This window comes from Bradyrhizobium sp. OK095 (genome assembly GCF_900109945.1).
Classification (GTDB): Bacteria; Pseudomonadota; Alphaproteobacteria; order Rhizobiales; family Xanthobacteraceae; genus Bradyrhizobium.
On sequence record NZ_FOBX01000012.1, the window covers coordinates 1 to 113,781 of the forward strand.

The following is a 113,781-nucleotide window of genomic DNA, read 5'->3' on the forward strand; positions in this document are numbered from 1 at the left end:
CATCGGCCACCTCGTCAGAGGCGTTCTGCCCGGCGAATGCAGCAACTACTTTGTTAATGCCGGATACGCTTCCATCAAAAAATGAAACGCTCTAGTTACAATCCGATGCGATGGCGGATTCGGCAAGCCTTCATCGCGTACAAGATCGCCAGCCAGAAATCCCGATCGCCATTGTCGCTTCAGTATTATTCCATGGCACCGTTCATGTTCGGCGAAGGGAGAGCCGTGAAGTATTTGGCGAGGCCTTGCGCCACTCCACCTTCTGACGAAATTTCGGATGGGCCAAACTTCCTGAGAGAAGCCTTATGGAAGGCATTAGCCTCCGGTCCGGCATGCTTTGAACTTTTCGTTCAGGAACGAAAAGACGGTATGGACATCGAGAATATCTTGATTGAATGGCCAGAAAGTTCTTCCCCATATCGTCGAGTGGGCAAGATCGAAGTATCGTCCGGTCAAGCCAATGCCGACGCCAGAGAAAGAGCATGCGAAAGCCTAACGTTTAATCCCTGGCACGCTCCAGCCGAGCAACGTCCTCTGGGCGGCATTAATCGGCTCAGAAAAGCAGTGTATGAAGCGATCTCCAGCTATCGCAGCAGTCGAAACAACGTAACGCCAGTCGACCCCGCGATGCTTTGGAAGAACTTCTAGCGATCGCTGCAGTGCGCCGCCATCATGCAACTGTGTCGCGCACTTCGTTGATTGAAGACGTCTTTATCGATTGGGTAGGGCGCGCGAAGGATAATTTTCGATGAGCGCGAAGTCGCTCGCTGGCTCAAGCTGGCGTCGCATCTACGCGATGCTGATCAAGGAGTTCATTCGGCTTACCCGCGATTGCGCCTCCTTTGCGATGATCGTGCTGATGCCTCTGCTGCAGCTGTTGCTGTTCGATTGTGCCATCAACACCACGCCGCGGGACCTGCCGACGGCCGTGTTGCTCCAGGAAAGCAGCTATATCGGGCCGGCGTATTCTCAAGGCGATGGAGAACACCCGCTGTTTCAGGGGCACACACGTCCTGCGCGATCCGCTGATGGCGACCGGCTTGCCGCGGGGGGCCGGATTGTCGCGCTGCTCGACCGATGCGTAGAACGCATCCATGTCGACGTGGATGATCTTGCGCTGGCGGAACCGGGGGCGCCCCTGACGTCGTCTTAGTCCGTCACGCCGCCGGACCAAACGCCGCGGGCGACGATCCGCAGTGACCCGTCCGGCAGCGGCCGCTGCAGCTTCAAGGCCTCGTCCGGAGGAGCGGCCATCCAGGTCTCGACTTCCTCCGGGGTGGTCAGAATCACTGAATCACTGTCATCGCCTTTGGATGGATGGCGCCGAGCTCGGCGTTGAGCTCCGTCGCGAGAAACGCGAAGATGTGATTGGTGGTTTCGCCTTCCTTGACCTTCCTGACCGACGTCCAATTGGTCCAGATGCTGGCGAAGCTGGCGAGGAGGCGCGACTCGTCGAGACGGGCCAACCTTCCAGACCGCGGCCGGCCTGCGGACGGCGTCGCTCGACGAGGTCAACGTGTGGAAGGGCGACACCGTGGCCGACTACACGGTGACTTGCTTCAACCCCATCGCGAAAGCGATAGATACGCATCGCCGCTGGAAACGGACTGTATCAACCGCCGGGGCTTTTTGATCCCTTTGCGCTTGCAAGGACACACCTTTTCGTGAGGCTCGGGGCCGGTCCCTTAAAATGGAGGGCGGCATGGCCGGCATCACACCCCCCTGGAACTCTACCAAAAGCTCGTCCAGGAGTTCGATGACTTCTGCGAGAACCCAGGCTCCGCGCGGCACGCGGTGAAGTTCGTCACCGCTGCACACCACTTGAGCGACTGGGTGTGGGTCGGCTTCCTCAACAAGGATCAGGAGCAGAGGAGGCAGCTCGGCCTCGATGACAAGAACGTCCATGGCTTCAGGGAGTGGCTGTTTGCGAAGAGTCCGTGGGTTGCCCAGATACAGCCGCTGGCAAACGGCTCGAAGCACCTTCACCTGCCAGCGGTCCGAACATCTGGATGCACGAAGTAGGCCCGCTCAACTCCTTCGCATTCAACGAGGAGGCCCACAACGAAGGGTTCTCCTATTTCGTTGTCGATATGGAGACCTGAATGGGGTGCCGCATATTGTGCCCGTCACGTGCCTCTTCGAGGTCGTCATGCGGTTCTGGCGAGATTTCCTGCGTCCGTACGGACCATACCCGGAGCTGCCGAAAGGCAGGACGAAGCTATCGGACGAATGGCCTACTGCTCAGCCTTGAGCATTTCGACCTTGGCTTCCGCTCGGCGGAGGTCGCCCTCGTATTTGCATTCATCGTTATCAGCGAACCCTCGGGCGAGCCACAAGCGCGTCATCTTCGGACATCAGGACTGGTTCGCCCGGGACTTCCGCTTCGTGCCGGCGGGCGTGAGGCAACTGCGCGACCTTCGCCTTTACGGCATCGATCCTGGCCAACTATGCCGGGCACCCGGCGCAGATCGCCAGGACGGTTTGGACCATGTCGTGGCCGTCGCGGACGGGTAGACCAAGCGCCTTACATCGTCGAAGAAGACGGTTGTCCCGCAGTACGCGCGCATGCGCGCGAGGCGCCGACCATTCAGTCCCAAATAAATCGCATCGTGCCGAACTACAGAACCGGTGCTTTGCGCCCGAGATCGCAAGTGATCACAGCGGCATGCGGTGCGATCGATGTGCGGTTACTACCGGATCTACTACCATCGGCCTCAATAGGGCGGCGCCGCGAGCCCGACCGGTCGGGAGAATTCGGAGCGCAGCGCGAGCTCGATCGTTTCGAACACTGGCGACGGCGCTACACCATCAGGCGCGGTCGCCTGGAGGATATCGAGTACGCGGCGTAACGTTGCCCATTCATCCGGTTCTAAGCCACCAGGCGCGGGCTGTGCGACGTTGAGGAAGGTATCCTTCGGCACCAAGCCGTAAGCGATCTACGCGAGCTCTGCCGGCTCTTCGACGGCCAGGCGCTTCAAGACTTCAATGCCGCACGCTTCCCAAACTTCGGCGATATCGGCGATCAGCTTTTCCGTTATCTTCTGGTGCGCACCTGGCAGACGGCCCGCGGTGTTACCGCTCTGTCCCGGTTTCCAGGCCGTGCTAGGCAATTGCCTGTTCGTCTGTTTATTCACATCTCAACTCTTATTTGCACTCAACTGTTATTTGCACAACGCGCGGGCTGAATGCCTCGCTGTTAGGTTTCCAGGTTGCTATCTCGTTTCACGTTTCACCTATAGGACTCCAAACGAAACGAAACGCCCGATGATGGGGATAAAATCCCCCCATCGTTTCGGCTTGTTTCAAGTTCCCGTTTCGCATGAAACGCCGTGTTTTACAGGGGTTTTGCATTTCGCGTTTCGCTTCCGTTTCACGTCGTTCTAGGCCCCGGCACACCCGGAAAAGGCATCAACGGCGTTTCGCTTCGTTTCGCGTCGTTTTCGAGTTCGTTTAGCGATTTTTGAGCGGTCGGCGAGACCGTGAGTTTCTTCGTAAGTCGATCGCGCTTGAGCAAGTTTTCCTTGATTAGGCGCTCAACCATTCGGTTCGCTGCGCTCTTATTGGTCCCGAAAGCAGTGGCGATCTTTTCGAGTGCTACCCCCGGATTGTTGTCGACATAGCGGACAAGGGCGATATCCGCCGTCTCGCTTTCCGCCGCTCGGGCCTCCATGCCGGCTTCATTGACCAGGTGGGCGACAACCGTTGGCATTGGGCGTCCGTCTTCGTCGACCAGGCGCGGGTGGTTGCGCACCACATGCAGCCCGAAATGGATGGGCGAAAGCTCGGGACCGCGGAATTTGCCGACCGTCTGGACCGCAATCGTGCCACCGCTGCTGGCCGCCGCGAGATTGCCGTCGACTTCGTTGAGGAACGCACCACCACCGCGCGGCACCATTTCATCAATCGTTTTTGCGTTCTTTGTCGGGTGACAGAGCACCAAGACGCAGGGTTCGCCAGGAAGCCCTACTAGCGACCGCAGCATGCGCGCGTGGTTGCCGGCCTGGACGTTGTCGTTGTCGTTGTCGCCCTCGAAATACGCTGCGGCCGTGTCGACCACCACCAACGCCAAACCTACACCGCGCTTAGCAAGTTTGCGGGCAATGCGTCCCGCCGTTTTCGAAAGAGGCGTTACGCCGTAGACGAAGATGACGTCCGTTTTTTTTCGGATCGATTCCCATTTCCTGCGTCAGGCCGAACCACCTTGCCTTTACGTCATCCGGGTTCTCGCCTGCGAAGTACAACACCCAACCGCGCTTGACCCGCCGCCCGCCGAGGGCATGACCGGTCGCAACGTGGGCAGCCCAAAGCAACGCGATAGCTGTCTTTCCGGTGCCCGTCTGCGCGGTCATCGAATAGCAGAAACGGCGCTGCAAGATGCCGTCAACGAGATAGCTCGGCGGCCGGAAGTCATCGCCAAAGCTTTCCGGAAAGCTGAGTTCCGGTGTCGGGCCGTCGTCGTACTCCTCGATCTCGGGCAGCGGAACGTTATGCGACAGGGGCGGCATCATAGGCGCTTGCGACGGTGCGATGCTCGGCGAGGTGACCAGTTGCGCGACGCCACCAAACATCGACCCGATTGACGGCCGAATCGTCCCTGTCCACCCGAGATCGTGCGCGCGCTTCATAAAGCTGTTGAGCGTGACCGAATTGCCCGTCGCTTCGCTGGCAAATGATCCCCATTTCGATTCGATAACGTCATCCGTCACCGTGTCGTTATGCGAGAGCGCCCAAAGCTCTTTTGCATCGTCGCCGCATTCGAGCTTCAACGCCATGCCGAGCGCGCACCAATCCTCATATGCGTCGAAGCCGCCGCGCTCATTGAGCCAACCGACTAGGCCGCCGACGTCGCCGCGATCGTGCGAACCGACCTTTGCCACATGCTCGCGCGGCTTGGCGGGTGCGCAATATTCGATCAGCGCGGCCGGGGCAGGGTGCGGCGGCGCGGGGTTCTCGAATAGCTGATACCAGCCCGATTCTTCGTTCTTCGCTGTGCCGTCATAGTAGCTGCCGGCCGTGACGGTGTAGCCGATCACGCGCGTATTGATTCGCTTTTTGATCGCATCCGGCTGCCGCAGCGTCGCCGCGTCGATATGATCCGGCAGCGCAAAATAATCGTGCCAACCGCCGCGCGCCGACTGCACATGCGGCAGCGTCTCCGGGTTCATGCCCCACGACTTCAAAAGCTTGCCGCGCAATGTCCATGCTTCTGCGCGAGCGGCTTCCGGCGTCTGCCCTTCGGTTGGCTTAATGTCGGTGTCCAGCGTGATCCACTTCGACGCATACGCGACGACGCCGAAGTTGCAGCCCGGATATTGAGCGCGCCAAGCTGCCCACTGCGCAGGATCACGCGACGCATGATGCTTGAACGATTCAACGATGCCCCATGGCGCTTTCTGGCCTGCCGGGATCGGGAAGAGTGCGGCGCCGTGGTTGGCGTAAAAATCAAGATCAGGTGCGGCCGCAACGGTTGGAGTTGACGTCATGCTATGCTCTCGTTCTGTAGTCGATTGAAATCAAACCCGCCGCGGCGACCACCGGGCGGGTTTCCTTTTCAGTGGAGCGCTGAAGCCTGCAACGAAGCGCGTTCGAATAGCGCGCTCGCTTCCGCTTCGCTCGCTTCATCGCGGCCCGGTTGCCCGACAGTGTGCGCGTGAGCGTAAACGCCAGGCAGCAGTTGCCGTATCGCCGTCAGCAGGGTGAGACCGGGCGGCACGATCTCGCGACCGATCAAGGCGAGTTCGGCCGGGTGTGCTAGTCGAATGCGGTGGCGCCGGTCAGGGTGCGTTTTGAAGAACCGGGTATCGGCCCTGGCCAGTCGAGCGACGGCGGCGCTCTGTCGCGGCGTCATGCTGCAACCTCGATGCCGAGAATCTTGCGCAGCGCCACCGTGGGCACGAAGAGGCTGCGACCGACCTTGATTGTCGGAATGTCGCCGTTCTTCGCCGCAGCGTAGCTGGCCTGTCGGGCGAGCCCGAAGCAGACGCGATCGACGTCCGGAATTGATGCGGTGGGGCGGGAAAGCAGCGTCTTCAACTCTTCGTTCATGTTCGATGTCCTTTGATGCGGTTAATAGTGTACACTATACACTTCTATTGCCTTTGGTCAAGTAGTGGTGGACAATGCCCATTACTATCTATATTGCAGTAGTTATGGTGATCTCTCTGAAAAGCTACATCCCCACACTGGCCCGCGTTCTCAATGATTCGGAGAGCGCGCTCTACGAACGCCAACGAGCACTTGTGCGCGAGGGACTGCTTGAAGCGACGCCGGGGAAAGGTCCTGGCAGCGGGGTTAGAGCAACGCCCGAGTCGGTGGCCATGTTGCTGATCGGATACCTCGCTAGTGTAAGCTTGGTCGAGGCAGGCGAACGCGCCCGTGCAATTGCCAGGGCTAAGGCAGGCGTTGGGAAAACAGCAGAAGCGTTCAAAGATGCTCTCGCCCGAACTCTTTCGAGCGAAGAGTTGGCCGCAACGGTAAAAACGATCCGCGTCGGGATCACCCATGGTGATGCATCAATTGAGACGCAGGTCGGCAACACGACGTTTGCAGGACGAACAGTCGGAAATCCTGCCGTTCGAATCGAAGTCGCCATGGATGCCGATACTGTTCGGACAATTAGCAAGGCGGTCGCTGCGCTCAAAGGGGACGCGAAATGAAAGGCCACGTCACTCTCCAGGGCAAGGTTTGGTATGCCGTGATCGACACCCGCGATGCGGAAGGGAAGCGCAAGCGCAAATGGCACAAGCTGCCGGATGCAAAGGGCAAGCGCGACGCTCAGACGGCCTGTAGCAAACTCATAACGGAGATGGTGAGCGGCGAGTACGTCGAGCCGTCCAAGACCACTCTGGCGCAGTTTTTTGAACGCTGGCTGAAGCATATCAAGCCGAACGTCTCGCCACGTACCCACGAGCGTTATGAGCAGATCGCCACGAAAAACATCAATCCTTTGCTCGGCGGCAAGGCGCTGTCAAAACTACAGCCGATCGAAATCAGCGGCGCTTATGCGACGGCACTGGAAAGCGGCCGGCGGGACGGGAAGGGCGGCTTGTCGCCGCGCACTGTCCATCACATGCACCGGGTTCTATATTCTGCTCTTGACCAAGCCGAGCGCTGGAAACTGATTGTTCGGAACCCGGCGGCGCTCCTCGAAAAGCGGGATCGGCCGAAGATCGAACGCAAACCTGTGCCGACGATCGACGCGCCGACGACCGCGACCGTATTTGACGCTGCCCGCGAACGGCGACTTTTCATTCCGCTCGTGCTCGCGACGTTGTGCGGCCTTCGCCGCGGCGAGATTACCGCGCTCCGTTGGCGGTCGGTCGACCTTGATTCGGGACAGCTTGCCGTTGTGGCCAGCACCGAGCAGACGGATGCTGGCGCGATTCGCGAGAAGGAAGCCAAGAGCGGTAAGACCCGAACCATTGCCCTGCCATCGCTCGCCGTCGAAGAGCTGCGCCGCTGGCGGCTTGAGCAAGCCCAAGAACTGCTGCGGCTCGGCGCGCGGGCGGATGACACTTGGCACGTCGTTACCCAATTCGACGGCACGCCTTTACAGCCGCGCAGCCTCACGCACGTCATGTCGGCCTTTCTGAGCGAATGGGGGATGACGCTGCACAAGATGCGGCACACACACGCCAGCCACATGCTTGCCGCCAAGGTCCATCCAAAGGTCGTCCAGGAGCGGCTAGGGCACTCTTCGATCGCCATCACGATGGATATTTACAGCCATCTGATGCCGAACATGCAGGGCGAGGCTGCCGCGGCGGTTGATTTGGCCCTACGTGCTGCCATAAACAAGCGCGCCGACGACGAATAAGCTTATCTCAGCGCACGACACTTCAGATCATCCACCATCGAGGCTGACTGCTCGGACGATCACCACGTTTTGAGTATCTCGGTCGAATTGGCTGGGAATGGATTTCCCAATAGGAATGGATTTCTAAGCCAATCCGGCAAGCCATTTGCGGCGACGGCAATTGGTAAAATGCTCGGCGAACTGTGACTGAGCAAAGCAGGCTACGCTTCCGACTTCAATCGGCCTACCGCGACCAGGTCTGGTAAATGCTTGTCTTCGATGAAACCGGCCTCCAAAGCGGCCGCTTTGTTCAATATTGCGGTTTGCGCATGGCGGCCCCAGGAGCTGCCACGTTCTGTTTCAGGCATAGCGAACCGAATTTGCTGCTGAACTGCTTTACCTGACTTCGCGCCTACCGCCGTTGCAAACGATCCACAAAAATCCAGAAATGCTGCGTCCAAATCGCGTCCGGGAGAGGACTTTTTAGTCCATTGGTCATAGGGACCAAATCGATCAACAAGCCGGCGATAAAGAACGCGCCGGACGTCTCCCGTCCAAATTTCAGGATCCCAAGCCATAATCCTCTCCCAGTGATCTATTATGTTTTAGGCAACAGCCGTCTCGGCCTCTGTCTCATATTCCGAGCGCCGAATTTTCAAAGCTTTGCCGATCGCGCGCCGGGCGTCCTGCATGGCTTCATAGAAATTGTCCGCAGCAAGGCTCAAGCTTTCGGGTTCAAGCGCCTTGCCCATTGCTTCTTCGTCCCATTCCTTATTCAAGCGTTTCGCCAAAGCAAAAACTACGGCGAGTCCCGCTCTTTGGATCATCGAGTTTCGTGAGTGAGAGACGGCAAGACGCTTCATGATGTCGACGTCGCCGGCATGCGCATATTCTTGCTCCAACTGTTCGCGCATCAAATCGACAGCTGGGTATCGCATGTTGATGAAGAGTTCGCCGGTCTTGGCGTAGTATCTGGCCGCGCGTCCTCTCAAATTCTTGGCTTCGATCTCTTCCTCGTCGTCCAACGGAATCAGGCTCGGAGCGCGTTCGAGGTTCTGCGCCATACGAGCTAACTGTGCACCGGACTGCATCACAGTGAGGTCGGCGCTGTTCTGTCGACGGTCACGACCCTCGGATTGCCCGCTGGATCGAACAGGTGCCATTCCGCCACCGGGGCCGGCCCCAACGGTTATGTCTCCATCAGCAACCACCCTGGGACTCTGAGCTTTTACGCGAAGTTTGTTCAACAACTCTTGTAACCTCTTGCGAATCTCTTCGTTCGAATCACCGGTGTTTGGTGCCAAGGAGTGAATCAGGTCGATGAGCCAGGCCGGACGATTTTCGAGCACCTGAACAGCAAAATCTGCGGCCTCAACCTGATCTTGCTCACCGTCAACGTATCTTAGGAATTGCCGATATCCCTCGGGACGAAGTCGTGCGTCGTCAGGTAATTCGATATGGACGGAGATATGTTTGGCGCCGAAGGGAATGCCAAATGTCGGAGCTTCAATTGTCCAAGCTCGTCCCGTTAGCACGGCATACATCTCGTCACGGAATACCACTGCTGCGGTACTTACGGCGGAGGCGATTGCTCCGCTAATCGATTTGTTGTGCGACGTGTCTTTAAACGCCTCGTCGTAAATGTAATGCAGCTTTATTCCATTGGAGAGCGATACTGTCTCAGCTCGCGTAAAGGCCGCCTTGGTTTCGCGAGCCGGCATCGTCTCGAACTTCCGCGAGCCGGGACCACGGGCATGCGTCCCCTCATCCAGCCGAATTTCAACACCAGGAGGGAGCCGATAGAAACGATGATAAAGGTATGTCGCGAGCCAAAACTTTGGCTGCTTCGGATCTCCATCATAGGGGTCTGATACCGTGTCTTGGTCAGGCCGATTTCCGAGCAAGACAACTTCGGTCCAATCAGAGGTCAAGAGCCGATCGCCTTCGGCTCGGACCTGCTCCGTCACGTCAACTACATCTCCGAGTTCTTCCCCGTTCGTGTTGCGCCGCTTTAGGCGACCGTAAACGCCGTCGCGCTCGCAGAGGATGACCTCGTGAACCGAGCCCGCCTTGCAGGAACGGTATCGTATCCCGTGGCGGTTCGATGGAAGCGAGGCGACCTTCGCGCCCATGCCGAAATTCTTGTCGAGACCCTTCTGCTTTCCAATTGACGCGGCCAGGTTCGTCATTCGGGATAGCTCATCGTCATCCATCCCGAGGCCGGTGTTCCAAATCGTTAATTTAGGAACGCCATGGACTCTTGTTGCCGAGAACTCTACGCGGCGATCGTTGGGCTCAGCTTCCGCGGCGGCCTCGATCGCGTTCTTTGTGAGTTCCCGTATCATCATGACCTTGGGGCAGCGTTCAATCGTGCTGCTGACGAGGAAAGCTTGATCATCCACTCGCAGCGCAGAAACGTCCGTTGTCATGCTCTGTCCCTTCCATTCCGAAAAGCGCGCACTGAAATCGACTATGGTAGTCATAGAGACAAGGCCCCGGGTCTCACCGGGGCTAATCCGAGTTATTCGAAACGGCTGGGAAGCTTCACTTGCCAACGAATCATGTCGGCCAATAGCGGGTAGATATCGTTGTGCTTTGCTCCAAAGCGCATAAAGCCGGCTTGCTCGCTACCCACGTCCCGGTTGGCGACATCGTCAGGCGGAAGATACTTGTCGAGACCGTTGAAGCGCTCATGCTTACGATCCTCGGGATTCAAGCCGTAGTAATACCAAACTGGATTGCCGTGCGAAAAGTCAATTGCGTTGAGGCCGTCGAGAAACTTGTCGAACAATTCACTTGCGCGTTCGGGCTTGCGGTTGCTGAAATTTAAGTCGTAAGTGATCTTCGCGAGCGCCTTCAGAACAACCGGTTGTGCTGCTACGGTGTTTTCCTTTGCACGATCGCCGCCGAAGTGAGGGATCTCAATAATGCGCTCCCAAAGTTTTAAAACGTCCGCTTCGCGCGGCTCAATCACGGCCGGCGTCGCGCCGGAAATATTGCCCTTGTTTAGGAAAGCAATCGCATTAATCGCCACGACGTCCTTCAGCATGAGCGCTCCAGTGTCCTCCGACCAATCCCTGGGCTCTTTCTCGGAAATCTGAATAGCGAGATCACCGGCCAAGCGGTTCTTGATGAACGCAGTGACAGGGTTCGAACTGTCGAACTGATGGGCTAGAGAAGGATCGACCTTCTTTCCTAGGCGATTCAAATCGTGAAAGAGCTGACGTTCTTGAGTGACATCGAGACCCAGATGAACCTCGACCGAAAGGGTGGCATAGGAGCGCGCGGCGTCGTACGCCTCATTCCAGGCGACCATCTCATCTTCGGTCACCTCGGTGCCTTTGGCGGGATAAAGAACGGCCGACTTCGCCGGATAGCGCCCGGTGGCTCTCACAACTTCAAGAAACTCCATCGTCAAATCCGCACCCTTGCGACGGTGCTGTCCATCGACAACCCAGAGGGTATGGCGCTCCGAGAGATAGACTTTGAAGGCTGCGGTCTCGCCTCCGACTGTTTCGAGTCTTACGCCGCGAATGCCACCATTGCCGGTGCCGCCAAGGGGGATATTGCGGATATTGCAGACAAGCGGCTGGATCGAGAAGTAAGGTTGCTCGCCAAGTGCGTGGAGAATGTTGTCGAAGACCTCAAGTGCGGGCTTGTCTGTCACTTCTCGCTTTAGCTTAGCCGCTGAGATCAGGCCTTTGAGCATGTAGCTAGCGAGCTTTTTCGCGTGGTTCGGATCAAGTGACCGCTGCGCTACCGGACCAAGCTCGCGGTCGTTGGCGACATCGGAGATGTCCTTAAACTTCCGGAAGGGGACTGACATCGTGAAAACGCGATGACCCAGGTTGTGCCCGATGAAAACATTGTAGGGGACCTCGTTCACGTCGCCGGTCTCGACCAATGAATCGAGGGAATCCAGTTCCTGCTTAGTCTGTAGGGGGGTGGGGAGAGCGCCTGTGCGGGCAAACATTGGATCAATCCTCTCGATTAAAACTGAGTGCCATAAATATCCCTGGGACATTTTTTGTCAATACCAGGATGAAATAAATCCATGGCCTGGGTTAAAATATAAGCGTCCCCGGCCTATGCGGAAGTTTTACTCGGAATAATCTCCTCGGAAGGTGCTGGGGCCGATGTTCGCCTAAGAGGCGTGTAACGGCAAGTTTCAACTTCCCTGGGTCGGCTTGTATCCGCGACACTATCCACAGTGACCTATGGCAGGATCCAAACTTTCCAGCGCGGGAAGTCTATTCGGTGACGCGGGCGGTAATATTTCCGATCATGCACGGGGCGGCGATGATACGTTGTCAGCCCATGTGCTCGCCTCCGCTATCACGGTTGGCGAGACTTTCATCCTGAATATGTACGGCGATGCTGGCGGTGATATCTCGGCGTGGGCTATTGCCGGCGATGACGCCCTTAATCTCGAATTGCCCCGACCTTTACGCCCGGGTTGAAAGTGAATGCCTACGGCGATGCCGGCGTGTCCGGTCACGCCGGCGGCAACCTAATCAATCGCGCGGCGGGGGGCAGCGACACGATCGCTGTCCACGTCGGTCCGGACAGTAATGTAGTCTTCTTTGGCGACGCGGGCGGTAGCTTGCTCGGGCATACCCGCGGCGGCGATGACAGCTTGCCGAGCTGCACGACCGCATGATGGTCGGCGTGCGCGCCGGCCGTATCGAGCTTGACGAGAATTGGGGATACGTCGGTAAAAAGCAGAAGCGCGTTGCCATGAAATCAACCATAAGGGCGATCAGTGCACGTTCGTCGCTTTACCAGCCGCGCAATCATCAGTTACCGCACCGGCAAGATCTCCAAATACATAGAGAGCAAATCGCCGGCCCACCTACAAGTGTAAGCCTCCTGAGCTGGCTCTACCCCGAATAACTCCTACAGGTGACGGAGCAGCACTTTGGCGTGCATTTGGCTGAGGTTGATGCGGCTAGTTCAAGGCAGCAACAAGCGGCCATAAAGCCAGCCTCATGGATGGATCTGAATTGAGTCGCTGCATATAATCCTGCACTAATGTCCGGCTCGCATCATTCGCAATCTTAAGCCGAAGCGATTCCGCAAAAACTCCAGCATCTAGGCCTCGCGGTCCTCTTGCTAAACATTGCTGCAGCAACTCGCTACAAATCCGCTTTGCAACATCATCCTCCTCACTCAGCACACGAACCAAGCGACGTCCCAAACCGGCGTAGAAGGAATCATTTCCTTCGTCGCTGAGATTGCGATCTTGCTGGTCTTTGAAATTCGCAGAAAGAGCGCCTGTCGCAATAGCGAGGTCGATCGGATCGCGCAATGAGACAGGAGAGTCGATGCCCTTTAGGAACTGCAGCATCCGGTCCTCTTGATCTAAGTCTTTCGCAAAGCGAAGCGAAGCGTATGTCCAATTATGGACGGTAATTGCGTTAGGACTTGTCGGCTCCGGAATTGAGAATGGTGCAAGAAGTCTTGGCTTGTTGACTGCAATTGACCACATATCAAAGATCAGCTTGAGGAGCACATTCCAATGCTCGTCCACATTTTCCTCACCAAGCAATGCAACAAACTCTGCGCGACGACCTGCCAAGGCAAGCACCGGCGCATAAGCATCCGCAACACCCATTGTAGGTCGATTTGTCTTTACTGAATTGAGAACAGACTCCAATGCTTCAAGGGCTGCCGCCACGCCTACTTTCCCCGACAATGACGGGATCGCCAACAAAGCTCTGATATCTGCTGCATTGGAGCTGGTATTGAGCCGCGCCACGGAAGGCACAAGCCTCTCTACAAGAGCCTGACGGAGCTCGGCTATAACATTTTCATCCAACAATGAACGATCGAAGCGCTCAAGATTTTGAATGAGACCGGCTGCATTCGAACGATCGCCGGCGCCGAACGTGACAATGCTATTAACTATCCGACGGCCAAGCTCCGCATCTACATTCGCCAGAGTTACTACCTCATCAGTGAGCAGGAACTGCAGAGCGGGCCTCACCACAGGCCACAACTGGGTCTCGGGCTTTAGGGCGGCAAGTAGGCTCAGCGTTTCGTCGACCAGCTCACGTGCTTGGTCTCTGGAGAACATGTCAACCGTGAGACAGGCCAGCTCAAAGGCATTCGCATGCAAATTCCAATGAGCCTGCAATCGAAGGCGCGTCACGACAGCTGAATGAATTGAGGCGACGTTATCGCGGCAAAACTCTGGCCTACCTTTCGCCAAGCGGCACAACGCGTCAAGCCCAGCTAGCGCGAGGTTCCTGTTGGAAGAAAACGATGTGCTCCCGTTGCCCGCCTGCGCTGAAAGGAATTCGACAACGACGCGCACCACTTGCCGTCGATCTTGCGGGATCTTCTCCGCCCACCTCGTAAGCAAAGAAATGGCCGACCGATGTCGCTCAACTGACATTCCCTGATGTCTTCCGCAAAGCGAAATGACCAGTTCAACCGCTCCGTCATCCACAAACCTTGCGACCAATCTTTCCGACCATTTAATGTCATCAACATGAGAGCGATCCGCGGCCTGAATCAAAAGGTGCACAGCCAGCTGAAAGTCAGCAGGATGGCCTCTGTGAGGCTCGGTCTCCTCCGCCATAAGAAGAAGTACTTGTGCAAACGCCCCCATAGTATCCCGGGACTCAGTTGAGAGTCCCAAAGCGATCTGGCGACGCAACACTGCCCAGCATCGTCTCCAGGCGCTGTGGCGATTGCGAGACCCTGCCGTCGCAACGGTCAGCCAATTGAGCTGATGCGATTCGTGGCTGAGTGGCGGTTTTAGTAGCGTCGTCCGATTTTCGGTGAACTTCAAAGCCAATGAGTCAACGCTCAGCGCCGCGGAAAGCGCATCGAAGGGGGCATTGAGCTTAAGCAACGGCCGCATCTCAAGCGAGCTACTCTCAAGACTGTCCTGCAAAAGCGCAAAGGCCGCTTCCGGACCGGTGTTGACACGCACCGCCGCCGCGATCGATTGGTCAACAACATCAGCTAATTGCTCAGAAAGCTCTCGCCAGTCTTCCCTAGCTTCACCGCCCAGTCTGTCTCGGCATATCCGATACAGGTCCTCAGCAGCTCTCCAAGCATCCGCATCGGCACAGAGGTCACCAATGTGCTTCAAGAGAAGCACGGCAAGTGGTGGATACAAATTGCTGACTCGAACAATAGCGGTCGATGGAAGCTCCGACCATTCTGCCTTGCCAGTGAAGCAAGCTGAGCCGCTACGTAGTAGATCGAGCAACGCCTCACAAGCTTGGTCGTTGAAGGGCGCCCTGAATTCACGCTGATCGAATCCAAAATCTCGAGTGCCCAATTGAAGAGCTCGCTCGAGAGATCGTGCTTTCTGCAGCTGCTCAGGGCTCGCACCATCCTCTGGTGGGAACCCATCCCCATCCGCTTGCCAAACGATATCTTGAATAGCACGTTGAAGGTAACCGGCGAGTTTTCCTTCAGTTTTTCGAGGTCGGACGATCCAACCATCAAGCCCCGGTTTGTTCGGTATCTCGCGTTCTTCAAATAATCCATCGAATGAGATCTGTCCTTCGCTTACTTCGTCCACTAACAAACGGATCAAATCGCGCAAGTTGTTAGCTGGCAAGAAGTGCCGAAGCGAAACCCAGCCAAGCACATTGGCACGTAGTTGGCTTTGGAACGATGATGGCGTTTGGCTCACGCTTGTCATGACCGATCTCTATGAACTTGAAGCATTAGCGGGTTGCCGGACATCAACGTAGTGGAGTTTGATGTCGCGCAGACCCACAGTTGCGCCCCACGGAGGAGAATGGCGAGGCAATCGATGAACGGTCATGCGGAGCACTCTTGCGCGGGGCGGCTCCATGTCACGAGGACTGAGTTGCGCAATGTAACCGCGCACGCTTCGTCCTGGAGAAATCTCGTTGGCGGGCAACGACCATCCATTGTCTATATCGTTGTGGCTCTTACCGTAAGTCGACAGCTCTAGAAAATCTGGATTTATATCCAGGGGGGCCTTTACGGGTAAGAACATCCCAGAAAGCCCTCCTACTTCATTCGATGCGATTTGTCGTTCAGTCCCAAGCGACCAAAAATTTGCAAGAACGAACGCTGCGTGAGCGTGGCGTTGACAGCTCGGATCCTTTGCAGTGCGAACGAAAGAGTCACGGAATTGCTGATGCCACATCCTGCTTGCAATCATTCCATGGCCCGTATTCTCCGACTGTGGCGTGCAGGTCGCAACAGAAACGATATCGACATAGTCCGGAATCGCTTGATCGAAGCACGAACTCTTGCTGTTCACTGCGTCGATCGGCAAATGCCCAGGCCGATCACTGTCTAGCTGAAGGGCATCAGAACAGATGAGCGGCTGCATTGTTATGCTCAATAGATTGGGATCACTCGGTGTCAGCCTAACAAGGCTGACCAAGTTTCCCTGGGCCATATCCCGCTCGGGAAGCGCGCCCGCTTCCATTTTAGATCTAACCATTTTAGGATGGAGGCATATTCTTAGCTTTGATCCAACATCGATAGTGAAGAGGCACGCTAAATTGAAGCGCTTCCCATCATGTTGCCGCGCGATCCAGGATACGACGCCGTCAAGATCTTCGAGCTCGACAGACGAAATCGAGCGAAGTTGAGCCAAAAGGTTCAAGATCGCAGCCTTGTCGAACAGGTGTCCATCGTTATGGTCGGGTCGTAAACCGACGTGTATGCATCCCATCCGATCTAGGCGGGAAAGCACGCCGACCGCTCTGATAAAATCAGCGACCGGCAAAAAAGCTTCTGGAAACGTAACCAGGTCGAAGCGGTCAAACAGAGGCACGTTGGGCCTAAGGTCGCTAATCGGAGCATCTTCCGAGGTAAGCAAAGCGGTGATAACCGAGTCAAATAAACCGCCGTGGTTAGCGGGCTCGATGAACGACGGCTCTACTATAACAACTCGATAGTCTTTCTCGGTTCTTTCGATGGTCCAATCAAACAACTGACCAGTCATTTCAGCTTGCTGCAAACGTCCACCCTCTAGCGCCTGATCTTGGATATTAGTTTACGATCATTGGAAGTCGCGCCTAAATTCTATCGATGTGATCGACCGCAAAGACCTGGTAGTATTGACCCGGCGCCGTCTGCGTAAGCACAATCTCCAATGCGACGATTTCTGCATAGCCCTTAGCTTCGTCGCCGACATTGATGAGGTCAACAACAGTCAGTCCCTTGCCCGTATCAAAGTTCGAGGCCGGCGCTCCCGGAATGCGGATCAGGCCATGCATCGGCAGCCCTCGGGCCAACAAATTTAGAGTTCTTCGGAACGGGCGGACCGTTCCATTCTAGGCACCAAATCTCAATATCTAAGCACCGTCCCGTTTCCATCGCAGCGGACATATAGATCCACGTCCGCTTTGCAGCCCAACTGCGTGTGTGTCGGGCCACGTCTTTCGGCCTATCGGTCATTGAGCTGCGCTATCGAAATTTGGGTACTGCCTCTGATAGCGGCCTCAGGCAAGCTGGGTCACCGCCTAAAGAGCTTCCCCACGAGTCTCGGAAATTCCGCGTCGTTACTTGGTTGTTGGCGGCCGAAGGACCGAGCGTTGACGCCGGCATAGGTCTCACCGTAAAGAGCACTCAGCAACCACATTGGGTAGTAAAGCGGTAGTAGTGTCCTCTATTTGTTCACTTCGCGCTGCTGCTAACCTCTTGAAATCGTTGCTCGGGAAGGGTGGCCGAGTGGTTTAAGGCACCGGTCTTGAAAACCGGCGTGCCCGCAAGGGTACCGTGGGTTCGAATCCCACCCCTTCCGCCATATCCATTTGAATTATCTGGGCTATTTAGTGTTCTTGAGGTTCGGTCCCCGGATTGACCTCTAGGTCGGCTCGGACGTCGGCGGCCTTCCGCGTAAGCCTCCTGAAATCGAAAAACTTCGCCGGTGCGGAATTATCGCCTCAGCGCTAGGGCTTCTTGAACAGGCTGATTACGTCCGCTGTGTCGGTCGGCAAAGCAACCCCGGCAAGCGCCGGTGCTTTCAAGAATTGGCGCAGTGCTTCGTCGAATTCATCGAGCGAGATAGCTTTCTCCACCGGCAACGTGGTCCGCGCAAATTTTGGGGCGGCGAATCCGCTTTCCGCGTCTTGCCGTTTGATCTGGATCAAGCTGGTCGCGCGCGACGGGCCGCTACGTCTCCCTGAGGGAACCACGCCCAAGGGACAGGCCCCAAATCGTGAAGACGCTTCGCAGCTTTCTGCCGGCTGATGCCGTCGTCCAGCTCGTGATCCGGCTTGGGTTGCTGGCGCTGCTGATCCTGTGGGCGTTCCTGATCAGCAAGCCGTTCGTGCCGATCCTGACCTGGAGCGCGGTGCTGGCGGTGGCGTTCTATCCAGTCTTCAGCTGGCTCGCCAAACTTCTGGGCGGCAGCCCTCGCATTGCGGCGACGATCCTCACTTTGGTCATGCTCGGCATCGTCATTGGCCCGGCGGCCTGGCTTGGCCTCAGCGCCGTCGATGGGATCAGGGAGATCGCAGGCCAGATCGGTACCGGCGACCTCGCGCTTCAGGCCGCCCCCGAGCGGATCAAGAGCTGGCCCTTGATTGGCCCTCAGCTCTACGAGCTCTGGAATCTGGCCTACACCAATGTCCGCGCGGTGCTGCGTGAGGTGACGCCGTATCTGAAGCCGCTCGCCGGGATCATGCTGTCATTCGCCGGCAGCGCCGGCGTCGGCACGCTCCAATTCCTGCTCTCGGTGCTGGTCGCCGGTTTCCTGTTTCCGCACGGGCCGCAGCTCGCCGCCGCGATCCGCAGTTTCCTGTTCCGGATCGTGCCGGAGCAAAGCGAGCATTTTCTCGAGCTCTCAGGTGCGACCATCCGTGCGGTGTCGCAGGGCGTCATCGGGGTTGCGATCATCCAGGCGTTGCTTGCCGGCATCGGCTTCAAGCTTGCCGCCATTCCGAGCGCGGGTCTGCTCGCTATCATGGTTCTCCTGCTTTCGATTGTGCAGATCGGCCCGGCCATCGTGCTCATTCCCGTCGTCATCTGGATCTGGATGGACAAGGGCGTAACCACTGCGGTGCCTCTGACCGTGTTCCTCGTCGCCGTCGGCCTGCTCGACAACATTTTAAAGCCGCTGGTGATGGGGCGGGGACTGACGACGCCGACGCTCGTGATCCTGGTTGGCGTAATCGGCGGAACGCTCGCGCATGGCATCATCGGCCTCTTCATCGGGCCGATCATCCTCGCGGTCGCCTGGGAACTCGCGGCCGCATGGATCCGGATCGAGCGCACCGTGCCTGCCGGGTTCGGCAAGAGGACCGACCCCGCGATCGACGCGACCTTGCAGCAGCTCTGAGCGAGTCCCATGATATTGCAATTGACGGTCGGCGCCCTGGTGAGCGCGATCAATATCGGGATCCATGCGCTGGTCACAGTCGTCGCCGTCGCGATCGCCCGCGGCGCCGGCCATCGAAGGACCGGACGGCCGAGATTGCAACTGATGGCCGTGATGGTGGCGACCGCGGCGGTCCTGGAGGTCGCACACGCTCTGGAAGTTCTGGTGTGGGCCTGGACGTATCACATCGTCCAAGCCGCCGCGCCCGGCAGCGATCTGCTCTATTTCGCCTTCGTCAACTACACGACGCTCGGCTATGGCGACATCACGCCGGTGCGCGAATGGCGGCTCATCGGGCCGTTGACAGCCATGAACGGTGTGTTGCTGTTTGGCTGGTCAGCCGCGATCCTGTTCGAGGTGTTGCGCAAGACGCTCGACTACGTCGGTTTGATCAAGGACGACTTCATCCCAGGAAGAGGATCAGAGCCGTGAACGCGACTGGCAGCGCGCGCCTTCCGCAGCGCAGCAGATCGAGCTGAGCGTCAATGCACGATGCTGCTGCACTGGGCCGGATCAGGGCTGCAGGTCGAGGCCCGCGAGCTTCTCCCTGTCCAGTAACACGATCTGGCGTTGGGTGTTGCCGATGAAGCCGAGAATGCCCAGCTCATGCAACCGCGACAAAGCGCGGGAGACAGTTTCAAGCGTCAAGCCGAGATAATCGGCGATATCGCGCCGCGACATCGGGAGCGCCATGACGCCGGCGGCCGTCAGCCGTTTGTCCATCTCGAGCAGGAAGGCCGCGACCCGCTCCAGCGAGGTCTTGCGGCCGAGCAGCAGCATATGATCTTCGGCGTGCTGGAGATTGTTCGTGGTCATGCTGAGCAGGTTCTTGGCGACCACGGCGTCGCTCTCGGCCACGATCTCGAGACTTTGCCGCTTGACGAGACGCACGCTGGTATCGACGATCGCCTCCGTCGTGAAGCGGTGCTCGCTTCCGTTCTCAAGGCCGAAGATGTCGCCGGAAAGATGAAAGGCACCGATCTGCCTGCGGCCGTCCGACAGCAGCTTGTAGCTTCGCACCGCACCAGACTTGACCTGATAGACGTATTCGGCGGGCTCTTTCTCGCCGTAGATTTCGTTTCCCTTTTTATAGGAAAATTCGCTTAAACTAACGAACGCATTTGAATCGCTGGTCATGCCGAGATCGCGGAGGGAATTGGGGCGCAGTGCGGAATCCGTCGTGATGCGAACAAACATGGCCAACTCCTCAGCTCATCGCCGAATTGGTCTGTCAGACAAATACTCATCGCAGGAAATGCGCCGCGCCTACCCACTCCCGCCGAAGTTGATTTTCGACCAAGGCCGTATTTCAATCCATTGTCCTAAGGTGCATAGTACCAAAGGACAGCACATGCGCTTGCTGTATGAATTGAGAACTGTTCGATATGAGCGGGAATACTTCCCGTTGCGAAGCACATCATCTATTTCGAATGATTGGGCAGTGGCGCTGCCCCGATGTTAAGAATTGATATTCTCCCCAAACTGCGAGAGGTCAAACGGTGCCCGGCCTTGTCCACGTGGTCGACGACGACCCTTCGTTCCGTACCGCGATCGAACGCCGGCTGAAGCTTGCTGGTTACGAGGTCGCGACCTACGCGACGGCCGAAGGTTTTCTGGACGCGGGCCTCGACGACGCGCAACCGGGATGCATCCTTCTCGACGTCCGGATTCCCGGGCTGAGCGGGCCCGATTTGCAGGGCCGCCTGATCGCGCGGGGTTCGACGCTCCCGATCATCTTCCTGACTGGGTATGCCGACACGCCGACCACAGTGCGCGCGATCAAGGCCGGCGCGGAAGATGTTTTGACCAAGCCGGTATCGTCAGAACAATTGCTGGATGCGATCGTGCGTGCTCTGGCGCAGCAGAACGCAGCGCGTGCGCAACACGGAAAGTTGGAGACTTTCCGGGCCTGCCTCGCTACGCTCACTCGGCGTGAACGACAGGTGTTCGATTTCATCGTGCGTGGAAAGATCAACAAGCAAACCGCTCATGAACTCGGAACAACCGAACGCACCGTGAAGGCGCACCGACACCAGGTGATGGAAAAGATGCAGGCCCACTCGCTGGCCGAGCTCGTTTCGATCGCGGAACGGCTCGGAATGCTCGACCCGAGCATTGTCTAGTCTCCTGAGCGAACGTGGCCTCCTGCCAATATGTACCGTGCGGCTTGATCATTCGTCGACATATTGCTCGAGTGTCTTTGCCGGCGCGCCCTTATGGATGGCGGCGAACTGGGTTAACGGCACTGAGGTCGTCAGCGCCAACAGATTGGAGTCGACGGTCTCAAGGACCAGCGCCTTTCCGGATTCCATCTGCTTGACGATCGCCGCCGGTGCGACATCGGCCGCGATGCAGGCGTTGGTCAGGCACCAGCTATAGGGGACGCGAACGGGGCTGCCCTGGTCGACGGCCAGCTTGACCGGCGTTTGCAGATACATGCCGACTGGCACGAGCAGTTGCAGCCGCGCGGTCGGAGAGCCTTCGCGCTCGATCAGATCAACGCGCACCGCCATCTGGCCGGTCGGGAATTTGCCTGATATCGAGGTCCGGCACAGCGTTGGTGCGCCGCCGGCCTTGAAGCAGAGTTTTTTCCAGTCACCATAGGCGATGTCCTTGGCCTCGCGCTGACCGCGCGTTGCGACTTCGGCAGGCTTATCGGCCTGCGCAGCGAGACCGGGGAACGCGGCGGTCGTGGTCACCGCTACGACGGCGAGGGCAGTGAGATAATCACGGGCGCTGGGCATGGTCGCGTCTCCGGAGCCGGACTCTATTTTTGCGCGTTGATAAATTTCGTCACCAGCGGCGACCAGAGCGGGATCGCGTCAGCGGAGCCGATGAAGAAATGTCCCTCATTGCCGAATGGCGGCATCAGATGGTACTCGGCCTTGCCGCCGGCGGCGGTGAAGGCCGCATGCATGCGCTTCGACAAATCGGGGCCGAAGAACGTGTCGTTCTCGATGTAAATCCACAGCATTGGCACCCGCGATGTGCGGCCGAAATCTGCGGTTGCTTCGACCAGCTTATCCGGCGCGCAATTGTTGTTGGGCTTGCCGCCGACGCGGCCGCCGCGCCCGGCGGCGAAGGTGATGATTGCCTTCACTTGCGGCGGGTTCACGCTTGACAGCGCGATGGAGGCCCAGCCGCCCGCGGACTGGCCGACCACGATCACGTCCCTCGGAATGATGCGCTTCTCGGCCGCCATGTAATCGATGATCCAGAGATCGACTTGCGCGACGGCAAGTCCCGCGTCATGGAAGTTGGGATTGGTGCACTTGCCGACCTTCGAAAAGAACGGGCCGAACAGTGCGCGATCGGGGATATCGATCGCCTGTGCGCCGTAACCGCTGCCCACCGGCGCCACCACGAGATAGCCACGCCTGGCGAACCACTTGGCGGCGTCGCGAAATTCGACCAGTGGAAAGAAGCTGCGGTCGGTCGGATTGAGCGAGACGCCGTGGTTCATGATCACCAGCGGGAAGGGGCCATCGCCGACCGGGCGGACCAAATAGGCGAACATTGGCAGCGGTAGGGGGAGGGCCCAGATCTCCTCCTGGATGCGGATGTCCTCCTCGGCGCGTGCGGGTGCGGCGAAAACGGCGAGGAACAGCAGGACGATCGCAATCGGTCGGAAGATCGCAGCCAAACGCATGGCGACCTCCCTCAGCCGGTAAAGGTGGCGGCCACGATGATCGGGCCGAGCACCGTCAAAACGACATTCCCGATCGCGTAAGGGACAGCCACGCCCAGCACCGGGGTCTGGCTTTCGGCAACGTCGCAAGCCCCGGTCACTGCGGCGTCCACGGTCATTGCGCCAGCCAGCGCGCCGCAGGTGATGACAGGGTTCATGCGCAGCACGTAGTGCGCAAAGAGTGTCGCGACTGTCAGCGGCACCAGTGTGATGACAAGCCCCATGCCGACCAGCAGGAGGCCATGGGCCTGGATCGCGGCCCAGGCGGCAGCGCCGTTGCCAAGTCCGATCGCTGCGATGAAGCCGCCGAGCCCGAGATCGCTCAGGGTCTGCTGTGCCGCGGGCGGCAGGGCGCCTATGGTCGGCCGGCGCGAACGCAACCAGCCGCAGACGAGGCCGGCAATCAACGCTCCGCCGCCCCCGCCCAGCGTCAGCGCGACACTGCCGACCCTGAAGCTGACGAGACCTGCGAGCAGACCCGCGGCGATACCGGCGGCGAGGAAGGCAATATCGGCGCGGTCGCCGGAGCGGAGGATCTGGCCGACGCTTGCCGAGGCCCGCTCGATGTTGCGGGTGCTCCCGACCAGCGTCATGACGTCGCCGACATAGACCCGCGTATCCGGGCTCAGCGGTACTTCACGGCCGATTCGCGTGAGCGCGCGCAGGAAAACGCCGCGCGCGCTGACGCCGACGCGCTCGGCGACATCCTTGACCGACCGGCCGTGGAGCTTGCGATTGTCGACGAGGACATCGACCACGTTGCCTGGGATCGATTTCAGGATCTCGTCGGCATCGATCTCCGTGCCGATGATCGGCTTGGCGCCGACGATGACGGCTGTACGTCCCTCGATGACGATGTCATCGCCAGCCTCGAGTACGGTGTCCAGATGCGGTTCGACGTCCAGTCCCTGGCGCACGACGCGCGAGACGACGGTCCGGCTGCCGATCTGCTCTTCGATCGCCTGGATGGTGCGGCCTGCACCGACCGATACGCGATAGGCGCGCGCCTGGAATTTACGGTAGGACAGGTTCTCGGTCTTCGGAGGATCTCCGCCAGCGAGCTCGGCTTCGAGCTTCTTTGCTTCCAGCTTCAAGTCGATCCGCATCAGCTTCGGCGCAACGAAAGGAACGAAGATAAGCGTCAGGATATAGCCGAGCACATAAGTCACGGCGTAGCCTGCGGCGATGTTCGCCTCCTGCTGCTCCAGGACGCTCTTGGCGAGCCCCAACTGCGCCAGCGCGCCCGACGCTGTGCCGATGACGGAGGATTGGGTCAGTGCTCCGGCCGCAATGCCGGAGGCCGTGCCGGGATCGAGCCGGAAAGCGTAGGCGAACAAGAGCACCAGGGTGAGTCCTGTGCCGCCGAGCACGAGCGCCATGGCGACCTGTGCGAGGGTGCGGACGCTTAGCGACGCAAAGAACTCCGGTCCAGACCTGTAGCCGATGGTGAACACGAACAGGCTGAACAGGATCACGCGCAGCAGCGAGGGAAATGTGAAGGTCCCGAGTTGCCCGATCAGCACGGCCACGATCAGGATGCACGCCGTGGTGCCGACCGCGAAGCCGCGGATCTTGATGCGGCCGAGAATGGTGCCGATGGCAACAGCCAGCAGCAAGAAAATTTCCGGAGCCGCGGAAATGACCCACTTGACGGTATCCATGGTCCTATTCCCCCGGCGCTTTGCGACGGACTTGAATCCCGGAACCCGGGGACTTGCTTGATCCAGATCAATCCTCCGCGCCGGTCAATCGCATCGATGGGATCATGCAGCATCTGCGAAAGCCGAAATTTCGGACATGAGTTCTCTGGATGTGGTCGCCGGTTCGTCGATCCGTCGCGACGAGACGGTCGAGGTTGCTTTGCTTCTGGCGTTCGCCGGCGGGTATATCGACGCCTATACCTGGATCATTCACGGTGTGATGGCCAACGCCCAGACCGCCAATCTCGTCCTGCTCTGGGTTTATGGGGCCGCCGGAACGTGGGACAGGGCGCTGCACTTCGTTCCTCCAATTCTCGCATTTGCCGTCGGCATCGTCATGGCCGCCCGGTTGCGCCGGGCCGCGGGTGAGCGTGCCCCCGCAATCAGCACGCTCATTGAAATCGTGCTCCTGATCGCGATCGGCATTCTGCACAACCGCCTGCCGGACCTTGCAGGCACGCTCGGCATCTCACTCGTCGCCGCCATGCAGGCCGCGATCTTCGTCAAGGTCGAGGGGACGGCTTGCAGCACGGTGATGATCACCGGCAACATGCGTCAGGCCATCGAGGCCTTGTTTGCTACAGCGTCCGGAGGCGGACCGCCCGGGACACTTCGCCGCGCCGGCATCTTCGTCGCCTTGTGCATCGTTTTCGGCTTCGGGGCCGCCGTCGGCGCCTTCGCGACCAAGGGCATCCCTGACCTCGCGCTCGGCGTCCCCGTCGTTGCACTGCTGATCGTCTTGCTGCGCTGCGAGGTCCAACGCGATGAGGCGCTCAGATGAATTCGCCATCCGAGCTGCGTGCGAGCTGGACGCGATTTTTTCCGCCATTCGGCTGGCTTGCGGCGTATCGCCGGGAATGGCTGCCGTTCGACGCGATCGCGGGAGTTACGCTTGCTGCTTACGCAATTCCGGTATCGCTCGCCTATGCCGCGCTGGCCGGCCTGCCGCCGCAGATCGGCGTCTACGGCTACATGCTCGGCGGCATCGGCTATGCCCTGCTCGGGGCGTCGCGGCAGCTTGCGATCGGCCCGACCTCGGCGATCTCGCTGATGATTGCATCGACCGTCGGTGCGCTCGCAGGCGGTGATGCGGTGCGTTATGCGCAGATTGCGAGCCTTGCGGCTTTCGCCGTGGCGGTGCTGTGCTTCATCGCGTGGCTGTTCAAGCTCAGCGTGCTGGTCCGCCTCGTCAGCGACAGCATATTGGTCGGCTTCAAGGCGGGGGCTGGACTCACCATCATCATGAGCCAGTTACCGAGCCTGTTCGGGGTTGCCGGCGGCGGCCATAATTTTTTCGACCGCGCCATCAAGTTGGTCGGGCAACTCGGCGCCATCGATCCGCTGGTGCTTGCCATCGGCGCGGTCGCGCTGTTGCTGCTCCTGCTGGGCGAACGGCTGCTGCCGGGCAAGCCGGTCGGAATCACCATCGTCGCGCTCGCGATCGTGACGGCAACGCTCCTTGGCTTTCCGGCCATGGGTGTGCCCGTTACCGGGAAGATACCGGAGGGACTGCCGGCACTGGGGATACCGACCTTCGGGCTACTGGAGTTCGACGATCTGTTCCCGCTCGCCGCCGGTTGCGTGCTGCTGGCCTATATCGAGGGCGTCTCGGCGGCTCGCAGCTTCGCCGCCAGGCACGGCTATCCCCTCGACGTCCGGCAGGAGTTTTTGGGGCTGGGCGCGGCGAACCTCGCGGCTGCGTTCGGTCACGGTTATCCCGTCGCCGGTGGCCTGTCGCAATCCGCCGTCAACGACAGCGCCGGCGCGCGCACGCCGCTGGCGCTGGTGATCTGCTCGGTGGCACTGGCGCTGTGTCTGCTGTTCTTCACGGGGCTGCTGACGAACCTGCCCAAGGCGGTGCTCGCGGCGATCGTCTTTGCCGCCGTCTACAAGCTGGTCGATGCGCGCGCCCTGATGCGGATGTGGAAGGTCAGCCGGATCGACTTCTATGCCGCGGCGATCGCGCTGATCTCCGTGCTGCTGCTGGGGATCCTGCAAGGCGTGCTGCTGGCGTCGATCGCGTCGATTTTCCTGCTGCTGGCTCGCGCCTCGCGGCCGAACGTGGCGTTCCTCGGGCGGCTCCCCGGCACCGGCCGCTACTCGGACAACGCCAGGCATGAGGGCGTCGAGCCGTTGATCGGCATCATTGCGTTCCGGCCCGAGGCATCGCTGCTCTACATCAATGCCGAAACCGTCATTGAGACGGTCCTGAACGTGTTGCAAAAATCGAGCGACATCAGGCTGGTCGCCTGCGATCTCTCGGCTTCACCCACGATCGATCTGGCCGGCGCGCGCATGCTGCATGATCTCCATGATGAGCTTGCCTCGCGTCATGTCGCGTTTTGCATCGTCGGCGCGCACGGGCAATTGCGTGATCTGCTACGGGCAGAGGGGCTGGCCGAAAAGACCGACAGCGGCCAGTGGCTGCGATCGCTCGACAGCGTGCTTGGCGATGACCCAGCCGGATGAGGCACAAAGGACGTGCTGGTATCCAGAGTACTCTTCAATCGATCACCGACGTCCTGCTGCATTGCGGAGGGGGCACCCAGCGCGAGTATCCGCCGAGTCAAATCGCGCGACCGTTGACTTGGATCAATGGAGCGTTCGGGGCGGCCCCCACGATTTGCCATCGCACTTGCCCAACACTTGCCCAGGAATCGGGAGACGAAGCATGTCCAAGGACGCCAAGCCGGCGCAGAAGCGCATCGACCAGTTCTTTTCCGGGCCCGGGGGGCGAGCGGACGACTGGCGCGATCTGGTGGAGGCGGCGAAGACGTGGGCGAGGGGGGGAGACCGCGCGAAATACGATACGGCGTTGGCCGACCTCTCCGTGACGGAAGAGTTTCACGGCTATCCTGGCTTGCAATTGATGGCGGCGCTGCGGGAAGCCGCCACGGCGGGCGACGCAGCCGGCTCGTTCGCTTTATCGACTCGGATTACGCAGGCCCTTCAAACCAAGTCCTTCCGCCAACATGCCGGCGACGCCAACGACAAGGATGAGGGCAATGGCGATGCCTCTGATCTGCTGGTGCCGACATCCGGTTCGCAGGCGCACCGTCCTTATTTCGAGACCCTGATCGTCACCGGCGTGTCATCCAACAATTGGCCGTCGCTTGCGGCCGAATGGCGCAAGCTGCGGCGGCCGGCGGATCAGTTCGTCTATGAGCCGGTTTTCGTGGGAAGTATGGAAGACGCGTTCTGCGCCACGCTCCTGAACCCCAATCTCGCGGCGGTCGTGATCAACGAAGGCTTTGGCCTGCGCTCACGTCATGATGCGCCTGTCCTGCGGACCATGACGTCAACGGCCGGTCTGAATGATGAAACCGACGCGTCCGCGCTCGGGCTCGCCCATATCATCAAACGGGTCCGCCCTGAACTCGACCTCTATTTGATGTCCAATCGGGACGTGGAGGAGATGGCCGGGAATCCCGAGGCCAATGTCGCCCGCCGCATTTTCTACTCCATCGAAGAGCTGCTCGAGCTGCATCTATCGATCCTCGAGGGCGTGCAGGACCGCTACGAGACGCCGTTCTTCGACAATCTCAAGAAGTATGCGCAGCGGCCGATCGGGACCTTCCACGCGCTGCCGATCGCCCGCGGAAAATCCATCTTCAAGTCGGACTGGATCCGCGACATGGGCGAGTTCTACGGCCTGAACCTGTTCCTGGCCGAAAGCAGCGCGACCACCGGTGGCCTGGACAGCCTGCTCGAGCCGACCGGCACCATCAAGAAGGCACAGGACAAGGCGGCGCGCGCGCTCGGCGCCGATCGCGTCTTCTTCGTCACCAATGGCACCTCGACCTCGAACAAGATGGCGGTGCAGGCGCTGCTCGGGCCGGGCGACATCGCGATCGTCGACCGCAACTGTCACAAGTCGCACCATTACGGCATGGTGCTGGCCGGCGCGCAGCCGCTCTATGTCGAAGCCTTCCCGATGACGGAATATTCGATGTACGGCGCCGTGCCGCTGAAGACGATCAAGCAGGCGCTGCTGAGCGCCAAGGCCGACGGTCGGCTCGACCGCGTCAAGATGCTCGACCTCACCAACTGCACCTTCGATGGCCACATCTACAACACCCGCCGGGTGATGGAGGAATGTCTCGCCATCAAGCCCGACCTGATCTTCCTGTGGGACGAAGCCTGGTTCGGCTTTGCACGCTTCTCGCCGTTCCTGCGACGGCGCACCGGTTTGGGCGCGGCCAACGAGATCGAGGCCTGGATGCACGATCCGAAATCGGTCGCGGCCTATGAGAAACAGCAGGCCGAGCTCGGCAAGAACCCTTCGGACGAAGTGCTGCTCAAGACCCGGCTCATTCCCGATCCGCGCCAGATTCGCTTGCGCGTCTACCAGACCAATTCGACGCACAAGTCGATGTCTGCTCTCCGGCAAGGCTCGATGCTGTCGGTCAAGGATGTCGAATTTCATACCGTCGAGCAGCAGTTCAAGGAAGCGGTCTTCACCCACGCTTCGACCAGTCCGAACCAGCAGCTCATCGCCAGCCTCGATATCTCGCGGCGCCAGATGGAGCTCGAAGGCTATGGCCTCGTGGCTAATGCGATCGAGATCGCGCTCGCCATCCGCAAAGCGGTCAACAGCAATCCTCTCATCTCGAAATATTTCCGCATTGTCGGCGCAGACGGCATGGTGCCCGCACAATACCGCCAGAGCGGCTTTACCGACTATCTGGCGCCCGGCGTGAACTGGGCCAATACCCTGAAGAGCCTGGACGACGACGAGTTCTGCCTTGATCCGACCCGGATGACTTTGGTGTGCGGCACGGCGGGCTTCGACGGCACCCAGTTCAAGGGCATGCTGGCCAACGCGTACAGCATCCAGGTCAACAAGACCTCGCGCAACTCTGTCCTCATCCAGTCCAACATCAACAACACCCGCAGCGACGTCGCGCATCTGATCCGGGTGCTGGCCGAGATCGCCGGTGAAGTCGACCGCGGGCTTGTTCACGGCGGCGCCAATGCGAAGAAGACGTTCGAGGCACGGGTGACGAGCCTGATGAAGGATGTCCCCGACCTGCCGAACTTCTCGCATTTCCACCCGAGCTTCCGCGGCGATGCCGGTGCCAAGACCAACGAGGGCGACATCCGCAGCGGATTCTACACGGCCTATGACGCGGCAGGCTGCGAATATATCCCCCTCGGCGATCCCGAGATCGACCGTCGCCTGAAGGCCGGGCCTGAGCTGGTCTCCGCCAGTTTCGTGATCCCGTATCCGCCGGGCTTCCCGATCATGGTGCCAGGCCAGGTCATCACCCAGGAAACCATCGACTTCATGCGCAAACTCGATGTGAAGGAGATCCACGGCTACGACGCCAAGGAAGGTTTGAAGCTCGTACGCACCGAAGCCTTGGCGAAGATCGGCCGGCCAAAGCCCGGTGCTACGGCAAAGTTGAAAGCCGCGTCATAAGGGGGACGAATAATGCAGTGGTTTTTCACGTTCTTGCAGCAGAATCCATTTCTGCTGTTGTTCTTTGTGGTCGGGCTCGCTGTCTGGATCGGGCGGGCCAGCATCAAGGGCTACGGTCTCGGCATGGTCGCCGGCGCCATCGTGGTCGGCGCAGGCCTCTCGGTCTGGGCCTCGACCTATGGCGTAAAGCTGGAGCTGAACAATTTTGCCAAGAGCCTGTTCTACTATCTCTTCATGTACGGCGTCGGCTTGCGCGTCGGCCCGTCCTTCATCAACAGCCTGAAGGGCGACGGTCTCAAGTTCTGCATTCTGGCGCTGGTGTCGAGCGTGCTTGGCCTGGCGCTTGTCGTCATTTTCGCAAAGCTCTTCTCACTTCCGCCCGGCGCCGCCGGCGGCATGCTGGCGGGCTCGCAGACCATGTCAGCCGCGATCGGCTCGGCCGAGCAGGCGGTGACATCCGGCGTCGTCAAGCTGCCTGCGGGCATGAAGCCCGAGGATGCGTCCGGCATGATCGCCTTGTCCTACGGCATCACCTACATCTGGGGCACCGTCGGCATCATCCTGATCTGCAAGTACCTGCCGCGCTGGTGGGGCGTCGACGCCAAGGCAGCGGCGAAGCAGTATGAGCAGGAATTCGGCGTCAAGGACCTCGAAGGCGGTGGCCTCACCGGCTATCGGCAGTTTGGGTTGCGGGCGTATCGGCTGGAGAATCCCGCCCAGGTCGGGATGAGCATTGCGGGCTTCCGCCAGGCCCATCCCGAATATCGCATCGCGAACGTGTTGCGTGGTGGCGAGTCGGTCGGGGCCGATCCCGACCTCGTCCTCCTGAAGGGCGACGTCATCGCACTCGGTGGCTCGACCGAGCATCTCACCGACAAGATGGGCTTGATCGGTCCCGAAATTGCCGACGCCAAGGCCCTCGGCGTTCCCCTGGATCAGGCCGAGATTCTCGTCACCAACAAGGAGATGGTCGGACGTACCTTTGAATCCTTCCGCGAGCAGGCGATTGCCGGTCAGTTGCAGATCGGCAAGGTCGAACGTGGCGGCGTGCAGATTCCAGCCGGTCTCAAGACCGAACTGCAGCGGATGGACATCATCACGGTTGTCGGCCTGAAGTCGGCCGTCAACGAACTCGGCGAGATGTGGGGCCGCATCGCGCGCACCAACACCTCGACCGATCTGCTGACGCTGGCGGCTGGCATGATCCTCGGCTTCCTGATCGGCATGATCGAATTCCCGGCCTTCGGCGCCAAGATTGGCCTCGGCAATGCCGGCGGTCTGCTGCTGTCCGGCGTGATCGTGTCCTCGGCCGTGTCGCGGCTGCGGTTCTTCGGCAACACGCCGAATGCGGCGCGCAACGTGCTGGAAGACCTCGGCCTCGTGGTCTTCGTTGCGATCGTCGGCGTCAACGCTGGCGCTGGGCTACTGGCTCAGCTCACGGGTGCCGTGGCCTTGAAGATATTCGTCGCCGGCTTTATCGCCTGCACGATCCCGCCGTTCATCGTCTGGGCGATCGGTTTTCATGTCTTCAAGATCAATCCGGCCGTGCTGATGGGCGGCGTTGCCGGGGCGCGGTCGCATTCCGGTCCGTGCCGAGAGGCTGCGGTGGAGATCCAGAGTTCAGTGCCCTGGATCGGATTCCCGGTTGGCTATGCCGTGTCGGGCATCCTGCTTACCGTGTTCGGCTACTTTGCAATGATTTTGGCACAATAGATCGACGTCACTGTTCAAGGGGAAACGGTCATGAGAAGATTTACCAAGTACGTCGCTCTAGCTGCCACGCTAGCGCTCGCCGCCGGCTTCAGCACGCCCTCACGTGCGGAGACCGGCCAGGTCGCGGTCGTCTTCACGAAGGGCGGCTTCATCGTCGGTGTCGGCGGCGGCGAGGGTGTCCTGCTGTATCGGGGCCACAAATATCCATTCACCGTCTCAGGCATGAGCGTCGGCTTCACGATCGGCGCGTCTACGACCAAGCTGGTCGGTCGCGCGCTCAATCTTCGCGGGCCGCAGTCCATCGAAGGGTCCTATGCGGCAGGCGGAGCAGGGGGCGCGGTTGCCGCCGGCGCCGGCGCGGTTCAATTGCAGAACGGCAATGGCGTGATCCTGCAGCTCAGCGGGCCGAAGGTCGGCGCGGAACTGTCTGCTGCGGTTGGCGGCGTCACGATCCGGTTGAAGTGAGCACCACGATCAGGCCGCGCTCCCGGCGCGGCCTGATTTGCTTCAGTATCTCTCTTCGACGAACTTCAACCCGCGCAGGCTTGCTTGATCCTTGTAGCGGCCCTTGTGCGATCGCTTCGGCAGCTTGACCTTCGCGCGCGCGATCTTCTTGTAAGGGATCGTTTTGAGGATGTGCGAGATGACGTTGAGCCGTGCTCGCCGCTTGTCGTCGGAACGGATCAGCCGCCATGGCGCATGTTTCGTGTCGGTCGCCTCGAACATCATGTCGCGTGCGCGCGAATAATCGTACCAGCGCCCGAACGATTCGGTGTCCATCGGGCTCAGTTTCCACTGCCGCAGCGGATCCTCGATGCGCGCCTTGAAGCGGAGTTCCTGCTCCTCCATCCCAACCTCGAGCCACAGCTTGATCAGGAGGATGCCCGCCTCGACGGCGAATTTCTCGACCTGCGGGCACAATTCCAGGAAACGCTTGTGCTCGGCGGGCGAGCAGAAGCCCATGACGTACTCGACGCCGGCGCGGTTGTACCAGCTGCGGTCGAAGATCACGATTTCACCGCCGGCCGGGAATTGCTCGATATAGCGCTGGAGGAACATCTGGGATTTTTGCCGGTCGGATGGCGCGGGCAGGGCGCAGACGCGGAATACGCGTGGGCTCACCTTTTCGGTCAGCGCCTTGATGGTGCCGCCCTTGCCGGCAGCATCGCGCCCCTCGAAAATGATGATGATCTTCAGTTTCTCGGCTTTCACCCATTCCTGGAGGTGACACAGCTCGACCTGGAGCTTCTCCAGCTCCTTCTCGTAGTCCTTCCGCTTCATTCGCTCCGCGGGCGCATCCTTGGCCATGCCTGTCCTTTCGCTGCTGCGTTCAATCATCCCAGGAAATGGTCACGCCGATATCGCCGGGCAGGCCGCCCGGGAAATCGATGATCTGATAGGCGATCCGGTAACCGCGCGGTTTCAGATAATCGGTCCAAAGCTGGAAGATCTCCTTGGGGACTCCGGTCAGCGTGGTCTCCCAGCCCTTTTCCATCTGGTTGATGGCGCGTCCCTTGTCGGTGCAGAGCGAGTTGGGGAAGCGATAGACCAGCACTTCCGTCAGGCCGTTTCGCACTGCACGCTGGATGATGGTCGAGGCGAGCTTGACCTTCTCCTCCTCGCTCTTGCCGGAGGGCTTGCCGAGGCGCTCGATCAGCGCGCGCTTCTCGGCGTCGGCGGCCGCGGCGAGACGGACATATTCCTCGGCCTTTTCGGCCTCCTTGAGCGCGGCCTCTTTTCGAATTTCGGCGGCGCTGGGGATGAGATCGTCGAGGCCGGGCATGGCTGCGGCTCCTGATGATGGTGCAATCTCTGTGCAGGAAACGCTAGGTCGGGCAGGGAGCATTCTCTTGATTCAAATCAAGCAAAGCGACAAGCTGTCTTTACACAGTGCCGCTAGAGCACGTTTGACCGGGAGAGATTTTTGAACGACCAGCTTCATCCGATGGCCCCCCATCATCTGCCGTTCTATCTCGCGCCGGGCAGCGGGACTGATACGCTGATGGTGGTGATGGGAATCTTCCTGATCGGCACCGTGCTCTGGGTCGGCACGCTCTATTGGAAACTGCACAGCCTTCCCGAACGGATGGCGCACAAGTCGCAGAAGCTGCAATTCGAGTTCGTCGCCGTGCTCGGCCTGATCTCGCTCTTCACGCACATGCATGTCTTCTGGGTCGCGGGCCTGCTGTTGGCCCTGATCGATCTTCCCGATTTCGGCACGCCAATGCGCAGCATCGCCGATTCCGTGGAGAAGATCGCGGACGCGACACCGGGGGCTGTGAGCGAGGCTGATCTACCCGGCCCGCTGCCGCCACAACAAACCGGTCCGGCCAAGGGAAGGGAGCACAATCATGTTTGAGCTGATGTTCTGCTCCCTGCTGACGATCGTGCCGGACTACCTCTACCGCCGCTATGCCCAGGGCAAGCGGTTTGGCAAGGAGATCACGTTCTACTCCGTCTGGTACGAGCTGCGCTGGGGCATCACCGGCTGCCTGATGCTGACGGTCTCGCTGATCACCATGATCTTCTATTTCCATCCCACCGCGGAGTCGGCGACGCTCTATTTCCGCACCGTGCCGATCATGCCCGTAGGCGTCGCCGGTCGCGTTGCCGAGGTCAATGTCGGCTTCAGCGCGGCGGTGAAGAAAGGTGACGTTCTGTTCAAGCTCGACAGTATGAAGCAGGAGGCTGCACTGGAGACTGCCAAGCGAAAGAGCGCCGAAGTGGACGCGTCGCTGATTTCGGCACGGGCCGACGTGGTCAAGGCAGATGCCCAGGTCGGGGAGGCGAAAGCGTCCTTGCAGCAAGCCAAGGACGAACTGGACGTGAAAAGCGAATTGCAGCGACGCAATCCCGGCATCGTGCCCCAACGTGACATCGAGAAGCTGCAGGTGCTGGTCGATCAGCGGCAGTCCGGCGTCGATTCCGCGAATGCGTCCAAGGAATCGGCAGTGCTGCGCGTCTCCACACTCTTGCCAGCCGAGAAGGCCAGCGCCGAAGCCGCGCTGGCAGAGGCACAGGTGCTTCTGGACCAGACGATCGTTCGCGCCGGCGTCGACGGCCGTGTCGAACAATTCCTGCTTCGCGTCGGCGATGTCGTCAATCAACTGTTGCGGCCGGCAGGCGTGTTGATTCCGGACGGCGCGGGCCGGAGAGGTCTTCAGGCCGGCTTCGGGCAGATCGAAGCGGGGGTGATCAAAGAAGGTATGGTGGCGGAAGCGACCTGCATTTCCAAACCCTGGGTGATCATCCCGATGGTGGTCACGACCGTGCAGGACTACATCGCCGCCGGACAGTTCCAGGGTGGACAGCAACTTCTTGAAGCCCAGAATGCCGTCCAACCCGGCACGATTCTCGCGTTCCTGGAGCCGCTCTACAAGGGCGGGCTCGAAGGCGTCACGCCGGGCAGCGCCTGTATCGTCAACGCCTACACCAGCAATCACGAGGAAATCTCTGCGAAGGACACCCCGACCAGCCGCGCCATTGCGCTGCATGTCGTGGACGGCGTCGGCCTCGTGCACGCGCTGCTGCTGCGGATCCAGGCGCTGCTGCTGCCAATCAAGACACTGGTGCTGAGCGGTCACTGAACAGGAATGGAAACATGATCGTGTTACGGACGTCGTTCGCGTCGGGCGCGTTGTTGCTCGGCTCGCTCCTCGCGATATCCGCCGGTGCCGAGGCACTCGATCTCGACGGCGCTTGGGCGAGCGATGCCGACAATTGCACAAAAGTGTTCGTGCACCAGGGCGGGCGGGTCGGCTTCACCGACATGTCGGACGTCTATGGCGGCGGCTTCGTCGTCAACGGCGACCAGATCGTCGGCAAGTTCGCGCATTGCCGGATCAAGGCCAGGAAGGACAATGGACCCTACGTCAACCTGGTCGCGGCTTGCGCGACCGACATCATGCTCTCCAGCGTGCAATTCAGCCTGAAGGAACTCGATGCCAACAGCATCGCGCGGTTGTTCCCGGGCATGGAGGACATGGAAATCCGCTATCACCGCTGCCCGGCGAAATAGCGGCAACTTGCTTTGGCTTGATTCATGTCAATCAACGCCGCGCGCCGGTGCAGCTGAATGTCGTTCTCTTTTGGGAGGACGAGCATGAAATCAGAAACACGCCTTCGCACGTTCGCAGTTGTCGGTGCCGCGCTGCTGCTCGCGGCAACCACCACCGCTCGTGCGGACGACCCGGCAAAGATCCTCAAGTCGATGACGGATTATCTCGGCAGCCAGAATACGCTGTCCGCATCCTTCGAGAGCGACATTGAGATTATCACGCCGGAACTCCAGAAGATCCAATTCACAAGCTCCGGTCAGATCAAGCTGAGCCGGCCCGACAAGCTGCGCGTCAAGCGCACCGGAGGCTATTCCGACGTTGAGCTCGTCTATGACGGCAAGACTATCTCGCTCTACGGCAACGACGCCAAATCCTACATGCAGGCCGACGCTCCGGGCACGGTGGATCAGATGATCGCGGGAATGCAGTCCCATTCCGGACTCGGCATGCCCGGCACCGACCTCATCCTGTCCAACGCGTTTGACGAACTGATGGCCACCACCATCGAGGGCAAGCATATCGGTCAAGGCGTGATCGATGGCGTCGAATGCGAGCATCTCGCATTTCGCACGCCGGAGACTGACTGGCAGATCTGGATCGAGCCGGGCGCAAAGCCCGTGCCGCGCAAATACGTGATCACCAGCAAGACGGTCACGGGTGCGCCCCAATACACGCTGCGGATCAGGGACTGGAAGACCGACGCCTTTGCCGACGCGGACACTTTCGTGTTCAAGCCTCCCGCAGGCGCCGCCAAGATCGACATCGATGCTATCGCGATGGCCGATTTCGACGAGCTTCCCCCCGGTACACCGACAGGAGCCAAGAAATGAGCAAGTCACGAACGGTCTTCATGTGCGCCGCCGCCGCCGCGGCCTTCGCTGCGGGGCTGTGCTGGAATGGCACGGGTCGAGTTGGCGGCAACGGCTTCTTCCCCGAGGCCCAGGCCAGGGTCGGAAGGCCGCTCACGCCCATGAGCTATGCCGGCGTCGCCCGGCGGACAACGCGCCGTGCGGTGGCTGTCGGTGCGGGGGCTGGCGCGGCAGGCGCGTATTACGGCCCTTCCTGCGTGCAAGCCGTCGACGCCTATGGCCGGGTGGTGACGCGCTGTTGAGGCCGGCCGCTTTCCGGGCCTGTTGAAGTGGTGCACTTCCCGCTAGGATTGTGACCAGCAACGGCCGGAGAAAGCCGTCGGAGGAGGTGGATGAGCGGCCGCGAGCCCATAGCTTCGGTCGGATCGCGGCCAATCATGGCCGCGTGGCTGGCGCTCGGCCTGCTGCTCGCCGCCTGCATTCTTTCCGGCCCGGCAGATGCCGTCGAGCGCAGCCCGCGCGGCGAGCTCAAGCGCGTGCTGCTGCTGCATTCCTTCGGCCGCGAATTCCGGCCGTGGAGCGAATATGCACGCGACATCAAGGCCGAGCTCGAGCGGCAATCGATCTGGCCGCTCGACGTCCAGGAGCATACGCTGCTCTCTGCGCGCTTCAACAATCCGGGCCCGGAAGCGCCCTTCGTCGACTATCTGCACTCGCTCTACGAGGGGGCGCCCCCCGACATCGTGCTGAGCATCGGCGCGCCCGCGGCGCGTTTCGTGCAGCGATACCGCGGCAAGCTCTTTCCAGATACGCCGACGGTCCTGACCGTGGTCGAGCAGCGGCTGGTGAACCGCTTCGATCTCACCGACAACGATGTCGTCGTGTCCGTCCGCAACGATTTCATGGCCGCGTTCGACAACATTCTCCGCGTCCTGCCGGACACGAAGACGGTTGCCATGGTGATCGGCGCATCGCCGCTCGAGAAGTTCTGGATCGACGAGGTGAAGCGGGAGCTGAAGCCTCTCGGCGATCGCGTCGGTCTCGTCTGGTACTCCGACCTGGCATTCGAGGAGATCCTCAAGCGCGCCGCGAAGCTTCCGCCAAACACGGTGTTGTTCTGGGGCCTGATGTCGGTCGATGCCGCCGGCATCGTCTACGAAGGCGACAGCGCCTTGCGCAGCCTGCACGCGGTCGCCAATGCCCCGATCTTCTCCTACCAGGAGCCGTTCTTCGGCGGCAGCACCGTCGGCGGACCGATGCAACTGACGAAGGATACGAGCCGGAAGACGGTCGATGCGGTCATGCGTATCCTGGGCGGCGAAAAGCCGGCCAGCATCAAATATGAGACGATCGAATTCGGACCACCGCGATACGATTGGCGGGAATTGCAGCGCTGGTCCATCAGCGAAAGCAGCTTGCCTGCCGGCAGCGAAATCATGTTCCGCGATCCGACCACGTGGGAGACCTATCGCTGGCAATTGTTGCTGATTGCCGCCGTGATCCTGGTGCAGGCCGGCCTGATCAGCGGGTTGCTGCATGAACGCCGCCGCCGCCAGGTCGCCGAAGTGGAATCGCGCCAGCGGCTTGCCGAGCTCGCCCATGCCAACCGCTATTCGGCCGTCGGCGAGCTGACGACCTCGATCGCGCACGAGCTGAACCAGCCACTCGGCGCGATCCTGACCAACACGGAGACGGCGGAGCTCCTGCTCAAGGGGACGTCGCCCGACATCGACGAGGTCCGCCAGATCCTCGCCGACATCAGGCGCGACGACCAGCGTGCGAGCGAGGTGATCCGCAGGCTGCGCAGCGTCTTGAGGAAGACGCCGTTTGAGGTCAAGGATATCGAGCTCAACGACACGGTGCGGGAGGCGATCGGCCTGGTGGCCGCCGTCGCCGACGGACGCCGTATCGCGCTGGCCTATATGCCTGCCTCCGTCGACCTGCACGTCAAGGGCGATCCCGTGCAGCTTCAGCAGGTCGTGCTCAACCTGATCATCAATGCGATGGATGCGGTCTCGGACGCCGACAAGAAAAAGCGCGAGGTCAGCGTATCGACCGTGCGCGCCGGCAACCAGGCCGAGATCAGGATCGCCGATACCGGTCCGGGGATCGCCTCCGCCGATCTCGGCAGTGTCTTTAATCCGTTCTTCACGACCAAGCCGCAGGGCATGGGTATGGGGCTTGCGATCGCGCGGACCATCGTCGAGGCCCATCACGGCATGATCGCCGCCGAGAACCAGCCATGGGGCGGCGCGCTGTTCACGATCCGGTTGCCGATCATCCGCTGACAGCCGGTATCTTGATCTCGATCAAACCTGCGGCGCCGCCAGCGCCGTTTCCTTTTGCAATTGCGTCATGATCGGGACGGGCGCGGACAGGGTTTGGGAGTGGTGGGTGGCATGAGACGCCGAGAATTCATGTCGCTGGTCGGCGCGGCGGCTGCGTTTCCGGTCCTGGCAAGGGCGCAAGACAGGCTAGCGTCCGACAGATTACCGTCTGTGGGTGTGCTGACCGGTAATGTCGTGGGCGATCCCGGCGCGCAGATGCGTGTCGATGCGTTCCGGCAAGGGCTCGCCGATCGCGGCTGGATCGCCAATCAGAACTACCGGCTGGAGGTGCGCTGGCCGGGTCCCAATCCGGCGCGGCAGGAGTTCGAGGCGCGCGACCTCGTGGCTGGCGCGCCGGACGTGCTTTTCTCGACCAGCACGCCGAGCACGCGAGCGCTGCGCGATGCGACGCAAACCATTCCGATCATCTTCGTAGGGCTCTCAGATCCCATCGGGACAGGCCTCGTCGTCAACCTGGCGCGGCCGACCAACAATCTCACCGGCTTCTCGCTCTATGAGCATTCGATGAGCGGAAAATGGTTGAGCCTCCTGAAGGACATGGCACCCGGCATGACCAATGCCGCGCTGCTGTTCAATCCGGAATCATCGCCCTATGCCCCGTTCTATCTTCAGGCCGCGCATCAGATGGAAAGCCGCCTCGGCCTTCAGGTCGCCGGCGCCAGCGTTCGCACAGGTGCTGAGATCGCGGCGGTGATCGAGAATGCGGCGCGCACCGGCGGCGGTCTCGTCGTGCTGCCGGATGGCGGCTTCTTCGGGACCCAGAGCCAGATGACGATTGCACTGCTGGCGCAGCGCCGCGTGCCCGCGATTTTTGCGGTGCGCTTCTACGCGGCGAACGGCGGGCTGATGTCCTATGGTGCCGATCTCACCCAGCAGTTTCGCGATGGCGCGGGCTATGTGGACCGCGTCCTGCGCGGCGCCGAAATTCGGACCCTGCCGGTGCAATTCGCGACCAGGTTCGAGCTCGTCATCAATTTGAAGACGGCCCAAGCCCTCGGGCTGGCGGTCCCGAACCGGCTGCTGCTGGGCGCCGAACTGATCGAATGACGCGCTGCCGCAACGGCGCAAGGGCGCCGTTTCGTTGATCTCGATCAATAAATGTCCATGCCTCGGCCTGATGGTCGCGGTCGGATGTCCGAGGAGGATGGCGATGTTTCGTTGTGGCAAGACCCTGATGGCGCTCGCGCTGGTGGTGGCTGTTCCCGCCGCTGCGATGGCGCAGGCCACCACACCTGCGGCTCCGACTACACCAGCGGCCCCAAGCACGCAGGCGCAACCGGCAGCTCCACCGGCGCCGACCGCCGAACTTCTGAAGCCCGCTCAGCTCGAGGCTCTGGTCGCGCCAATCGCGCTTTATCCCGACGAGCTTCTTGTCAACGTGCTGGCGGCCTCGACCTATCCGCTCGAAGTGGTGCAGGCCGACCGTTGGCTGAAGGAACGCAAGACCCTCAAAGGTGACGCGCTAAAGGCCGAGGTCGACAAGCAAGCCTGGGACGACAGCGTCAAGGCACTCGCGAGCACGGGTGATGTCCTGTCCATGATGAGCGACAAGCTCGAATGGACCGAGAAGCTCGGCGACGCCTTTCTGGCGCAGCAGCCCGATGTAATGGATGCGATTCAGCGCCTGCGCAACAAGGCCTATGACAACAAGAAGCTGGTCACGACCAAGCAGCAGAAGGTCAGCGTCCAGTCCCAGGAGGGCAAGCAGGTCGTCGTGATTCAGCAGGCCGATCCTTCGACCATGTACGTGCCCTATTACGATCCGGCGACGGTCTACGGCAGCTGGCCCTATGCGGAGTATCCGCCATATTACTGGGGCTATCCGTCCTACATCGGCGCGGGCGTGGTCGCGGCCGGCCTTGCGTTCGGTACGGCCTGGGCGATCGGGCGTTGGGGCAATTACTGGGGCGGTGGCGCCAACTGGGGCAACCGCAACGTCTACGTCAATCATCGCACCACCAACATCAACGGCGGCGGCTGGCAGCACAATCCGGCGCATCGCGGGGGTGTGCGCTACAACAACACCAACGTTCAAAACCGCTTCGGCAACACCAATGTGAGAGCGGGCGCGTCTGACCGGATGGATTTCCGTGGCCGTGACGGCAATCAGGTGCTGCGTCCGGATCAGGGAGCGCGTGGTGACCGCGCGGGCGATCGTGGCGGAGCCGGTGATCGCGCAGGCAATCGCGGAGATCGTCCGGGTGCAGGCGATCGCCCGAGCGCGGGGACGCGGGATCGGCCCGGTGGTGGTGATCGGGCTGGTGCTGGTGATCGCGCCAAGGGCGGCGGTGATCGGGCCAAAAATGCTGGCAAGGGCGGTGGCGATCGCGCCAAGGCTGCGAACCGTGCCGGCGGCGGTGCTGCCGCCAACCGTGGCGGTGGCGGCAATCGCGGCGGTGCGATGAACGTTTCCTCCGGCCGGTCGGCGGCTGCGGCATCTGCACGCGGGCGTTCGAGCATGGCGAGCGCGCCGCGTGGAGGTGGTGGCGGACCGAGCATGGCAGGCCGTGGCGGTGGAGGTGCTAGTTTCCACGGCGGTGGCGGCGGCCGTGGCGGTGGTGGTGGAGGAGGCGGCCGCGGCGGTGGCGGCGGAGGCCGGCGTTCCGATATCGCACTGAAGCACGGCATCGTCCTGCTCGGCCATCTCGGCAACGGTCTCGGCTACTATCGGTTCAGCTACATCGGTAGCGACAAGGCCTATGTCGGTGTGATGGCGCAGGAAGTCGAGCAGGTGATGCCCAATGCGGTGAGGCGCGGCGGCGACGGTTATCTGCGCGTCTATTACGACAAGCTCGGGCTGACCTTCCGCACCTACCGCGACTGGCTCGCCGGCGGCGCGAAGATCCCTGCGGAGGTGACGCCATGACCCCTCTGAAATCGCTCCGTCGCGCGGTCCTTCCGGGCCTCATGGCGCTCGCGCTACTCGGCTCCGCGTCACAGGCGCAGCAATCCTACAAGACTCCGGAGGACGCGGCCGCAGCACTCGCAGCCGCGGTGAAGAGCGGACCGGGCGACATCCTGAAAGTGCTCGGCAAGGCCGCCGAGGACATCGTCGCGTCCGGCGACGAAGTCGCCGATGTCGACATCCGCGCGCGCTTCTCCTCGATGTACGACGTCAAGCACGGCATCAAGGCGGAGGGCAACAAGACCGCGACCCTGTTGCTGGGCCCGGACGATTTTCCGTTTCCGATTCCGCTGGTGAACACCAAGACAGGCTGGGAATTCGACACCGACGAGGGACGCGTCGAGGTGCTGCGCCGTCGCATCGGCCGCAACGAGCTCGACGCGATCCAGACCGCGCTCGCCTATGCCGACGCGCAGAACGAATATGCCGACAAGGATCGCGGCGAGGGCGCCGGTGTCTATGCCCAGCGCATCGTCTCCTCGCCCGGCAAGAAGGACGGTCTGTTCTGGCGCGACGACAGCGATCCGAGCCCGCTCGGTGCGCTGGTGGCCGAAGCCTCCAAGGAGGGCTACCGCGCAGGCGATACCGGGCCTGCGCCCTATCACGGCTACTACTTCCACATCCTCAAAGGGCAGGGCCGGGATGCGCAGGGCGGCGCGCTCAACTACGTCGTCAAGGGCAAGATGATCGGTGGCTACGCCCTGATCGCCTGGCCCGCCGAGTACGGCAATTCCGGCGTGATGACCTTCCTCGTCAATCATGCCGGCACCGTCTACCAGAAGGATCTCGGCAAGCGCACGGAGTTTATCGCCGAGCGCACCACGCTGTTCGATCCCGATGAGACCTGGAAGAAGGTCGATGCCGCAAAACCCTGAACGGCGCGTATCGGCTCGTATGCAGGCGTTTCGCCTGATCGCGGTCGTCTTGCTGGCGCTCGGGCTCGCCGCGCCGACGACGCCATCCTTTGCACAAGCGGCCGGCCAGGTCCGGGTCAAGATCGTCAAGGCCGGCCTCTTGGTCGGCGGTGGCGCCGGCCGCGGCGTGCTGACCTATCGCGGCAAAACCTATCCGTTCAGGATCACCGGTCTGAGCTTCGGCATCACGGCTGGCGCCACGATCGGCCGTCTCGACGGCTGGGCCTCGGATATCCGCGAGGTCAACGACTTCGCCGGCACCTACAGCTCCGTCGGCGGCGGCTTTGCGCTGGTCGGCGGCATCAACGGTGTCCACCTCCGCAACGAGAAGGGTGTGACGATCGTCCTCCAAGGCCCGAAGGCAGGCGTCGAGCTTGCGGCCAATATCAGCCAGGTCACGATCTCACTGAGATAGCGGTCGACTGCGGACAAAATTGGTCCGCGGCGTCCTTTGGTTGACACCCCCTCCGCCAGTCTATACGGCCAGGGCCCGTCGGTTGGGCTTTCCCGGGCAGGTGACGAGTGGATCAGACGTTCAATCCGGCGGCGCTCGACAAGCTGAAGCTCCGCATCCAGGCGTTGCGCGCCAAAACGATCGCCAATGGCTGCACCGAGGACGAGGCGCTGTCTGCCGCCGCCAAGGTCGCTGAACTGCTGGATCGCCACGATTTGTCGCTCTCCGACGTCGAGCTGCGCGCGTCGACGTGCGAACGGAGGGTCTATGAGACCCATCGCAAGAAGCGAATTCCCCTGGACGACTGCATCGGCGCGATCGCTCATTTCTGCGATTGCCGGGTCTGGCGCGAGAAGAACGCGGCCGGCGAGAGCAGCTATGTGTTCTTCGGTCTGGCTGCGGATGTCGAGGTCGCGCATTATCTGGCCGAATTGATCGACGGCGCCGTGCGCGCCGAGCTTGGCCGCTTCAAGACCTCGGTCGACTACAGCAGGTTCCGGCACCAGGAGCGGCATCTGGCCAATGCCTCCTTCGCGCTCGGGATGGTGGCCTCAATCGCGCACAGGCTGGTGGCGATCAAGGCCAGTCGCGATCAGGTCAACGCAAGCACTGGCCGCGGACTTGTCGTCCTCAAGACCTCGGTGGTCGATGCAGAATTCGACAAGCTCGGCCTCAATCTCCGGAACCAGCGCAGCAGCGGCCGCATGGTGTCGATGACAGCCTATGAAGCCGGCGGCGCCGCCGGCGCGTCACTGGCGATCAATCCCGGCCTTGGCGAAGCGCAGTCAGGGACTGCTCGCAAGGGAGGCTGACCGGATCGCGCTTTCGATTGATGACAGTCGAGGGTCCCGACTGCGATCGTCGAATCCGTCATCCCCCGGAGGCTCGGAACAACGCGCCGATGGATTTCGGAATAATGGCATTATGCCCCTGTTTTGCCCGACGTGTCAAGTCGGCCCTGCGGCACGCACGGGCTGGCGATCCCAAACGCATCGGCTACTGTGCATGGGGTTGTTTTCAACTTTTTGCGCAGCCCGGCCTCACTGGTACTTCCAGTAGGCCGAAGCCAGCGGCGGCTCCGGGAACTTCCGCACCTGGGACAGGCGCGGCAGCTTCATCCCGTTGATGAGGAGAAGCTTGAGATCGTCCATGACGGCGCGGTTGGTCGCGAACACCGTATGGTTCAATCCCAGGATCTCGTCTCCGATTGCGGTGACGTCGATCGTGTCCAGGTTGGGGAGGAGAACGAGGCCATTGGCGAAGACCATCCCGGCTCTCGGGAAATCGTTCAGCTCCGCCGATGCGATCAGGGCCTTATCGACGGACGACGCGTACAGCGTCGCCCCCTCAACGATCTTCTGCGCCAGGGGAAGTTGAATCATGAACTTGTCGCGGGCGACATCGGGCGCAGCCATGACCAGCTGCCGCACCCTGACGGGATTTGACCGCTGCGCCAGTTGATCCAGCGCCGGCAGCACGACGCGGTTTCCCATGCTGTGGACGATGATGTCGATATGCTCGATCCCGCTGTCGTGCAGCCTGGTCAGCAGCTCGGCAAACTCGGCTTGCGCGATGTCAGCGCTGTCCTGGTCGTAATTATAGTCGCGCACTTTTCCCTTCGAGCTCCAGGAGAAGAGCACTGACACGCCCTGGTATTGCAGGTCCCAGACGATCTGCGCGTTTCGGTAGAGCGCGTCCTCAAACCCCGTATTGAAGCCGTGCACGAAAATGAGGGCACGATTTTGCGATTGATCGGCTTGCCTTTTGACCAGCTCTTTCCAGTCGTCGTACGACGTCGTCGCGAGCCGCTTGATCGAGAAATGCTTGGTTTCATCCGTGGCCGATTTGTAGTCGAAGCTCAGGAAGTGCCACTCGGACGGAAGCTCGATCTGGCCCGGCTCATGATCTTCCGGAATACGGATGCCGGCGACGCCATAGCTCAATATGCCCGACCGCGGCGCATCGGTGTCGAGCGTCGAGACGTTGTTGGTGATCTTGATGTTGCGATCCGTCGCAAAGAAGAACTCGACCAGGCGGGGATCCTGATTGCAGGAACTCGGAGACAGCTCACAGGACTGCACCACCGTTCGGTTTTGACGGACGCTGGAATATTGGCGGTGATGCCAACCACTGCCTTTCTTCGCAGGCGCCGTCGACGTCTTGGCGCCATAGACATCGGCGCTCGTCATCTCAGCGGCCAGAATCCGGCTGCCATCCTGGATACTGAAGTTCCAGGAAGAGATACCGCCTGCATGTCGCACTTCCGCCTCGACGATGGTTTGTTTCGAGAGACGCCGCTCGTCGCCAATCTCGACGTCCGTCACTTGTCCCAATCGCGAAAGGATCGCGTATTTGGGCTGAGCGTCGGGCAGGTAGCCTTGCGCCGTTGCCGACTTCACCTTCGCGAGGTCCGACGTTCGGATGCCCTCAACGAAATTGGAGATGTTCTGCTCCAGCGCAGTCTGATCTGCACCCGTGGCGGCAAGGAGCGCGTCTGACTGGAGGGTGAGCAGGAGCAACCAAGACAGGGACGCGATGAAGTACGGAATCTTCATAATATGACCTCTGTCTCTCCAACCTGGTCCGCGCTCTCGCCATCCGGCAAGGAACGCGTCCTTGGACGGCGGACGTATGAAATAGATCACGCAACCCGAGAAAAATAATCTTCGTTCGCGCGGACGCGAAGGTGCGTGTTTAGATGACATCACCCAAAAGTTGTGATTAGTCTCGCCCCGCCTTCTACGTCTCGATCGCCCCGGGGGCTCGAATGGACACCGAAGCACTGACCGTCGCTTATGCGCGCGTGAAGGCGATCCTGGATGAAGCCGCTGGCGACAGCACCGCAGACTATGGCGGTGCGGGACGGTTCTGGGACAAGGGCGCCTCGGCGCTGGAGACGGCCGAGATCTTCGGCATCAAGATGGTTGCGCCGCCGCCGGAGGGCCACGCCTGCTGCATTCCGCCGCACGCGCGCAGTGACGCATCCGGATTGATCAAGGGATTGCGCGGCGAAGCGCCGTTCGATGGCGGCCGCTTCCCGGCACTGCCCTGGGGCGGCCGCGCGGTTGCGCCCGTGGACATCGATCGCATCGCCGACTGGATCGATGCCGGCTGCCCGGACGATGCGACCAGCGTTGCGGTGGAACTCGCGCCCGGCAAGCCGGCGAAGACCGCGACGGTGAAGGTCAGCGAGATTGCTGAATTTGCGGAGGCCGCCGACGGCTATTCACCGGCCGCGGGTGTCGGCGAGCCCAGGCGGCGCATGAACATCGATTGCATGAGCGAGCCGCAGCTCGAACGCCTGCGTCGCGGCTTTCGCCAGCTCTATGCGCTCAATCGCTGGCCCGAGGATCGGCGCAGTTACAACAACCAGGCGCTGGTCCATCAAAACCATTGTCAGCACGGCTGGGAGCGCTTCCTGCCCTGGCACCGCGCCTATCTCTACGAGTTCGAGCAGAACCTCCAGGATTTCGAACCCGGGCTGATGCTGCCGTACTGGGACTTCACCATGCCGGAATACCGGCCGGACGATCCCGCGAACGGCCGCATCATCCCGACCTCGATGAAGGCCTATCTCACGGAGGAGGCGGCCGAGACGCTGGTGGCCGCGCTCGATCCCGCGCCGACGCCGGCACAGAAGAAGGCGATCCTGGCGCTTGCGCATGAGCGCGTGTACTTCACCTCGCAGCACGGCTTCTTCTGCGACGTGATCACCAAGATCGGCTATGCGGCTGTCACGCCCGATCCCAAAAATGCCAACCGCCAGCGCTTCATCGATGCGCTGCTGATGTCGAACTCGCTCTGGTATCCCCTGCGCTATCCGGCCGAATACCCCAACGGCCAGACCATCAACGAGGCGATCAATTATCACTATCCCTCGGCCGACGACATCGCCCAGATCCTGAGCCTCAACAATTTCCGCGATTTCGGCGGCGGCAGCATCTACGACGCGGCGTTCGGTTTCCTCGACCAGAATCCGCACAACACCATGCACATCTGGACCGGCGGACAGAATCCCGATGCCGGGCAGGCGGCCTATGTCTGCGCTCCCACCGCAACCGCAACGGGGGCGCATCCGGACGCGGAGACCACTCATCTGCGGGCGCTCGCGACACGCCGCAACGATGCCGCACAGGTCGGCGGGCGTCGCTTCCATGCCCGCTCTGATCTCTATTCGCAGCCGGGCCTCGGCGACATGTTCAGCAATCTGACCGCGTCCTACGACCCTGTGTTCTGGCCGATCCACGTCAATATCGATCGCATCTGGTGGGAGTGGCAGAAGCTCAATCCGAACGCGGTGCCGGCTGATCTCGATTCCGTGCTGTCGCCGTGGAACTACACCATTCGCGACACGCTCGACATCGCGCCGTTCGGCTACGAATATGTCCGCAGCTCGCATTTCATGCCTGTCGGGCTCGAGGCGACGGTCAGCCGCTTCGTGTCGCAGCCGATCGCCGTGCCGCAGGCCGCGCGCAGCTTCAAACGCGCGGAGATCCGCCTGCATCAGGTGCCTCAATTGATGCGCTCCTGTTTCGTGCGCGCGTTCCTGAACGAGCCCGGCGCGGACGCCTCGACGCCGATCAGGGGCAACCCGCATTACGCAGGCTACATCTCGATCTTTGGACATGGCGCCTGCTACGGCGGTCCCGGTCATTGCGATGTCCCGCCACCCCAGCCGCGGCGCTTCGATCAGCGCGGGCGCAGCCACAACACGCCGCGCAACCACCGGATCGATGTCACGGCCGCCGCGAAGCAGGCGCTCAAGAAGAAGGGGCCCTTGCAGATCACGCTCGTCGTGATCGGCGGTGACTATCAGGAGGAGAGGGAGCTTCTGAAGCTGGAAGGCGTGTCGATCAATTTCCTGGATTGAGAAGATGGCGGGGAAGTCATGGCGACGTATCGAATCCATCCGGGCATCGGCATCGCGCGCCTGGGCAACAGCGACAGCGAATTCTACCTTGCGCCGGAGACGCCCGCGGCACTGCCGCTCGCCTGCGACAGCTTCGGCAATCCCTTGCACGGCCCGGACGGCGTTACGCCTGTTCCGATCAAGACGTTCAAGGACGCGCACGGCCGCGTCAAGCGTCAGGCCGCGCGCTTTCAGATCTTCGTCTATGACGACGAGTCCCCCGAAGGCCGGCCTTTGGCGCTTGGCGACGCGATAGAGGGCGGCGGCAATAACGGTGTGCTGGTCGACATCCAGTGGCGCGTCTATGTCGCCAACAAGAAGGCCTCCTGGTACCCGTTCACCGAGCTCAAGGGCGAGCACGGCTACGCTGACGGCAGTGCGCGCCGCAATGCCGACATCACCGGCCAGGACCGCGACCTCCTCATCATCGATCCAGGTCCCCGCAGCGTGAATGCGACCACTAACCGCCGCGCACATTTCGACCGCTCCGGCGGTCCCGGCGGCTATGCCACCACGTTTCCGCCCCAAGGGCTCCAGCCGTTCGACATCGACACGCTCGGCGAGATGATGACCGACAACAAGGGTCGGCTCGTCGTGCTCGGCGGCCACGGCAATTCGGGCATGGACGTCAGCGGCAGCTTTGGTCCCAAGATCGAGGACTACGCCAACACCGACGGCTGGTACGACGACATCTCCGACGGCCCGGTGATGGCGCGGCTGATCATGTATTCGAAGCAGGTCAGCCAGACCCGCTATGTCGACGTCGAGTTTCCGGCATGGGTGGTGGTCGGCTATCCGCGCTTCGCGCCGCAGATCCTCGACATGATCACGATGGACGAGGTGCTGTACGATCTCTATGTGCGCCAATTCGCCACCGATACCGGCATCTACGGCATCCTCGGCACCTACGACGATCCGCAGCAGATCCCGTTTCGCGACGAGGCGGCACTGCGTCACTGGCAGGCCGGCCGCCTGGCATGGAATCGCAACTACCGGCCCTGGTTCTATCGGGACATCTGGCCGATCCTGTTCCGGCCGGATGAGTTTCGGTACCTGAACGACATACTTCAGCAATCGAACTATCCGCACGACCAGGCGCAGCGCGGCACGTTCGATCCCAACAAGCTCTCGCAGACACCGAAGCGTGGAACGCGCCCGACCGAGACGGAGACGCCGTCGGAAGCGCCGCTGCGCGACGCGAGCCAGGGCGAGGCGGTCATGGCGGTGGCGGCGGTCGCCGGTCCAACGCACCATGCCAAGGCCGACGATCCCTACGGACCGATGCGCAGTTTCCTGTTCGGCCTGTTGCGGCGGGCAGGCGAGGCGAACTCTTTCCAGGTGCAGGACCGCGCGTCGTCGCGCGTCCATTCGCTGCCGCTGATGCCGCTGCTCTGCGGGGATAATCCGCTGACCAACGAGACGCCGTCGAAATTTCTTCATCTCACCGAGTACCAGCTCTTCATTCTCGGCCAGTGGGCGCGGGGCTGGTTCATCAACGAGAAGGAGGAGGGGTGGTTGCCCAAGGGCTATTCACCCTTCGAGCCTTACCCGAAGACGTCGCCGAAGACCGGCCGCGAGCTTGACCGCGGCGTGCTCAGCAATGTGCTGGGCGGCGCATTTTGTCCGGGCGGCGAGCTCGGCTGGGTGATGCGCAACCCGTCGATCTACTGGGCGCCGTATCGCGTCAACGCCGATCGCAGCGTCTCGGATTTTCTCCAGAGCGCAGCTCAGGCCAATCAGTCTGGAGGCAGCGTGATCGCCGACCCGACCTTCAATGTCGAGTCGCCGCTTGCCCAAGACAATGATTTCGGGACCGGCCTGCAGCCGGGCGACCTCACCAAGTACATGGGCCTGCCATGGCAGTCCGATTTCAACGAGTGCACCACGCAGCCGATCAACATCACCTACGCGGACTGGAATAACCTTTATCCTGATAGCGACAATGACGAGCGGTTGAGCCGCGACGAGAAGACCTGGACCACCCTGTGGTGGCCCGCGCATCGGCCGTTGCAGTCGTTCGAAATCGCGTCCGTCGTCAACGGCCAGCCCAGCTATGTCTGGACCACCTGGAGTCGCGGCATTCCGCAGATCCCGGTCGGTGACCTCAAGATGGTCACCGAGTGGTCCAGGCTTGGCTTCATCGTGCGCAATCCCTACCAACCCGGCGCCAAGTCGGCCGACGATCTCACCTACAAATACATCAGCGTCGAGCGAACCGCCGATCCCAAAAGCGAGGCATCATGAGCGACAATCCATTCGTCGGAAGCTGGACCTATCGCAGCCTGCTCAACGATCCCGACGTCAACACGGTCTTCAACAATCTCGAATTCGGCCGCGGCACGATCGAGATCGTCGCAGCGCCGATGCAGCTCCTGGCCGGGACGATCGGCGGCCCGGGCTGGTCGCTCGCTCTGAAGGGATCGCGCGCCTACGGCTCGCCGATGCAGGTGCGCTTCCAGGGCACCGGCGTCGTCAGCGGTGAGGAATGGATCTACGATTATTGGGGCGGGCTGGTGCCGGCCTGGCCCAATGGTGTCGACCAGCGTCCGGCCATCGTCGGCTCGGTGATCCGCACCATCCCGCACAGCGGCGGCTCGCCGGGCACCGTCGCGCCGGCCGGCGTGGTGGCGTCCTTCTACGCTGTTCGGGCCGACTGACTTGGCCGCGTTCGACATCGTCATCGCAGGCGCAGGTCCAGCCGGCACTGCCGCTTCCCGCGCGCTTGCGATGTGCGCGCCGGAGCTTCGCGTGGCCGTGATCGCGCGGATCGAGGGGCGCGGGCGGGGGCGAGGTGAGGTCTTGTCGCCGCTGGTGCAACCGGTGCTGCGCCAGCTCGGTCTGTGGCCCGCCTTTCTGGCACAGGACTTTGCGCCATCGCATCGCACGCTAACCTCGTGGGATGGGGAAGGCCTGACGTCGAGTGAATTGCTGCTCGAAGCGCGCGGGCCGTCATGGCGCGTCGACCGCGCTGCGTTCGATGGCTGGATCGCGACGGAGGCCTGTAGTGCGGCCGAGCGCATCGATGCAAAGGTCTCGCGTCTCGCGCGCGAAGCGGACGGCTGGTCGGTCGCCTGCGATGACGGCACCAGCCATTCGGCTCGATTGATCATCGATGCCACGGGCCGCGCCCGCGCGCTCGCCGATCGCCAGGGTTTTCGGGCGAGAGCGCAGGACCGCCTGATTGCGGCCTATGCCGAAGCAACGATATCAGGGCCGGCTGCGCCGGAACTGCTTGTCGAGGCCTTTGAGGACGGCTGGTGGTACACGCTGGCGCTGGGCGAGGGCAGGCGCGCCTTTGCCTGCATGACGGATTCCGATCTCGCCCGCGGCCTCAGATTGAACACGCCCGATGGCTGGCGCGCGGCGCTGGCGAAGACGCAATTCGTCGCGGCGGTGGCGAGCAGGGGCGTTCAATTCGAGCAAGCGCGCCTGATCCCTGCCGGCGGCCGAACCGCTGCAACGGCAACAGGCTTCCGCTTCCTGTGCGCCGGCGATGCCGCGAGCGCGTTCGATCCGATCTCCGGCCATGGCGTCGTCAAGGCGATGCGCTCGGGCGTGTTTGCCGCCTATGCCGCCAGCGACTGCCTTGCGCGCGGAGACACCGCCGCGCTCGGTCGCTACGATTCGTGGGTCGCGCGCGAAGCGGCGGTCTACGCGACGACACTGGGCGAGCATTACGGCAGCGTTTCGCGCTGGGCCGATCGGCCGTTCTGGCAACGCCGGCGGGCCGACGTGTCGTCGAGAAATTCTTTGAGCAATCTCTCCGAACAATAGGGCGGACACCATGATGAAGAGTTTTGCGCGAATTGGTCTTGTCGTCGCCGCGCTCGGACCAAGCTTTCCGGCATTTGCGGCACCGGCTCCCCGTGCTTTCGAGCCGCCGCCGACACTGCCCGGGCAGGGCGATGTGGTGCGATTGGAGGCCGCCGTTGCGCCGGTCGTCGGCGGTTGCCGGCCGCAAGGGTCGATCTCGCGCAGCGGCTCGAACGTCTCCGTGGTGTTGAACTTCGTGCACGGGCACTTCTTCATCAACAACCCTGATCCCACCGACCCGCAGCCGGGGGGCCTCGATCCGGTCGAGCTGCGCTCCTATGGCGGCTGCAAGTCGGGCCCCGCGATCTTCGTCACGCCGGGCGATACGCTGCGCGTCGACCTGATCAATCAGCTTGCGAAGGACGATCCGAGCTGCTTGCCCAATCCGCCGTCCGGGCTCGGTCTGCCGGACCTGGTCGGCTGTTTCAATACGACCAATCTGCACACCCATGGCCTGCACGTTTCGCCAGCGGGTAACAGCGACAACGTGCTGCTCAACATCGCGCCGCAGACGAAATTTCCCTACGAGATCAACATTCCAAACGACCATCCGGCGGGGACGTTCTGGTATCACGCGCACCGCCACGGCTCGACCGCCGTGCAGGTGGCGAGCGGCGCATCGGGCGTGCTGGTCGTCAAGGGCGAGCGTCCCTACACGCCGCCAACACCGAAAAACCCGAAGCCCATCGCCGATATCGACACGGTGCTGCATGACGACAACGGGACGCCGCTGAAGGAGCAGCTGTTCCTGTTCCAGCAGATTGCCTATGCCTGCTTCCAGAACCAGCCAAACCAGCCGGGCGGCCCGTGGCAGCAGATCTACACCACGCAGGGGCTGTACAACGCCAACAGCCCTGCAAACATTGCCAACGCGCCGTGGACGTGCCCGCTTGCCACATCAGGCAATCCGGTCAGCGCTGGCGTGGTCGAGAATTTCGGCCTGCAACTGGACTCCTCCACGATCTGGGACACCAACGGCCGCTTCACCAGCGTCAATGGCATCGTGCAGCCGACGCTCACCTTGCCGGCCGGCGAGATTCAGCGCTGGCGCTTCGTGCATTCCGGCATTCACGACACGATCAACATTCAGCTCGTGCGCGCGACGCCCACGACGAACCTGATCGCGACCTCGGCGCTGAGCGGCAACCGCCTGCAGCAGAAGGCCGATCTTCTGGCCGCCTGCAACGCGTCGCCCGGTACGCTGATCCCGCAATTCGAGATCGCAAATGACGGTCTGACGCGAACCAAACTGCGGACTATCCACGCCTCGCAAGTCGGCGGCGTGCTGGAATCGAACTACATGCAGCCCGGCTATCGCAGCGACGTCCTTGTCGTCTTCCCCTCGGACGGCGACTACTGCCTGCTCAACCAGGCGGCGCCGCCGGCCGAGCGCGTGTCCAACGGCAATGGCGGCGGGCAGGGACCATCGACGCCGCAATTGCTGGCTTACATCCATGTGCGCGGCGGGCAGCCGGTGACCGGCGACCTGGAGGCCTATGTCGGCAAGGCGCTGTACGATGCCAATCCGACGCTGCCGGACCCCGTCCGCACCGGACTGCGTGACGGCGATCTGCGGCCGTGGGCGCCATTCGAAAACCTTGCGCCGCCCGCAGCCGGCAGCCAGCAACAGCAGGCCGCCTTCGCGATCAATTTTCCGGCCTTCACAGTCAACAGCAAGTCCTACGATCCTGATGTCGTGAACTTCACCCGCGAGGTCAATACCACGGACGACTGGTTGCTCAGCGCGCAAGGCGAGCCGCACATCTTCCATATTCACGTCAATCCGTTCCAGGTGATCGACGTCGTCACCACCAACGCCAACGGTCAGCAGATCTCGATCTACAATCCCGACGGCACCTGCAAGCCTGATATCGTGTATGCCGACAAGCAGCAATTGGCGAACCAGTATTGCGGTATGTGGCACACATTCCGCGACACGATCATTGTCGAGAACAACTATCAGATCCGCGTCCGGACGCGATACGACCGCTACATCGGCGAGTACGTGCTGCATTGTCACATCCTCGACCATGAGGACGCGGGCATGATGGCCAATATCGCGATCGTTCCCGATCTCAACGCGCCCGGCGGCGGCCTGGGGATGGCGGGCATGCGCCACACCAAGCAGCCGACGGCCACACCGGCATCGATGCCGGCAGGTCACAAGCATTGAGCGCGGCGAGAGCGGGACGAGTGCACGCGATGAAGATCGGAATCCCCGTCTACGACGGCGTCGACATGCTCGACGTCGCCGGCCCCTTCGAAATGTTCGACTGGGCGAATTTCGACGTCGAGATCGTCGCCGCCAAGCCGGGGATGAAGCGGTTTCGCAACCGGGGATTTCCGTTCGAGGTCAAGACGTCCTTCGCGGAATGCGCCCAGTATGATGCGGTCTGGGTTCCCGGAGGCGACCCGGCCGCGCTCACCGAGATCATCAACGACCCGCACCAGACCTACTTCCATTTTCTGACCAGGCAGGCCGCCGGTGCGAAATACATGTGCTCGGTCTGCGAGGGCGCGATGCTGCTCGCGGGTTCGGGCCTTCTCGATGGCCATTTCGCGACGACACACTGGGCCTTCCTCGAATGCTTCCCCGTGCACTTTCCGAAGGTGAAGGTCGCCGACGGGCATCCGCGTTTCGTGCTGGATCGCAATCGGCTGACCGGAGGCGGAATTTCGGCAGGCCTCGACGAAGCCCTGATGTTGATCACACTGCTCGGCGGCACGGAGCTGGCCCGCGAGGTACAGCAAAACACCCAGTACTATCCTGATCCGCCTGTTCGCAGTGCCATTCCGTCGACGCCGAAATGTCCTCTTGCTGGGATAAAGCTTCCAGCTAACTAGCTGAAAATTCGGCGCTTTCGCTGGCCGGGCGGCCTTGCCCGGTTCATCTTGTGGAACTCTTTCGCTGCGTCCGCGTTATCGCGACATGACCGAAGACATTTCCTACCGACGCAAACCCCTGACCCCAGAACAGCGCCAGGCTCGCGACGCGTTACGCCGGATCGAGGCCGAAAAGGCCATGCGTGACCATGAAGCGGCGCAAAAGGCGCTTTACGCCAACAAGGAGCGGCTGAGAGCCGAACGCATCGCGCGCGAGGCCGCGGGGGCAAAGGGCTGACCGACCTTTGTCTGTGCGCCGAGAACTCTCGCGATGCGATCCTAGTGCCGGTTGGACACCCGCGTCGCGCTCAAGGCCAGCTTGAGCGCCTGAACGGCGCCTGCCAAGGCGCCACGGGGCGATTGTGCCTCGATCGCTTCGGCTGCGATGCGGCAATCGTGGGCGACCTTGAGCAATCCGCTTCGAGCGAGGTCCATGGTGGAGAGGGCGGCCTGCTCCAGGCAGACGCGCTCCAGCCGTCGAAACTCGCGCAGCTCTCTGTTCATGCGTCAGCTCTCGATATCCCCCGCCATGCGGCGCTGAGTCTGCTTAACGAATGGTTAACATCTTCATCTAGCGCGTCTGGCTGGCCCGAAGCTGACGGTTGCGGTGACCTCACCGGGCGTGCGGCGAGCGGCAGGCTTGACGGCATTTGCCTTCCGGGACGAAGCTTCAAATGATCCTCAACTGACGTGAAATACGGAGACGTTCGCTCCCGGCAAGTCCGATTCCCTCAGCAAAACGCAATGGAGCTGACCATGACCACGTTCGACAAGCGCGAGCAGGGCTTTGAGGCCAAATTCGCCCACGACGAGGAGCTCATGTTCAAGGCCACGGCCCGGACCAACAAGCTGCTCGGGCTCTGGGCCGCCGACCAGCTCGGCCTCAGCGGCGATGCCGCGGCGAGCTACGCAACGATGCTGGTGACGGACAATCTGGAGAGCCGGACGATCGAAGATGTCGTAGGCAAGGTCTCGGGCGATCTCGCTGCCAGGGGTGTGTCGCGCGAGCAGGTCGCCCGGAGGTTCCAGGAATGCCTGCGTCAGGCCGTTCAGCAGATCGAAGCAAAAGAGTGAGCGGCGCAATTGGCGCTCACAGCTCCATGTGGACGATCTCGATGGGCTCGCCGCCGAGACCGTGAGAGAACTGCCCTCTGCCTGTGCTTCTGAAGCCGTATCGTTGGTAAAAGGCTTCGGCGTTGATCGTGGCTTCAAGACGGATTGGCCCGCGATGATCGCGGCGCGCCTGGGCGACGCCGATGTCGAGCAGTCGCTGGCCAAGCCCGGAGCCGGCCGCCTCGGGCAGCACGAACAATCGGGTGACCGCGCCGGGCTCGGCATCGACGAAGCCGACGACGATTCCGTTGCGAAGGCAGACGGTCATTCGCCCCTTGGCGATGAGATCTTCATAGAACCGGGGTGTCCGCTCGCCCATCCAGTTCTCGATCTGCGCCGGCGAATAGCGTCCTTGCGCGAGACCTGCGATCGAGGCTCTGGTGATGTTGAACACCGTCTCCGCGTCGTCCGGACGCGCCGCCCTGAAGGACACCTCGTCTTCGACGGAAAACGGGCGGTCTTCACTCCGCATGTTTACGCATGCCGGAATCGCTGAGCTTGTCGACGTAGGCAATGCCGATCGCCGAGGCGATGAAGGTGATGTGGATCAACACCTGCCACATCACGCCAGTCTCGGTGAAGTCGGTGCGGTTCGAGCCGAGATTGCCGGCCTCGATGAAGGTGCGCAGCAGCGCGATCGAGGAGATGCCGATGATGGCCATGGCGAGCTTGATCTTCAGCACGCTCGCGTTGACGTGGCCGAGCCATTCCGGCTCGTCCGGATGACCCTGAAGGTCGAGCCGCGAGACGAAGGTCTCGTAGCCGCCGACGATCACCATCACGAGCAGGTTGGAGATCATCACGACGTCGATCAGCGCGAGCACGCTCATCATGATCTGTTGTTCGGTGAGGTCGATGGCGTGCCAGGAGAGGTGCCAGAGCTCCTTGAGGAACAGCACGATGTAAACGCACTGCGCCACGATCAATCCGAGATAGAGCGGTAATTGCAGCCAGCGCGATCCGAAGATGATCATCGGCAGCAGCGCCAGGCGCGGCACTGGCAGGTTGGCTTCGGTGCTGGCTTCAGGCTCAACCGACATTCAGGCAGAATCCTTGCTGCGAGATGATCTGGCTTTGATGTAGCCCGACTAGATGGCTGGCGGAAGACGCGCGGTGCAATTGTGGCCCTCCAGGGATCGGGCCGGTTTGTGCTAGCGTGGGACGCGGCCGTCGCGCGGGCGGCCTGGATCGGGAGACGGGACGTGCGAAGCGGCTTTGGCAACGTGCAGGTGGGGATCGTGCTCGCCGTGGCGATGATGCTTGGCGCCGGCGAGGCGTCGGCGACGCCACTGACGCCGTTTCGCTACGAGGGGCAGGCCCAGCGTCATTGCCCGCACGACCAGGTGGTCTGGCTCGATTTCAGGAAGGGCGTCTACTACGGCAGGGGGCAGAGGCGATATGGCCAGGGCTTTGACGGCAGCTTCGTCTGCCTGAGCGAGGCCCGCGACAGCCTCTATCGCCGCTCACTGCTGGGCCTTCGCTGAGCGGGCTGCAATCCGACGTACGGGATGCGCGAGCTATTTCTGGCCTGGCAGCTTCACCGGCACGTGCGCGGAGGTGCTGATGACGCGCGGGCTTCCGTCGGGATAGGTGCGGTCGCCGCGGATCAGCGATTCCAGAACGAGAAAGAATTTCTCAGCAAGCATTTGCGTCACCCTCGTTGGTGATGGCCTCTTGAAATTAAGTCGAGGCTTCGAATGCAGAAATTCAATCAACTAAACGGGAACAGGGCAATCCAAAACGGATCGCATGCTGCATCGCGGTGTAGTTGTGGTTAGAAAAAGGGAAAGCGGTGGTAGCGCTCAGCCGAAGGCCAGTGCCACGAGGCTCGAGCAGAGAAGCACCAAGCCACCGGCGGTCAATGCCAGGAAGCTGTCGGATACGAGGTCATGGTTGCGCATGGGACACCTGCCGCTCTCGTCTTCGATGCTCGCTCGGATCGATTAAGATTGTCCGAATGTGCCGTCTTGAAAGAGGTGATGCTTGCCGTCCGCGCGAGTGCCCTAGGCCCTCGTACGGTAACCTTCAAACGCATGGGCCAGGAAGATCCCCGCGCTTACCAGACCCATCAGTGCCGAAACCGTCTCGATCATCGTTAAATTCCAAATCCCGCCCTTGCATCCGAGAAAGCGCGTGCGGCCTTGCACAGTCAAAAGAATTCCAGTGAGCGGGGTGACAAAGGGGGTGGAGTGAGGATTTGGCGCAACAGAATGTCCAGGAGTGACACAGAGCAGGGGCTTTCGCTCCGTAGATCAACGGGGGAAGCGAACGCGACGTTTACCATCTCCACGGGATCGCCACAGGCTCCCCATTTCCGCCGTGTTCGGGTTGCGTTATCGTTACTGCTTCCAACGCGGTGGTGGGCCGCTTGGGATTGAGGATCGGACAGCGCTTCCCCGTAGCCAATGCGGGTTGGGTACGCTTCCGACGAAATGGTATTTGGGGCGAATGGGGATCCGACGGTCAGATTCGGTTTTGCGCGCCGCGCGTGGTGTTGCGGCGGTCGCAACCTGCCTCGCGCTCGCGAATTGCGCATCCTCCAACAAGTTCGCCAGCCGGGTCGATCCGAAATACGGCGTGTCCTCGAGCCCCCGGGTCGTGGCCCTTGGTGATCCGGTCCCGAAGGGCGGCGGCACCTACCGCATCGGCAAGCCCTATGTGGTGGGCGGCAAGACCTACGTGCCTGAGGAGGACGTCAATTACCGCGCCGAGGGCATGGCGTCCTGGTACGGGGACGATTTCCACGGCCGTCTGACCGCCAATGGCGAAGTGTTCGACATGGGCTCGCTGACGGCGGCGCATCCGACCCTGCCGATGCCGTCCTATGCGCGGGTCACCAACATGTCGAACGGCAAGTCGCTGGTCGTCCGCGTCAATGACCGCGGGCCCTATCACGGCAACCGGCTCATCGACGTCTCGAACAAAGCCGCCGAACTCCTTGAATTCAAAGGAAATGGCGTCGCCAAGGTCCGCGTCGAATATGTCGGCCGGGCACCGCTCGAAGGCTCCGACGACCGCCAGCTGATGGCCACTTTGCGGACCGGGATTCCGGCGCCGTCGCCCTCGATGGTCCGGGTCGCCTCGGCACGACCCTTCGTGCCTGAGCTGCCGTCGTCGAATCGTGGCGCCATTCGCGGCGAGGTTCCGACGCCGGAAGGACGGCCCTATAATCTCGGCAATACGTCGGCCGACATGGCTTCGCTCAATGCGACCTCGGAGATGTCGGCCTCGAGCCGCAGCCGGGGCCGGGCGCTCCAGAACGCCCGGCAGGTGTCCTATGACGACCAGGGCCGCTACGCGACCGAGAGCGCGTCGTCGTCGGCCTATGTCTCCGACAGCGGCGCTGCCGAGGCTCGCGGCATCCTGAGCGGCCGCGGTCTCTACTAGCTCCGGAATGCCTACCCAGCTGCGCAACGCCTCGCTGGCGCGAGCGTTAGAACGGTACGCGGGCGCGTCCCGTGAAGGTCCAGATCTGCGTGTTGCCGCCGATCCCGCCGAGCTCGGCCCCGAAGCCGACCGTGACACCGCTGGCGAGCTTTGCGCCGATGCCGCCGGTGACCCGCGCCGACCAGCCCTGGAGCAGAGGCGTCGAGGCCAGCGGGATGCCGCCCGCGGCGACGATCGCAGCCGCATCGTCCTGGGTGAAGTAGTAGTCGGCGTAGACGCCGAGATAAGGCGCCAGTAGCACGCTATCGATCCAGGCGACGGGGTAGGCCACCTTGTTGCCGGCAGAGGCTCGGCCCGTCGAGAAAGTGCGGGTAGCCTGCTGCGTGCCGAGAGAGTCGACATAGGCGTTTTCTCGCTCCCACAGCGCATAGACCTTCGCCGACGGCTCGAGATAAAGGCCGGCCCATTTGTACGTGCCGGTGAAGCCGGTCGCGAACATCCAGCGATTGCCGTTGAAATTGCCCTGCGCCGTGCCGGCGGTGCCGTCATAGCCGATGCCGGAATAGGTCAGGGCCGCGTCGTAGCGCAGCGTCGAGATAATCTTCCAGCCGAGATAGGCACCGACCGTCCAGCCGTCGCCCTTGAGCTTTCCGTTCACGGTGTCGTCGGTGTAGCTGAAGTTCTCGTAGCCGCCGAGCACGCCGACCAGGAGGTTGGGCCTCGCGCGATAGGTGAGCCCCATCAGCGCATTGACCTGCTGGCCGCGGAGTGAGGCCTGGTTGACCTGGCCGACGCCGAACGAGCTCGATGAGTTCCAGCGATCGATACCGCTTCCGCGCACGTCGGCCCACAGCAGCCATTCTTTTTCCTGCTGCCATTTCGGCACGGCTTTCTTCGGCATTTGCTGATCGATGGCGGCAAACGCGTCATCGACGCGGGAGCCGTTGCGGCGGGCGCGCCCCATGCCGTTCGCGTTGCGGTTCGCATCGTAGGAATTCCGTCCGGCGTTGCCGGCGTCGGCAGCAGCATCGTCATCATTCCGCGGATCAGCCGAGAAATTGATCCGCATACGCGCATTGCCAGGCGTGATCAGCGTGCCGCCATCCGTGTTGAAGCCGTCGGAAATGGCATCGTCGATGGCCCCGGAGATAGCCTGGCCGGAATTCTGCGCCACCACTTTGGTGACGTTGGCTTGCAGGGCGCGCAGTTTGAGACTGTCGGCGGGTACATTCACGCTCTGGGCCAGCGCAGCCGACGTGCTCGGTGCGAACAGAGCGCTGCCCGAATAGCTGGCCGTGATGGTGTGGCTGCCGATGGCAAGCGTCGAGGTGGTGAAGGTGGCAACGCCACCACTCAAGGTGCCGGTGCCGATCGCGCTGCCACCGTCGTTGAAGGTCACGTTGCCCGCCGGCGTCCCTCCAGCGCCGGTCACGGTCGCGCTGAAGGTCACGGGCTGGCCGAACTGGCTCGGATTGGCCGACGAGGTCAGGCCGATCGTGGTCGCGACCTGGCCAACGGAGAGATTGAATGTCGAGCTGGCCGATGCGCTGTTTGTATCCGTGATCGTGACCGTGAACGTTGTGGTCGGCAATGGTGTAGTCGGCGTCCCGCTGATCGATCCCGTGGCGGTGTTATAAGCAAGGCCCGCGGGAAGCGCCGGCGAGATCGCATAGGTCAGCGCGCCGGTGCCGCCCGAACCGGTGACCGGCGTGAACGGCGTTACGACCTGATTGATCGGCAGCGCTGTCGACGGAATGGCCGTCGTCGCGACGACCGCGCCATTCACTGTCAGGCTGAAGGTGTTCGTCGCGGTCGCATTATTGGCGTCTGTGACCGTGACCGTGAAAGTCGTGGCGCCGATCGTTGCGGTCGGCGTGCCGGAGATGCTGCCATTCGACGTGCTGTAGGTGAGGCCCGCAGGCAGGGCGGGCGACACGCTGAAGCTGAGGGGCGCGGTGCCGCCGCCACCGGTGACGGGCGTAAAGGTTGGCGCGGCATGGTTGGCGGTGATGACGGTGGAGGGAACAGCCTGCGTCGCTGTCACCGCACCATTGACGGTCAGGCTGAATGTACTGCCTGCGGTGGCAGCGTTGGCGTCCGTCACGGTCACCGTGAATGTCGTGGCGCCAAGCGTCGTCGTCGGCGTCCCGGAGATCGCGCCAGTTGAGGTGTTCAAGGTCAGGCCCGCAGGCAGGCCCGGTGCGATGGCATAGGTAAGAGGTGAGGTGCCTCCGCTGCCCGTTACCGGGGTGAACGGCGTTGCGGCGGAATTCTGGGTCAAGGTCTTCGAGGCGATCGATTGCGTCGCCGTGACGGCGCCGTTGACGGCGAGGCTGAAGGTGTTCGTTGCGGTGGCGCTGTTCGCATCGGTTACGGTGACCGTATAGGTGGTGACTGCGCTCGTTGCCGTGGGTGTCCCCGAGATCGTGCCGGTCGAAGAGTTCATAGCTAATCCGGCCGGCAATGTCGGCGAGACGCCGTAGCTCAGAGGTGTCGTTCCGCCTGAACCCGTGACCGGCGTGAACGAAGCGGCCGCGATGTTGACCGTCAGGGACTTGGACGGGATGGCCTGGGTCGCCGTGACCGCGCCATTTACGGTCAGGCTGAACGTGTTGCTCGCGGTCGCGCTGTTGGCGTCGCTGACGGTGACCGTATAGGTGGCAGCGGCGCTGGCTGCGGTTGGCGTGCCGGTGACCGCGCCGGTCGAGGTGTTGAGACTGAGACCCGCGGGAAGGCTCGGTGAGACGGCGTAGGACAGCGGAGACGTGCCGCCGCCGCCGGTCACCGGCGTGAACGCGTTGGCTGCGTGTCCGGCTGTCAGCGTGACCGCTGCAACTGCCTGGGTCGCGGTCACCGCGCTGTTGACCGCAAGGGCGAACGTGTTGCTGGCCGTGGTCGAATTGGCGTCCGTGACGGTGACGGTGTAGGTCGCCGCCCCGCTGGTCACTGTCGGTGTGCCCGTGATCTGTCCCGTGCTCGAGCTGAAAGCGAGCCCGGTCGGCAGCGACGGCGACACGCTGTAGGCAAGAGGTGAGGTTCCGCCAGCCCCTGTCACAGGGGTCACTGGCGTAACAGCATGGTTCTGCGTCAGCGTGACCGTTGCAACTGCCTGGGTTGCCGTCACCGGGCCATTGACGGTGAGGCTGAACGTGTTGCTGGCGCTCGCGCCCAGATTGTCCGTCACCGTCACGGTGTAAGTTGTCGTGGCGCTCGCCCCGGTCGGCGTGCCCGTGACCTGGCCGTTGGCGGTGTTGAAGCTCAATCCGGCGGGGAGTGTCGGCGACACGCCGTAGCTGAGGCTGCCGGTGCCGCCGGCGCCCGTGACCGGCGTGAAGGGACTTGCGGCGTGATTGGCGGTGAGCGCGACCGACGCGATTGCCTGTGTGGCAGTCACCGCACTGTTGACGGTGAGGGTGAACGTATTGCTCGCGGTCGCGCTGTTCGCGTCGGTGACCGTGATGGTGAAACTCGATGCTGCATGCGTGACGGTCGGCGTGCCCGTGATCTGTCCGGTGCTCGCGTTGAGAGTTAGCCCGGTCGGCAGCGCTGGCGAGGGGCTGTAACTGAGTGGGGAGGTGCCGCCGCCACCCGTGACCGGTGTGACCGGCGTCATCGCGTTGTTCTGCGTGAGCGTGACCGCGGCCACCGACTGCGTCGCCGTGACTGCGCTGCTCACGGTCAGCGAGAAGGTGTTGGACGCGGATGCGCTCTTCGTATCGGTGATGGTGACAGTGTATGTCTGCGTCCCGCTTGTCGCGGTCGGGATGCCCGTGATGGCGCCGGTCGAGGTATTGAAACTCAGTCCCGTCGGCAGCGACGGCGAGATTCCGTAGGTCAACGCGCCCGTGCCGCCGCCACCGGTCACGGGGGTGAAGTTGGTAGAGGCCTGGTTCTGCGTAAGCGTCTTCGATGCCACCGATTGAGCCGCGGTCACCGCCGAATTGACGGTGAGGCTGAACGTGTTGGTCGCGGTCGCGCTGGCCGCGTCAGTGATGGTCACAGTATAGGTCGCGACCGCGCTCGCGACCGTCGGGATCCCCGTGATCGCGCCGGTCGACGTATTGAAGCTGAGGCCGCTCGGCAGTGTTGGGGAGATTCCATAGGTCAGCGGTGCCGTGCCGCCCGAACCGGTCACGGGCGTGAAATTGACGGACGGCTGGTTTTGCGTGAGGATTTGCGACGCGATGGCCTGCGTCGCGGTCGGGCCCGTCACGGTCAGCGCTGTTGGCGTCGTTGCGGTTCCGCCTGTGGCAGAGCTTGGACCGGAGACTGAAACGGCGCCTGTCGTGTATGAATAGGTGTTGGCTACAGACGAGGACACAGTCAGTGTCACCGTGCAGCTTGCGCTCGCATTCAGCGTTGCGCCGGCCAGGCTGAGGCTGCCGCTGGAGAACGTCGCCGTGCCGCTGGCGCAGGTCGTTCCGGGACTGGCGCCGTTCAAATTTGCTGGAAGCGCACTTGCAGCGACGGCAAGGCCGGTCACCTGGAAGCTGTTCGGATTTGTGATCGTCACCGTCAGAGTTGAGGTCGATCCGGACGCGGTCGAAATCGAGGTCGGTGAAAAAGCTGCAGTGATGGAAGGGGCCGTGATCGGTAGCGTGATGTTGGATAGCGTTATCGTCAGACCACCGTCGGTATTATTGTAGATGGCGTTGAGAGCATCGTCCGTCGATGCATAATTCAGGACGATTGTATCCGAAGCTGCTGAAGGCGCTTGTGTCATCGTCAGGGTGTAGTTGACGAAATAGACGGTCGAACCATTGTCTGTCGTCGAGGTATTGGTCCCTATGGTGTACTTTCCTCCATTGCTTCCGGTGACCTGTGCGGTGTCTACCGTGGAGCCGTTGGTTCCGGTGATCGGAAAATTCAATGTCGAGCTGCCGCACGCAGAGTTGTAGAGGCCGCTATTGGCGACCTGGCTGTACTCGTTGATCGCGATGTGGTTCACCGTGTCGGGCACAAGGGTTGCGCCCGGACCGGTCACTCCGGAGACGCTGAATGAAATCTGGTTGTTCAGCGTGATGTTCGTGCCGACGGTCAATGCCGACACGCTGGAGCAATTGGCCGCCACCGCATTCGTCGTCGCGAGGGGCAGGCCGATCGCGGGCAAGGCTAATGTCGCGATCATCGCGAAGCAGCGGCGCCTCGCTCCTGAGCCGGCACGGGCTCGGCCAGGCAGTAAAGCGCAAACGGTTGAAAATAACGCCTTCACACCATCCCCACCGGTCGTTTTCGGCTCCCGCAGAGGCCCACGACGCTAAAGTTATAATTGTATGATCCGCTTCTACAATTTTTAGGCGGGTGCGTCCTTGTCCAAGTATGCGGATTTGGACGCAGGCGACGAATTTCGCGCAAGAGTGGTATTGATGCAACATTTTCCCAAGCCCAGGCCGATTGAAAAAGATCAGGAGTACTGCATAAGAAGGCAAATTCGCCTCAAGTATGCGTTCGCTCAGCGATTGTGTCGGGGATCTTAGCCTTGACAGGCCGCGTCATCGGACTGACAATCTTTGCGGGAATACTGTTCTGATAAATCCTCGAGTTTTATTTTGGTGAAGGGCCGCATCTCGATCGGCGGCCCGTCAAAAATAGATAAATCGCACGATTTGGGGGAGGGGCCATGCCGTACCAGCCTGTCATGGGGCAGATCATGCCCTTCGCCGGCGCCATGATACCCAGAGGGTGGGCGCTGTGTAACGGCGCGCTGCTCTCGATCCAGGCCAATCAGGCGCTGTTCTCATTGCTCGGCACCTATTATGGCGGCAATGGAAGCAGTACATTCGCGCTCCCCGATCTGCGCGGCCGCGCCATTCTCGGCTCAAGCGGTGGCAGCGGGCAATATCCCGCCGGCATGACCAGCGGATCGGTGTCGGTCAACATGACGGGGATCCAGCTCCCACCGCACAATCACCTGATCCAGGCGACAGCTGCGAACGGCCAGGGGCGAGGAGCCGCTCCCAACAACAACATCTTCGCCACGAGCACCGCACCGGCTGGCAAATATATCTTCCTGACCGCCGGCACTGCAGAAACGCCATTGGCTGTCAGCACGAACATAGTGAACGAGGGCGGGGGTCAGGCGCACAACAACATGCAGCCCTATCTCGTCATCAACTATTTGATCGCGATGCAGGGAACCTACCCGTCGCGAGACTAGCCGGTCCCCGGAGCAGATTTCCGTAAACCGGATTGCGTGTTTCAAGGCTTCGAACATTGGCGCCCGTGTCCATCAGCGTAGATCTGCTGGCGCGCACATGCAGGGGATATTCGAGATGGATCCGTTTATCGGCGAGATACGACTGTTCGGTTTTCCGCGCGTCCCGGATGGCTGGCTGGCCTGCATTGGACAGGCGGTGCCGATCTCGCAATACGACGTACTCTATGCGGTGATCGGTACGACCTACGGCGGCGACGGGGTTCAGACCTTCAATCTTCCAGATCTGCGCGGTCGCGTTCCGATCGGCCAGGGCGCCGGGCCGGGCCTCCCCGCCTACGCGATCGGCCAGCTTGCGGGAGAGGAACTGCATACGCTGGTCGAGACGGAGATGCCGACGCATAGTCATGCTCTGCTGTCTTCGACGGCCACCGCGACCACGGCGACGCCCGCACTGACCGTGCACCTGGCGACTAGTTCGAGCGGCAATCTCTACGCGCCTGTCATGAACGCTGCTCCATATGCGACGATGGCCGCTTGCGTCACCACGGCAGGCAAGAGCATCGGGCACAACAATATGATGCCGACTGTCGTCGCCAATTATTGCATCTCCACCGTAGGCATCTTCCCCGCGTCAGGCTGAAGGGCGCCCGGTCACGATTGCTTTTTCGATTTCAGGAGAGACGAAATGTCCGATCCCTATCTGGGCGAAATCCAGGCCTTTCCGTTTCCCTTCGCGACCGGGGGCTTCAACAGGGGCTGGTTGCCCTGTTTTGGACAGCTGCTCGCCGTTCAAGCGTTCTCTCCGCTCTACTCGCTGCTCGGCACCGCTTACGGCGGTAACGGCACGACTAATTTCGCTTTGCCGAACCTGAATGGCACGATCACGATCGGCCAGGGCCAAGGTCCGGGATTGCAGCCTTACGTCCTCGGTGAGAGCGTCGGCAGTCCCCAGGTGAGCCTGAGCAGCGATAACATGGCAATGCATACGCACGGGCTACAGCTCGGGAGCAGCACCGCGTCAAACGCCGCGCCCGGTCCTGGAACGGGCATGAACATGGTCGCACTCAATCCGGGCTTCAATGGCTTCCTGCAGCCGCCCGGCACTCTCACCCTGACCAACAGCACCGTGACCACGACCGGACAAGGGCTGCCTCACGACAACATGCAGCCGACCCAGGCCTTGGTCTGGTGTATCGCCTATAACGGAATCTTCCCGTCTTTCGGTAATTCCTGATCGATCGGGGGCCGCGCGACGGGATGATTGACGGCATGCCGTTTGACATCGTCCCGAGCAATCCCGGTCTGACGTTGCGGCCGGCAAGCCCGACCGATGAGCCGTTCATCCGGCGTCTCTTTCGCGAGGTGAGATCGGAGCAGCTTGGGCCAGCGGGCCTGCCCGGGCCGATCCTCGATCAGGTCATCGCGCAACAATTCCGCAGCCAGGCCGCCGGCTACGCCGCGCAATTTCCGGACGCGGTCTCGTTGATCGTCATGCAGCGAGCGACGGCCATCGGCCGTCTCCTGCTTCATCGCGCAAACGAGCATTGGCACATCATCGACATCGCGCTGCTGCCCGCTGATTGCGATCACGGCCATGGCACGGAGATATTCGACGCTCTCGAAGCGAGCGCACTGAAGCGGGGTATCGGGGCGCTAACGCTCTCGGTGCTGTTGACCAACCCGGCGGCGCGCCGGTTTTACCTGCGGCGCGGATTTGTCGAGATCGGCGAGGCGGGCGCCGCGCACATCGCGATGAGGAAGGATCTCGCCGTCTAGCGCGACGATGCCTCGCGCAAGAACCTCAGCAGCGCCGCATTGACCTCGTCGGGCCGCTCCTGCTGCACCCAATGGCCGGCGCCCTCGATGATCAGCTTGCGCTTGAGATTGGGCAGGACGCGCTCCAACTCGTTGACGCGCTTGGCGCCGATCAGGCCGGTGATGACGGCGTCCTTCGAACCGGCAATGAACAGGGAGGGCTGGTGGATCTGCGCATCCTGCCAGGGCGCCGTCAGCTCCCAATTGCGGTCGAGGTTGCGATACCAGTTCAGCCCGCCGCGAAAGCCGGACTTGCGGAAGGCCTCAGTGAAGGTGGCGAGATCGGCTTCGCTGAGCCAGGCGGGCAGCGGCTCCTCGGGGGTGCCGTGGCCGAGAAAGCCCTTGCCGTCCTGCACGAACATGGCGGCGCTGGGATCGGCGAGCCCGCGGCCGCCGAGCACGATGCGCATGGTGCGGGCGACGTCATGCTCGAGCTCGGCTTCGGCGACGCCAGGGGTCTGGAAATACTGCCAGTAGAAATTGGTCACGCCGCCCTGGCGCAGCAGGTCGAGCGGTTTGCCACGGCCGCGGAACGGCGGCGGTACGCTGAGGCCCGCGACCGCCGTGAAGATGTCGGGCCGGAACAGCGCCGCATGCCATGCGACCGGCGCGCCCCAATCGTGGCCGACCACCATCGCCTTGGTCTCGCCGAGTGCCTGCACGAGGCCGACGATGTCACCGACCGTGTCGAAGATCGAATAGGCGTTCACCTCAGCCGGCGCCGCGCTCTGGCCGTAGCCGCGCATATCGGGGGCGACGACGTGGAAGCCTGCGTCGGCGAGTGCCACGATCTGGTGGCGCCAGGAATAGGACAGTTCCGGCCAGCCATGGCACAGCACCACCAGCGGACCCTGGCCGGCCTCGCGGATGAACAGATCGATCCCGTTGGCCTTGATCACGCGGGTGGACGACATCGCTTTTCCGCCTTGTTTCAGGGGTTTGGTCCGCAAACATGAGGTGCCACGATAGGGGCGCGGCGAGAATCGTGCAATCTCAGGGGATGCGGCCAACCTCGTGTTGTTCGTGCCGGTTCCAACTGTTAGAACGCCGCTCTCAAGGCTTGGCCATGGCATTTCGTCTCTCTCCGCTTCGTCGCGACCGGCTCACCGCCGGAGCGCTGGTGCGCGGGCTGATCGCCGCCGTCCTGGTGGCGGGCATCGGCTGGGGCGGGGCGCTCTACGCCGCCAACCAGAGCGTCCAGGGCGCCAAGAAGACGGAAGAGTCCGGTTTTGACGGCGACGCGCCGACCGCCATTCTGATCGAGGCCTCCAGCGGCAGCGTGCTGTTCGAGAAGAACGCCGACGAGCTGCGGGCGCCCTCCAGCATGATGAAGCTGATGACGGCGGAGGTCGTCTTCAACGCCATCAAGAAGGGCGACGTCAAGCTCACCGACGAATACCGGATCAGCGAGAACGCATGGCGCAAAGGTGGTGCGCCCTCGGGCGGCTCGACCATGTTCGCCGCCATCAACAGCAAGGTCTCGGTCGACGATCTCCTGCACGGCGCCATCATCCAGAGCGGCAACGACGCCTGCATCGCGCTGGCCGAAGGCATCGCCGGCAACGAGAAGATATTCGCCTCCGATTTCATGACCAAGCGCGCCCGCGAGCTCGGTATGCCGAAGTCCACCTTCGGCAATTCCAACGGCCTGCCTGATCCCGGCAACAAGATGACGGTGCGCGAGCTCGGCATCCTCGCCCGGCACGTCATCCTCGACTTCCCCGAATTCTACAAACTGTTCGGCGAGAAGGAGTTCACCTGGAACAAGATCCGCCAGCCGAACCGAAACCCTCTGCTCAATTCGATGGAAGGCGCTGACGGCCTGAAGACCGGGTTCACCAAGGAAGGCGGCTACGGCATGGTCGGCTCTGCCGTACAGAACGGCACGCGACTGATCGTCGTCATCAACGGGCTCGAAGACCCCGAGGATCGCGCCACCGAAGCCAAGAAGATGCTGGAATGGGGCTTTCGCAATTTCGAGACCCGCACGTTGATCGCGGCCGACCAGCCGGTCGGCTACGCAAAAGTGTTCGGCGGCGAGAGCCGTTCCGTGAAGCTGGTGGCGAAAGATCCTGTGAAGGTGATGGTGCACAAGAGCGGCGGCGACAAGCTGATCGCGCGCGTGGTCTATAGCGGCCCGGTGCGGGCGCCTGTCGAGGCTGGCCAGAAGGTCGGCGTGGTCAAGGTCTGGCGTAGCGGCAATATCGCGGTGGAGACACCGGTCTATGCGGCGGATGCTGTTGGCACCGGCTCGACCATGCGCCGCGCCATCGACGGCGCCAGCGAGCTCGTGATCGGCATGTTCCGCGCGGGCGCCGAGAAGCTCTGATCATGAGTGAAAGCGCGGGACAGCGGCGGTCCGGACGCGGACGCTTCATCACCTTCGAAGGCGGCGAGGGGACGGGCAAGTCGACCCAGATCAAGAAGCTTGCCGACAGGCTCAAAGCCGCGAAGCTTCGTACCCTCGTCACGCGCGAGCCGGGCGGCTCGCCCGGTGCCGAGATCATGCGCCATCTGGTGCTGTCGGGGATGGGCAAGCTGCTCGGGCCCGAGGCCGAGACGCTGCTGTTCGCGGCCGCCCGCGACGACCATGTCCGCACAATGATCGAGCCCGCGCTCAAGCAGGGCATTTGGGTGCTGTGCGACCGTTTCGTCGACTCGACGCGCGCCTACCAGGGCAGCCTCGGCAGCGTCCCGGTCGGTCTCATCAATGCAATGCAGCGGGTCACGATCGGCGATCTCAAGCCGGACCTCACCATCATCCTCGATTTGCCCGTCGAGATCGGCCTCCAGCGCGCCGCTGTACGCCGCGGCAGCGGTACGCCTGACCGGTTCGAAAGCGAGAAGCTCGGCTTCCACCAGGGCCTGCGCGAGGCCTATCGCAAGATCGCGGCGGACGAACCTTCGCGCTGCGTGCTGATCGACGCCAATTCCGATCCGGATACGGTGGCCGGACGAGTCTGGAGCGCACTGCGCGAGCGCCTGCTTCCGACGCCAGCTTCGGTGGTGTCGGTATGAGCCCGCGCAAGGCCGAGAGCGAGAGCGCCATTCCGCATCCGCGCGAAACGAGACATCTGTTCGGCCATCGCGAGGCCGAGACGGCGCTGCTGACGGCTTATCGCAGCGGGCGCATCCCGCATGCCTGGCTGATCGGCGGGCCGCAGGGCATCGGCAAGGCGACGCTGGCCTATCGCATGGCGCGCTTCGTGCTCGCCCACGGCCGGCCGATGGCGCCTTCCGTGCAGAGCGCCGAAGACCTCGCGATCGATCCTGATGACGCCGTGGCGCGCCAGGTCGCAGCCGGCTCGCACGGCGGCCTTTTGACGCTGGAGCGCACCGCCAACGACCGCGGCGTGATGCGCACCGTGATCACCGTGGACGAGACGCGCGAGACGATCGGCTTCTTTGGCTCGACCGCTGCGGCGGAAGGCTGGCGCGTCTGCATCGTTGATACTGTCGACGAGCTCAATCCGAACGCGGCCAACGCGCTGCTGAAGATCCTGGAAGAACCGCCGCAGCAATCGCTGTTCCTGCTGGTGAGCCACGCGCCGGCACGCGTGCTCGCCACAATTCAGTCACGTTGCCGCAAGCTGCGCCTGCGGCCGCTCGGGACGGACGAGGTGATCGGCGCGGCTGCTGAAGCGGCCGGTCTCGCTCCGACCGACCTCGCCCTGCGCGAGGCGGCGGAGGCCTCCGAGGGCAGCGTCGCGCGGGCGCTGACGCTGCTCGGCGGGGACGCGTTGAAACTCCAGCAGCGCACGGCGTCGCTGCTGGCGCGACTGCCACAAGTCGATCCGCGCGAGTTGCACACGCTCGGCGAATCGCTGGGGACCAGCGACCGCGTCGCACTCGCGGCCTTCATCGACGGCATCGATCGCTGGATTGCCGAACGCCTGCATGCGGACGAGGCCAACGCCAACCAGAACCTGCCGCGCCTTGCGCGCCTAGCTGAGGTATGGGAAAAGATCGTCCGCGCCGCGCGCGACACCGAAACCTACAATCTGGAGCGAAAGCCCTTGGTTTTCTCGGTGTTCGGCTGGCTGGCGGACGCAACGCGCTAGGCGCATTCGTTTCCAAATTTGAGAAGTCGGTAAAGGAATTCGTCGTGGCAACGCGAGCTAAGAAAACCGCTAAGGGCAAGAGCAGCAAGAAGAAGGCTGCAAAGAAAGCCACGAAGAAGGCTGCGAAAGCGCTCGCGCGCAAAGCTGCCAAGACAGTCAAGAAGACGGTCAAGAAGGCGACCGCCAAGAAGGGCGTGAAGAAGAGCACCGCTAAGACGTCAAAGAAGGCCGGCAAGAAGGTTGCGAAGAAGCAGGTCGTCGCCAAGAAGGCCCCGAAGAAAAAAGCCGCTGCGAAGCCAGCCAAGGCTCCAGTGAAGAAGGCTCCAGCGAAGAAGGCAGCCAAGAAGGCAGCCGCGCCTGCTGTGATTGCCGCGCCGGCTCCTGTCGCCACGCCGCCGAAGGTCGTGAAGCCGAAGGTGTCAAAACCCAAAGCGCCGCCTGCACCGAAGCCGTCGGTTGCACCGAAGGCCGTTGCGCCCGTTGCTGTCCCTGCGCGCGACAACGCTTTCTACATCACGACCGCGATCGCCTATCCCAACGGCAGCCCGCATATCGGCCACGCCTATGAGGCGATTGCGACCGACGTGCTGGCGCGCTTTGCGCGGCTCGACGGCAAGGACGTGTTCTTCCTGACCGGCACCGACGAGCACGGTTTGAAAATGGTCCAGACCGCACAGAACGAAGGCCTGACGCCGGCCGCGCTCGCAACCCGCAACGCCGCGCGCTTCAAGGAGATGGACGAGCGTCTGAACGTGTCGTTCGACCGCTTCATTCGTACCACCGAGGAGCAGCACCATCGCTCGACCCAGGAGATCTGGCGGCGCATGGAAGCGAACGGCGACATCTATTCCGACATCTACTCCGGCTGGTACTCGGTGCGCGACGAAGCCTATTACGCCGAGGACGAGACGCGTCTGAACGACGACGGTGTGCGCCTCGGCCCGCAGGGCACGCCGGTCAGCTGGGTCGACGAGAAGAGCTACTTCTTCCGCCTCTCGTCCTATCAGGACAAGCTGCTCAAGCTCTACGAGGACAAACCGGATTTCATCGGGCCGGACTCGCGCCGCAACGAGGTGGTGAGCTTCGTCAAAGGCGGCCTGCGCGATCTCTCGATTTCGCGCACCACCTTCGACTGGGGCGTGAAAGTGCCCGGCGACGAAGAGCACGTGATGTATGTCTGGGTCGACGCGCTGACCAACTATATTACCGGCGTCGGTTTCCCCGACGAGAGCGACAAGAACTGGGGTTATTGGCCGGCCGACGTGCACATCATCGGCAAGGACATCATCCGCTTCCATGCGGTGTACTGGCCCGCGTTCCTGATGTCGGCCGGCATCCCCGTGCAGAAGCGAGTCTACGCCCACGGCTTCCTGTTCAACAGGGGCGAGAAGATGTCGAAGTCGGTTGGCAACGTCGTCGATCCCTTCAACCTCGCCGACCAGTATGGCGTCGACCAGATGCGCTATTTCTTCCTGCGCGAGGTGCCGTTCGGACAGGACGGCAACTACAACCACGAGGCCATCGTCGCGCGCATCAACGCCGATCTCGCCAACGACCTCGGCAACCTCGCGCAGCGCTCGCTGTCGATGGTCGCCAAGCAACTCGGCGGCGTGCTGCCCGAACCCGGCGCGTTCAGCGACAACGACAAGGCGATTTTGGCGATGGCTGACGGCATGCTGGCGGCGAGCCGCGAGGCGATGGCGACGCAGCAGATCCATCACTGGCTCAACGCCGTGTGGGCTGTGGTCGCTGAGGCCAACCGCTATTTCGCGGGCGAGGCGCCGTGGGCGCTCGCCAAGACCGATCCTGCCAGGCAGAAGACGGTGCTCTATGTCACCGCCGAGGTCGTGCGCCAGATCGCAATCCTGGCCCAGCCGGCGATGCCGACCGCATCTAGCTTGCTGCTCGACAGCCTCGGTATCCCCGCGAGCGAGCGCAATTTTGCGTCGCTCGGCGGCGGCAAGCGCATCGCGCCCGGCTCGACGCTGCCGGCGCCGACGCCGGCGTTCCCGCGCTACATCGAGCCGGCAGCATAGGGCGTTTGGACAATGCTGGTCGACAGTCACTGCCACCTGGATTTTCCGGACTTTGCGGACGATCTTGACGGGATCGTCTCGCGTGCGCGTGCGGCCGGCCTTACGCGCATGGTCACGATCTCGACGCGGGTACGAAAGCTCGATCAGCTTCTCGCCATCGCCGGGCGCTTCGACGACGTCTATTGCTCGGTCGGCACTCATCCGCACAATGCGGATGAGGAGGACGGCATTTCGCCGGATGAGCTGATCGCGCTGACGCAGCATCCGAAGGTCGTCGCGCTCGGCGAAGCCGGGCTCGACTATTTCTACGACGACGGCTCGCCCGAGGCGCAGGCGAGGGGTTTTCGCGCCCACATCGCCGCCGCTCGCGCCACCGGCCTGCCGCTCGTGATCCACACTCGCGAGGCCGATGAGGATTGCGCCCGTATCCTGGAAGAGGAGGCGGCCAAGGGATCGTTTAACGCCGTGCTGCATTGTTACACCGGCGGGCGCGAACTGGCGCTGAAGGCGGTGTCGCTCGGGCTCTATATCGGCTTCACGGGAATCCTGACCTTCAAGAAGTCGGAGGCCCTGCGCGCGCTCGCGGCTGAATTACCGTCGGACCGTATTCTGGTTGAAACAGACTCGCCCTATCTTGCACCCGGCAAGTTTCGGGGCAAACGCAACGAGCCGGCCTATGTGGTTGAGGTCGCCAAAGTGCTCGCCGAAACCCGCGGCGTGTCGCTCGATGAGATCTCACGCCAGACCACAGAAAACTTCTTCCGCCTGTTTTCCAAGGTGAAAGCTTGAGACTGGAAGCCGCATGACTCTGACGCTGACGATCCTGGGTTGCGGCTCCTCCGCCGGCGTGCCGCGCCCGGCGCTCGGCTGGGGCGCCTGCGATCCCAATAACCCAAAAAACCGCCGCCGCCGCTGCTCGATGATGGTGGAAAAGACGTCAAGCCACGGAACCACGCGCATCGTGATCGACACCTCGCCCGATCTGCGCGAGCAACTGATCGACACCAATGTCGATCATATCGACGCGGTGTTCCTGACGCACGAGCACGCCGACCAGACCCACGGCATGGACGACCTGCGCTCGGTCGTGCTCCACATGCGCAAGCGGATTCCAGTCTATTTCAACCAGTCGACCGCGAAAGACATGATGGCGCGGTTCTCCTATTGCTTCATCTCGCCCGAGGGCAGCGACTATCCGCCGATCCTCAGCCGGCATTCGATCGAGGCCGGCGAAAGCCAGGTCATCAGCGGCAAGGGCGGCGACGTCACCATGACTGCCTTCCTGGTCCAGCACGGCCAGATCCCGGCACTCGGCTATCGCATCGGCAACGCCGCCTACACGCCCGATCTCAACGACATCCCGCCCGAGAGTTTTGGCGCGCTGGAAAACCTCGACCTCTGGATTGTCGACGGCTTGCGCTACCAAAGCCACTCCAGCCATTTCAGCATCAGTGATGCGCTGTCCTGGATCGAGCGCTTCAAGCCGAAGCGCGCGGTCATCACCAATATGACCGCCGACGTCGACTACGAGGTGATACGGCAATCGCTGCCATCAGGCGTTGTGCCGGCTTACGACGGTATGCGGCTGGAGACGCACTGAGCCTATCCAGTGGAAATTTGCCGCAAGGCGGCATGCTCCTTGCTTTCGCGAGCCCCATCGTGTTGGTCTAACGTCTGAAGGACAGGCGTTGGCAGGTGGCGATAATCAAGCTTGATTGCGCCGCAGGATGAGGATGGGGGCCGCGTGGCAGGGCACGGCGATGACGTAAATTCTGTTGGACCGGTCCGGCGCGCTCTGGATCTGCTTTACCTCGGCTCGGGCATCGCGGCCGGCGTGTTCATGGTCGCGATCTTCGCCATCATGATGGTGATGTCGGTCGGGCGGCAGTTTGCGCTCAACATTCCGGCCGGTGATGATTTCGCATCCTGGTGCATGGCGGCGATGGCTTTTCTCGGCCTCGCACACACCTTCAAACGCGGCGAGATGATCCGCGTCGGCCTGCTGCTCGAGCACCTGCACGGGCGGACCAAGCAGATCGCGGAGATCGTGGCGCTCGGGATTGCGACCGCCTTCATCCTCTACTTCACCCGGCATGCGTTGCAGATGACGTACGATTCCTGGCGCTTCAACGACGTGGCTCAAGGTGTCGTCGCGCTTCCGCTCTGGATTCCCCAGCTCGGTTTCGCCGGCGGCCTCGTGATCCTGTCGATCGCGCTGATCGACGAATTGGTCAATGTCGTCGGCGGCAATCGGCCGAGCTACGAGAAGGGTTCGCCGGACGAGACGCCGGAAGAATTCGTCGAGCGCATCTCGCAGGGCGGCGGAGGTTGAGCATGGCCAATCTCGGCATGATCGAGCTCTCCTTCGTCCTGCTCGGCGTCATGATCCTGCTGCTCGGAAGCGGCGTCTGGATCGCGGTTTCGCTCGGGCTCGTCGGCTTCGTGGCGATGGCGCTGACCACGAGCCTGCCGCTCGGCTCGGTGCTTGCGACCACCACCTGGAGCGCGAGCTCGTCCTGGACGCTGGCTGCGCTGCCGCTGTTCATCTGGATGGGCGAGATCCTCTTCCGCACCAAATTGTCGGAGGAGATGTTTCGCGGCCTGTCGCCCTGGGTGCAGTGGCTGCCGGGACGGCTGACGCATGTGAACGTGATCGGCTGCGGCATCTTCGCGGCGGTGTCGGGGTCCTCGGCAGCAACTTGTGCGACCATCGGCAAGATCGCGTTGCCCGAGCTCGACAAGCGCGGCTACGACAAGGGCCTGAGTCTCGGCTCACTCGCTGGCTCCGGCACGCTCGGTCTGCTGATCCCGCCCTCGATTCCGATGGTCGTCTACGCCGTCACGGCAAACGTCTCCGTGCTTCAGGTGTTCCTCGGCGGCTTCCTGCCGGGTGTGCTCGTGATGGTGCTCTATTCCGGCTACATCATCATCTGGTCGCTGTTGAACCCGAGCAAGGTCCCGCCGCGCGATCCACCGATGTCGTTCCGCCGGAAGCTGCAGGAGTCCGCCAAGCTCGCTCCGTGTATGCTGCTGATCCTCGCCGTCTTCCTCTCGCTCGTGCTCGGCTTTGCGACCGCGACCGAATGTGCGGCCTGGGGTGTCAGCGGCGCGATCGTGCTGGCGTGGTGGAGCGGCACGCTGACGCGCAAGAACTTCCTCGAAAGCATCATGAGCGCGACGCGTCTGACCTGCATGATCATGCTGATTCTGGCGGGCGCGGCCTACACCACGGCGGCGATGGCCTATACCGGAATCCCTGCGGCGCTCGCCACCTGGGTGCAGGGGCAGCAGCTCACGCCCGGCATGCTCGCGCTGTATCTGAGCATCATGTACATCATCCTGGGATGCCTGATCGACGGCATTTCGATGATTGTGCTGACGGCCGTCATCGTGCTGCCGATGGTCAAGCAGGCCGGCCTCGATCTGGTCTGGTTCGGCGTCTATCTCATCATCCATGTCGAGATGGCGCAGATCACGCCGCCGGTCGGCTTCAACCTGTTCGTGCTCCAGAACATGAGCGGCCGCGACACCTTTACGGTTGCGCGCGCGGCATTTCCGTTCTTCGTGCTGCTGCTGGCCGCTGTGTTCATCATCACCGAATATCCGCAGATCGTGCTGTATCTGCCAAAACTCGCTTTTCCCGATTGATCCACCAGCCTTTGATTTTGACCGTGAGGAGAAGTCCGATGAAGTCTCGTTTCGTCCGCGCAAGCCTGATTGCCGGCGCCATGCTGGCCGCAACGCCGGCTTTGGCCCAGACCAAATGGAATCTGCCGGCGGCATATCCCTCCGACAATCCGCATTCGGAGAACCTGGTCGCCTTCGCCAAGGACGTCGACGCTGCGACGTCCGGCAAGCTTCTGATCACGGTTCATCCGGGAGCATCGCTGTTCAAGGCGCCCGACATCAAGCGCGCGGTGGTGACCGGACAGGCGCAGATGGGCGAGGTCCTGCTGTCGATCCATGAGAACGAGGATCCGATCTACGGCGTGGACGTCGTGCCGTTCCTTGCGACCAGCTTCCCCCAGGCGATGAAATTGTATCAGGCGTCAAAGCCGCTGATCGAAAAGAAGCTGGACGCGCAGGGTCTCAAGCTCCTGTTCGTCGTGCCGTGGGCGCCGCAGGGCGTCTATGTCAACAAGCCGCTGGCCACGATCGAGGACATGAAGGGGCTGAAATGGCGCGCCTACAATGTCGGGACTGCGCGCATCGGCGAGCTGGTCGGCGCCCAGTCGGTCACCATCCAGGCGGCCGAGCTGCCGCAGGCGCTTGCGACCGGCGTCGTCAACTCGTTCATGTCGTCGGGCGGCACCGGCTACGATTCCAAGGCCTGGGAGTCGCTGAAATATTTCTATGACGTGCAGGCCTGGATCCCGAAGGACTACACCTTCGTCAACAAGGCTGCGTTCGAGGCGCTCGACAAGCCCACGCAGGACGCCATCCTGAAGGCCGCCGCTACCGCCGAGACGCGCGGCTGGAAGGCCTGGGAAGATAAGGCCAGCTGGTATCTCGATCAGCTCAAGGCCAAGGGCATGGCGGTCGAGGCACCGAGCCCGGCCCTGAAGGCCGGCTTCCAGAAGGTCGGCGATCAGCTCACCGCCGACTGGCTCAAGAAGGCCGGCGCTGACGGCCAGGCGGTGGTCGACGCTTACAAGAAGATGTGACGGAGCCTGGCGGCGCGAGCGGGCAGGGTCCGCTCGCGCTTCCTATCACCACGCGTAGCGCAGCACGGCTTTGCCGGTGTAAGAGCGCATCAGGCTCGACACCTCGCTGTCGAAGTTCGCCGAGGCGGACCAGCCGTTCACGGCGCGCAGCTCGACTGCGATGCCGGTCAGCGCTGCGTTCGGCGCGAACGCCATACCGCCCGCGACAGATCCCTGACCGGGCAGGGACTGGAACGCCGTCGGGATCGATTGCCCCGCGCTGAAATCGTGCGCCCAGGCGAGCCGTCCGCGCAAATTCACCACGCTTCCCAGCAAGGCAAGCGACGTGCTCGTGCGCAAGCCGAGCTCGGTGCGGCTATCCGTAAAACTGTCGCCGCCGGTCGCGGCCGAGAACGCATTGGCTCCATCAGGCGGATGCGCCGCATTGGTGGAGGAGGGCAGGCGGAAGGTGGTGACCTGCGCCGCTGCGTAGGGCGTGATGCCGAGCCAGCGCGCGGCAAAACGATAGCCGCCTTCCAGACGGCCGGAATAGGCGTTGGCGTTGACCGCCGCGGCAAACTGATCGGAGCCGGACGGCGTCACCGGATGATCGTTGCTGATGGCTTGCCAGCCATAGGCGAGACCGGTCGCGACGTAGGCCGATCCGATTGCATGCCGGACGAAGGCGCCGGCCTGGAATAGATCGGAGCGGCCGCTGGAAAAATTGTTGGCAAAGCCGGTGCCGCCCCCGGCCAGCGCAAAGCCCATTCTGGTCTGCGGCGAGAGCGAATAATCGGCGCCGACCACGGTGCCAAAACTGCGGCTGGTCGAGCCGGCGTTTCCGGTCGAGATCTGCGAGCCGCCAAAGCCGGCCGCCCAGACGCTCCAGTGCGGAGCTGCGAGCGAGGGTCTGCCGTAGATGGCTCCATAGGCCTCGCGGCCGATGCCGCCATGCGTTGGGTCATTGCCCATATCGGTGTAGGCGGCGAGCTCTGCGTCGAGTTCGGCCGGGCCGATGCCGCGACCATCGATGGCGGGATCGAGCATGGCCTGGGTGAATTGCGTCATCGCCAGAAACGTCGCTTGCGCCGTCTCGGTATGCGTGGCGCTATCGGAGCCGCCGCCAAAGGCCTGCCGCATGCCGAACCGCGCCGCGCCGGCAAGGCCCGGGGGCTCGGCGTTCCAGCCATAGTTCGGCTGCGGGCCGCCGGCGCCACCACTGCCACCACCGAACGGCGCTCCACCAAAACCGGAGGCCTGCGGGCCGCCGAACATGGGGCCACCCATGCCGCCAAAATTGTTGCCACCGCCGAAATTATTGAAACCGTTGCCGGGCGCGTTCGGACCCGGGGGGCCAAAATTCTCGGCGCCCCCGAACGCGCCGAACTCGCGGACGGCTTGCGCTTCTGCCGCGCGCGGCAGCAGCAGTCCGGTCATCAATAGCAGCAGCGCCAGACGCGCACGCACGTCTGTGCTCACGACACCAACCGCATGAAGCGCCCCAACAGCGCCGGTCGCCAGCCGCGCAGCCTGCGCGGCGAATCATGTGGAATCAGCGAATCCGACGAAGCTGAATCGTAAATGCGTCTCTAATGTTTTCCAATCTTTTCTTGTCGTGTCCCGACGTCGTCAAACCCACGCAATCGGTTTCAGGACAGCACAGAACGACCGTACAAACACGGCGTTTGTTTCCAAATATTTCTGGTGTCGCGACAGAGCTCAGGCCGAAATCGCCTTCGCCGAGCCCACTTCATTGCGCAGCAGGAATTTCTGGATCTTGCCTGTCGACGTTTTCGGGATCGGTCCGAACATGATCGCCTTCGGCGTCTTGAAGCCGCTCATATGTGAACGGCAGAAGGCGATGATCTCGGCCTCGGTCGCGCTGGCGCCGTCCTTCAGCTCGACGAAAGCGCAGGGCACCTCGCCCCATTTCGGATCGGGCTTTGCGACCACTGCCGCGAACAGCACGGCGGGGTGCTTGTAGAGGATGTCCTCGACCTCGACGGAGGAGATGTTCTCGCCGCCGGAGATGATGATGTCTTTGGAGCGGTCCTTGATGATGATGTAGCCATGCTCGTCGAGCACGCCGAGATCGCCGGTGTGAAACCAGCCGCCTTCGAAGGCATCCTTCGTCGCCTTCTCGTTTTTCAGATAGCCCTTCATCACGATGTTGCCGCGGAACATGACCTCGCCGATGGTCTCGCCATCGCGCGGCACCTGTTGCATGGTCTGGGGATCGATGACGGTGACGCCTTCCTCGAGCGGGTAGGGCACGCCCTGCCGCCGCTTCATGCTGGCGCGCTCGGCGGCAGGCAACTCGTCCCAGCCGGGCTGCTCGGCGCAGACGGAGGCGGGGCCGTAGACCTCGGTCAGGCCGTAGACATGCGTGAGCTTGATGCCGATGTTTTCCGCGCCTTCCAGCACCGCGACTGGCGGCGCCGCACCCGCGATCAGGCCGACGACGCTGCGCGCGGCATTTCCCTCCGACGTTTCTTTGGGCGCGTCAGGCGCGTTGATCAGCGTGTTGTAGACGATCGGCGCGCCGCACATGTGGGTGACGCCGTGCTGCTTGATCAGCGCGAAGATTTTGGTCGGCTCGACCTTGCGCAGGCAGACATTGATGCCGGCGGCGGCCGCAATGGTCCAGGGGAAGCACCAGCCGTTGCAATGAAACATCGGCAGCGTCCAGAGATAGACCGGATGCTGGCCGAGTTGGCCTGCAAGGATGTTGCTGACGGCGTTGAGATACGCACCGCGATGATGGGTGACGACGCCCTTGGGATTGCCCGTCGTGCCCGAGGTGTAGCTCAGCGCGATCGCGTCCCATTCGTCGCTCAGCGGGATCGCAGTGAAATCAGGGTCGCCTTGTGCGAGCGCCGCCTCGTATTCGATCTCGCCGATGCGCTTGCCGCCGTTGAAGGCGGCATCGTCGACGTCGATCACGAACGGTTTTGGCCCGCTCATCTGCGCCAGTGCGTCGGTGATCACGCCGGAAAATTCGGGATCGACCAGGATGACCTTGGCGCCGCCATGATCGAGCTGGAACGCGATCGAGGGCGCATCGAGGCGGATGTTGAGCGCGTTGAGCACGGCGCCGCTCATCGGCACCGCAAAGTGCACCTCGTTCATCGCCGGGATGTTCGGCAGCATCGCCGCCACGGTGTCGCCGACGCCGATGCCCTTGCCGGCCAGATACGACGCAAAGCGCCGGCAGCGCTCGTATGTTTCGCGCCAGGTGAAGCTGCGGCCTTCGTAGACGGTGCTGACATGATCGGGATAGACCGCGGCGCTGCGCGCGAGGAAGCTCAGCGGGGTCAGCGGCACGTAGTTGGCTTGCGTCTTGTCGAGGCCGATATTGTACGGGTTCTGCCGCTCACTCATCGACATCCTCCTTAAACCGCGTCAAAGAAATCCGATCGAGATCCAGGGGAAGACCGCGACAACGATCAATCCCACCAGCAGCGCCAGCAGATAGCCCCAGATCGGCCTGATGCCCTCGGCCGGGTCGACGCGTCCGATGGCGCAGGCGGCATAATAGCCGACGCCGAACGGCGGGGCGAATAGCCCGATACCCATGGCCAGAATGATCACCATCGCATAGTGCACCTCGTGCACGCCGACGGCGCGGGCGATCGGAAACAGCAGCGGCCCGAACAGCACGATCGCCGGGATGCCCTCCAGCACGCTGCCGAGGATGGTGAAGGCCAGGATGGAGACGGCGATGAAGGTCGCCGCGCCCCCCGGCAACCCCGTCATGGCCGCCGCCAGCGAGCGCGAGAAGCCGGATTGCGTCAGGCCCCAGGCCATGCCGGTGGCCGTGCCGATGATCAGGAGGATCGCGCCCGACAGCGCGGCGGTCTCGACCAGCATCGGAAACAGCCGCCGCCAGTCGAAACGGCGGTACACGAGGAGGCCGACCAGGGCGCCATAGACGATGCCGATGGTGGAAACTTCGGTCGCGGTGGCGATGCCCTCGACCACGGCGTAGCGGATCACGAAGGGCAGCGCGAGCGCGGGCAGGGCGACGATGAAGCTCTTGCCGATCTCGCCGGCATTGGCGCGGCGGACATGGCTCATATCCTCGTGGCGATAGCGCCACCATACCAGCATGCAGAGCGTGACCGCGAGCACCACGCCGGGCAACAGGCCGCCGGTGAACAGCGCCGCGATCGAGACGCCGGTGACCGAGCCGATGGTGATCAGCACGAGGCTCGGCGGAATGGTTTCGGTCTGGGCGCCGGTTGCCGCAAGCAGCGCGACGAGGTCGCCGGGCTTGGCGCCGCGCTGCTTCATCTCCGGGAACAGCACGGGCGCGACCGCAGCCATGTCGGCGGCCTTGGCGCCAGATATGCCTGAGACCAGATACATGGCGCCGACCAGCACGTAATGCAGGCCGCCGCGGACATGCCCGAGCAGGCTCGCCAGGAACGCCACCATGGCCCGCGCCATGCCGGTCATCTCGATCAATAGCCCCAAAAATACGAACAGCGGCACCGAGAGCAGGATGAGGTGGCTCATGCCCTCGTCCATCCGCCCGACCAGCACCATGACAGGCGTGCGCGTCGTCAGCGCCAGATAGCCATAGATCGCAAGGCCAAAGCCGAACGCAATGGGAACGCCTGCAAAGACGCAGAAGCCGGCGACGCCGACGAAGAAGATGACGAGGTTGAGATTGCCGAGCGGCCGCAGATATGGCTGCGCCAGCCAGAACAGGCCGACGATGATGGCAACGGTTATCGCGGCCGTCAGCACCATGCGGACATCGGCGGCGCGCAGCAGCCGGAGCAATGCGAACACCGCCATCAGGCAGATGCCGGCCGGCAGCGCTGCGGCGCGCCACATGTTGGAGATCTGGAGCGCCGGCGTGGTGATGAAGCTTTCCTCGTAGGCGTATTCGGCAGACGGCCAGACGATCAGCGCCAGGAACGCCAGCGCCGCGCAGGTCGCGACCAGGTCGAGCCAGGCGCGCGTGGCCGGCTTGGTGCTCGCGACAATCGCGGTCATGCGCATGTGCTCGGAGCGGCGGAATGCGACCGCCGCGCCCAGCATCGCCAGCCACAGGAACAGGATCGAGGCGAGCTCGTCCGACCAGATCAGCGGCCGGTGCACGCCGTAGCGCGCGACCACGCCGGCAAACAGGATCACGATCTCGGCGACCACCAGGATCGCCGCCGGGATCTCGACGGCGAGGCCGAGGATGCGCTCCGTTGAGGCCAGCAGAGAGGATCGGCGAGGGGGCTGAACAGCCACCTCGCCCACCACTTCGGTCACCTGAACCTCGACATGAGCCATGACGGCTCCAACGCGTTACGACAGCTTGCCGACGGCCTTTTCCAGTAGGTCCCAGGCCTGATCGCCATATTTGCCCTTCCACTCGGCATAGAAGCCGGCGGAACGCAGCTTGTCGCGGAACGGCGCCACCGTGGGCTGGTTGAACGTCAGGCCCTTGCCCGCGAGCTCCTGCTGGAGATTGGCGTTGAGCTTGGCGGTATCCTCACGCTCCTTGATCGCGGCGGCGTTGATGTTCTTGGCGACGATGGTGCGCACGTCCTCCGGCAAAGCGCTCCAGGCCTTGCGGTTGGCCAGGAACCAGAAGCCGTCCCACATGTGGTTGGTCAGCGAGCAGTACTTCTGCACCTCGTAGAGCTTGGCGGTCGAGATGATCGCCAGCGGGTTCTCCTGGCCCTCGACGATCTTGGTCTGGAGCGCGGAATAGACCTCGGCGAAATTGATCGAGGCGGGCGCGGCGTCGAACGCCTTGAACATCGAGGTCCACAGCGGCGACACCGGCACGCGGATCTTGAAGCCCTTGAAATCGTCAGGCCCGGTGATCGGCCTGGACGAGGACGTGGTCTGGCGGAAGCCGTTGTCCCAGATCTTGTCCATGACCTCGAGGCCGGCTTTCTTGATCTCGCCGCGGACGAAGCCGCCGAGGTCGCCGTCCATGGCCTTCCAGACCGTGGGATAGTCCGGGAACGCGAAGCCGATGCCGTTGATCGACGCGGCCGGCACCAGGGTCGACAGGATCAGGCCCGACAGCGTGAAGAACTCGACGCCGCCGGAGCGGATCTGGCTCAGCATGTCGGTGTCGGAGCCGAGCTGGTTGTTCGGGAAGATCTGGAGGTCGAACTTGCCGTTGGTCTCGGCCTTGATCGCCGCCGCCATCTCCCGGGCGCGCACGTTCAGCGGATGGGTGTCCGGCAGGTTGTTGGCGTATTTGTAGGTGAACTCGGCGCTCTGGGCGCGGGCCACATGGGGCGCGCCAATGCCGCCCAGGACCGCGGTCGCGGCAGAGGCCTTGAGAAGCGTGCGTCGGGAAAAGCTCATTGGGTCTGCTTCCTCGGAAGTTTGTTTTTTGTTGTGAGACGCAAACCTATAGGACGGAAAGTCGGAAGGTCATCTGCGATCTCGCGAAGCTCCGCTTATTGCAGCCGGACAACGTCACGGCAATATCGGCTTTCGCCACATGCGCCGGATTCAAAATGCGAAAAACAACCCCATGCACAGTAGCCGTCAAGAGCTGGCAGGACGGTCGAGGGGCGAACTGGAAACGGCGCCAGAGCGAAGGCACGGTGGCAGGAATTCCACCTAAATATTTGATCTGATTGTATATAAATATATTCCATAATATACCTTATGCGAATCCGATATATGGCCATACAGCGGCCACGGCAGTCGGCCGGCACCGCCCTCAAGCGCGTTGGCGGTCGCATTGGGTTGACGACGCGCCGTCCGAGGCGCCTCGCCCCTCAGCAACTGCCTTCCCGGAATCACGGGCGCCACCTGCCCCCGGCGGCGCGTCGGAAGCCGCAAGCCAGTCAGCCGCAACCGGGAGCAAGGTCATTCGTTGATGCCGTAGAACGTCATCTCGTAATCGTGGAACAGCGCGTTTCGTCGCTCGGCGCTGGTGCCCAGATATGGCGAGGCGCTGGTCGCGCTCGTCGACGTCTCGGCGAACGACAGATAGGCGCCGTCGTTGGCCCGGCTGCTCCTGGGCCATGTCGGCAGGCCGACGCCATTGGGGTCGCCTGCCTTCACGAAATTGGCCCACATCGTCGAGGCCTGTTCCGCCAGTTCGAAATCGTAAGGCGCCCACTGGCGCTGGCCGGGCTCGTTCCGGAGCGAGTTGAAGGTGTACCAGAGGTCCGACGAATGCCAGGCGCCGTAGAACTCGCGGTCGCGTCCGGGCGTCGGATGATCGAAGTAATAGACATAGACCTTGCTGGAGGGGTTTCTGGCCGTGAGAAGCGCGCCGGCAATCCGGTTTTGTTCGAGCAGCAGGTCGGCCTGGGCCTTGAGATGCTGGCGGTAGGCATCGCGCGGCGTCGAGGCCGGATAGAGCTTCTCGAACGCATATTTGGTGTAGAGCGCCTCGCCGAGAAGCTTCTTCCAATAGGCATGGAAGGCCGGGATTTCCATGACCTTGTCAGGGGCACCGTCCAGCGCGGTCCGCTCGTCTGCGACCGTGCCGACAATGACGTCAATGCCGTTGAGGGCGCCCTCCTTCAGCAAATCGACCGAGTCTGCGGTCAGGACGGTGCCGTCGATGACCGCATACATGTTGCTCGTCACCGCATACATCTCATCAATTCTGGCCGGATCCCTGTAAAATTCCTCCGCGGGCAGCTTCCTCAGATCGTCCAGGCTCTTGCCGGGAAAGTATTTCTGGAAGACCGGGGCGGCAGCGTTGGTCTTGTCGGCAAGCGTCAAATAGTTCGGCTTGCCCGGCTGCGCCATCACGGTCGGGCTGGAGTGCATGATGGCGCGCTGAAACAGGCCCTTGGCCAGCGGCGTTGAGAGAATGCTTCTGACATTGCGCGATCCCGCCGACTGGCCGGCAATCGTCACCCTGCCCGGGTCGCCGCCGAACGCCCCGATGTTCTTGTTCACCCATTTCAGCGCTTCCACGGCGTCCAGGATCGCAAAGTTGCCAGCACCCTGCTCGCCCATGCCCGGCAAAGCGAGAAAGCCCATGATGTTCAATCGATAGGCTGCCGAGACGACGATGATGCCTTTGGCCGCGAGCCTCGACGCGTTGAACTCGACCTCGGAATTGTTGCCGTGGCGGTTGCCGCCGCCGTGGTAGTAGACCATCACTGGCAGCGCGCCGGTCGCGGGTTTCGTGGGCGCCCAGATGTTCAGATAGAGACAGTCTTCGCTATCCCTGGGGTCCTTGGACGGATCCCAATAATATTCGTTGAAGTAGAAGCTCCCCGGCGGATTGGCGCTGGCAAGCTGGTAGCACCGGTTGGGCCAGGCCGAGCTGTCCCTGATGCCCGACCACGGCACGACCGGCTGCGGTGCCTTCCACCTGTCGGCGCCGACCGGAGGCGCCGCGAACGGCACCGCCTTGTAGATGGTGACGCCGGCGACGTCGGAAGGCCCGCCGACGATCTTTCCGCCTTCTATCGAGATTGGGGAATCGGCGATCTCCGCCGCGGCGGACGAAACGATCAGTCCTGCCAGTGCCGCAACGGACAGCATTCTGCTGAGCTTGTTCATTCGTTTCCTCCCATGCGCCCGTTCTTGGTTTGCTGTCCAGATTGGACCAGTCAGGTCGCAAGCACCAATGCCGTATCGGAATGATTTGAAAACTAAACGGCATGTCCGGAATGTCGGCCGGCTGTGCGCTCTAGCGCGGCGTCAGCAGTTCTGGAAACCTGCGCAGGGCCCCTGCAGCATCCATCGCAGCACACCATCCGAAAACCATGGCCGGGCCGATCATCGTGCCTGGCCCTGGATAAGTGCCGCGGAAGATCGAGGCTGAATCGGCTCCGACTGCGTACAGTCCGGACAGGATCCTGCCATCACCAGACAGGACACGGGCGCTCGAATCCGTGCGCAAGCCGGCGCTGCTGGCGAGATCCGACGGCCATACGGCGACGGCGTAATACGGACCCGGGCCGATCCGCCGCAAACAAGGGTTCGGTTTGCTGTTGGGATCGCCATTGAACCGGTTCAATTCGCTCGCGCCGCGGCCGAAATCGTCGTCGATCCCGGTTTCGGCATAACGATTGTACCGCTCGACGGTCTGGACAAGCTGGTCGCGGTCGACACCGATTTTTTGCGCGAGCGCTGCAATCGTTTCGCCCTCGGTCAAATAGTTGGCCTGCAGGAACCGGGTCAGGTCCTTGCTCCCGGGATGAACCATCCCGATGCCAAAATCCCCGATGAAGGCCCGGTCGCAGATCAGGAAGGCCGTCGCAGTCGACGACGCTGACGCATTCGAACGCAGCATCGCCGCGACGAAGTCATGATAGGAATCGGCTTCATTCACGAAACGGCGGCCCGATGTGTTGACGGCAAGCAATCCCGGCTTGGCGCGATCGAGCATGATGTGCGGGAACACCGAGAGATGGCCGTCCGCTTGCGTCATCACCGAGCTCGGCATCCACAAGGCTGGACTATCGAGATCGTGCTCGACGACCGCGCTGACGCGCTCGGCCGCCAAAATGCCGTCTCCCGTGTTGGATGATGGCGTGAGCGAATAGCGCCGCGCGACCTCCGGAAACAGCCGTTCGCGAAGGTCGCGGCTCCAGCCGATGCCGCCGGTTGCCAGCACGACGCCCTTGCGGGCGCGTATCCTCACCTCTCCGGCCGGAGACGTGAGGACGGCACCGACGATGTCGTCGCCTTCGCAAATGATCTCACGAAGTCCGGTCTCAAATCGCAAGCCGACGTCGGCGCGGCGGACGCTGTCGAGCAGTCTTGCGACCAGCGCATTGCCCATGATCAGGCGCGTCCCGCGCCTGTGACTGATGCGATCCAGCGCATGCCGGGCGAGAAGTCCCACGGCGTGCCGAAAATTGGTCCAGTTGCGGAAGGGAGCCAGCAGCGCCGGAATGTCCGCCTTCCCGACCATCATGCCGCCGAGAACCATGAATTCGCGGCGTGGCGGCCTGACCCGGACGAAATCGTCGCCGAGCTTGCGGCCGTCGAACGGAACGGCTCCGAGCGCGCGGCCGCCGATCGCGGCGCCCGGAAGGTTTTTGTAGTCGGGGTGGACCGCGGGCGCCGCGAAACGGACGCTCGTTTTCTGCTCGAGATAGTCGAGAACGATCGGGCCCGCCCTAAGGAACATCTCCACGCGTTGGTCGGTCGCGTGCTCGCCGAGCATCGCGGCGAGATAGGTGCGCGCGGCCTCGACCGTATCGGGCGTTCCGACGCGCTGCCCTTGCCGGTTGCCAGGGATCCAGACGGTGCCGGCGGAGGTCGCGGTCGTGCCGCCCACCATGTCCGACTTTTCGCACAGGACGACATTGAGCCCTTCGAGGGCGCCGACCAACGCTGCCGTCATGCCGGCCGCGCCTGCGCCAACGACCAGGAGATCGGTTTCGACGTCCCAGGGGCGATCGACTTCGCGATCGGCTTGCGGCATCCCGAGCCACCCTTCTCTGTTACGAAGCCGCGCGCGCCTTCTCGACCACGGCCCTGCCCGCCGCGAGTGCCCGACGCGCCCGCGTTTCGGCATCGACGGTTTTGGCCAGCTGAACGGTCGGAACCTCGATGCTGACGGTCAGGCTGTCCGGCATCGCCTTGGTCAGGCCGACGAGATCGATGCCGCCCTCGCCCGGAAACATCCGTTCCTCGCGCGCGGCATGGATCAACTGCTCCGTCGGCGCCGGGCGTTCGGCCGGACCGTCGCAGAGCTGCCAATAGTGAAGCCGCTCGACCGGGATGGTGCGGAGATCCGCAAGCGCGCTTTGCGATCGATCGAAATGCAGCGCATCGACCAGAATGCCGGCTGCGGGATGGTCGACCTCGCCAACGATCCGCATCGCGGTTTTCAGGTCCGGAACGTTTGTCCAGGGCATGAATTCGAGATCGGACGTCAGGCCATAGGTCGCGGCCGTTTCGCAGAACTGCCGGTAGCGGTCGGAGAACCGCGCCAGATCGGCATCGTAAGCCGCGACAAGAATATGCCTGGCGCCGAGGCGTGCGCCGGTCTCGAAGAATGGCGTGAACGAAGCGACGTCCGTCTCCGGCCTGAACGCAACGACCTCGAGATCGGCCACCGTCACGCCGGTTGCCTGTAACCGCCGCAGCGTCTCGCGCAGGAGCGTCGCATCGTCCATCAGGCGATATGCAATTCCGCCAGGCGTTGCCGGCAGCAACCTGAGCCCGACCTTCTCATAGCCGCAGCGCGCCGCCAGTTCGATCATCGCGGGCGGCGCGAGATCGAGCACTGTCAGCGCTGCGAGCGAGAATGTCGCCATCAGCCAAAATCCGCGATGCGGGCATCGAGCGCAAACATGCCCTGATAGACTTCCGGCTCGCTCGCGCGGTCCAGGATTTCGGGCGCAATCGCACGCGCCTGCTGCAAGGCGGCTTGCAGCGAAGCGGTGTCGAGTGCCTCGATCAACAGCAGCCCTGCGAAAAAGCCCTCGTCTTTCCGCATGCCCTTCTCGGCCGTCGGCACCGATGTCCGCGCCGCGTCGGTCGCGCCGATCTGCACGGCGGCAACGCCGTCGCACGCAACAAGCGCCTGGGCCAGTTTCTCGGGGTCTGCGGGCAATGTCTCGATCCGCAGCGCCATGACCGTGGCCCCCTCGCCCCGCCCTGCCCGCGCGAGCATGACGCCCCCGCCCCGCATGAAATTGCCGAGCTTCGGCATGATGCGCTGCGACCACGGCGTCGGCGCGTTGAGGCGCGCCATGTAGGCCTCGCCGTCGAGGACCTCGGGCGTCTCGAGCTCGTACAGGATGAAGAAGCGGTTGATGTCGTCCCTTGCCGCGCGGAACACACGCGTTGCCAGGAAACCCCTGGTCGTCACGCGCTCGGTGGTGTGCTCGCGCGTCAGCCAGTGCCGGTAATCGGTCAGATCGTGTGCCTCGACGTCGCTCCAGATCGCCAAAAATCCCGCGCCGCGCATCCCGTTCTCCTTAAACTTACGTCTTGAGCCCATGGAGAGCCGGCAGGATCGTGTCAGGCAATTGTCCGAGCTTCTGGACGGCCGCCAGCATTGCAGCGAGATAGCCGTAAGGGCCCAAACCGCAAATCACCGACGTGCAGGCACCCGACGTGATCGAATGGCGATGCAGCTCGTCGCGCGCGTGGATGTTCGAGATATGCAGCTCGATCTTGATCCCCTCGAAAATCTTCAGCGCGTCGATCAGCGCGATCGACGTGAAGGAATAGCCCGCCGGGTTGATGATGATGGCATCCGAATTGCCATGCGCGGACTGGATCAGGCCGACAAGCTCGCCCTCCATGTTGGACTGGTGGAACGAGATCGAGACGCCAAGCTGGTCGGCGAGCGCCTGGCAGCTCGCCTCGATCTCCTTCAGCGTCGTCCGGCCGTAGATGTGCGGCTCCCGGATGCCGAGGAAATTCAGATTGGGTCCGTTCAGGATCATGATCTTTGCGGCCATTTTGGTCCTTTCTTCTGTTGTGTCCGATGCAACTAGCCGCCGAACCACTTCGCCGGGATCGTCACCAGCCCCGGGAACAGGACCATCGCCAGCAGGACCACCAATTGCGCGATCATGAAGGGCCAGACGCCCTTGATGATCTCCTCCATGCTGATCCTGGAGACACCACAGACGACGTTTAACACGATCCCGACCGGCGGCGTGATCAGGCCGATGGCGTTGTTGATGATGAACAGGACTCCGAAATAGACGGGGTCGATGCCCGCAGCCTTGACGATCGGCATCAGGATCGGCGTCAGGATCAGGATCGTCGGCGTCATGTCGAGTGCGGTGCCCACGATCACCACCACGACCATGATCGCGAGCATCAGCAGCGTGTTGTTGCCCATGAACGGCTTCAGGAGAGTCACGACCTGCGCGGAAATCTCGGACACCGTGATCAGCCAGGACGACACCAGCGCTGCCGCCACCAGGAACATCACGATGCTCGTCGTCACTGCGGAGGAGACGAAGACGTCATAGAGCTGCGACAGCTTCAGTTCGCGATAGATGCAGGTCGCCACGAACAGCGAATAGACGGCGACGACCACCGCGGCTTCCGTCGGCGTGAAGATGCCGAAACGCAGGCCCACTACGATGATGACGGGCAGCATCAGCGCCCAGAACCCATCAACGACGGCTTTCACGATCTCGGACAGTGAGGCTCGCGGCGGCGGCGTCAGGTTCTCTTGGCGAACCACCCATGCCCAGGCCAGGCACAGGCCCGCCCCGAGCAAAAGCCCGGGCACGATACCTGCCAGAAACAGCTTTGAGATCGAGACGCCGGCAGCGACGCCGAAGATGACGAACCCGATGCTGGGCGGAATCACGGGGGCGATGATGCCACCCGCGGCCACAAGACCCGCCGCATAGGATTTCTTGTGCCCTGCCGCCACCATCATCGGCACCAGCAGAGCTGCAAGCGCCGCGGCGTCGGCTGCGGCCGAGCCCGACAGCGAGGCGAGAATGCAGGATGCCAGGATCGTGACGTAACCAAGTCCGCCGCGGAAATGCCCGACCGCAACGAGGGCGACATTGACGATGCGCTTGGCGAGGCCGCCCTTGTTCATGATCTCGCCGGCGAGCATGAAGAACGGAATGGCCATCAGCGGGAAGCTGTCCGCGCCGTTGATGATGTTCTGTGCCACGATCTGGGCGTCGAACATGTCGATCGTCACCATCAGCGCGACGCCGCAGACGATCAGTGCGAAGGCGATCGGCATGCCCAGCGCCATGGCGCCGAGCAGCGAGAAAGTGAAGACGGCGATCGTCATGGCATGATCCTGGTCGATTGCAGGATGTGAGGGCCAATGGCTAAGATTTGGTGCTGCGACATCAGTGGTCTTCCGATTCCTTGACGGCCACCATCTCGGCTTCGCCGGCCTGCCCGGTGAGCACGCGGAAGAGGTCGTGGAGAAGGATCACCCCGGCCGACACGCCGAAGACCACGCCGACCGCGTAAAAGATGCCGAGCGACAGACCGGTTGCCGGCGCGCGATCGTCGATGTTGATGATGGTCTGGCGCCAGCTGCCGGAGAGCAGCAGCCAGTCGGCAAACAGCATCAGGCAATAGTTGATGACAAAGCAGATGCGCTTGCCGTAGGCCGGGAGCATCCGGACCAGGCTATCGACGCCGAGATGGGCGTGCTCGCGCAGCGCGACGATGGCGCCGAGGAAGGTCAGCCAGACCAGCAGCCAGCGCGACATCTCCTCGGAAATCGTGATGCCGGAGTTGAAGCCGTAACGAAGAACCACATTGCCGAAGACCAGGACCACCATGACCGCGAGACACGCGGCGATGACGGCTTTCAGGAACGTGCAATAGAGGTCGAGAGCTCGCGCCATGCGTGACGTCCGGGCGAATGAGGAGGACGAGCCGGCCAATGGCCGGCTCCGCCGCCTGCGTGATGAGGAAGTCGGTTACTTCACGTCCTTGCGGATGCGCTCGACTTCGTCGTTGAAGAGCTTCACGGTCTCGGGACGAAGACTGGCTGAAATCTTGTCCGCGACCGGCTGCGCCGCCTTGCGCATGCGCTCGGTCTCTTCGGGAGCGATCGCGTTGTACTTCATGCCCTTGGCCTGCAATTCCGCCAGGGCCTTTTCAGTCTGAAGACGCGTCTGCTCTTTCTGATAGGGGCGGCTCTCTTCATAAGCCTCGCGCATCAGCTTCTGCTCGGTCGGCGACAGCTTGTCCCAGAACATCTTGCTCACCAGAATGATGTTCAGGGTGAAGGTGTGGTTGGTGGCGGAGACATATTTCTGCACTTCGTAGAATTTGTTGGAGAGAATGACCGTGTAGGGATTCTCCTGGCCGTCCACGGTGCGGGTCTCCAGCGCCGAATACAGCTCGCCGAAAGCCATCGGGACTGGATTGGCCTTAAAGGCACTGAAGCTTTCGAGATAGACCGGGTTCGGAATCACGCGAAGCTTGAGGCCGCTGAAATCCTCGAGCTTGGTGATCGGGCGGGTGCTGTTGGTGACATTGCGGAAGCCGAGGCCCCAATAGCCGAGACCGATTAGCCCCTTCGACGGCAGCGTATCGATCATCGCCGTGCCGAATTTGCCGGTCGCAAGCGCGTCGGCCTGCTCGGTCGTGTTGAAGAGGAACGGGAAGTCGATCAGGCCGAACTCCGGAACGACCGTTGCGAGCGAGGTCGTCGAGGCCGACAGCATCTCCTGCGTGCCACCGCGTAGCGCGGATTGCTGCTGCAATTCGTTGCCGAGCTGCGAGGCCGCGAACTCGCGGACCTTCATCTTGCCCCCGCTCTTCGCCAGCAGGATCTCGGCAAACTTCTGCACGCCGAAGCTGACGGGGTGATCGGTGTTGTTCAGGTGGCCCCACCTGATCGTCCGCTCCTGGATGTCATCGGCGGCGGATGCGCCGACCGTCAGCGCCACGCAGATCGCCGTCGCAGACAGCGCCCGTACCAACAAGCTCATCGTGTCCTCCCTTTTCCCTAGGGCACGAACGGCGGCTTAAGCGCTTGTTTCTCGTACCCTCAGCTTATTTACACATCATACATATATTTCAATGTCAAAGGACAATATCAATTTCATATGAGATTTCTGTAGACGTCTGATGATGACGTTCTGCTATATTGCTGGCAACATTGATGGTTCGGTTGCCGCCAGAGGGCGCGCGATCCGGACAAGCGGGATCAGAAGGCATGACGGCACTTGAGGAACGGCCCCTGTCGGCGGGCGACAGCGGCTATCAGCGCATCCGGTCCGACATCATCTTCGGCGTGCTCACGCCCTCCGGACGGCTCAAGCTCGATGCCATGAAGGAAGATTACGGCGTCAGCATCTCGACGCTGCGCGAGATCCTCAATCGCCTGACCTCCGAAGGTTTCGTGGTCGCCGAAGGCCAGCGTGGCTTCGAGGTGGCGCCGATCTCGATCCAGAACCTGCGTGAGCTCGCCGATCTGCGCATTCTGCTGGAGCATCACGCGATGGCCGAGTCGTTTCGCGCCGGCGATGTCGAGTGGGAGGGACGCGTGGTCTCCGCTCATCACAAGCTGGCGGCCACCGAGCGCACCGTCCTCAAAGAGGGCGACGATCCCGAACTGCGCAAGCGCTACGACGGCGAATTCCACCAGGCGCTGATCTCGGGCTGCGGATCGCGCGAGCTGATGCATACCCATTCGGTCGTGTTCGACAAATACTTCCGCTATGCGCTGCGCTATCGGGGCACGGAGACGATCAACCAGCACAAGGCGTTGCTGGAGTGCGCCCTGAAGCGCGACATCAAGGGCGCCCGGGCCGTTCTCACCGACCACATCAATGGCTGCGTCGCGCATGCCCTGTCCTCCTGGAAGGACAGCTGACCGCCCTCGCCTACCAGCAAGATCAAATCGTCAGCGAAAAAGAACGATCAATGGACTCCAGAATTCCATTCGCCACGACGAGGCTCGACGGCCTGCTCGATGCTTCAGGCATCGACGTCCTGATCGTCACCTCGAAGCACAACATTCAGTACCTGCTCGGCGGCTACCATCACTTCCAGTTCGATTACATGGAAGCGATCGGCATCAGCCGCTATCTGCCCATCTTCGTCTACGTGAAGGGCGCGTCGGACAAATCGGCCTATATCGCCAACCGGAACGAGCGGGACAGCGTCCAGAACAGGACGGACGCCGGATACTGGATGCCGCAGGTCGTGTTCGGATCGTCAACCTCGGTCGAGGCGATGACCCTCGCCGTCAAACATGTGAAGGCCATCGCGACGCCTGCGCTTCGTGTCGGCGTCGAGATGTCGTTCTTGCCCGCTGACGCGGCGGACGTGCTGCGCAAGGAGCTGGCCGATTGCCAGCTCGTCGAGGCGATGCGCCCGCTCGAGAAACTGCGATCGATCAAGACCGCGGCCGAGCTGGAGATTCTTCGCGAGGCCTCCGAGCGCGTGGTCGCATCCATGATGGACGCGGTCAACCAGGCGCGCCCCGGTCAAAGCAAGCGCGAGATCATCGAATATCTGCGACAAGCCGAGCTGTCCCGCGACATGATCTTCGAATACGCCCTGGTGACGATGGGGACGAGTCTCAACCGGGCTCCCTCCGGGCAACGTCTTGAGCCCGGCGATATCGTCTCGCTGGACTCGGGCGGGAATTACAAAGGCTACATCGGCGATCTCTGCCGGATGGCCGTGCACGGGGCGCCGGACGGAGAACTCGTCGATCTGCTCGGGGAAATCGACCTGATCCAGCAGGCGGCCCGGGCTCCGATCCGTGCCGGTCTCACCGGCAGCGCGATCTACGCCGCCACAACCGAGGCGCTCGTGCGCTCTCCTCATGGCAAGCAGATGCATTTCGTCGCCCACGGCATGGGCATCGTCAGCCACGAAGCGCCGCGCCTGACCGCGAGCGGGCCCATTCCCTATCCCGCCGACGACGCCAATGTGCCTCTGGAGGCCGGCATGGTCATCTCGATCGAAACCACGCTGCCTCACCCGCGACGTGGCTTTATCAAGCTCGAAGATACGATCGCCGTGACCCCGACCGGCTATCAGGCCTTCGGCGATAGCGCACGCGGCTGGAACCGGATTCCGGTATGACCGCCAATTCGATCCCCGCGTCCCGGGTCGAGACCGCCGTCGCCAGCGCGGATATTCTCGGTGAAACGCCATTGTGGTGCGACCGGTCTCAAAAGCTGTGGTGGATCGACATCGACGGCAGGCTTCATCAATCCTTCGATCCCGCGTCCGGCGCCCATCACGCCGTCTCCCATGATGGCCAATTCCTCGGCAGCCAGGCCCTGACGGCAGACGGCTCGCATCTGCTCGCGCTGGACCTGCGGATCTCTCGTCGCGTTGCCGACAAAGCTCCTCCCGCCGAATTCTGCGAGGTCGAAAGCGGCCTCGACAATCGCCTCAACGACGGCCGCGTGGACGCGCGCGGTCGTCTCTGGATCGGCACCATGGACAATCAGCTGCATCGTCCCAACGGCGCGCTATATCGCGTGACCGGTGACGGCGAAGTGACGCGCTTGTTCGGCGACGTCATCGTCACAAACGGGATTGCGTTCTCGCCGGACAATCGAACGCTCTATTTCACGGACACGCGGCGACACTGCACCTGGATGTTCGACTTCGACCTCGACGACGGCACGATCCGCAACAGACGCGTGTTTGCGGATTACAGCGCCTCCGGGGAAAGGCCTGACGGCGCGTGTGTCGACGTTGCCGGCGGGCTGTGGACGGCGTTCTTCTCGGGCGGCCGCCTGGTGCGCTATCGGCCGGATGGGACGATCGACACGGTCATTCCGCTGCCCGTGACCAATCCGACCTGCCTGTGCTTCGGGGGAAGCGACCTCAAGACGCTGTTCGTGACGACGGCCAGGAAGTTCCTGGATCCCATACAGCTCCGCATCGAGCCTCAGGCCGGTCATCTCTTGGCCATTCACGGCGTCGCACAGGGGCTGCCGGAGCACCGTTTCCTGTTCGGTTAGCGCGGCAGCAGCAGCTCCAATTGGTTCTGCGCCTTCTTCACGGCGCCCGCGAACCAGTTCTGGCTTGGCGCTTCCTTGGCGAAGCATTTTGTGTAGGCGTCCATCGCCTGGTCCTCCTTGGCCATGGAGTCCTGCGGGGTCTTCCTGGCCATCATCTGCTCAAAGACTTTTTCACAGGCCGGGATCTCGGCCGTCTTCACGGCGTCGCTGCTGGCGAGGAACAAGACCTTGTCGCCCTGGATCGCGACCACATCGATTTCGTGCGGCGGTCCTTTCAAATCGCCATTGCCGCGCACGCCGAGCACGGCGACCGCGGCGCTCGCCGATGCGGGCCTGGTGACCGGCAGCTCCGCATATTTGGCGAAGGCTGAGTCCTGAATCGCTTGATAGTAGAAGCGGTCCGATTTGAAGGCCGCGCCGGTCTCCTGCGGCATGCCGTCTTCGCGGTGCTCGCGCAGCCAGTGCTTGAGCAGCCCTGTGGTGGTCACCACGGCCTGCATCTTGTCGCCCTCGGAGGCGAAGCCGAGGCCGTCGAGATGGCCGAAGCCGGAATCGCCCTTGAACAGCGTGTCGGCGTTCGACTTCCCCTCGGCCGGCAGCCCCTTGATGGTGACCGGCCCCACCAAGCCGCGCAGCACACCCGTCAGCTCATTCAGCGCAGCATCGTGCTGCCTGGAAGTCTCGTCGCTCTCCTTGGCTTTGGAGAATTTTGCGATGTGGCGATCGCGCAGGTCGAGATAGTGCTGCTCGGTCGTGGCCGCGTGGGCGGGCGCCGCGAATACGAGCAGGCAGAGCAAGGCAAGCGGTCTCATTCAATGTCCGAAAGGCTGGAGCGATCTCCAGTCTTTGTGCCCTTGCCGGGCGGGAAGGTTCATCCACGAGGTCGGGTGCCCTACTCCGCCGGCGTCAGCTGCCGGCTCAGACGCATCGCCGCGGTCTCGCGCACGCGGATGCGGGCGCGGCGCTTGCGCCACCAGATCGCGACGCCGGTGACCGAGAGCGCGGCCACCACCAGCCCCATGATCGAGATCAGGATGCGGCCGAACAGTCCGGCGATGCGGCCCGAATGCAGCGGAAATTGCGCCTGAACGAAGATGTCGGCGGCGGTGCCGACCCAGGGCAGCCGCTCGCCGAGCGGACGGCCGTCCTCGCTGTCGTAATAGAGCTGCGCCGGGCCGACGCCGCCGGCGCCGTGATCGTCGCCAGGATGGAAGTAGGCGGCGGCGTAGACGCCATGGGCCGGGCCGTAGCTGAGCGCGCCGACCGGAATGCTCCACCCTCGCCCCTTGCCGTCGGCCGCCGCGCGCGCGGCGATCTCGGCGAAATTCACCCTGGGCTCGATGGGATCGTCGAGATCGCGATAAGGCCGCTGCTCATACGGCGTCGGCGTGTAGTTCGACACCATCTTCATCAGCGGCGAGAACACCTCGAAATAGAGGTTCAGCGAGAACGCCGTGAAGGCGATGATAAACAGCACGCCCCAGGTCCACAGGCTGAAGGCGCGATGGATGTCGAAATTGATCCGGTAGGCGCTGCCTGAGGTCTTGATGGTCCAGGCCGGCGCCCAGCGCGCCCAGAAGCCGCGATCGAGCTGGCGCGTCACTTGCGGCGCATGCGCTGCCTTTGCGCCGCGCCGGGACGGCAGTGTCAGATAGAATCCGACGAAGCAATCGATGGTCCAGATGATGGCGATCACGCCGAGCACACGCATGCCCCAGCGATCGCTGCCCCAAAGCTCTGGGATGTGCATGGTGTAGTGCAGCTTGTAGAGGAACGAGACGAAGTTTTCGCGTGTCACCGGCCACACTGCGCCCCAGTAGCGGCGGCCAAGCTCGATGCCGGTCTTGGGGTCGAGGAAGACCTGATTGTAGTCCATCGCGAAGCGCTTGCCGGTCGCGGGATCAATCCGCGGCATCACGAAGAACCACAGCGAGTGTCCCTCCTCCGGTGTCATGAAAAGGTAGACGACGCGCGCGTGGGGATCGCGCTGCTCGATCAGCCCGGCAAGCTCGATGGAGGGGATCGCCGGGCCTTTGGTCGAGACGTCGAACAGATGGCTGTTGAGGACGTCGTCGAGCTCATGGTCCCAGGAGATGATCGCGCCGGTGATGCCGGAGAAGAACAGGAAGCCCGCCGTCAGCAGTCCCGCCCAGCGATGCAACCTGCCGAATATCGCTCTCATCGTCTTCGGCTCTCATCCAGCGGGTCGGCACTGCCGGCTTTGCCGGTACCGTTTTTGATGCCTCGCCCTAACGCAGGCGATTTCGGAGCGCGAGAGGAACTGCGTTAGAACCTCTCCAGAGCTGTGCGCAGCACGTGCGGCGAATGCGCTCATGTGCGATCGTCTGTTCTTGGAGGATTTGAACTGGACTAATGAGAATGACACTCGGCTATGATGAGCGGAGTTCGATCAGCTTTGGGAGATGAGTGCATGGCGGAGCCCGGATTCGGCCGGTTCATGAAGGACCACAGGGAGTTTTTCAACGCGCTGGCCGATGACGGATGGCGGGCTGTCCCCGGCTATATCGGGGTTGAGGAAAAGATCCTGTCCGGGCGCTTTGACCACATTGGTCGAACGGGCGCCGTGACGCGGCTGTCGCGCTGGGCCGCCGGTGCGTCCGTGGGCCAGCCGGTCTCGCATGAATGGTGCGAGGAGGTGTTTCTGATTTCGGGCACGCTGTCGATCGGCACCACGTCACAGGAAGCGCAACAGCTCGAGGCCGGCACCTACGCCGTGAGGCCGGCCCATGTCGAGCATGGACCGTTCTTCACCCGCGACGGCTGCCTGATGATCGAGTTTCTCTACTACCCGCCGACAGCCTAGCTCTTACAGCACGAGCTTCCGCCGCCCTTCTCCTCGCCCGCAAGCACGCTGCGGCTGTTACGGTCCGGGGGAATGTCGCCGGCGGCGTTGGCCGCGAAGAAGCCGGTCGGCTTCAACATGAAGCCGGCATATTCGACCGGCATGATCGGAAAGTCCTCGGGCTTGCAGATATGGGTGTGGCCGAACGAGTGCCACAGCACGATGTCGGCGTTCTCGATGTCGCGGTTTTGGGCTGCGTAGCGCGGCAGGCCGTCGCCGCCGGCATGGACGTTGGGATAATCGCCGCTGGCGTATTTTTCGTCCGCGTCGAACGCCGTGACCCAGACATGCCTGGTGGCAAAGCCGCCACGGCTGCGCACGTAGCTGCCCTCCTGCGCCAGCATCAGCGGGCTCGGATTGACCACGAGCTTGTAGGCCGGCGCATTGCCGACCGAATTGGTCTCGTTGGGATTGCTGATCTTCCAGAACCGGCCGGTCTCGCTGTTGGCAATTGCGGCCGCGTCACGCTCGCGCGACAGCACGCGCGTCGTGGTGTCGAACGCGTTGCCGTGTGGATTATCATGGCCCCAGGGACGCGGCACGAAATCGTGCTCCGTCACCGTGTTGCCGCCGCCGTCGAGATCCATGTGCAGGCGCACGTTGAAGAAGTGCTGGTGCGTCGGCCCGCCCAGATTGTCGTCGACCATGCCGCCCCATTTGTACTTCTCGCCCGGCTGCACGGCGGCGGTCTGGATAATGCCGGTGAGCTTTGTCTCAAGCTGGATGGTGCCGTCCTGGTAGAGATACCAGTAGAAGCCATAATCGTAATTGCCGACGGTCGCGAAGAACGAGATGACCAGTCGCCGCGAACGGCGGACCTCGAACAGGCCGTTGCGGAATTCGTAATGCTTCCAGGCAATTCCGTAGTCTTCTTCATGCATGCAGATGGCATTCTGCATGACAAAGGGCACGCCCTTGTTGTCGGCGGCCGGCACGTCGAAATAATGGATGTTGCCGAGGCAGTCGCAGCCGAGCTCGAGCGCATTGGCAAGCATGCCGAGCCCGTATTCGCCGGCGTCGAACGCCGACTTCCAAAAGTGGTTCGCGGTCGGATCGGCGTAAGGCACCACCATCTCGGTGACGCTGGCGCGATGGATCAGCGAGCGTTTGCGCATCCCGTCCTGATAGCTGAGCTGATGCAGCACCAGGCCCTCGCGCGGCGTGAAACCGACGCGAAAGCTCCATTTTTGCCAATCGACCTTCCAGCCATCGACCTTGAAGCTGGCGCCCTCGGGCTGCTCGATATGCAGCGGCTTGATGTCGGTGCGCGGGTTTTGGACTTCATGCGCGCCGTAGTTCCGCTTCTTGCGCGGGATCGGCACGATCGGGTCCGCGTCGGTGAGGTCGATGACCTTGCCGCCGATCAGGTCGACGACGGCGACCACGCCCTCGATCGGATGGGCATAGCCGTTGTCCTGGAGATGCTCGCGGAAGAAGCTGACGGCGCGCACGATGCGTGCCCCGCGCTCGAACTCCATGTCGAAGAAGCCGGAGGAAAACGGATCGACCTGCACCAGCTCGATGTCCTTGTCCGTGAGCCCGCGCCGGACCATCGCCGCCCGCCAGCCGGGATCGGCCTTCACCACGGCCTCACACTTGAAGAACTCTTCGAGCATCACCGGCGGCTGGCCATAGGGCGCTTCGCGGTTCGGAATAACTTTTCGCGCGACGATCTCATTGCGGGCGAGATCGACGATGTGCTCGATCGCCTCGCCCGTCGCTACGTCCAGTGTCAGCGCGAAGGCGCGGCGCCCTGCTCCATCAGCGGCCAGCTCCTGCTTGGTCGGCTCCTCCAGTCGTACCGTCGGGAAGCGGCAATGTTCCGGCGAGGCCGCCGCCGCGCGCACCAGGGTGCAGGCTGCCGTGACCTCCTCGGCGGTCAGGGGATCGAGCGGATGCGGCGCGGCGGCCTGAGCTTGCGATTTGGCTTTGACGGTATCGAGCATGATGATGTCCAAAGGTCAGTGCTAGGCGAGATGCGTGGCAATGGCGCGGAAGGCCGCGAACCAGCGTTGATCGATCGGCACGTCCATCGCCTTCGGCTGCGTCGCGAGCTTGAGGATGACGGTATCGGATTCCAGATCGACATGAAGCAGCTGGCCGTGAATGCCGATCGCGGTGAGCGCGTTGCGCGACGGATCGATCGTGAACCATTTGCTGCGGTAGCGCGCGCCCGGGAAGAACTCGGCGAGGTCGCCATCGGCCCAGGCCTTGGTATCGCCGTTCTCGCGGATGTCATCGATCCACCACCCCGGCACCACCTGCCGTCCCTCGACCACGCCGCGGCAGCGGATCATCTCGCCGAAGCGAATCAGATCGCGCGCGGTGAATGAGAGGCCGCCGGCGATGCGGCCCATGCCGTGGCTGTCGAGCGTCAGCGAGCCGTCTTCCTCGGCGCCCATCGGTTGCCACAGATATTCGGACAGGATGCGGTGGTAGGGCATGCCGCAGGCGCGCTCATAAACCCAGCCCAGCACCTCGGTGTTGGGCGAGACGTAATGAAAGACCTTGCCGTGCGGCTTCCCCGTTCCGCGCAACGTGGTGAGATAGGCGCGCTGGTGGCCGGGCTCGACGCCCGGCGGCGGCACGTCCCAGCCTGACGAGAAGCGATAGCGCGCGACGTCGCCGGCGGGGTCCTCGTAATCCTCCTCGAACTTGATCGCGACGGCCATGTCGAGGAGGTTGCGGACGGTGCAGGTGCCGTAGACGGACGTCTCCAGCTCCGGCACGCAGCGCACCACCCTCGCCTCGGGATCGAGCAGACCGCGCGCGGCCAGCACGCCGCCGAGCGTGCCGGCGACGGCCTTGCTGATCGAGCAGATCAGATGCGGCGTCGTCACGCTCATGCCGTCACCGTACCATTCGTGGATCAGCGTGCCCCGCTGCATCACGAGGAGCGTATCGGCAAAGGTCTCGCGCAGCGTGGCGTCGATCGTGGTGGGCTTGCCGTCGGGTGCGGTGAAGCCGAGCTTTGAAAGTTCACGCGGGGCGCTCGCGATTGGCGTCGGATGCGCCGAGCGGCGGACCTCCGCAGTCGGCAGCACTTCGCGGGTGTGAGTAAAGCCCCAGCGTATCGCGGGGAAGCTGCGCCAGTTGGCGCGCGTCACCTGGGCCTCGGGCGCAGGCGGACTGCCACGCATGATGTCGGTCGGTCGCATCTCGATCCTCCGCGAAGCGCGCCCAACCCCGGTGTCGGGAACGGCTGGGGATGAAGACTGCACGGAAGGCCGCATCGGGCGTTATCGAGATCCGGCAATATTTTGCTGGACAGCGCCCGTGGCCGTGCCAGTCTGGCGCGGTTATTGCGGGCTATCGAGTAATGAATTCCAAGGTGCTGTCATGGCCTTAAGCGCAATTCTTCCGATTCAAGACTCGGCTGCCGTCCTGCTCCAGACGAGCAGCACGGATGTCGACGAGCACTGCGCCGCGCTCGGCCGTTGGCGGCTGAGCTACGACCAGATCAGCGCCGGCGCCTTCAGGGGCAGTTTCACTCAGCTCTCGCTACCGCGGCTCGAAGTTTTCCGCGAGATCACGAGCCAGCAAGTCCGCCAGTACGGACAGCTCGGTGCCGGCAGCTTCGGCATCGGCCTGCCCTGGGACGGCGATGGCGAGGTCAATTGCAACGGCACCAGCGTCGCGGGCGCCCAGGTCATTGCGTGCATCGACGCCGAGGTCGACATGTGCACGCCGAAGGCCTTTGAGTTTCGCGGCGTCGTCACCAGTGCTGCGTTGATTGAGGAGCTGGCTGCACGGCTCGATATCGAGTTGCCACGCGCCGTCTGGCATCAGTTGCGGGTGATCGAGATGGCGGAGGCGCCGGTCGCGCGGCTGCGCGCGCATCTTGCCGCGATCCACGAGACCATCACGGCGGCCCCCGAACGGTTCGACACCCCAGTGGCGCGGCTTGCGCTGGAAGACGCCCTGCTCGTCGAGATCATGGACATGTTGCCGACCGCACGGCCAAGCGATCCCGGCCGCAGCTCTGCGGCGCGCAAGCGCACCGTCGATCGCGCCCGCGATCTGATGCATGGCAGCGGGGAGCGTGCGCTATCGCTGCTGGAGGTCTGCAAGACGGTCGGCGCTAGCCCGCGCAAGCTCGGCTATTGCTTCCAGGAGGTCTTAGGCACAAGCCCGATGCATTATTGGCGCGCGATGCGGTTGAACCGCGTCCGACGCGACCTGAAGCGCGGCATCGAGGCCTCGGTCTACGACGTCGCCGTGCAGCACGGCTTCTGGCACTTCAGCCAGTTCTCGCTCGACTACAAGCGCCACTTCTCCGAGGTGCCCTCGGAGACGCTGCGCCGGGCGAGGCTTGCCGCCTGACGTCCGTCAGTGCTGCCGCAGCCGGCGGTTGACCCGGCGCGCCAGATAATCGCCGGCGCTCTGCACGAGCTGCACGAGTGCGATCAGCACGACGACGACGGCGAGCATCATCTCCGGCATGAAGCGCTGATAGCCGTAGCGGATGCCGAGATCCCCCAGGCCGCCGCCGCCGACGGCGCCGACCATGGCGGAGTAGCCGAGCAGGCTGACCACCGCGAGCGTCAGCGCCAGTAGAAGTCCCGGCAGCGCCTCGGGGATCAGCACCTTGAGCACGATCTGGATGGGCGAGGCCCCGAACGAGGATGCGGTCTCGATCAGGCCGCCATCGACCTCGCGGATCGCGGCTTCAACCAGGCGCGCGATGAACGGCGCCGATGCGATGGTCAGCGGCACGATCGCCGCCGTAGAGCCGATCGAGGTGCCAGCGACAAGGCGCGTGAACGGGATGATGGCGACGACCAGGATGATGAAGGGCGTCGAGCGGGTCGCATTGACGACGATTCCGAACACGCGATTGATAGCGGGAGCCGCGAACAGCTCCCCCTTGCGGCTGGTCGCGAGAAAGACGCCGAGCGGCAGGCCGAAGACGGTGCCCAGCAGCGCGGCGATGCCGACCATGTACAGGGTCTCGCCGGTGGCCTGGACGATAAGGTTGATGAGTTCAGGCGACATAGCCGAGACGCTCCGCCGGGAATTGATATTGAGAGAGCCAGGCGAGCGTCCGCGTCACCGCGTCCTCGCCGCCGGAAATACCGAGAGGGATACCGAGGGTCAGCGAGCCTACGTGCTGGCCGCCGATCTCGTCGATGCGCGCCGATAGCAGCGAGACGTCGAGGCCGAGCTCGCGGGCGAGCCGCGCCACCAGCGTATCGCCGGCCCCTGCCCCGCGCACCTGGACGCGGATCACGGCCAGTCCGCCGGCAGCAGGCTCCGCCATGATCCGGCTCGCCAGCGACACCGGTAGGCTGTCGCCGATCGCTTCGGCCAGGAAGGATTGCGTGATCGGATGTTTGGGATGGGTGAAGATGTCCGCGACGTGGCCGCTCTCGACCACACGGCCGGCATCTAACACCACCACTTCCTTGGCGAGCTGACGCACCACGGACATTTCGTGGGTGATCAGCACGATGGTCACGCCCAGCTCGCGGTTGATGTTCGCAAGCAGATCGAGGATGGCGCGCGTGGTCTGCGGATCGAGCGCGGAGGTCGCCTCGTCCGACAACAGCACGCTCGGCCGCGTCGCCAACGCGCGGGCGATACCGACGCGCTGCTTCTGGCCGCCTGATAGTTCTGACGGATAGCGGTCGTGCTTGTCGGCGATGCCGACCAGCGCAAGCAGCTCGGCCACACGAGCCTTGATGTCGGCCTTGGTCCAGCCGGCGATCTCGAGCGGCAGCGCGATGTTGTCGGCGGCGGTGCGCGATGACAGCAGGTTGAAGTGCTGGAAGATCATGCCTATCGAGCGCTGCGCCAGCCGCAGCTCGCGGCCGGCGAGCGCCGAGATATCCCTGTGATCGACGATGACGCGACCCGCGGTCGGCTTCTCCAGCCCGTTGATCAGGCGGACCAGGCTCGACTTGCCGGCGCCGGAGCGGCCGATCACGCCGGTGATGGAGCCGCGCGGAATGGCGAAGTCGATGTTCTCAAGCGCGTTGACGCCGGGCTTACCGCGATAGGCCGGGTAGGTCTTCGCGATGGCTTCGAAGCGGACCATGGCGTCTGCATCTGTCGCGGCAGGTGAAATCGCTTCGGGCGGCGCGATCGGCTGTCCGATGGCTAGCGATTGGTGGGCGTTCATTGAGATGGCCTTCATGCACAATAATTCTCTCGCCCGCACCAAAAGGCAAACGAGAGCCGGGTCGCATCAGCGACTGGAGGTGAGGCAGCAACAAATCGCCTCAGAAAGGAACGCGCTGCACCGCAGCACGGACCATCGTCTTTTCCGGTCTTTGTTGCAATTTCAGATATTTGGGAGGGATTAGACGAAGTTTCCCCAATCCCTCGCGAGAGAAGAATATTCCTTCGCCGAGGGTATCAGCCTCCGGCGAGGCTCACCGGACCATCTGCAACCAGGGCAGCACGATCAGCAGCAGTCCTGCGAAATAGACCAGCCCGAACAGCAGCCCAAATCCCCAGAACTGGCCCTTGCCGATATAGCCGCTGCCGAAATACATCGGCGCCGGTCCCGTCGCATAAGGCGAGATCACGCCCATCAGGCCGAGCGAATACATGCAGAGCATGGCGAGTGTCGTGACCGGCAGATCAGGAATGCCGGAGCCGACCGCGAGCACCACCGGCAGCACGGCCGCGGCGTGCGAGGTGATGCTCGAGAAGAAATAATGGATCCAGAAGAACAGCGCGACCAGCAGGATCATCGCGGTCGACGGCGACAGCCCCGCGAGCGGTTTGGCGTATTCGGTCGCAAACCATTTGATGAAGCCGATCTCGTTGAGGCCGGAGGCCAGCGTCAGCAGCGAGGTGAAATAGAAGAACACCTCCCAGGCGCTCTTCTCGCTGACGATGTCGGCGAACTCGATCACGCCGGTGACCAGCATCAAGGAGATCACGATGAAGACGACGGTGGTGGCGTTGACGAAGTTCGAGCCCAAAAGAGGCACGTGGATGTCCGGACTCGAGCCCGCGATCCACAGGAACATCGCGAGCAAGATCAGCGCCAGCATGATCCACTCGTTGCGCGACATCGGGCCCATCTCTGCGAGCTCTTTCGCTGCCCATTCTGAGATCTCGGGGCTGCGCTTCACCTCGGGACGGCACACCGCATAGCTGAGCAGCGGCACGAGGATCATCAGGAGAAGGCCGAGCGGCGCAAAGCCGATGAACCATTGGCCCCAGCTCACATCGACGCCGACCGTCTTCTTGGCGATCGCCAGCGCCGCCGCATTGGGCGCGAGCGCCGTGAAGAACAGCGAGCTCGTTACGGCGGTGGCCGCGAAGGCCGTCCACATCACATAGGTGCCGATCTTGCCGGCGGTCGGTCCGGGCTCGGAGCCGTAGATGCGCGGAATGTTGCTGATGATGGGATAGACGATGCCGCCGCTGCGTGCGGTATTCGAGGGCGTTGCCGGCGCCAGCAGGAAGTCCGACATCGCCACCGCATAGCCGAGGCCGAGCGTGTTGGTGCCGAGCCGCCTCACCAGCACCAGCGCGATCCGCCGGCCAAGTTGGCTCTTGCGATAACCGATCGAGAATACGAAGGCGCCGACGATCAGCCAGACCGTGCTCTCGGCAAAGCCCGCCAGCATCCAGCGCAGCGATTTGCCGGGATCGGGATCGATATAGCCGCCGACACCCGCAACCGTGAGGCCGATCAGGCCGACCGCGCCGACCGGCATCGATTCCAGGATGAGCCCGGTGATGACGGCCGCGAACACGGCAAAATAATGCCATTGATTGACGTTGAGCCCCACTGGCACCGGCCACAGATAGATCGCGAGCCACACCACGAGCGGCGCGATCAGCTTCCAGCGAAATCCTTTTGCCTCAGGCGCCTGCGAGCTAGCGGCCATGAGCCCTCCCCCTCGATTGTCGTCACATCGTACCGCCCGTTGGCCGGGCCGCTGTTGTCCCAGCGCGGCGTATACGGATTGTCAGCGGCGCGATCAATGGCCTCTACCGCCCCTTGAAGCGGGGTTTGCGGCGGCCCAGGAACGCCTCGACGCCCTCCTTGTGGTCCTCGCTGAGGCTTGCCAGCGCGAACTGGTCGACGTCCATGTGGCTGGCGAGATCGTCCAGCGCATGCGCGAGCCGGTTGACGGTCAGCTTGGTCATGGCGACCGAGAGCGGCGGCTGCGCGGCGACCTTCCGGGCAAGCTCCATCGCGGCATCGAACGCATGGCCGGGGTCGGTCACCTGCTCCACGAGGCCCCATTGATAGGCCTCGTCCGCGCTGATGCGCTCATCGGCCAGGATCACCGCCTGCTTGGTGCGGGCCGGCCCGATCAAATGCAGCATACGCGGAATGCTTTGCCAGCTCATGTTCATGCCGAGGCCGATCTCGGGCACGCGCAGATGCGCATCGCGCCCCATCACGCGAAAGTCGAGCGCGACGGCCAGCGCCACGCCGCCGCCGACGCAAAAGCCCTCGATGGCCGCGATCGTGATCTGCTCCATGTCCTGCCAGGCCTGGGTCAGGCGCGGCCCGAGCTTGAGGTGCCGGCGCAGCGTGCCGAGGTCCATGTCCTTGCGCGCGCGGCCCTCGGCATCCTTGAGGTCGAATCCGGCGCTGAAGGCGCTGGTGCTGCCCGCCAGCACCACGACGGAGGTTGTCGCGTCATCTTCAAAACTGCGCGCCGCCGCGGTGAGCTGGCGCAGCGCTTCGGGCGACAGCGCGTTGATGCCGTCATTGCGGTCGAACCGCACGATGGCGATCCGCCCCTCCGGCCCATGACCTTTCTCGATCGTCACATAGTCAGTCAACGCAGCCCTCCCGGCTCTTGTCGTTCTTGATCACAAATGCCCGGTGCGCCGATGTTCCGGCTCGCTGCCGCCGACCGGAAACCGGATGGTCGTGCCGATGGTGATCCAGTTGGCGTTCTCGCCGGTGATGTTACGGCCGTAGATCACGTCGACGGAAAATATCTCGTTCGGCCGGTAGCGGACGCCGGTCTGGAAGCGCGGCTGCACGACGCTGGCGATCTCGGAGGCGCCGGCCTGCCCGTAGGCCTCGATCGTCCATTGCAAGGTGTCGGTGAACTTCCAGTCGAAGCCGAGGCCGTAGGTCAAATAGTGACGGTCGACCGCGCGATCCCAGAGCCAGCCGCCATTGACGTTGATACGCATGGTCTCCGACAGGCGGAAGGTCGCGGGGATCACGGCAAAGGCGGTCAGCGCCTCGCCGGTCGCCGCGTCGAAGGAGCCGCCGCCATAGGCCGACAATCCCCACCGCCCGATCCCGGTCGGGATGAAGTTGGTCTTGGCTTTGGGAGCAATCGTCGTGCTCCAGTCACCATCGCTGCGAGCGCGGATGGTCTGCAGGCTCAGTTCGATCGGCGTGAAGGGATCGACGACACAGGACGGATTGGCGACCGCGGCGAAATCCGTGTTGGTTGCCGCCGACATCCAGCTTTCGACCTTGCAGGAGCCGACCTCGGAGATATCGGCTGCATCGACCGCATAGGCGCCATTCGCGGCGCGCGCATCCTGCGCCGCGAATGTGACAAGAGCCGCAATTGCGGCGGTTATTCCGGTTTGTTTGGCCCAGCCCATGGCGCGATGTTAGCAGAGTCTTCGCCTCGACAAGGCCCGGATTCTGGGACTATCTTCGAGGCATGAGTGAACATCATCACGACCACGATCACGACCATTCCGAGCTGTCCGAGACCGAGCTGCGCGTGCGCGCACTCGAGACGATCCTGACCGAAAAAGGCTATGTCGAGCCGGCTGCGCTGGATGCCATCATCCAGGCCTATGAGACCAAGATCGGTCCGCACAACGGCGCCCGCGTCGTCGCCAAGGCCTGGACCGATCCGGCTTTCAAGCAGGCGCTGCTGGAGGACGGTAGCAAGGCGATCGGCACGCTCGGCCATGTCAGCCGTGTCGGCGATCATCTCGTCGTGATCGAGAACACGCCTGAGCGCCACAACATGGTCGTGTGCACGCTGTGCTCCTGCTACCCCTGGGAGATGCTGGGCCTGCCGCCGGTCTGGTACAAGGCCGCGCCCTATCGCTCGCGTGCGGTCAAGGACCCGCGCGGCGTGCTCGCCGATTTCGATGTCAGTCTGCCGAAGGACATGGAAATCCGGGTCTGGGATTCCACTGCCGAGACGCGCTTTTTGGTACTGCCGATGCGCCCCGAGGGCACTGAGGGGTGGAGTGAGGAGCAGCTCGCCGAGCTCGTCACGCGGGATTCCATGATCGGCACCGGCTTTGCCAAGACGCCCGGGGCGCCGTCGTGAACGGCGTGCACGACATGGGCGGAATGGACGGGTTCGGCAAGGTCGAGGCCGAGCCGAACGAGCCGGTGTTTCACGCGGCGTGGGAATCTCGCGTGCTGGCGATGGTGCGCGCGATGGGTGCGGCGGGTGCCTTCAACATCGACACCTCGCGCTTCTATCGCGAAACGATCCCGCCGCACGTTTATCTGTCGAGCTCCTACTACAAGAAATGGTTTCTCGGGCTCGAGGAGATGCTGATCGAGAAGGGATACCTCACAAGGGAGGAAGTCGCCGCGGGCCATGCGATGCAGCCTGCGAAGGCGCTCAAGCACGGCAAGCTGGCGCTTGGGGACGTCGAGCGCACCATGGTGCGCGGCAAGTTCGCCCGCCCTGCTCCCGCGCCGGCAAAATTCAACATCGGCGACCGCGTGCGCGCCAAGAACATCCATCCGGCGACGCACACGCGCCTGCCGCGCTATGTGCGCGGCCATGTCGGTGTGGTCGAACTGAATCATGGCTGCCACGTGTTTCCGGATTCGGCGGCGATGGAGCTCGGCGAGAATCCGCAATGGCTCTACACGGTCGTATTCGAAGGCAGCGACCTCTGGGGCGCGGACGGCGATCCGACCTCGAAGGTGTCGATCGACGCGTTCGAGCCTTATCTGGACCCGATTTGATGAGCAGCACGGCCGCGGCGGCTGCGACGGCCGCCATTCCAAGCATTCCCCGCGATGACGACGGCCCGGTGTTCCGCGCGCCGTGGGAGGCTCATGCGTTTGCGATGGCGCTGACGCTGCACGACCGCGGCGTGTTCACCTGGCCCGAATGGGCCGCAGCGCTGGCTTCCGAGATCAAGCGCGCGCAGGCCGCAGGTGATCCCGATACGGGCGAGACGTATTACCTGCACTGGCTTGCCACGCTGGAAGGCCTGGTCGCGCGTAAGGGTGTCGCGTCGATGGAGACGCTGAACCGCTACCGCGACGCGTGGGACCACGCCGCGGATCGCACGCCGCACGGCAAGCCGATCGAGTTGCGGGAAGAGGATTTTGGCTAACTCGGTAAACGGCACGCCCGTGCCATGGCTTCCGCTGTCATTCCCCGCGAAGGCGGGGAATCCAGTACGCCGCGGCTTCTCGACTCAAGCACGGTCTCTGGGATACTGGATCACCCGCTTTCGCGGGTGACGACACTGAGTCCTTGGCGCTACCGCCCCGCCACATACTCCCGCCACCCTTTCGCCCGCAGGCTGCACGCCGGGCATTCGCCGCAGCCATAGCCCCAATCGTGCTGCGCGCCGCGGTCGCCGAGATAGCAAGTGTGGGATTGCTCGCGGATGAGATCGACCAGCCCCTCGCCGCCGAGATCGTGCGCGAGCTTCCATGTCGCCGCCTTGTCGATCCACATCAGCGGCGTGTGCAGCTCGAATTGCCGCGCCATGCCGAGCGAAAGCGCGGCCTGCATGGCGCGGATAGTGTCGTCGCGGCAATCGGGATAGCCGGAATAATCCGTCTCGCACATGCCGCCGACGATGTGGGTGATGCCGCGCCGGTAGGCCAGCGCCGCGGCAAACGTCAAAAACACCAAATTGCGGCCGGGCACAAACGTATTGGGCAGGCCGTCGGCGCCCATCGCGATCGCGACGTCACGCGTCAGCGCTGTGTCCGAGATCGAAGCCAAGGTCGGGATCGACAGCGTGTGGCTCTCGCCGAGCTTTGCGGCCCAATCTGCGCGCAACCCCTTGATGCCGTCGACCAGCCGGTCGCGGCAGGCCAGCTCGATTGCATGGCGCTGGCCATAGTCGAACCCCAGCGTTTCCACGCGCGCGAAGCGGCTTAGCGCCCAGGCAAGACAGGTGGTGGAATCCTGGCCGCCGGAGAACAGTACCAGCGCGGTTTCTGATGAAAATGTGTCAGTCATAGGCAGCGCTTTAGCATCGCGGAACGTATCAGCCAATCGGTGGAAATCGGCTCGTTCCGCCGCGCCGCGCTGGGAACGCCGGCTCGCTTTTGGCATAAGGTTTGGGACCCAGGAGACTGCCCCGCAATGACCCCTTCCCGCGACATTTCCCGCCTGATCGAGATCATGGCGGCGCTGCGCACGCCGGTGACCGGCTGCCCCTGGGACCTCGAGCAGAATTTTGCGACGATCGCGCCCTACACGATCGAGGAAGCCTATGAGGTGGTCGAGGCCATCAGCCGCGGCGATCTCGACGATCTCTGCGAGGAGCTCGGCGATCTGCTGTTGCAGGTCGTGTTCCACGCCCAGATGGCCGAGGAGCAGAACGCCTTTGCCTTCGGCGACGTCGTCGAGGCCATCACCCGCAAGATGATCCGTAGGCATCCCCATGTCTTCGCCGACAAAGACGGCAATCTCACCCCGCACCACGTCAAGGAAGTCTGGGACCGCATCAAGGCCGAGGAGAAAGCCGAGCGCGCCGCGCGCCGGCCGCCGGAGGAAACGCCGTCTCACAAATCATTGCTCGCGGGCGTGAAGGCCGGCCAGCCCGCGCTGACGCGCGCGATGGAGCTGCAGCGCAAGGCCTCCACCGTCGGCTTCGACTGGAACGACCCGCGTGCGGTGCTGGCAAAAATCCGCGAGGAAGCCGACGAGATCGAGGCCGCGCTGGATCGCAATGACAAGCAGGAGATCGCGGAGGAGACTGGCGATCTGATGTTCGCCCTCGTCAACCTCGCCCGCCATGTCGACGCCGATCCGGAAGCAGCACTCCGCGCGACCAACGCGAAATTCGAGCGACGTTTTGCCTATATCGAGCGCGCGCTGGAGGCGCAGGGGCGGACGCTGGAGCAGGCGTCGCTGGCGGAGATGGATGCGTTGTGGAACGCAGCGAAGACGGCGACCTGAAGCGAGGACGTGAAGTGGACATCAGGCAGGACGATCCGAGGGCGCCACATGTCGCCGATCTGCTGGCACATCATCTCGAAGAGCTCCGCAGCGTCATGGGTGAGCACGCGCAGGCACTGGACGCGAGCGGTCTTTCGGCTGCGACCGTGACGTTCTGGACGGTCTGGCAGGGCCATGCGCTGGCTGGATTCGGTGCACTGAAGCGACTGGATGACACGCATGGAGAGGTGAAGTCGATGCGTGCTGCACCGGCTGCACGCGGGACCGGAGCTGGCCGCGCCATCCTGCTCCACATCATTGCTGAAGCCCGCAAGCGAGGTTACGCACGTCTTAGCCTGGAGACCGGCACGGCATCGCTCCACGCGCCGGCCGTCTCACTCTATCGCAGCGTCGGCTTCTTGAACTGTGAGCCTTTCGCCGACTATCAGGCGAGCCCGCATAACCAGTTCATGAGCCTCGACTTGTTGAATTGATTTTCTCGGCGCGTAGCCCTACGTCGACACGCGAGGCACGGCATCGAACCTGGACACCACGATATCCCGCTTGGTCTCGTCCACCCGCACGGTCATGTCGAAGCGGCCGTCGTGCAGCTCTTTCGCCAGCACCTCGGCATTGCGGTGCAGCCAGCTGATGCCGGCGCCGTCGGCGGCGTCGATGGAGAGATCGAGCGTGGTGCGTTTGGCCGCGAGCCGTTCCTCGATGGCAGCAAGCAACGCGTCGATGCCCTCGCCTGACACGGCCGAGACCAGCATCGCCGGATGATCCTCCGGCCTGCGTGCGGCGATGTTCAGAAGCTCCTCGCGCTGCTCGGCGTCGTAACGGTCGATCTTGTTCCAGACCTCGATGATGCGGCCGCTGTCATCGGGATTGATGCCGAGCTGGCGCAGGACCGCGTCGACGTCGCTTTGCTGCGCTTCGGCATCTTCGTGCGAGATGTCGCGCACATGCAGGATCACGTCGGCTTCAAGCACCTCCTCCAGCGTGGCGCGGAAGGCTGCAACGAGCTGCGTCGGCAAATTCGAGATGAAGCCGACGGTGTCGGACAGCATCGCCTTGCCGCCATGCGGCAAAGTGAGCGCGCGGAGCGTCGGATCGAGGGTTGCGAACAGCATGTCGGCGGCCTGCACGTCGGCACGCGTCAGGCGGTTGAACAGCGTCGACTTGCCGGCATTGGTGTAGCCGACCAGCGCGACCACGCGATACGGCACGCGCTGACGGCCGGCGCGATGCAGGCGCCGCGTTGCCTGCACCTTCTTCAGCTCGCCCTCGAGCTTGGAGATGCGTTCCTGGATCAGGCGGCGATCGGCCTCGATCTGCGTCTCGCCGGGACCGCCCATGAAACCGAAGCCGCCGCGTTGACGCTCCAGATGGGTCCATGAGCGCACCAGGCGCGAGCGCTGGTAATTGAGATGGGCGAGCTCGACCTGGAGCGAGCCTTCCTTGGTCTTGGCGCGGCGGCCGAAGATTTCGAGGATCAAGCCGGTGCGGTCGAGCACTTTTGCGTGCAATTCCTTCTCGAGATTGCGCTGCTGGA

The 113,781-nt window shown here is 62.7% G+C and carries 105 protein-coding genes, 1 tRNA gene and 3 pseudogenes (1 of these 109 only partly in view); 59 read left to right on the forward strand and 50 right to left on the reverse strand.

Annotated elements, in window-relative coordinates; all coding sequences use genetic code 11:
• Window positions 1-192: 192 nt before the first annotated feature.
• A complete protein-coding gene (locus tag BMW89_RS37505) occupies window positions 193-648 on the forward strand; it encodes a catalase family protein (protein WP_143062838.1) in 456 nt (151 codons plus the stop codon).
• 100 nt (window positions 649-748) lie between these two features.
• Window positions 749-1,022 (forward strand): annotated as a pseudogene (locus BMW89_RS38465) (hypothetical protein); the annotation flags it as partial.
• Here BMW89_RS38465 and BMW89_RS38645 read toward each other — a convergent pair.
• The 7 genes and pseudogenes from BMW89_RS38645 to BMW89_RS27760 all read right to left on the reverse strand — a co-directional run.
• A pseudogene (locus tag BMW89_RS38645) lies at window positions 1,019-1,096 on the reverse strand (Y-family DNA polymerase); the annotation flags it as partial. The pseudogenes BMW89_RS38465 and BMW89_RS38645 sit on opposite strands and share 4 nt — an antisense overlap.
• Before the next feature lie 53 nt (window positions 1,097-1,149).
• A pseudogene (locus BMW89_RS27735) lies at window positions 1,150-1,457 on the reverse strand (SOS response-associated peptidase family protein); the annotation flags it as partial.
• A gap of 1,479 nt (window positions 1,458-2,936) precedes the next feature.
• The gene (locus BMW89_RS37510; protein ID WP_143062839.1) at window positions 2,937-3,134 is read right to left on the reverse strand and encodes a hypothetical protein; all 198 of its coding nucleotides are present in this window, start codon (window positions 3,132-3,134) and stop codon (window positions 2,937-2,939) included.
• Window positions 3,135-3,370: 236 nt separating this feature from the next.
• Window positions 3,371-4,057, reverse strand: a complete 687-nt coding sequence (locus BMW89_RS27745) for a MarR family transcriptional regulator (RefSeq protein WP_143062840.1) — start codon at window positions 4,055-4,057, stop codon at window positions 3,371-3,373.
• A 25-nt stretch (window positions 4,058-4,082) separates the two neighbouring features.
• Window positions 4,083-5,483 (reverse strand): bifunctional DNA primase/polymerase, encoded by a 1,401-nt coding sequence (locus BMW89_RS27750; RefSeq protein ID WP_092031051.1) that lies wholly within the window; start codon window positions 5,481-5,483, stop codon window positions 4,083-4,085.
• Between the two features lie 68 nt (window positions 5,484-5,551).
• Window positions 5,552-5,848, reverse strand: a complete 297-nt coding sequence (locus BMW89_RS27755; protein WP_092031053.1) for a hypothetical protein — start codon at window positions 5,846-5,848, stop codon at window positions 5,552-5,554.
• Window positions 5,845-6,045, reverse strand: coding sequence for a hypothetical protein (locus BMW89_RS27760; protein ID WP_092031056.1), 201 nt, complete (start codon window positions 6,043-6,045; stop codon window positions 5,845-5,847). Before BMW89_RS27760 ends, BMW89_RS27755 begins: the two co-directional genes overlap by 4 nt.
• A gap of 74 nt (window positions 6,046-6,119) precedes the next feature.
• Between BMW89_RS27760 and BMW89_RS27765 the strand changes: the two genes are divergently transcribed.
• Complete coding sequence (locus tag BMW89_RS27765; protein ID WP_092031059.1) at window positions 6,120-6,656, forward strand: hypothetical protein; 537 nt, start codon at window positions 6,120-6,122, stop codon at window positions 6,654-6,656.
• On the forward strand, window positions 6,653-7,816 hold the full coding sequence (locus BMW89_RS27770) for a tyrosine-type recombinase/integrase (RefSeq protein WP_092031062.1): 1,164 nt from the start codon (window positions 6,653-6,655) through the stop codon (window positions 7,814-7,816). The genes BMW89_RS27765 and BMW89_RS27770 overlap by 4 nt, the downstream gene beginning before the upstream one ends.
• Before the next feature lie 200 nt (window positions 7,817-8,016).
• Here BMW89_RS27770 and BMW89_RS37515 read toward each other — a convergent pair whose 3' ends face one another.
• The 6 genes from BMW89_RS37515 to BMW89_RS27805 all read right to left on the reverse strand — a co-directional run bounded on the left by BMW89_RS37515 (window position 8,017) and on the right by BMW89_RS27805 (window position 17,019).
• Window positions 8,017-8,373, reverse strand: coding sequence for a hypothetical protein (locus BMW89_RS37515; RefSeq protein WP_143062841.1), 357 nt, complete (start codon window positions 8,371-8,373; stop codon window positions 8,017-8,019).
• A gap of 27 nt (window positions 8,374-8,400) precedes the next feature.
• A complete protein-coding gene (locus BMW89_RS27775) occupies window positions 8,401-10,224 on the reverse strand; it encodes a sensor histidine kinase (RefSeq protein WP_143062842.1) in 1,824 nt (607 codons plus the stop codon).
• Window positions 10,225-10,316: 92 nt separating this feature from the next.
• Window positions 10,317-11,768, reverse strand: a complete 1,452-nt coding sequence (locus BMW89_RS27780; protein WP_210187585.1) for a DNA sulfur modification protein DndB — start codon at window positions 11,766-11,768, stop codon at window positions 10,317-10,319.
• Between the two features lie 975 nt (window positions 11,769-12,743).
• Window positions 12,744-15,458, reverse strand: coding sequence for a hypothetical protein (locus tag BMW89_RS27795; protein WP_143062843.1), 2,715 nt, complete (start codon window positions 15,456-15,458; stop codon window positions 12,744-12,746).
• 9 nt (window positions 15,459-15,467) lie between these two features.
• Complete coding sequence (locus BMW89_RS37520; RefSeq protein ID WP_143062844.1) at window positions 15,468-16,760, reverse strand: hypothetical protein; 1,293 nt, start codon at window positions 16,758-16,760, stop codon at window positions 15,468-15,470.
• A gap of 58 nt (window positions 16,761-16,818) precedes the next feature.
• A complete protein-coding gene (locus BMW89_RS27805; protein ID WP_092031073.1) occupies window positions 16,819-17,019 on the reverse strand; it encodes a hypothetical protein in 201 nt (66 codons plus the stop codon).
• Between the two features lie 440 nt (window positions 17,020-17,459).
• Here BMW89_RS27805 and BMW89_RS27810 point away from each other — a divergent pair.
• Window positions 17,460-17,549, forward strand: a tRNA-Ser gene (locus tag BMW89_RS27810).
• A gap of 145 nt (window positions 17,550-17,694) precedes the next feature.
• Here BMW89_RS27810 and BMW89_RS37525 read toward each other — a convergent pair.
• Window positions 17,695-17,895, reverse strand: coding sequence for a hypothetical protein (locus BMW89_RS37525; RefSeq protein ID WP_143062845.1), 201 nt, complete (start codon window positions 17,893-17,895; stop codon window positions 17,695-17,697).
• 68 nt (window positions 17,896-17,963) lie between these two features.
• Here BMW89_RS37525 and BMW89_RS27815 point away from each other — a divergent pair, with 68 nt between their 5' ends.
• Both BMW89_RS27815 and BMW89_RS27820 read left to right on the forward strand, forming a co-directional pair.
• Complete coding sequence (locus BMW89_RS27815; RefSeq protein WP_092031076.1) at window positions 17,964-19,085, forward strand: AI-2E family transporter; 1,122 nt, start codon at window positions 17,964-17,966, stop codon at window positions 19,083-19,085.
• Window positions 19,086-19,094: 9 nt separating this feature from the next.
• Window positions 19,095-19,556, forward strand: a complete 462-nt coding sequence (locus BMW89_RS27820) for a potassium channel family protein (protein WP_092031079.1) — start codon at window positions 19,095-19,097, stop codon at window positions 19,554-19,556.
• An 81-nt stretch (window positions 19,557-19,637) separates the two neighbouring features.
• On the opposite strand, the gene BMW89_RS27825 is transcribed toward BMW89_RS27820, so the two are convergent.
• Window positions 19,638-20,321: a helix-turn-helix domain-containing protein gene (locus BMW89_RS27825; protein WP_092031082.1), complete on the reverse strand. Its 684-nt coding sequence runs from the start codon at window positions 20,319-20,321 to the stop codon at window positions 19,638-19,640.
• A 302-nt stretch (window positions 20,322-20,623) separates the two neighbouring features.
• Between BMW89_RS27825 and BMW89_RS27830 the strand changes: the two genes are divergently transcribed.
• Window positions 20,624-21,247: a response regulator transcription factor gene (locus BMW89_RS27830; protein WP_092031085.1), complete on the forward strand. Its 624-nt coding sequence runs from the start codon at window positions 20,624-20,626 to the stop codon at window positions 21,245-21,247.
• 48 nt (window positions 21,248-21,295) lie between these two features.
• Here the strand turns inward: BMW89_RS27830 and BMW89_RS27835 are convergent, their stop codons facing one another.
• The 3 genes from BMW89_RS27835 to BMW89_RS27845 are packed head-to-tail and all read right to left on the reverse strand — an operon-like array spanning window position 21,296 to window position 24,473.
• Window positions 21,296-21,868, reverse strand: a complete 573-nt coding sequence (locus BMW89_RS27835) for an invasion associated locus B family protein (RefSeq protein ID WP_092031087.1) — start codon at window positions 21,866-21,868, stop codon at window positions 21,296-21,298.
• Between the two features lie 23 nt (window positions 21,869-21,891).
• The gene (locus BMW89_RS27840; RefSeq protein WP_092031090.1) at window positions 21,892-22,773 is read right to left on the reverse strand and encodes an alpha/beta hydrolase family protein; all 882 of its coding nucleotides are present in this window, start codon (window positions 22,771-22,773) and stop codon (window positions 21,892-21,894) included.
• 11 nt (window positions 22,774-22,784) lie between these two features.
• Window positions 22,785-24,473 carry an aspartate:alanine exchanger family transporter gene (locus tag BMW89_RS27845; protein ID WP_092031093.1) on the reverse strand — a complete coding sequence of 563 codons (1,689 nt, stop codon included), beginning with the start codon at window positions 24,471-24,473 and terminating at the stop codon, window positions 22,785-22,787.
• 136 nt (window positions 24,474-24,609) lie between these two features.
• Between BMW89_RS27845 and BMW89_RS27850 the strand changes: the two genes are divergently transcribed.
• The 5 genes from BMW89_RS27850 to BMW89_RS27870 all read left to right on the forward strand — a co-directional run bounded on the left by BMW89_RS27850 (window position 24,610) and on the right by BMW89_RS27870 (window position 32,112).
• Window positions 24,610-25,293, forward strand: coding sequence for a YoaK family protein (locus BMW89_RS27850; RefSeq protein WP_092031096.1), 684 nt, complete (start codon window positions 24,610-24,612; stop codon window positions 25,291-25,293).
• A complete protein-coding gene (locus BMW89_RS27855; RefSeq protein WP_092031098.1) occupies window positions 25,290-26,981 on the forward strand; it encodes a SulP family inorganic anion transporter in 1,692 nt (563 codons plus the stop codon). The genes BMW89_RS27850 and BMW89_RS27855 overlap by 4 nt, the downstream gene beginning before the upstream one ends.
• Window positions 26,982-27,183: 202 nt before the next feature.
• Window positions 27,184-29,934, forward strand: coding sequence for a decarboxylase (locus BMW89_RS27860; RefSeq protein ID WP_177196363.1), 2,751 nt, complete (start codon window positions 27,184-27,186; stop codon window positions 29,932-29,934).
• Window positions 29,935-29,946: 12 nt separating this feature from the next.
• On the forward strand, window positions 29,947-31,647 hold the full coding sequence (locus BMW89_RS27865) for an aspartate:alanine exchanger family transporter (RefSeq protein ID WP_092031101.1): 1,701 nt from the start codon (window positions 29,947-29,949) through the stop codon (window positions 31,645-31,647).
• Between the two features lie 30 nt (window positions 31,648-31,677).
• On the forward strand, window positions 31,678-32,112 hold the full coding sequence (locus tag BMW89_RS27870) for a hypothetical protein (protein ID WP_092031104.1): 435 nt from the start codon (window positions 31,678-31,680) through the stop codon (window positions 32,110-32,112).
• A gap of 42 nt (window positions 32,113-32,154) precedes the next feature.
• On the opposite strand, the gene ppk2 is transcribed toward BMW89_RS27870, so the two are convergent.
• Both ppk2 and BMW89_RS27880 read right to left on the reverse strand, forming a co-directional pair.
• Window positions 32,155-32,955 carry a polyphosphate kinase 2 gene (gene ppk2, locus BMW89_RS27875; protein ID WP_092031107.1) on the reverse strand — a complete coding sequence of 267 codons (801 nt, stop codon included), beginning with the start codon at window positions 32,953-32,955 and terminating at the stop codon, window positions 32,155-32,157.
• Window positions 32,956-32,977: 22 nt separating this feature from the next.
• A complete protein-coding gene (locus BMW89_RS27880; RefSeq protein ID WP_092031109.1) occupies window positions 32,978-33,430 on the reverse strand; it encodes a hypothetical protein in 453 nt (150 codons plus the stop codon).
• A 162-nt stretch (window positions 33,431-33,592) separates the two neighbouring features.
• Between BMW89_RS27880 and BMW89_RS27885 the strand changes: the two genes are divergently transcribed.
• The 11 genes from BMW89_RS27885 (at window position 33,593) to BMW89_RS27935 (ending at window position 43,947) form a co-directional block, all read left to right on the forward strand.
• Complete coding sequence (locus BMW89_RS27885; protein WP_092031654.1) at window positions 33,593-34,006, forward strand: hypothetical protein; 414 nt, start codon at window positions 33,593-33,595, stop codon at window positions 34,004-34,006.
• Window positions 33,999-35,234: an HlyD family secretion protein gene (locus BMW89_RS27890; RefSeq protein ID WP_092031112.1), complete on the forward strand. Its 1,236-nt coding sequence runs from the start codon at window positions 33,999-34,001 to the stop codon at window positions 35,232-35,234. Before BMW89_RS27885 ends, BMW89_RS27890 begins: the two co-directional genes overlap by 8 nt.
• A 14-nt stretch (window positions 35,235-35,248) precedes the next feature.
• The gene (locus tag BMW89_RS27895; protein ID WP_092031114.1) at window positions 35,249-35,665 is read left to right on the forward strand and encodes a hypothetical protein; all 417 of its coding nucleotides are present in this window, start codon (window positions 35,249-35,251) and stop codon (window positions 35,663-35,665) included.
• A gap of 84 nt (window positions 35,666-35,749) precedes the next feature.
• On the forward strand, window positions 35,750-36,535 hold the full coding sequence (locus tag BMW89_RS27900; RefSeq protein WP_092031117.1) for a DUF2092 domain-containing protein: 786 nt from the start codon (window positions 35,750-35,752) through the stop codon (window positions 36,533-36,535).
• Window positions 36,532-36,816: a hypothetical protein gene (locus BMW89_RS27905; protein ID WP_092031120.1), complete on the forward strand. Its 285-nt coding sequence runs from the start codon at window positions 36,532-36,534 to the stop codon at window positions 36,814-36,816. Before BMW89_RS27900 ends, BMW89_RS27905 begins: the two co-directional genes overlap by 4 nt.
• 90 nt (window positions 36,817-36,906) lie before the next feature.
• A complete protein-coding gene (locus BMW89_RS27910) occupies window positions 36,907-38,802 on the forward strand; it encodes a sensor histidine kinase (RefSeq protein WP_092031123.1) in 1,896 nt (631 codons plus the stop codon).
• Between the two features lie 111 nt (window positions 38,803-38,913).
• The gene (locus BMW89_RS27915; RefSeq protein ID WP_092031126.1) at window positions 38,914-39,909 is read left to right on the forward strand and encodes an ABC transporter substrate-binding protein; all 996 of its coding nucleotides are present in this window, start codon (window positions 38,914-38,916) and stop codon (window positions 39,907-39,909) included.
• A 103-nt stretch (window positions 39,910-40,012) separates the two neighbouring features.
• On the forward strand, window positions 40,013-41,728 hold the full coding sequence (locus tag BMW89_RS27920; protein WP_092031128.1) for a DUF3300 domain-containing protein: 1,716 nt from the start codon (window positions 40,013-40,015) through the stop codon (window positions 41,726-41,728).
• Complete coding sequence (locus tag BMW89_RS27925) at window positions 41,725-42,642, forward strand: DUF2950 domain-containing protein (RefSeq protein WP_092031132.1); 918 nt, start codon at window positions 41,725-41,727, stop codon at window positions 42,640-42,642. Before BMW89_RS27920 ends, BMW89_RS27925 begins: the two co-directional genes overlap by 4 nt.
• Window positions 42,626-43,096, forward strand: a complete 471-nt coding sequence (locus tag BMW89_RS27930; RefSeq protein ID WP_092031135.1) for a hypothetical protein — start codon at window positions 42,626-42,628, stop codon at window positions 43,094-43,096. The genes BMW89_RS27925 and BMW89_RS27930 overlap by 17 nt, the downstream gene beginning before the upstream one ends.
• A gap of 107 nt (window positions 43,097-43,203) precedes the next feature.
• The gene (locus tag BMW89_RS27935; protein ID WP_092031138.1) at window positions 43,204-43,947 is read left to right on the forward strand and encodes a DUF7168 domain-containing protein; all 744 of its coding nucleotides are present in this window, start codon (window positions 43,204-43,206) and stop codon (window positions 43,945-43,947) included.
• Window positions 43,948-44,175: 228 nt separating this feature from the next.
• Here the strand turns inward: BMW89_RS27935 and BMW89_RS27940 are convergent, their stop codons facing one another.
• A complete protein-coding gene (locus BMW89_RS27940) occupies window positions 44,176-45,690 on the reverse strand; it encodes an alpha/beta hydrolase (RefSeq protein ID WP_177196364.1) in 1,515 nt (504 codons plus the stop codon).
• A gap of 212 nt (window positions 45,691-45,902) precedes the next feature.
• Here BMW89_RS27940 and BMW89_RS27945 point away from each other — a divergent pair, with 212 nt between their 5' ends.
• The 7 genes from BMW89_RS27945 to BMW89_RS27975 all read left to right on the forward strand — a co-directional run bounded on the left by BMW89_RS27945 (window position 45,903) and on the right by BMW89_RS27975 (window position 54,978).
• A complete protein-coding gene (locus BMW89_RS27945) occupies window positions 45,903-48,005 on the forward strand; it encodes a tyrosinase family protein (protein ID WP_092031142.1) in 2,103 nt (700 codons plus the stop codon).
• An 18-nt stretch (window positions 48,006-48,023) separates the two neighbouring features.
• Complete coding sequence (locus BMW89_RS27950; protein ID WP_092031144.1) at window positions 48,024-50,288, forward strand: LodA/GoxA family CTQ-dependent oxidase; 2,265 nt, start codon at window positions 48,024-48,026, stop codon at window positions 50,286-50,288.
• Window positions 50,285-50,701, forward strand: a complete 417-nt coding sequence (locus tag BMW89_RS27955; RefSeq protein ID WP_092031145.1) for a hypothetical protein — start codon at window positions 50,285-50,287, stop codon at window positions 50,699-50,701. Before BMW89_RS27950 ends, BMW89_RS27955 begins: the two co-directional genes overlap by 4 nt.
• 1 nt (window position 50,702) lies before the next feature.
• On the forward strand, window positions 50,703-51,818 hold the full coding sequence (locus BMW89_RS27960; RefSeq protein ID WP_244547703.1) for an NAD(P)/FAD-dependent oxidoreductase: 1,116 nt from the start codon (window positions 50,703-50,705) through the stop codon (window positions 51,816-51,818).
• A 10-nt stretch (window positions 51,819-51,828) separates the two neighbouring features.
• Window positions 51,829-54,030: a multicopper oxidase family protein gene (locus tag BMW89_RS27965; protein ID WP_092031147.1), complete on the forward strand. Its 2,202-nt coding sequence runs from the start codon at window positions 51,829-51,831 to the stop codon at window positions 54,028-54,030.
• A 29-nt stretch (window positions 54,031-54,059) separates the two neighbouring features.
• Window positions 54,060-54,701, forward strand: coding sequence for a DJ-1/PfpI family protein (locus tag BMW89_RS27970; protein ID WP_092031150.1), 642 nt, complete (start codon window positions 54,060-54,062; stop codon window positions 54,699-54,701).
• A gap of 85 nt (window positions 54,702-54,786) precedes the next feature.
• On the forward strand, window positions 54,787-54,978 hold the full coding sequence (locus BMW89_RS27975) for a hypothetical protein (RefSeq protein WP_092031152.1): 192 nt from the start codon (window positions 54,787-54,789) through the stop codon (window positions 54,976-54,978).
• Between the two features lie 41 nt (window positions 54,979-55,019).
• Here the strand turns inward: BMW89_RS27975 and BMW89_RS27980 are convergent, their stop codons facing one another.
• Window positions 55,020-55,244 carry a hypothetical protein gene (locus BMW89_RS27980; RefSeq protein ID WP_092031154.1) on the reverse strand — a complete coding sequence of 75 codons (225 nt, stop codon included), beginning with the start codon at window positions 55,242-55,244 and terminating at the stop codon, window positions 55,020-55,022.
• Between the two features lie 252 nt (window positions 55,245-55,496).
• Between BMW89_RS27980 and BMW89_RS27985 the strand changes: the two genes are divergently transcribed.
• Window positions 55,497-55,814, forward strand: a complete 318-nt coding sequence (locus BMW89_RS27985) for a DUF1476 domain-containing protein (RefSeq protein WP_177196365.1) — start codon at window positions 55,497-55,499, stop codon at window positions 55,812-55,814.
• A gap of 16 nt (window positions 55,815-55,830) precedes the next feature.
• Here BMW89_RS27985 and BMW89_RS27990 read toward each other — a convergent pair whose 3' ends face one another.
• Window positions 55,831-56,325 carry a GNAT family N-acetyltransferase gene (locus tag BMW89_RS27990; protein WP_177196366.1) on the reverse strand — a complete coding sequence of 165 codons (495 nt, stop codon included), beginning with the start codon at window positions 56,323-56,325 and terminating at the stop codon, window positions 55,831-55,833.
• Entirely contained in the window at window positions 56,315-56,893 is a 579-nt protein-coding gene (locus tag BMW89_RS27995; protein ID WP_092031160.1) for a TIGR00645 family protein, read from the reverse strand. Before BMW89_RS27995 ends, BMW89_RS27990 begins: the two co-directional genes overlap by 11 nt.
• 213 nt (window positions 56,894-57,106) lie before the next feature.
• Between BMW89_RS27995 and BMW89_RS28000 the strand changes: the two genes are divergently transcribed.
• Window positions 57,107-57,337, forward strand: a complete 231-nt coding sequence (locus tag BMW89_RS28000) for a hypothetical protein (protein ID WP_092031664.1) — start codon at window positions 57,107-57,109, stop codon at window positions 57,335-57,337.
• Between the two features lie 33 nt (window positions 57,338-57,370).
• Here the strand turns inward: BMW89_RS28000 and BMW89_RS38590 are convergent, their stop codons facing one another.
• The gene (locus BMW89_RS38590; protein WP_008132129.1) at window positions 57,371-57,499 is read right to left on the reverse strand and encodes a hypothetical protein; all 129 of its coding nucleotides are present in this window, start codon (window positions 57,497-57,499) and stop codon (window positions 57,371-57,373) included.
• Window positions 57,500-58,301: 802 nt separating this feature from the next.
• Between BMW89_RS38590 and BMW89_RS28010 the strand changes: the two genes are divergently transcribed.
• Window positions 58,302-59,240: a septal ring lytic transglycosylase RlpA family protein gene (locus tag BMW89_RS28010; RefSeq protein ID WP_092031163.1), complete on the forward strand. Its 939-nt coding sequence runs from the start codon at window positions 58,302-58,304 to the stop codon at window positions 59,238-59,240.
• Between the two features lie 46 nt (window positions 59,241-59,286).
• Here the strand turns inward: BMW89_RS28010 and BMW89_RS28015 are convergent, their stop codons facing one another.
• Window positions 59,287-63,453 (reverse strand): putative Ig domain-containing protein, encoded by a 4,167-nt coding sequence (locus tag BMW89_RS28015; protein WP_244547704.1) that lies wholly within the window; start codon window positions 63,451-63,453, stop codon window positions 59,287-59,289.
• Between the two features lie 88 nt (window positions 63,454-63,541).
• Here BMW89_RS28015 and BMW89_RS38475 point away from each other — a divergent pair, with 88 nt between their 5' ends.
• The 6 genes from BMW89_RS38475 (at window position 63,542) to BMW89_RS28035 (ending at window position 67,173) form a co-directional block, all read left to right on the forward strand.
• Window positions 63,542-63,886, forward strand: coding sequence for a hypothetical protein (locus BMW89_RS38475; RefSeq protein WP_244547705.1), 345 nt, complete (start codon window positions 63,542-63,544; stop codon window positions 63,884-63,886).
• Between the two features lie 261 nt (window positions 63,887-64,147).
• Window positions 64,148-64,501, forward strand: a complete 354-nt coding sequence (locus BMW89_RS38095) for a hypothetical protein (RefSeq protein ID WP_177196361.1) — start codon at window positions 64,148-64,150, stop codon at window positions 64,499-64,501.
• A 359-nt stretch (window positions 64,502-64,860) separates the two neighbouring features.
• Window positions 64,861-65,397: a phage tail protein gene (locus BMW89_RS28020; protein ID WP_092031166.1), complete on the forward strand. Its 537-nt coding sequence runs from the start codon at window positions 64,861-64,863 to the stop codon at window positions 65,395-65,397.
• Window positions 65,398-65,512: 115 nt separating this feature from the next.
• The gene (locus BMW89_RS28025; protein ID WP_092031169.1) at window positions 65,513-66,037 is read left to right on the forward strand and encodes a phage tail protein; all 525 of its coding nucleotides are present in this window, start codon (window positions 65,513-65,515) and stop codon (window positions 66,035-66,037) included.
• Between the two features lie 45 nt (window positions 66,038-66,082).
• A complete protein-coding gene (locus tag BMW89_RS28030) occupies window positions 66,083-66,631 on the forward strand; it encodes a phage tail protein (protein WP_092031172.1) in 549 nt (182 codons plus the stop codon).
• Window positions 66,632-66,666: 35 nt separating this feature from the next.
• Window positions 66,667-67,173, forward strand: coding sequence for a GNAT family N-acetyltransferase (locus BMW89_RS28035; protein ID WP_244547706.1), 507 nt, complete (start codon window positions 66,667-66,669; stop codon window positions 67,171-67,173).
• Here the strand turns inward: BMW89_RS28035 and BMW89_RS28040 are convergent.
• Window positions 67,170-68,126 (reverse strand): alpha/beta fold hydrolase, encoded by a 957-nt coding sequence (locus BMW89_RS28040; RefSeq protein WP_092031676.1) that lies wholly within the window; start codon window positions 68,124-68,126, stop codon window positions 67,170-67,172. The two genes, BMW89_RS28035 and BMW89_RS28040, sit on opposite strands and share 4 nt — an antisense overlap.
• A gap of 152 nt (window positions 68,127-68,278) precedes the next feature.
• Here BMW89_RS28040 and BMW89_RS28045 point away from each other — a divergent pair, with 152 nt between their 5' ends.
• From BMW89_RS28045 to BMW89_RS28085, 9 genes are all read left to right on the forward strand, one after another.
• Entirely contained in the window at window positions 68,279-69,541 is a 1,263-nt protein-coding gene (locus BMW89_RS28045; protein ID WP_177196367.1) for a D-alanyl-D-alanine carboxypeptidase family protein, read from the forward strand.
• A 2-nt stretch (window positions 69,542-69,543) separates the two neighbouring features.
• On the forward strand, window positions 69,544-70,230 hold the full coding sequence (gene tmk / locus BMW89_RS28050) for a dTMP kinase (RefSeq protein WP_092031180.1): 687 nt from the start codon (window positions 69,544-69,546) through the stop codon (window positions 70,228-70,230).
• Window positions 70,227-71,273, forward strand: coding sequence for a DNA polymerase III subunit delta' (locus tag BMW89_RS28055; RefSeq protein WP_092031183.1), 1,047 nt, complete (start codon window positions 70,227-70,229; stop codon window positions 71,271-71,273). Before tmk ends, BMW89_RS28055 begins: the two co-directional genes overlap by 4 nt.
• Before the next feature lie 44 nt (window positions 71,274-71,317).
• Window positions 71,318-73,309 (forward strand): methionine--tRNA ligase, encoded by a 1,992-nt coding sequence (gene metG / locus BMW89_RS28060; RefSeq protein WP_092031185.1) that lies wholly within the window; start codon window positions 71,318-71,320, stop codon window positions 73,307-73,309.
• Between the two features lie 12 nt (window positions 73,310-73,321).
• Window positions 73,322-74,098 (forward strand): TatD family hydrolase, encoded by a 777-nt coding sequence (locus BMW89_RS28065; RefSeq protein WP_092031187.1) that lies wholly within the window; start codon window positions 73,322-73,324, stop codon window positions 74,096-74,098.
• A 13-nt stretch (window positions 74,099-74,111) separates the two neighbouring features.
• Window positions 74,112-74,909, forward strand: coding sequence for an MBL fold metallo-hydrolase (locus BMW89_RS28070; protein ID WP_092031189.1), 798 nt, complete (start codon window positions 74,112-74,114; stop codon window positions 74,907-74,909).
• 144 nt (window positions 74,910-75,053) lie between these two features.
• The gene (locus BMW89_RS28075; RefSeq protein ID WP_092031679.1) at window positions 75,054-75,641 is read left to right on the forward strand and encodes a TRAP transporter small permease; all 588 of its coding nucleotides are present in this window, start codon (window positions 75,054-75,056) and stop codon (window positions 75,639-75,641) included.
• A 2-nt stretch (window positions 75,642-75,643) separates the two neighbouring features.
• Window positions 75,644-76,957, forward strand: a complete 1,314-nt coding sequence (locus BMW89_RS28080) for a TRAP transporter large permease (protein ID WP_092031191.1) — start codon at window positions 75,644-75,646, stop codon at window positions 76,955-76,957.
• Window positions 76,958-76,995: 38 nt separating this feature from the next.
• Window positions 76,996-77,973, forward strand: coding sequence for a TRAP transporter substrate-binding protein (locus BMW89_RS28085; protein ID WP_092031193.1), 978 nt, complete (start codon window positions 76,996-76,998; stop codon window positions 77,971-77,973).
• Between the two features lie 45 nt (window positions 77,974-78,018).
• Here the strand turns inward: BMW89_RS28085 and BMW89_RS28090 are convergent, their stop codons facing one another.
• From BMW89_RS28090 to BMW89_RS28145, 12 genes are all read right to left on the reverse strand, one after another.
• Window positions 78,019-79,431, reverse strand: a complete 1,413-nt coding sequence (locus tag BMW89_RS28090; protein ID WP_143062846.1) for an autotransporter outer membrane beta-barrel domain-containing protein — start codon at window positions 79,429-79,431, stop codon at window positions 78,019-78,021.
• Window positions 79,432-79,671: 240 nt separating this feature from the next.
• Entirely contained in the window at window positions 79,672-81,333 is a 1,662-nt protein-coding gene (locus tag BMW89_RS28095) for an acyl-CoA synthetase (protein ID WP_177196368.1), read from the reverse strand.
• A 21-nt stretch (window positions 81,334-81,354) separates the two neighbouring features.
• Entirely contained in the window at window positions 81,355-83,244 is a 1,890-nt protein-coding gene (locus BMW89_RS28100; RefSeq protein ID WP_092031200.1) for a TRAP transporter large permease, read from the reverse strand.
• 15 nt (window positions 83,245-83,259) lie between these two features.
• Window positions 83,260-84,279 (reverse strand): TRAP transporter substrate-binding protein, encoded by a 1,020-nt coding sequence (locus BMW89_RS28105; protein ID WP_092031203.1) that lies wholly within the window; start codon window positions 84,277-84,279, stop codon window positions 83,260-83,262.
• 513 nt (window positions 84,280-84,792) lie between these two features.
• Window positions 84,793-86,454, reverse strand: a complete 1,662-nt coding sequence (locus tag BMW89_RS28110; RefSeq protein ID WP_092031206.1) for a carboxylesterase/lipase family protein — start codon at window positions 86,452-86,454, stop codon at window positions 84,793-84,795.
• Window positions 86,455-86,584: 130 nt separating this feature from the next.
• Complete coding sequence (locus tag BMW89_RS28115) at window positions 86,585-88,330, reverse strand: FAD-dependent oxidoreductase (protein WP_092031208.1); 1,746 nt, start codon at window positions 88,328-88,330, stop codon at window positions 86,585-86,587.
• A 19-nt stretch (window positions 88,331-88,349) separates the two neighbouring features.
• Window positions 88,350-89,168 (reverse strand): sugar phosphate isomerase/epimerase family protein, encoded by an 819-nt coding sequence (locus BMW89_RS28120; protein ID WP_092031211.1) that lies wholly within the window; start codon window positions 89,166-89,168, stop codon window positions 88,350-88,352.
• Window positions 89,168-89,824: a hypothetical protein gene (locus BMW89_RS28125; RefSeq protein ID WP_092031213.1), complete on the reverse strand. Its 657-nt coding sequence runs from the start codon at window positions 89,822-89,824 to the stop codon at window positions 89,168-89,170. Before BMW89_RS28125 ends, BMW89_RS28120 begins: the two co-directional genes overlap by 1 nt.
• 16 nt (window positions 89,825-89,840) lie before the next feature.
• A complete protein-coding gene (locus BMW89_RS28130; RefSeq protein WP_092031215.1) occupies window positions 89,841-90,323 on the reverse strand; it encodes a type II 3-dehydroquinate dehydratase in 483 nt (160 codons plus the stop codon).
• A gap of 32 nt (window positions 90,324-90,355) precedes the next feature.
• Window positions 90,356-91,636, reverse strand: coding sequence for a TRAP transporter large permease (locus BMW89_RS28135; RefSeq protein ID WP_092031218.1), 1,281 nt, complete (start codon window positions 91,634-91,636; stop codon window positions 90,356-90,358).
• Between the two features lie 61 nt (window positions 91,637-91,697).
• On the reverse strand, window positions 91,698-92,207 hold the full coding sequence (locus BMW89_RS28140; RefSeq protein ID WP_092031220.1) for a TRAP transporter small permease: 510 nt from the start codon (window positions 92,205-92,207) through the stop codon (window positions 91,698-91,700).
• A 75-nt stretch (window positions 92,208-92,282) separates the two neighbouring features.
• On the reverse strand, window positions 92,283-93,302 hold the full coding sequence (locus BMW89_RS28145) for a TRAP transporter substrate-binding protein (protein WP_092031223.1): 1,020 nt from the start codon (window positions 93,300-93,302) through the stop codon (window positions 92,283-92,285).
• Between the two features lie 227 nt (window positions 93,303-93,529).
• Here BMW89_RS28145 and BMW89_RS28150 point away from each other — a divergent pair, with 227 nt between their 5' ends.
• Genes BMW89_RS28150 through BMW89_RS28160 form a run of 3 tightly spaced genes read left to right on the forward strand, consistent with a single transcriptional unit; the run spans window position 93,530 to window position 96,305 of the window.
• The gene (locus tag BMW89_RS28150; RefSeq protein WP_092031226.1) at window positions 93,530-94,189 is read left to right on the forward strand and encodes a GntR family transcriptional regulator; all 660 of its coding nucleotides are present in this window, start codon (window positions 93,530-93,532) and stop codon (window positions 94,187-94,189) included.
• A gap of 50 nt (window positions 94,190-94,239) precedes the next feature.
• Window positions 94,240-95,412 (forward strand): M24 family metallopeptidase, encoded by a 1,173-nt coding sequence (locus BMW89_RS28155; protein WP_092031229.1) that lies wholly within the window; start codon window positions 94,240-94,242, stop codon window positions 95,410-95,412.
• Window positions 95,409-96,305 carry an SMP-30/gluconolactonase/LRE family protein gene (locus BMW89_RS28160; protein WP_092031232.1) on the forward strand — a complete coding sequence of 299 codons (897 nt, stop codon included), beginning with the start codon at window positions 95,409-95,411 and terminating at the stop codon, window positions 96,303-96,305. Before BMW89_RS28155 ends, BMW89_RS28160 begins: the two co-directional genes overlap by 4 nt.
• On the opposite strand, the gene BMW89_RS28165 is transcribed toward BMW89_RS28160, so the two are convergent.
• On the reverse strand, window positions 96,302-97,117 hold the full coding sequence (locus BMW89_RS28165; protein WP_092031234.1) for a hypothetical protein: 816 nt from the start codon (window positions 97,115-97,117) through the stop codon (window positions 96,302-96,304). The two genes, BMW89_RS28160 and BMW89_RS28165, sit on opposite strands and share 4 nt — an antisense overlap.
• An 80-nt stretch (window positions 97,118-97,197) precedes the next feature.
• Window positions 97,198-98,487: a siderophore utilization protein FsrB gene (fsrB, locus tag BMW89_RS28170; RefSeq protein WP_092031237.1), complete on the reverse strand. Its 1,290-nt coding sequence runs from the start codon at window positions 98,485-98,487 to the stop codon at window positions 97,198-97,200.
• A 249-nt stretch (window positions 98,488-98,736) separates the two neighbouring features.
• On the opposite strand from fsrB, the gene BMW89_RS28175 reads away from it, so the two are divergent.
• Window positions 98,737-99,129 carry a cupin domain-containing protein gene (locus tag BMW89_RS28175; protein ID WP_177196369.1) on the forward strand — a complete coding sequence of 131 codons (393 nt, stop codon included), beginning with the start codon at window positions 98,737-98,739 and terminating at the stop codon, window positions 99,127-99,129.
• Here BMW89_RS28175 and BMW89_RS28180 read toward each other — a convergent pair.
• Window positions 99,126-101,114 carry a primary-amine oxidase gene (locus BMW89_RS28180; RefSeq protein WP_092031683.1) on the reverse strand — a complete coding sequence of 663 codons (1,989 nt, stop codon included), beginning with the start codon at window positions 101,112-101,114 and terminating at the stop codon, window positions 99,126-99,128. The two genes, BMW89_RS28175 and BMW89_RS28180, sit on opposite strands and share 4 nt — an antisense overlap.
• A 21-nt stretch (window positions 101,115-101,135) precedes the next feature.
• Window positions 101,136-102,326, reverse strand: coding sequence for a serine hydrolase domain-containing protein (locus BMW89_RS28185; RefSeq protein WP_092031242.1), 1,191 nt, complete (start codon window positions 102,324-102,326; stop codon window positions 101,136-101,138).
• Between the two features lie 181 nt (window positions 102,327-102,507).
• Between BMW89_RS28185 and BMW89_RS28190 the strand changes: the two genes are divergently transcribed.
• Entirely contained in the window at window positions 102,508-103,491 is a 984-nt protein-coding gene (locus tag BMW89_RS28190) for a helix-turn-helix domain-containing protein (protein WP_092031245.1), read from the forward strand.
• Window positions 103,492-103,497: 6 nt separating this feature from the next.
• Here BMW89_RS28190 and BMW89_RS28195 read toward each other — a convergent pair whose 3' ends face one another.
• The 5 genes from BMW89_RS28195 to BMW89_RS28220 all read right to left on the reverse strand — a co-directional run bounded on the left by BMW89_RS28195 (window position 103,498) and on the right by BMW89_RS28220 (window position 108,717).
• Window positions 103,498-104,163 (reverse strand): methionine ABC transporter permease, encoded by a 666-nt coding sequence (locus tag BMW89_RS28195; RefSeq protein WP_092031248.1) that lies wholly within the window; start codon window positions 104,161-104,163, stop codon window positions 103,498-103,500.
• Complete coding sequence (locus BMW89_RS28200) at window positions 104,153-105,304, reverse strand: methionine ABC transporter ATP-binding protein (protein WP_177196370.1); 1,152 nt, start codon at window positions 105,302-105,304, stop codon at window positions 104,153-104,155. Before BMW89_RS28200 ends, BMW89_RS28195 begins: the two co-directional genes overlap by 11 nt.
• Window positions 105,305-105,542: 238 nt before the next feature.
• On the reverse strand, window positions 105,543-107,018 hold the full coding sequence (locus BMW89_RS28210) for a DASS family sodium-coupled anion symporter (protein WP_092031257.1): 1,476 nt from the start codon (window positions 107,016-107,018) through the stop codon (window positions 105,543-105,545).
• Between the two features lie 103 nt (window positions 107,019-107,121).
• Window positions 107,122-107,928: an enoyl-CoA hydratase/isomerase family protein gene (locus BMW89_RS28215; protein WP_092031259.1), complete on the reverse strand. Its 807-nt coding sequence runs from the start codon at window positions 107,926-107,928 to the stop codon at window positions 107,122-107,124.
• 30 nt (window positions 107,929-107,958) lie between these two features.
• Window positions 107,959-108,717 carry a PA4824 family protein gene (locus BMW89_RS28220; protein ID WP_092031262.1) on the reverse strand — a complete coding sequence of 253 codons (759 nt, stop codon included), beginning with the start codon at window positions 108,715-108,717 and terminating at the stop codon, window positions 107,959-107,961.
• 62 nt (window positions 108,718-108,779) lie between these two features.
• Here BMW89_RS28220 and nthA point away from each other — a divergent pair, with 62 nt between their 5' ends.
• The 3 genes from nthA to BMW89_RS28235 are packed head-to-tail and all read left to right on the forward strand — an operon-like array spanning window position 108,780 to window position 110,439.
• Window positions 108,780-109,406 carry a nitrile hydratase subunit alpha gene (nthA, locus tag BMW89_RS28225; RefSeq protein ID WP_092031266.1) on the forward strand — a complete coding sequence of 209 codons (627 nt, stop codon included), beginning with the start codon at window positions 108,780-108,782 and terminating at the stop codon, window positions 109,404-109,406.
• Window positions 109,403-110,062 (forward strand): nitrile hydratase subunit beta, encoded by a 660-nt coding sequence (nthB, locus tag BMW89_RS28230; RefSeq protein WP_092031269.1) that lies wholly within the window; start codon window positions 109,403-109,405, stop codon window positions 110,060-110,062. Before nthA ends, nthB begins: the two co-directional genes overlap by 4 nt.
• Complete coding sequence (locus tag BMW89_RS28235; RefSeq protein WP_177196371.1) at window positions 110,062-110,439, forward strand: nitrile hydratase accessory protein; 378 nt, start codon at window positions 110,062-110,064, stop codon at window positions 110,437-110,439. Before nthB ends, BMW89_RS28235 begins: the two co-directional genes overlap by 1 nt.
• A 149-nt stretch (window positions 110,440-110,588) precedes the next feature.
• Here the strand turns inward: BMW89_RS28235 and queC are convergent, their stop codons facing one another.
• Window positions 110,589-111,302, reverse strand: coding sequence for a 7-cyano-7-deazaguanine synthase QueC (queC, locus tag BMW89_RS28240; protein WP_092031277.1), 714 nt, complete (start codon window positions 111,300-111,302; stop codon window positions 110,589-110,591).
• Between the two features lie 126 nt (window positions 111,303-111,428).
• Between queC and mazG the strand changes: the two genes are divergently transcribed.
• Together mazG and BMW89_RS28250 are read left to right on the forward strand one after the other, a co-directional pair.
• A complete protein-coding gene (gene mazG, locus BMW89_RS28245; RefSeq protein ID WP_092031280.1) occupies window positions 111,429-112,247 on the forward strand; it encodes a nucleoside triphosphate pyrophosphohydrolase in 819 nt (272 codons plus the stop codon).
• The gene (locus BMW89_RS28250) at window positions 112,220-112,720 is read left to right on the forward strand and encodes a GNAT family N-acetyltransferase (RefSeq protein WP_244547707.1); all 501 of its coding nucleotides are present in this window, start codon (window positions 112,220-112,222) and stop codon (window positions 112,718-112,720) included. The genes mazG and BMW89_RS28250 overlap by 28 nt, the downstream gene beginning before the upstream one ends.
• 18 nt (window positions 112,721-112,738) lie before the next feature.
• On the opposite strand, the gene hflX is transcribed toward BMW89_RS28250, so the two are convergent.
• Window positions 112,739-113,781 carry the 3' portion of a GTPase HflX gene (gene hflX / locus BMW89_RS28255; protein WP_177196372.1) on the reverse strand. The gene runs 355 nt beyond the window's last position, so the window shows 1,043 of its 1,398 coding nt (coding positions 356-1,398); the start codon falls outside the window, past its right edge — the gene reads right to left on this strand; the stop codon is at window positions 112,739-112,741.

Coding starts and splice junctions, on each gene's coding strand:
- BMW89_RS28065 (WP_092031187.1), top strand. CDS start 73,322: ATGCTGGTCGACAGTCACTGCCACCTGGATTTTCCGGACTTTGCGGAC.
- BMW89_RS28045 (WP_177196367.1), top strand. CDS start 68,279: ATGGCATTTCGTCTCTCTCCGCTTCGTCGCGACCGGCTCACCGCCGGA.
- BMW89_RS27915 (WP_092031126.1), top strand. CDS start 38,914: ATGAGACGCCGAGAATTCATGTCGCTGGTCGGCGCGGCGGCTGCGTTT.
- BMW89_RS27985 (WP_177196365.1), top strand. CDS start 55,497: ATGACCACGTTCGACAAGCGCGAGCAGGGCTTTGAGGCCAAATTCGCC.
- BMW89_RS27970 (WP_092031150.1), top strand. CDS start 54,060: ATGAAGATCGGAATCCCCGTCTACGACGGCGTCGACATGCTCGACGTC.
- BMW89_RS28180 (WP_092031683.1), bottom strand. CDS start 101,114: ATGCTCGATACCGTCAAAGCCAAATCGCAAGCTCAGGCCGCCGCGCCG.
- BMW89_RS28185 (WP_092031242.1), bottom strand. CDS start 102,326: ATGCGACCGACCGACATCATGCGTGGCAGTCCGCCTGCGCCCGAGGCC.
- BMW89_RS27840 (WP_092031090.1), bottom strand. CDS start 22,773: ATGCGTTTGGCTGCGATCTTCCGACCGATTGCGATCGTCCTGCTGTTC.
- BMW89_RS28135 (WP_092031218.1), bottom strand. CDS start 91,636: ATGACGATCGCCGTCTTCACTTTCTCGCTGCTCGGCGCCATGGCGCTG.
- BMW89_RS28210 (WP_092031257.1), bottom strand. CDS start 107,018: ATGGCCGCTAGCTCGCAGGCGCCTGAGGCAAAAGGATTTCGCTGGAAG.
- BMW89_RS28125 (WP_092031213.1), bottom strand. CDS start 89,824: ATGCGCGGCGCGGGATTTTTGGCGATCTGGAGCGACGTCGAGGCACAC.
- BMW89_RS28165 (WP_092031234.1), bottom strand. CDS start 97,117: ATGAGACCGCTTGCCTTGCTCTGCCTGCTCGTATTCGCGGCGCCCGCC.
- BMW89_RS27925 (WP_092031132.1), top strand. CDS start 41,725: ATGACCCCTCTGAAATCGCTCCGTCGCGCGGTCCTTCCGGGCCTCATG.
- BMW89_RS37515 (WP_143062841.1), bottom strand. CDS start 8,373: ATGGCTTGGGATCCTGAAATTTGGACGGGAGACGTCCGGCGCGTTCTT.
- BMW89_RS28100 (WP_092031200.1), bottom strand. CDS start 83,244: ATGGCTCATGTCGAGGTTCAGGTGACCGAAGTGGTGGGCGAGGTGGCT.
- BMW89_RS28025 (WP_092031169.1), top strand. CDS start 65,513: ATGGATCCGTTTATCGGCGAGATACGACTGTTCGGTTTTCCGCGCGTC.
- BMW89_RS27855 (WP_092031098.1), top strand. CDS start 25,290: ATGAATTCGCCATCCGAGCTGCGTGCGAGCTGGACGCGATTTTTTCCG.
- BMW89_RS28160 (WP_092031232.1), top strand. CDS start 95,409: ATGACCGCCAATTCGATCCCCGCGTCCCGGGTCGAGACCGCCGTCGCC.
- mazG (WP_092031280.1), top strand. CDS start 111,429: ATGACCCCTTCCCGCGACATTTCCCGCCTGATCGAGATCATGGCGGCG.
- BMW89_RS28195 (WP_092031248.1), bottom strand. CDS start 104,163: ATGTCGCCTGAACTCATCAACCTTATCGTCCAGGCCACCGGCGAGACC.
- ppk2 (WP_092031107.1), bottom strand. CDS start 32,955: ATGGCCAAGGATGCGCCCGCGGAGCGAATGAAGCGGAAGGACTACGAG.
- BMW89_RS27900 (WP_092031117.1), top strand. CDS start 35,750: ATGAAATCAGAAACACGCCTTCGCACGTTCGCAGTTGTCGGTGCCGCG.
- BMW89_RS28150 (WP_092031226.1), top strand. CDS start 93,530: ATGACGGCACTTGAGGAACGGCCCCTGTCGGCGGGCGACAGCGGCTAT.
- BMW89_RS27845 (WP_092031093.1), bottom strand. CDS start 24,473: ATGGATACCGTCAAGTGGGTCATTTCCGCGGCTCCGGAAATTTTCTTG.
- BMW89_RS28055 (WP_092031183.1), top strand. CDS start 70,227: ATGAGCCCGCGCAAGGCCGAGAGCGAGAGCGCCATTCCGCATCCGCGC.
- BMW89_RS27945 (WP_092031142.1), top strand. CDS start 45,903: ATGGACACCGAAGCACTGACCGTCGCTTATGCGCGCGTGAAGGCGATC.
- BMW89_RS27775 (WP_143062842.1), bottom strand. CDS start 10,224: ATGACAACGGACGTTTCTGCGCTGCGAGTGGATGATCAAGCTTTCCTC.
- BMW89_RS27995 (WP_092031160.1), bottom strand. CDS start 56,893: ATGTCGGTTGAGCCTGAAGCCAGCACCGAAGCCAACCTGCCAGTGCCG.
- BMW89_RS28200 (WP_177196370.1), bottom strand. CDS start 105,304: ATGAAGGCCATCTCAATGAACGCCCACCAATCGCTAGCCATCGGACAG.
- BMW89_RS27760 (WP_092031056.1), bottom strand. CDS start 6,045: ATGAACGAAGAGTTGAAGACGCTGCTTTCCCGCCCCACCGCATCAATT.
- BMW89_RS28040 (WP_092031676.1), bottom strand. CDS start 68,126: ATGTCGTCCACCCGCGTGATCAAGGCCAACGGGATCGATCTGTTCATC.
- BMW89_RS28110 (WP_092031206.1), bottom strand. CDS start 86,454: ATGAACAAGCTCAGCAGAATGCTGTCCGTTGCGGCACTGGCAGGACTG.
- BMW89_RS27950 (WP_092031144.1), top strand. CDS start 48,024: ATGGCGACGTATCGAATCCATCCGGGCATCGGCATCGCGCGCCTGGGC.
- BMW89_RS27755 (WP_092031053.1), bottom strand. CDS start 5,848: ATGACGCCGCGACAGAGCGCCGCCGTCGCTCGACTGGCCAGGGCCGAT.
- BMW89_RS27825 (WP_092031082.1), bottom strand. CDS start 20,321: ATGTTTGTTCGCATCACGACGGATTCCGCACTGCGCCCCAATTCCCTC.
- BMW89_RS28010 (WP_092031163.1), top strand. CDS start 58,302: ATGGGGATCCGACGGTCAGATTCGGTTTTGCGCGCCGCGCGTGGTGTT.
- BMW89_RS27820 (WP_092031079.1), top strand. CDS start 19,095: ATGATATTGCAATTGACGGTCGGCGCCCTGGTGAGCGCGATCAATATC.
- BMW89_RS27750 (WP_092031051.1), bottom strand. CDS start 5,483: ATGACGTCAACTCCAACCGTTGCGGCCGCACCTGATCTTGATTTTTAC.
- BMW89_RS28000 (WP_092031664.1), top strand. CDS start 57,107: ATGATGCTTGGCGCCGGCGAGGCGTCGGCGACGCCACTGACGCCGTTT.
- BMW89_RS27990 (WP_177196366.1), bottom strand. CDS start 56,325: ATGCGGAGTGAAGACCGCCCGTTTTCCGTCGAAGACGAGGTGTCCTTC.
- BMW89_RS27965 (WP_092031147.1), top strand. CDS start 51,829: ATGATGAAGAGTTTTGCGCGAATTGGTCTTGTCGTCGCCGCGCTCGGA.
- BMW89_RS27910 (WP_092031123.1), top strand. CDS start 36,907: ATGAGCGGCCGCGAGCCCATAGCTTCGGTCGGATCGCGGCCAATCATG.
- BMW89_RS28085 (WP_092031193.1), top strand. CDS start 76,996: ATGAAGTCTCGTTTCGTCCGCGCAAGCCTGATTGCCGGCGCCATGCTG.
- BMW89_RS27930 (WP_092031135.1), top strand. CDS start 42,626: ATGCCGCAAAACCCTGAACGGCGCGTATCGGCTCGTATGCAGGCGTTT.
- BMW89_RS28095 (WP_177196368.1), bottom strand. CDS start 81,333: ATGAGTGAGCGGCAGAACCCGTACAATATCGGCCTCGACAAGACGCAA.
- BMW89_RS28145 (WP_092031223.1), bottom strand. CDS start 93,302: ATGAGCTTGTTGGTACGGGCGCTGTCTGCGACGGCGATCTGCGTGGCG.
- BMW89_RS27975 (WP_092031152.1), top strand. CDS start 54,787: ATGACCGAAGACATTTCCTACCGACGCAAACCCCTGACCCCAGAACAG.
- BMW89_RS28175 (WP_177196369.1), top strand. CDS start 98,737: ATGGCGGAGCCCGGATTCGGCCGGTTCATGAAGGACCACAGGGAGTTT.
- BMW89_RS27895 (WP_092031114.1), top strand. CDS start 35,249: ATGATCGTGTTACGGACGTCGTTCGCGTCGGGCGCGTTGTTGCTCGGC.
- BMW89_RS28020 (WP_092031166.1), top strand. CDS start 64,861: ATGCCGTACCAGCCTGTCATGGGGCAGATCATGCCCTTCGCCGGCGCC.
- BMW89_RS28030 (WP_092031172.1), top strand. CDS start 66,083: ATGTCCGATCCCTATCTGGGCGAAATCCAGGCCTTTCCGTTTCCCTTC.
- tmk (WP_092031180.1), top strand. CDS start 69,544: ATGAGTGAAAGCGCGGGACAGCGGCGGTCCGGACGCGGACGCTTCATC.
- nthA (WP_092031266.1), top strand. CDS start 108,780: ATGAGTGAACATCATCACGACCACGATCACGACCATTCCGAGCTGTCC.
- BMW89_RS27905 (WP_092031120.1), top strand. CDS start 36,532: ATGAGCAAGTCACGAACGGTCTTCATGTGCGCCGCCGCCGCCGCGGCC.
- BMW89_RS27920 (WP_092031128.1), top strand. CDS start 40,013: ATGTTTCGTTGTGGCAAGACCCTGATGGCGCTCGCGCTGGTGGTGGCT.
- BMW89_RS27805 (WP_092031073.1), bottom strand. CDS start 17,019: ATGCATGGCCTGATCCGCATTCCGGGAGCGCCGGCCTCGAACTTTGAT.
- BMW89_RS28080 (WP_092031191.1), top strand. CDS start 75,644: ATGGCCAATCTCGGCATGATCGAGCTCTCCTTCGTCCTGCTCGGCGTC.
- BMW89_RS27795 (WP_143062843.1), bottom strand. CDS start 15,458: ATGACAAGCGTGAGCCAAACGCCATCATCGTTCCAAAGCCAACTACGT.
- queC (WP_092031277.1), bottom strand. CDS start 111,302: ATGACTGACACATTTTCATCAGAAACCGCGCTGGTACTGTTCTCCGGC.
- BMW89_RS27880 (WP_092031109.1), bottom strand. CDS start 33,430: ATGCCCGGCCTCGACGATCTCATCCCCAGCGCCGCCGAAATTCGAAAA.
- BMW89_RS27765 (WP_092031059.1), top strand. CDS start 6,120: ATGCCCATTACTATCTATATTGCAGTAGTTATGGTGATCTCTCTGAAA.
- BMW89_RS28130 (WP_092031215.1), bottom strand. CDS start 90,323: ATGGCCGCAAAGATCATGATCCTGAACGGACCCAATCTGAATTTCCTC.
- BMW89_RS27865 (WP_092031101.1), top strand. CDS start 29,947: ATGCAGTGGTTTTTCACGTTCTTGCAGCAGAATCCATTTCTGCTGTTG.
- fsrB (WP_092031237.1), bottom strand. CDS start 98,487: ATGAGAGCGATATTCGGCAGGTTGCATCGCTGGGCGGGACTGCTGACG.
- BMW89_RS27850 (WP_092031096.1), top strand. CDS start 24,610: ATGAGTTCTCTGGATGTGGTCGCCGGTTCGTCGATCCGTCGCGACGAG.
- BMW89_RS27890 (WP_092031112.1), top strand. CDS start 33,999: ATGTTTGAGCTGATGTTCTGCTCCCTGCTGACGATCGTGCCGGACTAC.
- BMW89_RS27780 (WP_210187585.1), bottom strand. CDS start 11,768: ATGTTTGCCCGCACAGGCGCTCTCCCCACCCCCCTACAGACTAAGCAG.
- BMW89_RS28105 (WP_092031203.1), bottom strand. CDS start 84,279: ATGAGCTTTTCCCGACGCACGCTTCTCAAGGCCTCTGCCGCGACCGCG.
- BMW89_RS27835 (WP_092031087.1), bottom strand. CDS start 21,868: ATGCCCAGCGCCCGTGATTATCTCACTGCCCTCGCCGTCGTAGCGGTG.
- BMW89_RS27860 (WP_177196363.1), top strand. CDS start 27,184: ATGTCCAAGGACGCCAAGCCGGCGCAGAAGCGCATCGACCAGTTCTTT.
- BMW89_RS27955 (WP_092031145.1), top strand. CDS start 50,285: ATGAGCGACAATCCATTCGTCGGAAGCTGGACCTATCGCAGCCTGCTC.
- BMW89_RS37505 (WP_143062838.1), top strand. CDS start 193: ATGGCACCGTTCATGTTCGGCGAAGGGAGAGCCGTGAAGTATTTGGCG.
- BMW89_RS27885 (WP_092031654.1), top strand. CDS start 33,593: ATGGCCCCCCATCATCTGCCGTTCTATCTCGCGCCGGGCAGCGGGACT.
- BMW89_RS28235 (WP_177196371.1), top strand. CDS start 110,062: ATGAGCAGCACGGCCGCGGCGGCTGCGACGGCCGCCATTCCAAGCATT.
- BMW89_RS28155 (WP_092031229.1), top strand. CDS start 94,240: ATGGACTCCAGAATTCCATTCGCCACGACGAGGCTCGACGGCCTGCTC.
- BMW89_RS28140 (WP_092031220.1), bottom strand. CDS start 92,207: ATGGCGCGAGCTCTCGACCTCTATTGCACGTTCCTGAAAGCCGTCATC.
- BMW89_RS28190 (WP_092031245.1), top strand. CDS start 102,508: ATGGCCTTAAGCGCAATTCTTCCGATTCAAGACTCGGCTGCCGTCCTG.
- BMW89_RS28070 (WP_092031189.1), top strand. CDS start 74,112: ATGACTCTGACGCTGACGATCCTGGGTTGCGGCTCCTCCGCCGGCGTG.
- BMW89_RS28035 (WP_244547706.1), top strand. CDS start 66,667: ATGCCGTTTGACATCGTCCCGAGCAATCCCGGTCTGACGTTGCGGCCG.
- BMW89_RS38590 (WP_008132129.1), bottom strand. CDS start 57,499: ATGCTTGCTGAGAAATTCTTTCTCGTTCTGGAATCGCTGATCCGCGGC.
- BMW89_RS28220 (WP_092031262.1), bottom strand. CDS start 108,717: ATGGGCTGGGCCAAACAAACCGGAATAACCGCCGCAATTGCGGCTCTT.
- BMW89_RS27940 (WP_177196364.1), bottom strand. CDS start 45,690: ATGAAGATTCCGTACTTCATCGCGTCCCTGTCTTGGTTGCTCCTGCTC.
- BMW89_RS27770 (WP_092031062.1), top strand. CDS start 6,653: ATGAAAGGCCACGTCACTCTCCAGGGCAAGGTTTGGTATGCCGTGATC.
- BMW89_RS28115 (WP_092031208.1), bottom strand. CDS start 88,330: ATGCCGCAAGCCGATCGCGAAGTCGATCGCCCCTGGGACGTCGAAACC.
- BMW89_RS27870 (WP_092031104.1), top strand. CDS start 31,678: ATGAGAAGATTTACCAAGTACGTCGCTCTAGCTGCCACGCTAGCGCTC.
- BMW89_RS27980 (WP_092031154.1), bottom strand. CDS start 55,244: ATGAACAGAGAGCTGCGCGAGTTTCGACGGCTGGAGCGCGTCTGCCTG.
- BMW89_RS28120 (WP_092031211.1), bottom strand. CDS start 89,168: ATGGCGACATTCTCGCTCGCAGCGCTGACAGTGCTCGATCTCGCGCCG.